Source organism: Flavicella sediminum (assembly GCF_006381105.1).
GTDB lineage: Bacteria > Bacteroidota > Bacteroidia > Flavobacteriales > Flavobacteriaceae > Flavicella > Flavicella sediminum.
In genome coordinates, this window is sequence record NZ_VDET01000002.1 from 230,686 (window position 1) to 346,028 (window position 115,343).

The 115,343-nt window shown below is 34.1% G+C and carries 69 protein-coding genes (2 of these 69 only partly in view); 20 read left to right on the forward strand and 49 right to left on the reverse strand.

Translation table 11 applies throughout. The annotated features are described in order from the left end of the window. The 3 genes from FGM02_RS01910 to FGM02_RS01920 form a co-directional block, all read left to right on the forward strand. On the forward strand, positions 1 to 26 hold the end of the coding sequence (locus tag FGM02_RS01910) for a DUF4177 domain-containing protein (RefSeq protein WP_139956391.1). The gene continues 139 nt to the left of window position 1, outside the view; the window shows 26 of its 165 coding nt (coding positions 140-165); its start codon lies beyond the left edge, outside the window; its stop codon occupies positions 24 to 26. A gap of 1 nt (position 27) precedes the next feature. Then, positions 28 to 837: an HAD family hydrolase gene (locus FGM02_RS01915; RefSeq protein WP_139956393.1), complete on the forward strand. Its 810-nt coding sequence runs from the start codon at positions 28 to 30 to the stop codon at positions 835 to 837. 71 nt (positions 838 to 908) lie between these two features. Then, positions 909 to 1,613 (forward strand): DUF4369 domain-containing protein, encoded by a 705-nt coding sequence (locus FGM02_RS01920; RefSeq protein WP_139956395.1) that lies wholly within the window; start codon positions 909 to 911, stop codon positions 1,611 to 1,613. 76 nt (positions 1,614 to 1,689) lie between these two features. Here the strand turns inward: FGM02_RS01920 and FGM02_RS01925 are convergent, their stop codons facing one another. The 4 genes from FGM02_RS01925 to FGM02_RS01940 form a co-directional block, all read right to left on the reverse strand. Further along, positions 1,690 to 2,820, reverse strand: a complete 1,131-nt coding sequence (locus FGM02_RS01925; RefSeq protein ID WP_139956397.1) for a leucine-rich repeat domain-containing protein — start codon at positions 2,818 to 2,820, stop codon at positions 1,690 to 1,692. Positions 2,821 to 3,046: 226 nt separating this feature from the next. Further along, entirely contained in the window at positions 3,047 to 4,309 is a 1,263-nt protein-coding gene (locus FGM02_RS01930) for a leucine-rich repeat protein (protein ID WP_139956399.1), read from the reverse strand. Positions 4,310 to 4,503: 194 nt separating this feature from the next. Next, on the reverse strand, positions 4,504 to 5,955 hold the full coding sequence (locus tag FGM02_RS01935) for a sulfatase (RefSeq protein ID WP_139956401.1): 1,452 nt from the start codon (positions 5,953 to 5,955) through the stop codon (positions 4,504 to 4,506). A 40-nt stretch (positions 5,956 to 5,995) separates the two neighbouring features. Continuing rightward, positions 5,996 to 10,060 carry a hybrid sensor histidine kinase/response regulator transcription factor gene (locus FGM02_RS01940; RefSeq protein ID WP_139956403.1) on the reverse strand — a complete coding sequence of 1,355 codons (4,065 nt, stop codon included), beginning with the start codon at positions 10,058 to 10,060 and terminating at the stop codon, positions 5,996 to 5,998. A 363-nt stretch (positions 10,061 to 10,423) separates the two neighbouring features. Here FGM02_RS01940 and FGM02_RS01945 point away from each other — a divergent pair, with 363 nt between their 5' ends. Continuing rightward, on the forward strand, positions 10,424 to 11,917 hold the full coding sequence (locus FGM02_RS01945) for an arylsulfatase (RefSeq protein ID WP_243739332.1): 1,494 nt from the start codon (positions 10,424 to 10,426) through the stop codon (positions 11,915 to 11,917). 109 nt (positions 11,918 to 12,026) lie between these two features. Here FGM02_RS01945 and FGM02_RS01950 read toward each other — a convergent pair whose 3' ends face one another. From FGM02_RS01950 to FGM02_RS01960, 3 genes are all read right to left on the reverse strand, one after another. Continuing rightward, complete coding sequence (locus FGM02_RS01950) at positions 12,027 to 13,544, reverse strand: alpha-L-fucosidase (protein WP_139956405.1); 1,518 nt, start codon at positions 13,542 to 13,544, stop codon at positions 12,027 to 12,029. A gap of 88 nt (positions 13,545 to 13,632) precedes the next feature. Next, positions 13,633 to 14,160, reverse strand: a complete 528-nt coding sequence (locus FGM02_RS01955) for a DUF1697 domain-containing protein (protein ID WP_139956407.1) — start codon at positions 14,158 to 14,160, stop codon at positions 13,633 to 13,635. Positions 14,161 to 14,228: 68 nt separating this feature from the next. After that, positions 14,229 to 15,026, reverse strand: a complete 798-nt coding sequence (locus tag FGM02_RS01960; protein ID WP_139956409.1) for a TIGR00266 family protein — start codon at positions 15,024 to 15,026, stop codon at positions 14,229 to 14,231. Between the two features lie 149 nt (positions 15,027 to 15,175). Between FGM02_RS01960 and FGM02_RS01965 the strand changes: the two genes are divergently transcribed. From FGM02_RS01965 to arsB, 4 genes are read left to right on the forward strand one after another with little or no spacing between them, the layout of a single operon-like run. Then, complete coding sequence (locus tag FGM02_RS01965; RefSeq protein ID WP_139956411.1) at positions 15,176 to 15,508, forward strand: ArsR/SmtB family transcription factor; 333 nt, start codon at positions 15,176 to 15,178, stop codon at positions 15,506 to 15,508. Positions 15,509 to 15,556: 48 nt separating this feature from the next. Beyond that, positions 15,557 to 16,018, forward strand: a complete 462-nt coding sequence (locus FGM02_RS01970; RefSeq protein WP_139956413.1) for a DUF6428 family protein — start codon at positions 15,557 to 15,559, stop codon at positions 16,016 to 16,018. Positions 16,019 to 16,046: 28 nt separating this feature from the next. Beyond that, positions 16,047 to 16,664, forward strand: a complete 618-nt coding sequence (locus FGM02_RS01975; protein WP_139956415.1) for an arsenate-mycothiol transferase ArsC — start codon at positions 16,047 to 16,049, stop codon at positions 16,662 to 16,664. Between the two features lie 2 nt (positions 16,665 to 16,666). Further along, entirely contained in the window at positions 16,667 to 17,701 is a 1,035-nt protein-coding gene (gene arsB / locus FGM02_RS01980; protein ID WP_139956417.1) for an ACR3 family arsenite efflux transporter, read from the forward strand. Between the two features lie 96 nt (positions 17,702 to 17,797). Here the strand turns inward: arsB and FGM02_RS01985 are convergent, their stop codons facing one another. Continuing rightward, entirely contained in the window at positions 17,798 to 18,259 is a 462-nt protein-coding gene (locus FGM02_RS01985; protein ID WP_139956419.1) for a DUF4442 domain-containing protein, read from the reverse strand. 270 nt (positions 18,260 to 18,529) lie between these two features. Here FGM02_RS01985 and FGM02_RS01990 point away from each other — a divergent pair, with 270 nt between their 5' ends. From FGM02_RS01990 to FGM02_RS02005, 4 genes are read left to right on the forward strand one after another with little or no spacing between them, the layout of a single operon-like run. Further along, positions 18,530 to 18,973: a DUF4870 domain-containing protein gene (locus tag FGM02_RS01990; protein WP_139956421.1), complete on the forward strand. Its 444-nt coding sequence runs from the start codon at positions 18,530 to 18,532 to the stop codon at positions 18,971 to 18,973. Between the two features lie 16 nt (positions 18,974 to 18,989). Then, entirely contained in the window at positions 18,990 to 19,328 is a 339-nt protein-coding gene (locus tag FGM02_RS01995) for a PadR family transcriptional regulator (protein ID WP_139956423.1), read from the forward strand. Next, the gene (locus FGM02_RS02000; RefSeq protein ID WP_139956425.1) at positions 19,321 to 20,898 is read left to right on the forward strand and encodes a PspC domain-containing protein; all 1,578 of its coding nucleotides are present in this window, start codon (positions 19,321 to 19,323) and stop codon (positions 20,896 to 20,898) included. The genes FGM02_RS01995 and FGM02_RS02000 overlap by 8 nt, the downstream gene beginning before the upstream one ends. Positions 20,899 to 20,910: 12 nt before the next feature. Continuing rightward, positions 20,911 to 21,636 carry a head GIN domain-containing protein gene (locus FGM02_RS02005; protein ID WP_139956427.1) on the forward strand — a complete coding sequence of 242 codons (726 nt, stop codon included), beginning with the start codon at positions 20,911 to 20,913 and terminating at the stop codon, positions 21,634 to 21,636. A 73-nt stretch (positions 21,637 to 21,709) separates the two neighbouring features. On the opposite strand, the gene FGM02_RS02010 is transcribed toward FGM02_RS02005, so the two are convergent. The 32 genes from FGM02_RS02010 to FGM02_RS02165 all read right to left on the reverse strand — a co-directional run bounded on the left by FGM02_RS02010 (position 21,710) and on the right by FGM02_RS02165 (position 78,544). Then, positions 21,710 to 22,819: a glycoside hydrolase family protein gene (locus FGM02_RS02010; protein ID WP_139956429.1), complete on the reverse strand. Its 1,110-nt coding sequence runs from the start codon at positions 22,817 to 22,819 to the stop codon at positions 21,710 to 21,712. A gap of 56 nt (positions 22,820 to 22,875) precedes the next feature. Next, positions 22,876 to 24,534 carry a hypothetical protein gene (locus FGM02_RS02015; protein ID WP_139956431.1) on the reverse strand — a complete coding sequence of 553 codons (1,659 nt, stop codon included), beginning with the start codon at positions 24,532 to 24,534 and terminating at the stop codon, positions 22,876 to 22,878. 279 nt (positions 24,535 to 24,813) lie between these two features. Beyond that, complete coding sequence (locus FGM02_RS02020; RefSeq protein WP_139956432.1) at positions 24,814 to 27,150, reverse strand: glycoside hydrolase family 95 protein; 2,337 nt, start codon at positions 27,148 to 27,150, stop codon at positions 24,814 to 24,816. 51 nt (positions 27,151 to 27,201) lie between these two features. Further along, positions 27,202 to 28,785, reverse strand: coding sequence for a ThuA domain-containing protein (locus FGM02_RS02025; RefSeq protein ID WP_139956434.1), 1,584 nt, complete (start codon positions 28,783 to 28,785; stop codon positions 27,202 to 27,204). A gap of 215 nt (positions 28,786 to 29,000) precedes the next feature. Then, positions 29,001 to 30,065, reverse strand: a complete 1,065-nt coding sequence (locus FGM02_RS02030; RefSeq protein WP_139956436.1) for a glycoside hydrolase family protein — start codon at positions 30,063 to 30,065, stop codon at positions 29,001 to 29,003. A 35-nt stretch (positions 30,066 to 30,100) separates the two neighbouring features. Beyond that, positions 30,101 to 30,922: a carboxylesterase family protein gene (locus tag FGM02_RS02035; protein WP_139956438.1), complete on the reverse strand. Its 822-nt coding sequence runs from the start codon at positions 30,920 to 30,922 to the stop codon at positions 30,101 to 30,103. 81 nt (positions 30,923 to 31,003) lie between these two features. Continuing rightward, positions 31,004 to 32,434: a sulfatase family protein gene (locus tag FGM02_RS02040; protein WP_139956440.1), complete on the reverse strand. Its 1,431-nt coding sequence runs from the start codon at positions 32,432 to 32,434 to the stop codon at positions 31,004 to 31,006. A 64-nt stretch (positions 32,435 to 32,498) separates the two neighbouring features. Continuing rightward, on the reverse strand, positions 32,499 to 33,515 hold the full coding sequence (locus tag FGM02_RS02045; protein ID WP_139956442.1) for a family 43 glycosylhydrolase: 1,017 nt from the start codon (positions 33,513 to 33,515) through the stop codon (positions 32,499 to 32,501). Between the two features lie 35 nt (positions 33,516 to 33,550). Further along, entirely contained in the window at positions 33,551 to 34,819 is a 1,269-nt protein-coding gene (locus tag FGM02_RS02050) for a DUF6786 family protein (protein WP_139956444.1), read from the reverse strand. 5 nt (positions 34,820 to 34,824) lie between these two features. Beyond that, complete coding sequence (locus tag FGM02_RS02055) at positions 34,825 to 37,407, reverse strand: GH116 family glycosyl-hydrolase (protein ID WP_139956446.1); 2,583 nt, start codon at positions 37,405 to 37,407, stop codon at positions 34,825 to 34,827. Between the two features lie 77 nt (positions 37,408 to 37,484). Next, positions 37,485 to 38,537 (reverse strand): glycoside hydrolase family protein, encoded by a 1,053-nt coding sequence (locus tag FGM02_RS02060; protein WP_139956448.1) that lies wholly within the window; start codon positions 38,535 to 38,537, stop codon positions 37,485 to 37,487. Positions 38,538 to 38,721: 184 nt separating this feature from the next. Next, positions 38,722 to 41,283, reverse strand: a complete 2,562-nt coding sequence (locus FGM02_RS02065) for a hypothetical protein (protein ID WP_139956450.1) — start codon at positions 41,281 to 41,283, stop codon at positions 38,722 to 38,724. Between the two features lie 5 nt (positions 41,284 to 41,288). Further along, positions 41,289 to 42,686, reverse strand: a complete 1,398-nt coding sequence (locus FGM02_RS02070; RefSeq protein ID WP_139956452.1) for a sulfatase-like hydrolase/transferase — start codon at positions 42,684 to 42,686, stop codon at positions 41,289 to 41,291. A gap of 7 nt (positions 42,687 to 42,693) precedes the next feature. Next, entirely contained in the window at positions 42,694 to 44,352 is a 1,659-nt protein-coding gene (locus FGM02_RS02075) for an arylsulfatase (protein ID WP_139956454.1), read from the reverse strand. Between the two features lie 251 nt (positions 44,353 to 44,603). Continuing rightward, positions 44,604 to 46,043, reverse strand: a complete 1,440-nt coding sequence (locus FGM02_RS02080; RefSeq protein ID WP_139956456.1) for a GH39 family glycosyl hydrolase — start codon at positions 46,041 to 46,043, stop codon at positions 44,604 to 44,606. A 246-nt stretch (positions 46,044 to 46,289) separates the two neighbouring features. Beyond that, the gene (locus FGM02_RS02085) at positions 46,290 to 47,321 is read right to left on the reverse strand and encodes a family 43 glycosylhydrolase (RefSeq protein ID WP_139956458.1); all 1,032 of its coding nucleotides are present in this window, start codon (positions 47,319 to 47,321) and stop codon (positions 46,290 to 46,292) included. A gap of 91 nt (positions 47,322 to 47,412) precedes the next feature. After that, complete coding sequence (locus FGM02_RS02090) at positions 47,413 to 48,453, reverse strand: family 43 glycosylhydrolase (protein WP_139956460.1); 1,041 nt, start codon at positions 48,451 to 48,453, stop codon at positions 47,413 to 47,415. A gap of 14 nt (positions 48,454 to 48,467) precedes the next feature. Beyond that, a complete protein-coding gene (locus FGM02_RS02095) occupies positions 48,468 to 51,026 on the reverse strand; it encodes a glycoside hydrolase family 2 protein (protein WP_139956462.1) in 2,559 nt (852 codons plus the stop codon). A 36-nt stretch (positions 51,027 to 51,062) separates the two neighbouring features. Continuing rightward, complete coding sequence (locus FGM02_RS02100) at positions 51,063 to 52,517, reverse strand: sulfatase family protein (protein WP_139956464.1); 1,455 nt, start codon at positions 52,515 to 52,517, stop codon at positions 51,063 to 51,065. 8 nt (positions 52,518 to 52,525) lie between these two features. Then, positions 52,526 to 54,115 carry a sulfatase gene (locus tag FGM02_RS02105; RefSeq protein ID WP_139956466.1) on the reverse strand — a complete coding sequence of 530 codons (1,590 nt, stop codon included), beginning with the start codon at positions 54,113 to 54,115 and terminating at the stop codon, positions 52,526 to 52,528. A 4-nt stretch (positions 54,116 to 54,119) separates the two neighbouring features. Further along, the gene (locus FGM02_RS02110; protein ID WP_208021464.1) at positions 54,120 to 56,051 is read right to left on the reverse strand and encodes a glycoside hydrolase family 97 protein; all 1,932 of its coding nucleotides are present in this window, start codon (positions 56,049 to 56,051) and stop codon (positions 54,120 to 54,122) included. 54 nt (positions 56,052 to 56,105) lie between these two features. Continuing rightward, a complete protein-coding gene (locus tag FGM02_RS02115; protein WP_139956469.1) occupies positions 56,106 to 57,614 on the reverse strand; it encodes a sulfatase-like hydrolase/transferase in 1,509 nt (502 codons plus the stop codon). 25 nt (positions 57,615 to 57,639) lie between these two features. Then, complete coding sequence (locus FGM02_RS02120) at positions 57,640 to 60,243, reverse strand: fibronectin type III domain-containing protein (protein ID WP_139956471.1); 2,604 nt, start codon at positions 60,241 to 60,243, stop codon at positions 57,640 to 57,642. 314 nt (positions 60,244 to 60,557) lie between these two features. After that, complete coding sequence (locus FGM02_RS02125) at positions 60,558 to 62,213, reverse strand: T9SS type A sorting domain-containing protein (protein ID WP_139956473.1); 1,656 nt, start codon at positions 62,211 to 62,213, stop codon at positions 60,558 to 60,560. Positions 62,214 to 62,279: 66 nt separating this feature from the next. Then, the gene (locus FGM02_RS02130; protein WP_139956475.1) at positions 62,280 to 63,896 is read right to left on the reverse strand and encodes a galactose-binding domain-containing protein; all 1,617 of its coding nucleotides are present in this window, start codon (positions 63,894 to 63,896) and stop codon (positions 62,280 to 62,282) included. Between the two features lie 472 nt (positions 63,897 to 64,368). Next, positions 64,369 to 66,513 (reverse strand): glycosyl hydrolase, encoded by a 2,145-nt coding sequence (locus tag FGM02_RS02135; RefSeq protein WP_139956477.1) that lies wholly within the window; start codon positions 66,511 to 66,513, stop codon positions 64,369 to 64,371. A 225-nt stretch (positions 66,514 to 66,738) separates the two neighbouring features. Then, positions 66,739 to 68,913, reverse strand: coding sequence for a glycosyl hydrolase (locus FGM02_RS02140; protein ID WP_139956479.1), 2,175 nt, complete (start codon positions 68,911 to 68,913; stop codon positions 66,739 to 66,741). 57 nt (positions 68,914 to 68,970) lie between these two features. Then, positions 68,971 to 71,112 carry an alpha/beta hydrolase fold domain-containing protein gene (locus FGM02_RS02145; RefSeq protein ID WP_139956481.1) on the reverse strand — a complete coding sequence of 714 codons (2,142 nt, stop codon included), beginning with the start codon at positions 71,110 to 71,112 and terminating at the stop codon, positions 68,971 to 68,973. Between the two features lie 50 nt (positions 71,113 to 71,162). Continuing rightward, positions 71,163 to 73,337: an alpha/beta hydrolase fold domain-containing protein gene (locus FGM02_RS02150; protein WP_139956483.1), complete on the reverse strand. Its 2,175-nt coding sequence runs from the start codon at positions 73,335 to 73,337 to the stop codon at positions 71,163 to 71,165. 1 nt (position 73,338) lies between these two features. Further along, positions 73,339 to 74,775, reverse strand: coding sequence for an arylsulfatase (locus FGM02_RS02155; protein ID WP_139956485.1), 1,437 nt, complete (start codon positions 74,773 to 74,775; stop codon positions 73,339 to 73,341). A gap of 10 nt (positions 74,776 to 74,785) precedes the next feature. Next, on the reverse strand, positions 74,786 to 76,315 hold the full coding sequence (locus FGM02_RS02160; RefSeq protein ID WP_139956487.1) for a sulfatase family protein: 1,530 nt from the start codon (positions 76,313 to 76,315) through the stop codon (positions 74,786 to 74,788). A 57-nt stretch (positions 76,316 to 76,372) separates the two neighbouring features. Beyond that, entirely contained in the window at positions 76,373 to 78,544 is a 2,172-nt protein-coding gene (locus tag FGM02_RS02165; RefSeq protein WP_139956489.1) for a hypothetical protein, read from the reverse strand. A gap of 502 nt (positions 78,545 to 79,046) precedes the next feature. Here FGM02_RS02165 and FGM02_RS02170 point away from each other — a divergent pair. The 6 genes from FGM02_RS02170 (at position 79,047) to FGM02_RS02195 (ending at position 92,885) form a co-directional block, all read left to right on the forward strand. Further along, positions 79,047 to 82,118, forward strand: a complete 3,072-nt coding sequence (locus tag FGM02_RS02170) for a glycoside hydrolase family 2 TIM barrel-domain containing protein (protein WP_139956491.1) — start codon at positions 79,047 to 79,049, stop codon at positions 82,116 to 82,118. Between the two features lie 229 nt (positions 82,119 to 82,347). Next, positions 82,348 to 85,419: a SusC/RagA family TonB-linked outer membrane protein gene (locus FGM02_RS02175; protein ID WP_139956493.1), complete on the forward strand. Its 3,072-nt coding sequence runs from the start codon at positions 82,348 to 82,350 to the stop codon at positions 85,417 to 85,419. A gap of 11 nt (positions 85,420 to 85,430) precedes the next feature. Next, complete coding sequence (locus tag FGM02_RS02180) at positions 85,431 to 87,350, forward strand: RagB/SusD family nutrient uptake outer membrane protein (RefSeq protein WP_139956495.1); 1,920 nt, start codon at positions 85,431 to 85,433, stop codon at positions 87,348 to 87,350. A 53-nt stretch (positions 87,351 to 87,403) separates the two neighbouring features. Continuing rightward, positions 87,404 to 90,199, forward strand: a complete 2,796-nt coding sequence (locus tag FGM02_RS02185) for a SusC/RagA family TonB-linked outer membrane protein (protein WP_139956497.1) — start codon at positions 87,404 to 87,406, stop codon at positions 90,197 to 90,199. Between the two features lie 26 nt (positions 90,200 to 90,225). After that, positions 90,226 to 91,959 (forward strand): RagB/SusD family nutrient uptake outer membrane protein, encoded by a 1,734-nt coding sequence (locus FGM02_RS02190; protein WP_139956499.1) that lies wholly within the window; start codon positions 90,226 to 90,228, stop codon positions 91,957 to 91,959. 20 nt (positions 91,960 to 91,979) lie between these two features. After that, positions 91,980 to 92,885 carry a BT_3987 domain-containing protein gene (locus tag FGM02_RS02195; protein WP_139956501.1) on the forward strand — a complete coding sequence of 302 codons (906 nt, stop codon included), beginning with the start codon at positions 91,980 to 91,982 and terminating at the stop codon, positions 92,883 to 92,885. Between the two features lie 598 nt (positions 92,886 to 93,483). Here FGM02_RS02195 and FGM02_RS02200 read toward each other — a convergent pair. Continuing rightward, positions 93,484 to 94,080, reverse strand: coding sequence for an SGNH/GDSL hydrolase family protein (locus FGM02_RS02200; RefSeq protein ID WP_243739334.1), 597 nt, complete (start codon positions 94,078 to 94,080; stop codon positions 93,484 to 93,486). 102 nt (positions 94,081 to 94,182) lie between these two features. Continuing rightward, positions 94,183 to 97,392 (reverse strand): glycoside hydrolase family 2 TIM barrel-domain containing protein, encoded by a 3,210-nt coding sequence (locus FGM02_RS02205; protein ID WP_139956505.1) that lies wholly within the window; start codon positions 97,390 to 97,392, stop codon positions 94,183 to 94,185. Between the two features lie 469 nt (positions 97,393 to 97,861). On the opposite strand from FGM02_RS02205, the gene fbp reads away from it, so the two are divergent. Next, the gene (gene fbp, locus FGM02_RS02210) at positions 97,862 to 98,863 is read left to right on the forward strand and encodes a class 1 fructose-bisphosphatase (protein WP_139956507.1); all 1,002 of its coding nucleotides are present in this window, start codon (positions 97,862 to 97,864) and stop codon (positions 98,861 to 98,863) included. A gap of 113 nt (positions 98,864 to 98,976) precedes the next feature. Continuing rightward, on the forward strand, positions 98,977 to 100,017 hold the full coding sequence (locus FGM02_RS02215) for a GntR family transcriptional regulator (RefSeq protein WP_139956509.1): 1,041 nt from the start codon (positions 98,977 to 98,979) through the stop codon (positions 100,015 to 100,017). 279 nt (positions 100,018 to 100,296) lie between these two features. On the opposite strand, the gene FGM02_RS02220 is transcribed toward FGM02_RS02215, so the two are convergent. The 7 genes from FGM02_RS02220 to FGM02_RS02250 all read right to left on the reverse strand — a co-directional run. After that, a complete protein-coding gene (locus FGM02_RS02220; protein ID WP_166461115.1) occupies positions 100,297 to 102,507 on the reverse strand; it encodes a T9SS type A sorting domain-containing protein in 2,211 nt (736 codons plus the stop codon). 56 nt (positions 102,508 to 102,563) lie between these two features. Continuing rightward, positions 102,564 to 104,087 carry a sulfatase gene (locus FGM02_RS02225; protein ID WP_139956513.1) on the reverse strand — a complete coding sequence of 508 codons (1,524 nt, stop codon included), beginning with the start codon at positions 104,085 to 104,087 and terminating at the stop codon, positions 102,564 to 102,566. A gap of 310 nt (positions 104,088 to 104,397) precedes the next feature. Continuing rightward, on the reverse strand, positions 104,398 to 107,883 hold the full coding sequence (locus tag FGM02_RS02230) for a glycosyl hydrolase (protein ID WP_139956515.1): 3,486 nt from the start codon (positions 107,881 to 107,883) through the stop codon (positions 104,398 to 104,400). Positions 107,884 to 107,891: 8 nt separating this feature from the next. Further along, positions 107,892 to 110,003 carry a polysaccharide lyase 8 family protein gene (locus FGM02_RS02235; RefSeq protein ID WP_139956517.1) on the reverse strand — a complete coding sequence of 704 codons (2,112 nt, stop codon included), beginning with the start codon at positions 110,001 to 110,003 and terminating at the stop codon, positions 107,892 to 107,894. Positions 110,004 to 110,005: 2 nt separating this feature from the next. Then, on the reverse strand, positions 110,006 to 112,993 hold the full coding sequence (locus FGM02_RS02240; RefSeq protein ID WP_243739335.1) for a sugar-binding domain-containing protein: 2,988 nt from the start codon (positions 112,991 to 112,993) through the stop codon (positions 110,006 to 110,008). 269 nt (positions 112,994 to 113,262) lie between these two features. Beyond that, on the reverse strand, positions 113,263 to 114,714 hold the full coding sequence (locus FGM02_RS02245) for a sulfatase (RefSeq protein ID WP_139956521.1): 1,452 nt from the start codon (positions 114,712 to 114,714) through the stop codon (positions 113,263 to 113,265). A gap of 6 nt (positions 114,715 to 114,720) precedes the next feature. Further along, a protein-coding gene (locus FGM02_RS02250) for an alpha-L-rhamnosidase (protein WP_139956523.1) crosses the window boundary here: on the reverse strand, positions 114,721 to 115,343 show its 3' portion. The gene runs 2,152 nt beyond the window's last position; the window shows 623 of its 2,775 coding nt (coding positions 2,153-2,775); its start codon lies off the right edge, out of view; it ends in the stop codon at positions 114,721 to 114,723.

Genomic DNA, 115,343 nt, shown 5'->3' on the forward strand with positions numbered 1-115,343 from the left:
TTTTAGAAAGAGAAAAAGAAGAATAATATGGCCTTAAAAATTGCCTTTACCGATATTGACGGTACTTTATTGAGCAAAGAAAGAGTTCCTTCCAAAGCACTGAAAGAAGAAGTACAAAGAATTACGAACAAGCAAATTCCTTTTGTCTTAATTTCTTCAAGAATGCCAAGTGCGATGTATCACATACAAGAAGATTTAAATATTAGCAATACGCCAATTATTTGTTACAATGGCGGTTTGGTTTTGGTAGATGGAAAAAGCATTCATACCACGGAAATTCCAGTTGACCTTGTACAAATTATTGCCGATTTAAATGGCAAAAGAAATTTTCATATCAGCTTGTATAACAACAATGATTGGTATGTGGAAGAACTAGATTTTTGGGCGAAAAGAGAAGAAAACAACACCAAAGTTACTCCTACTATAAAAGCCATTGAAGATGTGCTTGCAGATTGGTCGGCGCAACAAAAAGGCGCACATAAAGTAATGTGTATGGGCGACAAGGAGTATTTAGATGAACTATTTGATACCCTAACCGCCAATCATAGTAACGACTTGCATTTGTACCGATCTAAGGATACATATATTGAAATAGCACACAAATCGATTTCAAAACTAACAGGAATCAAGACATTATTAAAAAACAGCTATCCTAGTTTCACTTTGGAAAACTGTATTGCCTTTGGAGACAATTACAATGATATTGAAATGTTAGAAGCTGTTCAAATGGGTGTGGCTGTAAAAAATGCAAAAGAAGAAGTTTTAAAAATCGCCAATGATATTACAGACACAAACCATAATGATGGCGTAGCAAAAGCCATTTCCAAACATTTATAAGCCTTTATTACCAATTTGTAAGAATTGATTTTTCACAAAAAAATCGTTACTTACTAAAAACCATACCTACCATGACAAAACAATTCCTATTCGTACTTTTTATTAGCAGTCTTTTATTTTCTTGTGCAAAAGAAGCTAAAAATCAAATGCTTGTTCAAGGGGAAATAACTTATCTTAAAAAAGGAACCATTTATCTTGAAAAAATCAAGGAAGGTGTTTTATCTGTTGTAGATTCTTTGCCTGTTGAAGGAACCGGAAAATTTCAATTTTCAACCAGCGTTGAAAGTGCAGAAGTTTATTTTCTTTCTTTAGATAGAGAAGCAGAAAAAACCATTCCCTTTTTTGGTGAAAAAGGAAGTATTACCATCAACACTTCTTTAAATAAATTTGTACATAGCGCTAAAATTTCTGGCTCAAAAAATCAAGAAATTTTAGACAACTATAATGAAATCGCTGCCAAATTTAAAAATCAAAATTTAGATTTGATCAAAGAAAATTTCGAAGCTCAAAAAGCACAAGATCAAGAAAAATTAGCAGCTGTACTTCAAAAATCTAATAATTTAATTAGAAGGAATTATTTGTACACAACTAATTTTGCCATCAACAATGCAGATAGTGAAGTAGCTCCTTATTTGGCTTTGACAAAACTAGCCAATGCCAATATTAAATTGCTAGATACCATTAATAAATCCTTAAGTGAAGAAATTAAAAAATCGAGATACGGGAAAGAATTGAATTCTTATATAGAAAAAATAAAAGCTTCAGAAAAAGAATAAATTCCGGAAAATTAAAAACGAAAAAAAGGCTATCTAAAATTAATTTTAGATAGCCTTTTTTTTGATCGTAACTACTTTATTTTTTTACTACTCGTATTGTTGAAATAGCATAACCATTTTTATTATTACACTTCACAAAGTAAACTCCTGTTGCTAAGTCGCTCATATCTACAGAACCAAAAGCTTCTTTATGCCCCACAAGAACTCCAGATATATTATAAATATCTACAGAAGAAATAGCATCCGTTGAAAAGTTCAAATTATCTACAACTGGATTTGGATAGGCATCAAAAGATTCATTCGTAATAGAATTAATTGCTGCGGTTGGCGCTGCTTCTACAAAAGCACCGAAATCTTTCCAAACATCTGCAGTTTGATAAGCAGAAAGTGTACCATGAGGAACTGTTAAAGTAGCACCTGCTGCTACCGTATTAAAAATTGATGACGTTGCATCTCCTGGACTACTATAAGTAAGAACTAAAGGCGTTTCACTTTCAACAATCACTTCCGTTAAAGTTGAAATATTTCTAAACATATTGTGATTTGTTTCATTCAGCTTTGTGATAGAAGCAGGAAGTGTAATAGACGTCAGTCCGGTAGTATTAAACGCACCTACAGAAATTGAATCCATAGCAGGCATACTTATTGTTTGAAGATTGGTACACTGCCAAAAAGACAATCCTTCAGTAGCTCTAGGCCCAATAGCTGTTGCGCTAGGTAGATCTATACTTGTAAGAGATGTACAGTTTCTAAAAGATTGCACACCAATTAAACGAATATTAGGCATATTAACAGCTGTTAATGCAGAACAATTTCTAAATGCATGCGCACCAACAGAACCTGATGAATTAGGAAAACTAATACTAGCAAGACTCCCACAATCCATAAATGATTGATGCCCTGGTTCCGTATCTCCATTAACAACTACTGATGTAATACTAGTTCCTTTAAATGCTTGACTAGAAATTAATTTGATAGCATATTCTACACCACCTTCAGTTACCGTAGCAGGAATTACCAAAGAAGTAGGTACAGCACCAGCGTCAAAAGGCCCAGTCAGCGAAACTATATTTGGAGATCCAGGATCAGCGGCTGTCGTAACGACAAAGTTAAAAGAAGCATCACTAAAAGTTTCGCCAGCTACAAGCTGCGCATTTATCAGTGTGGTTGTTAATAATGTGATGAATAAAAGTAATGTTTGTTTCATTTTAAAATAGGATTAAGTTAATAATAAAGCTTATTGCTAATTTATTTTAAACAGTACAAATGGCTTGCATTCTTTTGTTTCACAACTCGGGCTTAAATGTTGCAAATACTTACAACTAGCTAATTATCAACAAAAACTCACTATCCTTTGTCTATAAATGGCTGAAAATTTTGACATAAAAAAAAGGAGCGCTTAAGCACTCCTTTTTTTCATTACTTATTCTTTGTTATTTTTTAACAACTTTAATTGTTGAAATAGTCGCCCCATTAACATCGTTACATTTTACAAAATAAATACCTGTTGTTAAGTTGCTCATATCTACTGAACCTACAATTTCTTGGTGCCCAATATTCGCTCCTGAAATAGTATAAACATCTACGGAAACAACCTCTTCAGAAACTATATTTAAAGTATTCACCACCGGGTTAGGGTATGCACTAATTCCTGATTCTTCGACAGCGTCTATACTCAATGCAGCCTCTACAACAAGAGTTCCAAAGTCTTTCCAAACATCTCCTGTGCTATAATCAGAAGACGTAGCAGCAGCAGGTATTGTTAAGGTAACACCTGATAGTGTAATATCATCAAAAATAGAGGAATTAGCGGCTGCATCTCCACCTACAAAAGCTGGATTGTATGATAATGGTATCGTTGTATTATATTCTATCGTAACATTAGTCAAACTAGTACAGCCTTTAAACATATTATAGTTAGTTTGATCAAGTACAGCTACTGTTGAAGGTAAAGTAATTGAAGTAAGCGATGTACAACTATTAAAAGCACCTACAGCAATACTTTCAACAACAGGCATGCTAATCGTTTCAAGATTTGAGCACTGCCAAAATACCAAACCGACATGCGCATCTGCATCGCCAAGATCTGTCAGCGCAGGTAAACTTATTGATGTCATCGAAGCATTTCTAAAAGACTGAGATCCAAGTGTAGTTAAACTACTAAAGTCTGTTGTTGTAAATGGACCACTATTTTGAAAAGTATTATTACCTGTTGAGGTTGCGCTACTTGCATTAATATCCGCCAACACAGGACATCCTTTAAACGTACTATTACCAAGAGAGCCTGTAACACTTGCAATGTTTGCAGTTTCTAATTTAGAACAATTTAAAAAAGCACTATTACCAATTGAAATGGCATTTGGAAGGTTTACCGTTACAAGATTTGTACAACCATTAAAAGCTTGTAACGCAATAGCAGCCTCTGCCGTACTTGTTATAGAGGTAATTGTTAAGTCTGCTTTAAAAACTCCAGAAGGAAGTAAAGTTATATCGTAGTCGTAAGTACCATCATTTATTGAAGCAGGAATATCTAAATCAGTAGCTGTATATCCTATAACTTTAACTTCATTAGGACTGGCAGAGGTAACTTCATATTCATAGCCATTTACATCTGTAAATGTAGCTCCAATAGTTTGAGCATTTGTAAATGTTATTGCTAACAAGGCAATAATTAAAAGTAGTGGTTTTTTCATCATTCTTAAAATTTAAATAGTTAGTGATTGGTTTTAATGCTGCTAAACTATTTAAAATTCAAGGTTCTTATTGGGGGTAATTGTAGCAAATAAGGTGTTAAAATGTTGCGATTCACAAACTTTTATCTAATTAAACTACTTACCGTGTTTTATTCTTGGAAAAGAATAATAAAAACACAAATCAACCAATACAAAAACTACTGAAATTTAAAAAGTTCCTGGTTTTCAAATTCAGATGAATAAAACTCATTTTTCTCAGTAGGTTCAGGTGCCTTATTTTCAACGCGCCAAGTCTGTAATTTGGCAAAAAGTTCTTTAGCCTTTTCAGGATTAGTTGCTGACAAATTGTGCTGCTCTCCTTCGTCGTTCAATAAATCATACAGTTCCAACTCATTATATTCATAATAGTGATGCAATTTCCAAGCTCCCGAAATAACTACAGAACCAGGTCGAGTTCTAAACAAGGCATCTTTGCTTTCATCTTTTCCTTTTTTGTACGCTTGTAAATAAATAGGAAAATGAAAAAATAAATCTCTTTCTATAGGTTTCCCTTTAAAAACAGGCATAAGATTCACCCCGTCTAAAACAGCGGCTTTCTTTTGTGGAGCAGCAATCGTCTGAAGCGTTGGAAACAAATCTAAATTAGAAACATTTTGATTTGAAATTGTATTTGCTTGAATTTGGCTGGGCCATTTTATAATTAACGGAACGCGAATTCCTCCTTCATAATAAGACCCTTTCCCTGCTCTTAATGGAGCTTGATTAGATATAACATGAATACCACCGTTATCAGATGTAAATAACACCAAGGTATTTTTCTCCAAACCTTTTTCTCTTAAAGCCGTTAGCAACTTACCAATATTCTCATCCATAGAAGCTACCATAGCCGCATATTTAGCATTATTTTGCCCCTTAATTCCTTTTTTATTTTGAAATTTTTCTACCAAATATTCTTTCCCCATTAAGGGTGTATGCACCGCATAATAAGGCAAATACACAAAAAAAGTCGTGTCCTTATTTTTTTCTACAAATGAAATAGCTTCATCGGTTAATCGATCCGTTAAATATTCTCCTTTCGGACCGTCCTTGATAAAATCTATTTTATAGGGTGAAAAATAACCTCCTTTTCCTGGATTTCCTTTGCTACTTCCTCCTACATTAACATCAATTCCTTGCTTCAAAGGATTATCTCCTACATGCCATTTTCCAAAATTAGCCGTTATATAACCTGCCGATTTTAACATTTTAGGTAAAGTGTACACCTTGTTACTAAGATGTTGTGTGTTTTTTATAGGAATCAATTTTCTGGTTTTCGGATTTCCTCTATCAGAAGGGCTTACTGTAAACACTCCGTGTTTAGGGGTGTTTAAACCCGAAATTAAACAAGCTCTACTCGGTGCACAATTGGCAGCGCCCGCATATGCATTTGTAAACACCATTCCTTGTTTTGCCAACGCATCAATATTCGGAGTTTCATAATAGCTACTCCCCATAAATCCAAGATCTTTCCATCCTAAATCATCAATATTTATCAATACAATATTGGGCTTATTTTGAATTGTCGTTTTTTTAATTTTAGCTTCTTTGCAAGAAAGTAGCAAGCTAATACTCCATAATAGAAGAATAACTTTGGGCGCTGTCAATTTCAATAGAATTAGTTTTAGTATTATATCTTTCTAAACAAATACATTAAGAAGCTTCTTCCTCTTCTTTTTGCTTGTGTTTTTTAATATATTCAGTCGGACTCATACCGTATTCTTTTTGAAAACATTTTCCAAAATACTTTTGGTTATTAAAGCCTGTCATATAGGCTATTTCAGAAAGATAGAGTTCATTTTTCTGTAACAACTGCTCGGCTCTTTTCAATCGAATTTTTTTAATAAAATTCACTGGGGTATCGTTTAAAATTGTTTGAATTTTTCGATACAAATTGGCCCTACTCATCCCTACTTCTGAAGCAAGATACTCTACGCTCAATAAATTATCATTCATTGATTCTTCAATGATACTTACCAATTTTCGAATAAATTTTTCATTGTTCGAATCTACTTCAATTTCAGAAGGTGTTGGCGTAATAATTTTCCCATATTGTTTTTTTAATTGCCCTCTTGAAATAAATGTATTCTTTACTTTCCATTTTACAAATTCTAAACTAAAAGGCTTTTCAATATAATCATCTGCTCCAAGACTTAAACATTCAATTTTAGATTCTTCAGAATTCTTGGCCGTCAACATAAAAACAGGAATGCTATTGACTTTCGGATTCGCTTTAATTTTTTTCAACATTGAAATTCCATTTTCCAAAGGCATCAAAATATCACTGATAATCAATTGTGGCATTTCTTTTAAAACGGCTGCATAACCTTCTACTCCATTGGTCGCCTCAACAATGTTAAATTCGTCTTTTAACTCCTCTTTTAGCATCGATCTCAAATCATTATTATCCTCAACAAGCAATACTTTTGGTTTATCGGATTTTTGTTTTGCTTTGGCCTCATGTTCTTGCGCGACTTCCTCAATAATTTGAAATTCAGAATTTTTGATAAAATTCTTTTTTAACGGCTCAGCAATCTCAATACGCTCTTCTCTTGTGTATCGTTTTTTATCAATAGGAAGTACAAAAGTAAAATTGGTAAAGGTATTTTCTTTGCTTTCTACAGTAATAGAGCCATGGTGGCGTTCTATCAACTTCTCTACCAGCTCCATACCAATTCCAGTTCCTGGAATAGGATTACTAGATGGCCTAGTTGCTTGGTAATACCTATTAAATATAAATGGCAAATCGGCCTCTGGAATACCTATACCATTATCGCGTACACTACATTTAATATAGGTTCCTTTTTCTAAATTCAACTCTTTAGAATTCTCTTCGGTCATAGCCAAAGTTTCTAAATGAACGGTTATCTCACCATTTTCTGGTGTATATTTAAACGCATTGGACAAAAGATTGAATAATATTTTTTCTAAAATATCAACATCGTACCAACCTTTAATTTTTTTCTCTTTGGAAACAAAAGCATAATTAATGTTCAGTGTTTTTGCAAAATCATTAAAAGCATTTTTAATGATATTAATATCTTTTACCAAATCATTTTTTGAGATTCTTAATTTAAATTTACCCTCATCAAATTTTCGAATATCCATAATTTGATTGATCAATCTTCGCATTCGTAAAGTATTGTTGTAAATACGTTGTGAAGTTATTGGACTCAAAGTAAAATTCTTTTCTTTAACTACTTTTTCAATGGTTCCAAAAATTAAGGAAAGTGGTGTTCTTAATTCATGAGAAATATCTGTAAAAAACACCATTTTCATTCTATTGTGCTCATTGTCTTTCTCTCTACTAATGGTTTCTTTTACCAAATTCTTTTTCAAACGATACCACCTTCTTATTAAAAACACAGCAACAAATAATAGAATGCCACCAACAATAAAATAAACTATATAAGCCCAAGTGCTTTTCCAAATGGGTGGTTCAATTTTAAATTTCAACACGGTAGGCTCTTCATTCCAAACTCCTTCACTATTAGAACTCTTCACTTTAAAAGTATACTTCCCCGGCGACAAATCATTGTAATTTGCATTTCTGTTAGAAGCATTTGTATAAATCCAATAATTGTTCAATCCTTCTAATTTATAGGCGTATTTATTTTTACTTGGCGAAGTAAGGTCTAAAGAAGAAAACTTCACTACAATGTTGTTTTTATTATAAGGTAGTACAATAGAATTTTCCGAATCAATAAGTATATCGCTTGATTCATTTAATTCCGAATTTTTCTGATCTGCCTTTGTTGCACCGAGGGTTGTAAAATTGGTAATGACCGTTGTAGGAATTTTACTATTTTGAGAAAATTTATTTGTAAAAACCGAATAAAATCCTTCAGAACAACCAAAATACAGTTGATTATTTAATTTATTAGCAGCACTAGAATTATACACAAATTGACTTTCTTTAACGCCATCTTCAATTCCAAAATGCCTGAATTTTTCTCTTTTTAAATGAAATCGAATCAGCCCCTCTTGTGTACTTAACCATAAATTATTTTTTGAATCTTGTTGAATAGCCGCAATGGTATTCGTCATTAAACCATTGGCTTTGCCAAAGTGTTTAAAATTATCTGAATCTTTGAGATACAAGAGCAAACCTCCTCCTCTAGTTCCTATCCAAATATTTTCTTCATGATCTTCATGTAAACTTAATATTGCATTAGACGTTAAACCATTATCTACAGAAGGCAAATACTCGTCAATAGATTCGTTATTAAAATCGATTTTAAAAAGCCCTTCACCTCTTGTACCTACCCACAATTCATTCTTTTTTGTATACAATAAAGTAGACGTATGGTTGTTTGCTAATTTTGCTCTAACTTCTAATTTAAATTTAGATAATTGATTTTCTGAATTAACAATATCGACCCCTCCATTCCAAAGTCCAACCCAAAATTCATTTTTATTAATTACCGCCAAATCTGTAATAGAATTCCGAAACTTCTTTAGTTCCGTCATTTGCAATTTTTTTTGATTTACCGAAAACCTATTAGACTCATATACGGTAGAACCATTTACCAACAGTAATTTGTCCATTTCAAAATTCTGAGCAACGATATTTACACTACTAAGAGAAGTCTTTATTTTGTAATAATCATTCGTTTTTGGATTGTAACGATACAGACCATCATTCATACCTACCAACACCGTATTTCCAGAATAACACAAAATACTCCTAGCTACTACGTTGTCAATAGAGGTATCCGCTTCAATTTTATTGAAATTAAAAATAGATGCTCGTCCTAAATGTTTATTTATTCCTTTTAAAGATCCGATCCATAAGTTTCCAAAAGAATCGAATGTTGTGGTATTGATATGATTATTTTTAAGTCTCCCTTCTGTTACTGTTTGAGAAAAATAAACAAACTGATAAGCATTCTCATTCTTTACTGCTTTAAACAATCCACCAGTTGTTCCAATCCAAAGCTCTCCATTTTTTGGATTAATGGTTAAAGAAGTTGCTTTCGCTTTTGCAGAGTAAGAACTGACAAAATCATGATAAGCTTCAAGTACTTCCACTTTAAAATCTGACTTATTATAACCTAAAATATAAAGTCCTTTTGTTGTTAGCGCAATTATCTTATTATTTTCTATGAGTTTTATAGACCTGATATCCTTGTTAAAATTACTTTCTATATATTCATTTTTATCATTTAAAATAAAAATTCCTTTAGGGGTCCCTAACCACTTTCTACCAAAATTATCTTCTACAAAAGAATTAATTTGTCGATTGAAACTAATTAAATTATCACTATTGGTATAGTTGAACTTTGTATCAAAATTGGCTGTATGAAATTCCTTACTTGGTTTAATTTTAATCAAGCCTGTATTTCTTAAATTTGCCCAAATAGTGCCGTCAATCGATTTATAAAGAACCGTAGAGGTATTATTTTTATAAAAACCGCTAAACTTATTTTCTTTCCTATTAAAACGAATCAAGTAACTTTCACTACCCACCCATAAATCCTTATTATCGTCTTCAATAATAGAATTAATACCATTATTTGGAATGGAATTAGGATCAAAAACATCATATTGATATGAAACCAAATTATTTCCATCATATTTATACAAACCTGTGTCACTTGCAATCCATAAATAGCCAAAACTATCTACAAACAAAGCATTCACCCTTTTATTAAAGGAGATTCCTTGCGTTTCCAATTCATGAAAATAAGTTTTATTAGCCTGTGAATAACTAAACATAAAACTAAATACAAAAAGTAACAGCCAACTGTATTTTAAGAAGTTATATTTTTTAATTTGAACCACGAATTTCGGTATTTGATTAAACTGATTTTAAGGAGAATCACAAAAAATGTAGCTACTAAAATAGCACTAAAATGTTCCCATCACAAGTTCGGTCTTTTTTTAATTATGGCACAATCTCAAATAGGCAATCATGTTGATTCTTATGGGTACTAATGTTGCAAACCGTCAAAATTAGCTTATTCTATCACCTGTGCAACATATAAGGGTGCTAAATGAGAAATCTAAAACTACTAATGTTTATATATTTGATTTTGTGGTAAAATGGTTTACTACTCTCAATAATTAAACCTAGATAAAATGATTAAGTTTTCTCTACATATGTTCGTTTTAGCGATGGCTATACTTTTTACGTCGTGTAATTTTTCAAGTAAAAATTCAAAAAACACCGCGACTGATAAAAAGGATAAAATAGCACTTGAAAAACTTCCGAACATTATATATATTCTTGCTGATGACCTTGGCTATGGCGATTTAAGCTGTTATGGGCAAGAAAAATTCAATACACCTAATATTGACAAATTAGCATCAGAAGGAATTTTATTTACCCAACATTATTCAGGAAGTACTGTTTGTGCTCCTTCTCGTTCGGCATTACTTACAGGAATGCACACTGGACATACCGTTGTTAGAGGAAATAAAGAAATGGAACCTGAAGGGCAATACCCAATTCCGGACAACACCTACACTTTAGCAGAAGCTATGAAAACGGCAGGTTATAAAACAGGAGCTTTTGGTAAATGGGGACTTGGATTCCCTGGTTCTGAAGGAGATCCTATCAGCCAAGGTTTTGATGTGTTTTACGGATACAATTGTCAGCGTTTAGGACATCATTATTTTCCTGATCACCTTTGGTCTAATAAAGATTCTATTGTACTCTCAGGAAATGCAGGTTTGTTAAGAACAGAATATGCTCCCACTTTAATTCATGATAAAACATTAGAATTTATTGAAAACAATAAGGAAAAACCATTTTTCGCCTATGTTGCCTCCATTATTCCACATGCAGAATTAGCGGCGCCAGAAGAATTAATGAAAAAATATAGACATAAATTTTTACCTGAAAAAGTATTCAATGGAGTAGATGATGGACCAAAATATCGAAAAGGGTCTTATGCGTCTCAAAAAGAATCTCATGCTGCATTTGTTGCAATGATCGATTTATTAGACCAACAGGTAGGAGAAATAATGGCAAAAATAGAAGAATTAGGAATTGCCGATAACACCATCGTTATCTTTACCTCGGACAATGGGCCGCATAAAGAAGGGGGTGCAGATCCTAAATACTTTAATAGCAATGGCGTTTTTAAAGGAACCAAAAGAGATTTATACGAAGGTGGAATTCGTGTTCCTATGATTGCCAAATGGCCTGGAAAAATTAAGCCTGGAAGTACTACAGAACACATATCGGCTTTCTGGGATGTTTTTCCAACTTTTGCAACAATAGCAGGCGTAGAAATTCCAAAAAATCTTGACGGAGTCTCCTTTTTACCGGTACTTTTAGGTAACAACGAGGCACAAAAACAACACGAGTACTTGTATTGGGAATTCCATGAAAAAGGCGGTCGACAAGCTATTAGAATGGGTGATTGGAAAGCTGTAAAATACAACGTACTAAAAAAACCAAATGCACAAATGCAACTTTACAATCTTTCAAAGGATGCTGGGGAGACCAACAATGTAGCGAAGCAAAATCCTGAAATTGTAAAACAAATAGAAGAACTTTTCCTTAGTGCTAGAACACAATCAGAAGTGTTTACGTTCAAACAGGAAACCTTCCTAAACGTAGATTAGATTAACGTCCCCTATAATAATTCCCTAAAAAAACTCCTACTAGCATTCACTATTTGAAAGCCAGTAGGAGTTCTCATTTTTAAGACACCTAACTCATAAAAATCAGAAGCTAAAACAATTCTACTTTATATACAGAAGCAATTTTATTGGTAGATTCTGGTACAATCAGGTTTAAGAAATTTCGGGTAGCTACATAACTCAATTCTTCACCGGTTCCCAAATTGATAATGGATTTAATCTTTTTACCTTTTAAAGCCTCTAATCTAATCGGTTCATCTTTTAAAGGATTGTAACCATATTGAAAAATATAAATAAATTTCCCTTTTTGGGTAAAACGAAAATCATCTGAAATATAAACGGCTTCTGCTTTGGACTCTTTTTTAGTCATGGTCTTTTCAAACTCATAACGTGGTCCTTGCCCATATTCTTTATAAGGACGTGTTCCGTAAATAGCTTCTCCGTACACCTTCAACCAATCACCCGCTTCTTTTACAGCTTGTAATGTTTTAGGATGCCAAGCTCCACTAATATCTGGTCCAATTCCCAACATAAAATTACCGCCCTTAGCCACTACATCAATCAAGGATTCTATAATCCATTTCCCATCTCTTAAATATGTTTCATCTGGTTCATAGGCGAAATTTTTTCTTTTGCTTAATGAATAAATTACTTGCCAGGGCATGGTTCCTAAATCTTTGTTGATGAGATATGGAATTTTATTTTCTGGAGTTTGATAGTCTCCATAATTTCCAATCCCTCGCCATCTTAACAGTACATTTGGTTGAATTTCACGAGCCGTCCTTGCTACTTTTTGCATGTGATTCCAAGCAAATTTTGGTGCTTTTACATCTAAAGACAACATATCTATAGCTCCATAATTAGTCAGCAACTCTTTAATTTGTCCCAAATGTCTGTTCTGAAAACGTTCAAACTCCTTTGGTCGGTTAAAGGGTGTATAATTTCTATCATGAAAATTAAAATCTGCATCATACCAATCAGAATTTGAATAATACAAGCCCACCTTCAAATCTACTTTTCTTGCAGCATCAACCAATTCTTTGGTAACATCTCGTTGAAAAGGAGTTTCCATAATACTGTAGGCCAAGTCACAATCTTCAACTTCTCCCGCATGTGCTCCCGTAAAGGCTTTTCTTTTTTGAACTTTTATTTTGGTGTCGTACATCGAAAAACCATCATGATGTTTGGCTGTAAAAACAAAAAACTGAAAGCCATTGTCTTTTGCCATATGCATGATAGAATCTGCATTGAATTTATTTGGATACCATCCTTTGTACAATTCATGATACCAAGCTAAATCTTCAGCTTTGTTGTTAAATCTATCTTTCAACACCCAAGATTCTTTTCCATGGACTTGGCTATAAATTCCCCAGTGAATTCGCAACCCGAATTTTAAATCTTTAAAACTTTCAAGTATAGAATCGGGAGCGTGCTTGTAGGTTGATAAATCTGTATTTACCATATTTTGTGTCCACCAAGTAGAATCAGATCTTCCTTTTATAATTCTGCCATCAGCATCGGGTTGATCACTTGGGGTATTTAAAATTTGTGCTTCACCTGTTTGAAAGAAAAAAACAAGTGCAATAAGGGGTAAAATTGAATATTTCATAAGAAAAATTTAGAAGTCAAAAATAACGGAAATGCCGCTAACTAAGAAATCTTATGCCTCTTAACTTAAAATATTGCTAAAGCTAGACCTATTGACTAAGCAGCAGCAGTTTGTTCAAAGTGTTGTAATTTCTTGTCGTAGCTTTACATTTTAGTTTTTTTTCGAAAAAATTATTAGAAAGTTTTGTTTTTCCGTAACCACCTGGACAATGGATGTAAATCGTCGTTTCATTACAAACAAAAGAATCATTAGCTGTATCAATGGAAGCCGCAGCTAACAGACATTCCTTGTTTGGAGTCCTAGTTAAAAAAGTATAATAACGTTCTTTTGTCGGCTCGTTTTGATAGTTTATAGAAGTACATATTTGAAGTAGTTCCACTTTACTAAATACCAAAGCCTCTGTTTCAATAGAAAACTCTTGTAGCAATTGTTCTTCTATCAAATTTTTCAAATCGCCTTTAGATAGTTTCGTCTTTACAATAAGGTTTCCACTTTGAATATAACTTTGGCAGTTTTTAAGCTGATGCTTTGCCAACATTGCTAGTAAATCTTGCATTTTCAAGCGGTTTTTACCACTTACATTAATTCCCCTAAGCAAAACAATAAAAGTCGTCATAGGCCAAATATAAAAAAAGCACCTGATAAAAGTAGCTATTTTAATCAGGTGCTTTTTAAACAATTCTTTTAATTATTATCTCCGTCTAGAAAACCGCCTAATCCACCTAAAACACTTCCTTCTCCTCTAGTGCTTCCTCCCGTTCTTGGCGCCAATGCCAATACTCTACCTGCTAATCTACTAAACGGTAAGGATTGAACAAATACCGTTCCTGGTCCTTGTAGACTGGCAAAAAACAAACCTTCACCCCCAAAAATCGTGTTTTTAATACCTCCTACAAATTCAATATCGTAATCCACATCTTTGGTAAAACCTACCAAGCAACCTGTATCTACTTTTAAAACCTCACCTGCCTGTAAAACTTTTTTAGTAATTGTTCCTCCAGCATGCACAAAGGTCATTCCATCTCCTTCTAATTTTTGCATGATAAAGCCTTCTCCCCCAAAAAGCCCTCTTCCTAATTTTTTTGAAAATTCAATTCCCACTGAAACTCCTTTGGCGGCACATAAAAAAGCATCTTTCTGACAAATAAATTTTCCTTGGTATTCCGACAAATCAATAGCGACAATTCTACCTGGATAAGGAGCCGCAAAAGAAACATGTTTTTTCCCGAATTCTACATTGGTAAAAACCGTCATAAACAAACTTTCCCCGGTTAACAAACGTTTTCCTGCTGAAAATAATTTTCCTAACACCCCTTCTGTTTGCCCTGAACCATCTCCAAAAATAGTGTTCATCTCAACTCCAGAATCCATCATCATAAAACTTCCTGATTCTGCAACAACACTTTCATCTGGATCCAATTCAATTTCTACAAATTGCATTTCTTCTCCGTGTATTTCGTAATCTATTTCATGTGCATTCATGTTCTTTTAATTTTAATTATTTTTTTTCACGACCAAATTTACCCAAATGCATTCATTCTTAAACCTTCCCAAAAAATTATAACGATTGTTTAACAAATCTTTTGACCATTCAAAAACTTAATCGTAATATTGCAATCAAACAATTAAGCATGGGACTAACAAAGACAGAAAAATTTACGGACAAACAAAATCAAATTGCACAATTTGCCAAAGTTTTTGGACATCCTGCACGGGTTGCCATCTTGCAACATTTATTCCGAATTGACTCATGTGTTTGTGGCGACTTGGTTTTAGAGGTAGGATTGGCACAACCTACAATTTCTCAACATTTAAAAGAGCTTAAACAACTAGGTTTAATTAAAGGAAATGTAGAAGGTACTAGTGTTTGCTATTGTATACACAAGGAAAACTGGACAGCTATGAAAGAAATTATGTCTGAATTTTTAGATCAAGACCTGAGCTTACAACAAGATTGCTGTTAAAAAAATTTGAAAACATTCATCGTATTATTACAATAAATAAAGACTCTTATGAAACTATCAGAAGTAAAAGAAATTTTAAATAAACTAGAAACTATTGGGTTTCAATTACCCAACGGAACTTTAGTCCCTAGCAATTTCCACGTAACGGAAGTTGGTAAAATTAGCAAACATTTTATTGATTGCGGAGGAACAGTACGTACAGAAGAAGTAGCAAACTTTCAACTTTGGAATGCCAACGATTACGACCACAGATTGCATCCAGAAAAATTGATTCATATTATTGAACTTTCTGAAAAAACATTGGCTATTGGAGATTTAGAAATTGAAGTAGAGTACCAAGCAGAAACTATTGGAAAATTTGGATTGGATTTTGACGGAAAAAACTTCTTGTTAACTTCTAAACAAACAGATTGTTTGGCTAAAGACCAATGTGGTATTCCTGAAGAAAAATTAGAAATCATATCAACACCTGCAGCAAACACCTGCACTCCAGGAGGTGGCTGTTGCTAATATTTATTAAATAGATAATTCCTTACAAATGTCCGTATTTAGCAAAATCGAAGAAACAATTGCCTCTTTTACTGTTGAAAATATTTCAGCAGAGCGCAAAGAAACACTACAACCTTTGGTTGAGTTTATTCAAAAGAAAACCACTGAACAACAAGAAATTCGTTTGAATTTTATTTGTACCCACAATTCTCGTAGAAGTCACTTGTCTCAAATTTGGGCGCAAACCATGGCGCATTACTTCCATATTTCTAATGTGTATTGTTATTCTAGCGGCACCGAGGCTACGGCCTTGTTTCCTGTTATTGCATCCACATTAGAAGCTACAGGTTTTCAAATAAACACACTGTCAGAAGGCAAAAACCCAATTTATGCCATCAAATTTGCGAGTAATCAATTTCCTGTGATCGGATTTTCAAAAACCATTGACGACGATTTTAATCCTAGTTCTGAATTTGCAGCTATTATGACGTGTTCACAAGCCGATGGAGGTTGCCCATTTATTGCAGGAGCAGAAAAGCGTATTCCGGTAACCTTTGAAGATCCAAAAGCATTTGACAACACTCCACAACAAGCTGAAAAATACCAAGAAAGAAGTCTGCAAATTGCAACGGATTTATTTTACGTCTTTTCACAAATAAACAAGTAACCATGGCTACTAAAAAATTAAGTTTCTTAGACAGAAATCTGACTCTATGGATATTTGTCGCCATGCTGATTGGTGTAGGTATTGGCTATTTTTTTCCTTCATTTCCCAATACTATTAATTCCCTTAGCAGTGGAACGACCAATATTCCTATTGCGGTTGGATTGCTATTAATGATGTATCCGCCTTTGGCAAAAGTGAATTACGCACTTTTACCCAAAGTGTTTAAAAATGTAAAAATACTCTCCATTTCCTTACTTCTCAATTGGATCATTGGTCCTATTTTGATGTTTGTATTGGCCATCACTTTTTTAAGAGACTATCCGGAATACATGGTGGGCTTAATACTAATTGGTTTGGCCCGTTGCATTGCCATGGTTTTGGTATGGAACGACCTTGCCGAAGGAAGCAGTGAATACGGTGCAGGTTTGGTTGCTTTAAACAGTGTTTTTCAAGTATTTGCCTATAGTTTTTATGCTTGGTTATTCATTACCATACTTCCGCCATATTTTGGTTTCGAAGGCGCTATTGTAGACATTTCAATTGCAACCATTGCCGAAAGTGTAGCCATTTATTTAGGAATTCCTTTTGTCTTAGGTATTTTAAGTAGAAGTATTTTGGTGAAACTAAAAGGTGAAGACTGGTATACCCAAAAATTTATTCCAAGCATCTCTCCACTGACGTTAATTGCTTTATTATTTACCATTGTGGTAATGTTTTCTTTAAAAGGAGAATTGATTGTGGAAATTCCTATGGATGTGCTTATTATAGCAGTTCCTATGCTTATTTATTTTAGCTTAATGTTTGTTATCGGATTTTTCTTTACCAAAGCCACGGGAGCTAGTTACGACAAAACAGCCGCGGTAGCCTTTACGGCAGCTGGTAATAATTTTGAACTGGCCATCGCTGTAGCAATTGCTGTTTTTGGTTTGAATTCTGGTCAGGCCTTTACCGGTGTTATTGGTCCCTTAGTGGAAGTGCCGGCTTTAATTTTATTAGTCCGTGTTTCTTTTTGGTTCCGAAAAAAATATTACAGTTAAACTAATTGAATATAATTCTCATAAAAAACCAGTAGTTTCTATTTTAAGGAACTACTGGTTTTTTGTTTTTGTAAAAAGAATAACTATGCTAGTATTTTAAGCTTTCGCCTTCAATTTGATACTCCAATTGTAATGAAACTTTGAAACTATAGCCCCCGATTCGTCTGTACCTTCAGACACCAAGGTAATTTGTTCAGAATCTCCAGTTGCAATTGTCTTGGCAATTGCCTTTTTTAATTCTTCACCACAAACACATGAAAAACTAATTTTCCCAACAGCTTTTTTGGTGAACTCGCCTTGCTGCCCAACCACTAACATGGATATTTTCTTTTTTGATTTTGCAATTTCTTGCATCATCAAAACTCCTGTTGCCAATTCTGAAGCCATGCCTTGTGTTGCCCAATACATCGATTTAAACGGATTTTGATTGATCCATTGAAAACGAACTCCCACCTCAACGCTCGTTTCTGTAATATCTTTTACTCGTACACCCGACAAATAAGCGGATGGAATTTTAAATAAAAGAAACCAATTTAATTTTCTGGGTGTGAATGTCATCGTTTAAAATTTTAAGACAAGTTATAAAAAAAAACGAAGCAATTTGAAGCTATTTTTTATAGAAAAAAAACGCTATTTACTAGTAAAAGCACAAAATTTAAAAAACAAACTATTTTTATATTCAATTCATAAAATCTCTACAGCCCTTATTAACAGTAACAACGTACCTGAATTAAAAAAACACCTTAAAAAATAAACAGTACTATGCTTTGCATAATACTATATAGTTTATATATTTGTACCATAATCAAAACACTAATTGTAAAAATCATGTACAACAATAAAGAAAATACAAATGCATTTTTAATTCATATTTCTGCATTTACCGGACACTTTTTTCCTTTTGCAGCAATTTTGGTTCCCTTGGTTTTATGGCAAACTCAAAAAGGCAAAAGTGCCTTTTTAGATCACCATGGAAAAGAAGCGGTGAACTTCAATATTAGTTTTGCCTTGTATGCTATTTTATTGGGGCTTACTTTTATAGGAAGCTTTTTTAGGTCCTTATTCCCTTTAATAAAAAACTGGGGAGACGAAAATTTCACCTATAACTTTTCCTATCATTTTGAATCTGGAAATTATTTAATCCCAGCAGGATTCTTTTCAATCATTGGATTGTTTACTGTGATCAAATCAGTTTTGATAATTATAGCCGCTATGAAATCCCAAAAAGGAGAATTGTATTCCTACCCCCTAACAATAAAATTTATTAAATAATATTTAAATCCTTTATATGAAGATAGAAAACACAAAAGCTCAGATGAGAAAAGGGGTTTTAGAATATTGCATCTTGTCCATATTGCAAAAAGGCGACGCCTATACTTCTGAAATACTTGCGACCCTGAAGAGCGCAGAAATGATTGTAGTGGAAGGGACCATTTACCCTTTGCTAACCCGCTTAAAAAATGCGGGCTTGTTAAGTTACAGATGGGAAGAATCTACCTCTGGACCTCCACGTAAATATTATGTACTTACAGAAAACGGAGGTTTGTTCTTAAAAGAATTAAACAGCACATGGAATAATTTAGTAAACGCAGTAGACCTAGTAACAAAAAAAGACAACGATGAATAAAACAATAAACATAAATTTAGGCGGATTCTTCTTTCATATTGATGAAGTAGCCTACCAGGTTCTTAAAAGGTATTTAGAAGCCATTGCTAAATCTTTAAGTGATGACCCCCAAGGTAAAAACGAAATTATTCAAGATATTGAAGCGAGAATAAGTGAGTTATTAAGTGAAAATATCAAAGACGAACGCCAAGTAGTCAATGAAGAAGATATCAATGCTGTAATAAAAATAATGGGACAACCAGAAGATTATGGTGATGGTGATGAAAGTTATACCGAAACGACTTACCAAAGAACTTCGGCTACTTCAAGAAAATTATTTAGAGATGGAGAAGACAAATTTTTAGGAGGTGTGGCTTCCGGATTTGCACATTATTTTTCAATTGACACCATTTGGATGCGATTGGCATTTATACTTTTAACCATTACTATTGGTTTCGGAATTCCTATTTATATTTTACTGTGGATTTTACTACCAGAGGCACGCACCACTGCTGAAAAATTGCAAATGGAAGGAGAACCCGTAACCATAGATAATATTGAAAGAAAAATAAAAAAAGAAATAGACAACGTTAGCGAAAAAATAAAAAATGCCGATTATAGCAAAGCAAAGTCGGGTTTTCAAGATTTTTTAGACACTTTAGGAAAAATAATAATTAGTGTGTTTAAAATTGTTGGAAAATTTATAGGAGCTATCCTAATGTTTGTTGCAGCCATCGTATTGCTATCTTTACTTCTTAGCGGTTTTTCTTTAGGAAGTATTGAACTTATTGGTATCAGTGATGATTTTATTGACATCCCTGCATTCTTTTACGATTCTATAATTCCAACTTGGTTAATTACCATTTTAGGCTTTATCGCTGTCGGATTCCCTTTCTTAATTTTATTTGTATTAGGACTTAGAATTGTGTCTAGTAAAGTGAAACAATTTAGCAGACCTACTTCATTGACCTTATTAGGTATTTGGATCATCGCTATTTTGGGCTTAATTTTTACAGGTATTGAATACAGTTCTACCAACGCCTTTAATGGCTCTAAAGTCGCCAAACAAACTTTTCAATTTGTAGAAAATGACACCTTAAGAATAAAAGTTGTCAATGATGAGGAACTGAACTACAAATCGTATTTCCGAAGAGATTCTGAGCACGAAGTTGTGTATGTTAATGATGAGAAAAGATTGTATTCTACGAATGTTCAAATTGACATATTAGAAAGTGAAAATGATAGCGCCTTTATAAAAATTAGAAGAGAGTCGGAAGGAAAAAACAGAAATTCAGCAACCGAAAAAGCAGAACAAATTGAATACGATTACCAAGTAATTGACAACAATATTATTTTAAACGGCTACTTTTTAAGCGATATAAACAGTCGCCACAAAGACGAAAAAGTTTCCGTTACCCTATACTTACCTATTGGAATGACGGTTTACTTCACCAATTCAGTTCAAAGTTTTATTTACGACATAAAAAACACACAACGAATTTTAGACAGAGATATGATCAACCATTATTTTACAATGACAGAAAATGGCTTTGAATGCACCGATTGTGACGAAAGACTTTACAGAAACTAAAACCAAACTCTCATGAAAAAAATAATTTCTAAAGCAACGCTACTTCTTTTTGTTGCCACACTTATGACCGCATGCCATGTAAATGGATTCAATGGAATTTCAGGAAACAAACATGTGGTAACCAAAGACCGCTCTTTAAAAAAGGAGTTTACAAAAATTGATGTAAGTCAGGGAATAACTGTCTACCTAACCATGGGAAACAAGAGCACCGTTGTTTTAGAAGCTGATGAAAACTTACACGACATTATTATAACAGAAATAGTTGATGGTGTTTTAAAAATTTATGCGAAGGAAAACATCCGAAAAGCCAAAGCTAGAAACGTACACGTAACTGCACCTAAAATAAATACCATTGAAGCCAGTAGTGGTAGTCGAGTGGTATCAGAAAACACCATGATTGTCGATAATTTTGATGCCAAAGCCAGCAGTGGAGCTTCTATAGAATTTTTAATTATTACAGAAAACATCAACTCAACTAGCAGTAGTGGATCAACCATTAAATTAAAAGGAAAAGCCTATGTACACCAAGCCAAAGCCAGTAGTGGTAGTTCAATTCATGCTAATGATTTGGACACAGAAGAAGCTTTAGCCAAGGTAAGCAGTGGTGCTTCCATTAACCTAAATGCAACACACAAATTAAATGCAAAAGCCAGCAGCGGTGGTTCCATTCACTTTACAGGAAAGCCTAAAGAAATAGTCAAAAACTCCTCTTCAGGAGGAAACATCAGCGGCTATTAGCAAACTGTTTTCCCTTTATAAAACCTAAAAAAAGGAGCCTGTCACTAAAGACAGTCTCCTTTTTTATGCTTGTTTATTTCTTATATTTTAATACATAATTGTTTGAACCATCACTTCCATCTAATGCCACTCCACTAGGGCAATATAAGTATTCCGGGTCATTATTTGCGTCCATTAGCAGTTGTGGTCTTTCAAACTTTACTTTTTTACCATACCTGGCATTTGCTCCTTCAGGAACCTTTCCTTTTAAGTAAAAATTTTGCGCGTTATGAAAGCCCGATAAAGGAGCTGCATTGAATTGCAATCCATCATCAGATACCCAAAGTAAACCACCTCCTTTTTCTAATATTCCATGATTATCTGTCGTTAGCAAGCAAATTTTATTTTTCCAAATAAAAGCATAGCCATCTTCTATTCTCACCTTATTAGTTGTTATTGGATTTGGCTGAATAACATACGGTCCCTCTAATTTTTCTGAAATAGCAACTCCCATACTTACTTTTGCACCATTTCTTTTAGGACCTGCCATCGCTTTAAAATACAAATAATATTTTCCGTTTGGATGTTTTATAAGTCCCGGATTGTTAACACCAAGACCACTATTATAACACCAAATAGCAGCATCGTTTGGCGGACTTAATAAAGGCGTATTTTTATTTGGTTTTTCTACCCAAGGACCGCTAAGACTATTGCTGACCAACATGCCTATTCTTTGACTAGGCCCATGATTTTTTGCTCCATCATTGGCTATAAATATTAAAACATATTGATCATCTATCTTTTTAATACTTGGATTGTGAAAACCAGCAGCATTCCAATTCCCATCTCCATTTCCTTGTGCTACAACTTCTACAAATTTAAAAGGGCCTTCAGGACTTTTGGCTACATAATGTGCAATTTCACTATTGTAACGCCAAGCTGTTTTAAATGGCGTTTCTGATGACCATCTTGCAGAAAATAAATGTACATTTCCTTGTTCGTCTCTAATAGGAGAGCTTCCCCAAACATCATAACCGGGTTCATTTACAGCCTCTCCAATAAATTTCCAATAATCAGACAAAGCTGTTGGAGTTTGTATTTCAGAAGCCACATTTTTGTTTGTTTCTGGGTTTTTATTTTTTTTATTTTGACAAGAAGCAACAAATATTGAAAGCATTACGATGCTTACTATTATTTTTTTCATTAGTGATTTTATTAAAAAAGTTTAGATTATTTAATTCAGAGGAAAATGCTTCTTTTTTATTCTTTTATCTTAAATGAAACATGGGTAAATGAACCTGTTGTTATGTCTATAAGAAATTGATTTTCTGTTACAGGCTCTATAACAAAAGATTCTCCTAGAGGTTGATCATCATCATCCCATTGTGTTACACGTATAGTACCATCAATTTTAAAACCATCTAGAATCCCTACAGGATATTCTTCGTAAAAAGGTGGTATAAAAGTTTTACATGGACTCACAGTGTTAATAAAAAACACATTTACTTCATTACCTCTTATATAGGCTCTACTATGAAGTTTCTCCCTACTAAGTACTTCTTCACCATCATGATCTAACATTCTTATAGGTTGTGAACCAATCAAAGCTTCCGTATATGCTCTGGTAATATAATGTCTTGGTGCATTACCACCAGATAAAGGGTAATCCCACCAGCTTACTAAGTCTAATCCAAGATCCGTCCAATCAAACATACATCCAATAGCAAGTTCAGAAGTCCAAATTTCTCTGTCATTTTCGTAAACATTACTACACCTAAGGGCATCCCAATGTGCTTCTGTAGCCCAAGCTTCACGATATTTATCACTTTGAGCTAGTTCATATTCGTATTTTAAATCTGGATGAATAGTTGCATTATGATGATTCATATAATAGTGATTCCCAAATACGTCAAATCTATCTTCTCCATTAATTTTGTATAAATCGTTAAAAGATCCAGATTCACCTAATGGTTTGTAGAATTCTGGAGCCACAATTTTTGGCACCACATAACCAAGTCTTGCCGTTCTTGCTCTTAAAGTATCTACAGCTATCGTAAAATCTGTAACATCCATCCTAGCAGCTTCTTTATCAAAAGCAACATAGTTTACTTCGTGTCCATGTTCATGCATAAACGCAACATAGTCAACAATCAATTGTGCATATTTTACAGGATTAGGCACAGTTGGTGCTTCTGTTGTTACCCAATCAGGAAAATACTCAGCTTTATTTGATGTTAAAACTTTTAAACCTAAAAAAATCATAAAAGGTTCAGTACCATGATAAGATGTTTTCGCATTCTCTATAGATTTTAAAAGAGTTGTGTAAACACTTTCTACAACCTCTCCTTCTGCAGGATGTCCACCAAAGGCATCACCACAATATAATGGAACTCTAAGACCATTCATTTTGGCTTGACCGCTACCTTGACCAAAAGCTTTTTCTGCATTACTGATATTACTTAAAGCTCCAGCATTATGATTCAAGTCATACATATGATATTTTGTAAGCCTTCCAAATTTTTCAAGTGGGGCTATGGTTGCTTTATTTACATATGTTGGTTCTTCATAATCAACAATTTCTACAGTATACTCCACATAATCTCCACTAGAGTGAAGTCTAAACTTTTCAGTAAGTCCCCATTGACCAATTCTTGTTTCTGGCTTTGGTGTTATTATTGATACTGCTTCTGAATATTTATAAGTCACAGAGGTAATCTCTAAAGGATCTTTTACACCTTTTAAAGAAATCTGTTTGTTGGCGACATCAATAACCCCAACAGATTTTTGCCCAGAAGTCAAGGTAACATCAAATTGAGTGAATTTTATTTCATCGTTATTAATTTCAGCAACCTCATCGGTCGCTTTGCTACAGTTATACAAAAAGAAAATAGAGGCAATTAATAGATAAATTTTGTTCATGGTCGTTTAATTTTTTTAAGGCTAAATCATTCTAAAAGTTCTTTCTATTTGAAGAATTTCTTAGAAATCTAATAAAGTTTTAATGGTTAATTATCATTTTATGCTTTGCAAGCTATTTAAAAATCAAAAAACAGCTTGCATAGTATTGTAGCAACAAGGGAGTACAAATGATACAATTCCTATTACCAAACCTGATGTTTAAATACCTTTAACAAAAAAAAAGAGCTTTAAAAAAGTAAATACTATCCTTTTTTAAAGCTCGTTCCTTATTTGGAAGAATTAATAATTGAATTCTAAAACTTCTCCTTTTTTCGTTGCTATTTGCTTTAGCTCATCTTGGTAACGAAGGTTCAGTGTGTTCCCTAATTTTGAAGTAATTACTAAGGTTTTCAATTTCCCTAATTCCCAAGTCATAGCAATTTCAAATCCTTTTTTAGCCACAATTCCTTGTATACTTCCCGATGCCCAAGCTGAAGGCAATGCAGGTAATAGATGCACTTCTCCATTATGACTTTGCATTAGCATTTCTGTAATTCCAGAAACAACTCCAAAATTCCCATCAATTTGAAAAGGAGGATGTACGTCTAACAAATTCGGTAAAGTAGATTTTCTTTGCAAGGCCAAAATATTGTTATAAGCTTTTTCTCCTTCCAACAAACGTGCATAAAAATTAATAATCCATGCTCTACTCCAACCTGTATGACCACCACCTTTTGATAAGCGTCCTGCTAATGTTTTTTTTGCTGCTTCAAATAATTCAGGTGTTTTAGATTTTGAAATTTGATTTGATGGATGCAAGGCATACAAATGAGAAATATGTCTGTGACCTGGTTGCGCTTCTTTTAATTCGTCTACCCATTCTAACAATCTACCATCCTTACCAATTTTAAGAGGTGGCATTTGTTTGATTTTGCTTTTAAGAATATCGCTAAACTCTTGATCAATATTTAAAATTTCTGCGGCACTAATACAATTTCGAAACAATTCAAAAATAATTTCACGATCCATAGAAGGTCCCATATTCAAAGTGGCTTTTTCACCGTTTTTTGTTAAAAAATTATTTTCTGGAGATATGGATGGCCCGGTCACTAAAAGTCCCGTTTTAGGATTTGGCACCATAAAATCAACAAAAAACAAAGCAGCTTCCTTCATAATAGGATAGGCTTTATTTTTTAAATATTCTTTATCCTCTGTATATTCATAATGTGTAAATAAATGTTGAGAACACCAACCTGCACCCATTGGCCACATACCATATCTAGCCTTTCCATTTGCAGCGGTAGCATGCCAAACACTACTTGTATGATGCGCAACAAAACCTCTAGCATTGTATGTTTTTTTTGCGGTAATTCGCCCCATTTCTCGTAAGTCATCAATAAATTCTAAAAATGGCTCATGACACTCAGCTAAATTTGTCATTTCTGCCATCCAATAATTCATTTGAATATTGATATTGATATGATAATCTGAATTCCAAGGTGGTGTAAATCCTGTAGCCCAAATCCCTTGTAGATTGGCAGGCAAAGTCCCCGGCCTTGAACTACTAATTAATAAATAACGTCCAAACTGATATTGTAATTGGGTGAGGTACTTATCGGTGGCTCCTTTTTTTAATTTTTGCAAGCGTTCATCAGTAGGAAACTCATCACCTTTGCTATTAGAAATTTTAAATGAAAGTCGGTTAAACAAGGATTGATAATCAGAAACATGATTTTTTAAAAGTTTGTCATAAGAAGTTTGGGCTATTTTTTCAAGGCTATTTTTAGTTTCTTCTTTAGGATTTAAACCACGATAATTACTAGCAGCTACAACTTTAATTTGCACCTCATCGGCATTGCTTATCACTAATCTCCCTTCTTTAACTTCTGAAATCCCACCTTTGGTTTCAAAATGTACACGAGCATAAAATTGAACCCCGTGACCATTTCCTACATGTTCTGAAAATTCAATACTATTGTCTTTAATAGAAATTTTAGTTTGCTCATTTCGTTTTATCCAAGAAGCAATATTAATTTTCCCGTCTTTATTCGCCTTGAACTTATACACCATTGCTTTGTCTGGAAAACTAGAAAAATAGGTTCTTGTATAAGCTACCCCGTCCGAACTAAATGTGGTTGTAACCAATGATTTATTTATATCCAATTCACGTTTATAATTATTTACGGCACCCAAGTTTGGGGTTTCTATAAATAAATTGGCTAACATTTGGTAAGTATCTGTACCTGTAGGTAAACGATCTGCTAGAATTTTATCTTGAACCATTGCCTCCGCCTCCATGTATTTCTCATCAAATAACAGTTTTTGAATGGCTACAATATGCTTGCCCGCATCTTTCTTATCTCTATTGTAATCCTTGCCTCCTGTCCAAATTGTTTCTTCATTTAAACAAATAATTTCTTTTTTAGGCGTCCCATAAATCATGGCTCCCAAGCTTCCATTTCCAATAGGTAATCCTTGATTCCATTTTGTCGTAGGTTGGTTAAACCAAATTTTTAAAGGAGTTACCTCCTTAGCGACTTCAGTAGGATTGCAACTGATAAAAGTAAATGCTACCAACAGGAAGTAGCTAAACTTCTTCAGCATTTTAACTAGGCTAATGTTCCTTTGCTTGTTCATCTCTATTTTTTTTATTTTAGTTAACGTTTGTTTTTTGTCTTAAGTGATTACTTAGTGGATATTGTATTTCTCTTTTAAATGCTCTGAAAGAATTTGTAATTCCTCATCAAAAAGAGGTCTCTCAAAAATTAAAAAACGAGCAATTTCTCCATCAAAAGATTCTGCTCCTGGATGATTTGTGGCATCTCGTTCTTGACCAATAACCATTTTAGACGGATTGGCTTTGGCGTTTACAGGAAATGATTTTTCTACCACTGCTTTTGTTGTATTCACAAACAATTCCATTTTTACATCGCCTACTCCTGCTCCCATTCGTCCCATAACCAGATAATATTTTTCTTTTAGCAAGGGTTCTTCTGCCAATAACAACGGACTGCCATCACTCCATGTTCCTTTTTGCAATCCATTTCTAGAAGACATCCAAACATGATTTTTTAGGTTTACACCACCCCAAAAACCTTCATACTGACCTTTTTTATCAACATTAGTATTCCGAAGATTTCCGAAAAATGAATTTACCCCTGGTTTTCCTTTTACTTGTTTAGAAACCGACATCACAGAAAACCAAGTATAACCACTTCCTTGGGTTAAATGATCAAAAGCATCTTCTTGATGGTTCACTAATTCTTGTCGATGAAAAACAACCGAATTATGCCCATTTAATTTTGGCACCTTCAGCTTTAATTTAGGTCTACCAGAACCTTTTATTTTTCTACCTGTATCTTGTTTTACAAATTTCTGAATCTTATTAGTAACCGAATTGCTCCAAGAACTTACTTTATCTCTAGCTTCTATCAGCAAGTTTTCGTCTGCGTTTAAATCTAACAATAGCCCTTCAGATAAAGGCAAAGTAGCAGTGTTATTTGAAGAATCTGCTGCCCATTTAATTCCTTCTTCTACTAATTTCTGAAAATTAAAATCAGTATATATTTCTTTGGTATGTCCTAAAGAAGTAAAAAAGGAACGCCCACCATCATAATTATGACACCAAGTAAAAGGATGATCTCCTCTCATTTTTTGAGTTCCTATATAAGAATCTTCATCTACCGACAACAGTACTTTTACGTGGTTTCGAGGATTGGAAGAAAAACGATGCCATTCATCCTTTACTTCCCATTCCTTATCAAGATGTTTTGTGATTTGATTTGTCGAATCTTCAACAAGCAATCTAGCCGACTGCACTTTTGGATGATCTACCAATTTAGTCCCAATCAATCCTTCGTACCAATTTTGAAACTCGCCTCCTTCTTTCCAAATAGCACCAGCGCAATGTATACCTACAAAACCACCACCATTTCGAATATATTTTTGTAATAAAGACTGCTGGGCTTTGGATAAAATTTGCCCTTTGTTTCCACAATTGTTATTAAAAATGATAGCATCAAATGATACTATCACGCTAGTGTCAAAAATAGCAGCATCTGCCGTCGTAACAACTTCCCATTTATTCTGTATTCCTAAATTTTCAATAAGTTTTAAACCCGCCTCTTGTGATGAGTGCACAAAACCATTATCGCCATAAAAATTAAGAATCTTTAATTTTTTAACATCTGTATTTGTTGTTTTGCTCTGCGAAATTAAAGTAAGACTTGTCGTAAAAAATACGATGCTTAAGAATAGGAATTTGTTTTTCATACTTTTAAAAACTTACTAATTGTTCTCACTTTTTGTGTTCCCCCCAAAAGTAGTTAAAAGTAGGGCTGCCTGTGAAGTACAGCCGTATCATACTTAGTGTAAAAATGTTGCATATAGCAAAAAACCCAAGGAAGACACCTCTTATTCCTAAATCTAGCAAGCAATATACGAACAAAGAAATACTTCAACATATAAATTACTAGTACTTCCTTCTTTTAATTATTCTTACCTAGAGGTATAAAAATAGTATACGAATCATTCCCTTTTTTTATGGCCAAACACAAAACACTTGGCTGCTTATTTTCCAAATAAACAAACGGACGCTCCATACGATTGGGAATTAAAAAACCTCCATTTTGCAATTTTATTTTTTTACGAGTAATTTCATAGTTCTTAGCTTTTTCCCAATGCAAACCATCTTTAGAAGTCATTAACCCAATATAAGAATGGGCATGAAAAACAGCATAAAAAGCTGCTTGTTGTTCATCATACCACATAGATACATCTTCGGTATCTAAATTGCCAATTACAGGGTTGGGTTGAATTTTAAAAGGTCCTGTTGGTGATGTAGAAACAGCAATTGCTTGGTTTCTGATAAACTTTTTCTCATTAGGTTTATCTCCTTTTACAATTAAGTAATACTTACCGTCTTTCCCTTGATCAATTGCAGGATTCACAGTAATGTTAGCGATGGGGCCAGATGGTTCTATTATTGGTGTTTCCATTCTTTTCCAAGGACCATTAATAGAATTTGAAACTGCCACACCAGTTCTTTGATTTTTACGAAGCGTTCCTCTATCCGCGTCTTTTAACGATTTTGTACTTAACGCAACTAAATCATCATTTGTAAAATTCTTACCGCCTAAATTAGTAGCGATATAATAGAGATAATATCTGCCTTCAAAATATTTAATTTTAGGATTGTGAGCCGTAATTTCATCCCAATTCCCTTGGCCACTTCCTTTTAAAACGGTTTCCCTGTATTGCCATGGTCCTGTTGCTGCATTTGATTCTGCATGGGCTATTTCCGAAAAAGTTAGCCATCCATTAAAAGTATAGGCTCTTTTCCATCGGGAATAAAACAAATGATAGGTACCTCCTTCATCTTTTAAAATAGAACCTCCCCAATTGTAATACAAAGAATCACGAAAAATTCCATCTTTTTGCAAAGGCTTCATCATTTTATGAATATCCAAACTGTTTTTAGTTTTTTGCGAAACAGCACTTAGCGAACAACATAACAATAGGGTCAATAACAATTTTGATAGAAATATATTCATGGTTTTTGGAACTTATTTTTTTAAAACTATTTCGTTTATTTATGCTGACTAAAAAGCCAATCTATGAGTTTTGGGTCTTTCCACGCCAACTCATACGAATTGTGACCAACATCTTTGTAAATAGTAAAACGAGCTTTGTGTTTCTTAGAACTTCTCAAAGATTCAATCATATCTGAAGAACCAGACAGTGGGACAACATTATCTTTATCACCATGAAAAGCCCAAATAGGAATACGTTTTATTTTTTTTCCCATTGATGGATCGCCTGCACCACAAATTGCAATAGCAGCCGCAATTATTTTCGGATATCGCATGACAAAATTCCAAGCACCATAACCTCCCATAGACATCCCCATGACATACACACGGTTTTTATCTACAGCATATTCTTGTACTACTTTATCAAAAATTTCTTTTGCCAATTTCATAGGTTTACTAGCTGGGACTTCTTTAAATTGATAAGATCCGTCTTTCCAAGGCACATTTACCCACTGTTGTTTTTTAGGGCACTGTGGCATTAAAATAATACTGGGATGTTCTTTTTGCACATCGGTATCCATCCAACCAGCCACCCAAGGACGCAATTGTTTTAAATTGTCATTTCCTCTTGAACCGGCTCCGTGAAAAGCGAGTACTAATGGATATTTATTTTTAGGATTGTAATTGTCTGGTAAAAACAATCGATATGGCATTTTCGCCCCCTCTTTATCTATAAAAACAAAATCCTTCGTATGCTTTTTATAAAAAGACAGCTCGTGTTCTTGAATTTTATTAGCCGAATCCCTATCCAAAACAGCTGTTTGAGCATAGGTCAAATGACCAAGCACAAAAAGAAAGACTGCTGTTATGTTTTTCATTATCAAGTATTTATTTTTATTTAGAAACAAGATCACACATCATTTTACTAAATTTTTTATCATTAAGAGAAAAAAGTAGTTCTATTTACTAAGAGGCACCGGATTTTCAACAAAGCCAGCTTGCCTGCATGCACTACTCAATTCTTTTCCAACGCCCAGTTCTTTTTCAAAATCGTTAAAATATTGGTCTAGTTTTTTAACAATTTCAGGGTATTTACTTGCTAGATTTACCACTTCTCCCATATCTGTTTTAAGATTATAAAGTAGTTTTTTAGATCCTTGCTTTCGAAACTTCCAATCCCCCGACCTAACAGCCTCCAACTGATTTGCTTTGAAATAATAAAATTGTTCGTGTATCGGAAAATTCTCTTCTTGTTTTCCTGAAAGAACTGGCCAAATATCCTTACCATCAATAATTCTATCATTCGATATTTCTGCCTTGGCCAACTTCGCAAATGTAGGCAACAAATCCATCGTTGTTAAAATTTGATCAGAAACAGTATTAGCAGGGATAGTTCCTGGCCACCAAACAACAGCAGGTTCTCTCATTCCCCCTTCAAATGTATCTCCTTTTCTACCTCTTAAAAGTCCTGTACTTCCTAAACCACTTTTCGAAGGACCGTTATCTGAAGTAAAAATCACGAAGGTATTTTTATCCAAACCATTGGCTTTTAAAGCTGCTAGAATCTCTCCTACAGAAGCATCAATTTCATGAATTGCTTGTGGATAAATCTTATCTCTCTCTTTATAATTGACATTGCAATTTTCTTTAGCCAATTTTGTTTTAATAGCAATTGAAACCCTTTTCATAAAATCAGGAGAGGCATATAAAGGTTTGTGCGGAAGAGGATGTGGAATGTACAAGAAAAAAGGTTCATCTTTATGTCTCTCTATAAAATTGACCGCTTTGTCTGTAATTCTTTGTGTTAAATAAGTTGCATCCGGATTCAACTCAACTACAGTTTCGTTTTCTAATAATGGCAAAGCAGGAAAATTAAACTTCTCATTATTGGGATGAAAAGGATGTATATCATGACTATAAGGCAATCCATAAAACTCATCAAAACCTTGTTTGGTAGGTAAAAAATTGGGCTGATCTCCCAAATGCCACTTCCCTATTATTCCTGTAGCATACCCTTTTGTTTTTAATACTTCCGCTATGGTAATTTCATTAGGATGTAAACCTTTAGAATCTGCTGCGAGTAAAACTCCTGATTTGGATCCTGTAGCCATGTTTATTCTTTTAGGATAGCATCCCGTCATAAGTGCAGCTCTTGACGGACTACAAACGGGCGCAGCAACATAAAAATTGGTGAGCTTCATTCCTTCTGCCGCCATTTTATCAATATTCGGAGTATGAACATGTTTACCACCAAAACAACCAAGATCACCATAGCCTTGATCATCGGTAAAAATGACTATAAAATTTGGCGGATTTTTTTTATTTACTAATTGAGTTTGTGCAGCACAACTCACACTTAGCAAACACAAAACTAGCTTAAACAAATTCATTTATTTAAATATTAACAATGAGAGTACCATAAATAGTAGGTTTTAAGTTTAAAACAGCAACAAACTACTTCATTTCAAAACGTAGCAAATAAGCCGATCCTTTCTTTTGAATCATAGAAATTCCCCAGCCAGGAATTTCTGCATTTGAATTTCCATTTTCTAAATGAGGACGGTACAGTCCTGGTGCTTTTGGAATTTTCTTAAGACTGTCGTGCATAATGGTATAATGCTCGCCATCTTTGGCGTAATTTATGGTTGCATTGATGGAAGCTATCGAAGCTACACCTCCTTCTTTTTGCCAAATTAAAACTTCATGACTTTTAGCTAATAAGGCGCCTTTGTGTTTTACATAAGGCCCTTTTCCTTCCTTTGCATACGCCACACTCATTTTTGTTCTTTTCGGCCCTTGTTTTCCATCAACAATAGATCTTCCTTTATAGAACAACCAAATTTTATCATCTCTAACCAACAAACTGGCATCGTCAATTCTAAAACTATCAAAATCTGAAGCCACGGGGCTAATTTCTAAAACAGGATTATTTTCTACACGCACAAAAGGTCCGTCAGGACTGTCAGCAACAGCAAGGCCAATAGCTGTTATATCCGTTGTCGAATTTCCTTCAAACTCCTTGTTTTTATTTCCTGGTGTCGGTTTTACACCAGTATAATACAAATAGTATTTTCCTTTGTAAGCTAAAATATTGGGTGTAAAAACAGAATGACTATCAAATGCTCCTTCTTTCCCTAAATCAAGTGCCATACCCTGCTCTGTCCAAGTAAAACCTTCGTCTTTTGATGTTGCATACCAAATAGTACCCCAATACCCTGATGTGATTGGGCTATCCATTCGTGTATACCACATATAATAAGTGTCATTTACTTTAATTATATCGCTGTTGTCTCTTCTATTATAAATAGAATCTTTACCAACTCCTTTAATTTCTTGATATACAAATCGAATCTGTTCGGTTTGAACACTCGCTAACTTCTTTGATTTATTCTCCTTTTTTGCACTTTGGCAAGACACTAATAAACACATAAATGCACTTATAAGGCCAATACTGATTCTTATTGTTTTCATTTTTTTTAAATTATTTTATAGCAACTATAATTTTATTATTCTTTTGATCCAAATACCTGTACCACCTCTTCGATAGACACTCCCAATAGCTTTTCTGATATTTGTGTTAATTGCTCAGGACTTCCCTCAAAATGATAAGTTGTTTGAATATGTGTTTCTTTTTCTCCCACTTTTAAATCCAATGCAGGAGAAGAAGTTTCCAATTCATAAAAAGGTCCGAGAGGTTTTTTACCCGGCTCAGGAGCTCCATCATTATAAGAATTGATCACATCACCTGCGTAAGGTTTTTCTTGAATTTCCCATTTAGAATTCACATAGCCCGTAATTTCTTTCGGCTTATTATACGTCACTAACGTAAGTGTTGTGCTTACACCGTCGTAGGAACCTAAAATATTTTTTGCTCGTTTTGGCGACAAACCAATTTTACTTCTAAAATTTCCATCCCCTTGAAAATAAATTGTATTTTCTTTAACAATTAATCGTTCAGCAGGAACTTTTCCAAAATAATCATCATTTACAGGAACTCCTAGCGTGTCATCATTTCCCGGTATATAAGGAATAACAATCGTCATTTCAGGAGAAGGATTAAACATTCCTAAAAGCCAAATAGACAACAAGCCTGTTTTTTTATTCCAATCTACTTTTCCTGAATTTGTAAGTGAATTTGTGGTTTTATAAGCCACGCAATTTATATTCTCCGAAAAATCTAGACCTAACTCACTAGAAATTTCATTTCTTGACAAAACCTTTACAGCTCTTTCAATAGAAAAATTAAATTCAAATCCTGAATAATTCACCAAAGATGCTTCTTTTGCAAACACAACGGAATTGTTCGTTTTTGCTTTGATGTTGAACGCATCTAAATCTATTAATTTAGGTGTATACCAATTTTCCAAAGTAAATTCATCCCCTTTTTTAAAAAACAAAGAATATTGTCCGCCTTCTGGGCCTAACCAAAAACGTTCTTCACCACCAAATACATTGATATGCTCTAAAGTATCTCTCGATGCAAACAGCTCTCTATTGATCCATCCATAACTTCTTCCTTTTGAACTAGAAGAACTACTGGTCATAACTCTACCTTGTAATGCGGCTGACACAGCGACTTTTGCTTTCCCTGAAGCATCAGAAAGCTGAATAACATCGATATAATTTTCTAGAAAGGTTACATCATCTGCATAACTTACATAGGCTGAATGTTCTGCAATTTCCTTTTTTTTAGTTTCTTTGGAAGCACATCCTATTAATGAAACTGAAAAAACAAATAGAAGATAGATCTGGGAATTAAATTTAAAATTTCTCAATGGATTTATTTTTTGTCGTTATTTTTAACTGTAAATGTTGCCACTTTATTTTCATCAACTGTTTTTCCGATTCTAAAAGAAATCGTTCCAAATCCATCTAAAGAAAAAGAGCTAAGTTCAACTGAACCATTTAATACCGTAAGGGTAACTTTTTTAGATTTACCATCATCTAATATTTCAACTTTTCCGTACTGATAACCGTTAGACCAGAAATAAATACCTGGTTTTGCTGTAAACTTCATAGAGTTATCAACCGCTGAATAATGAAACCCGGTTTTTGCTAAAACACTTCCCCAAGCCATCATACTCCTTGCGTAATGATTTCCAAATTCTGCTTCGTTAAACGGACTCCTTTTTTTACCATCGTAACGATCTCTAACATCCTGCATGGTTTTTAATCCAATTACATCTTGATTTTCATACAACATACTTACTGCTGCAGTGTATTCAAAACCCGTCATTACTTCTGTAAAATAAGGAAAAGGTTTGTCCGGACGTTCTCCTGGATACGCCGCCATTAATAAAGCAGACTCATCGCCTAAAGCATACGAACGCATAAAATTAGCGTGCTTAGACATATTTTCTCTATAGTTGTATTTTATAATTGCCTTATTGGTTTTCTTAATATTAGTTTCTTTAGCCAAATAGCCTAAATCTAAAATATGTGCCATTACCTGACCAACTAATTGATCTACCAAAACACCTTTACCTAATTGATAATCTGGTGTTGTTAAATCTTTAGTCCCCATACCCATCATTAAACCATCGGCAACATTTTCTTGCAGCATTGGTGGTTGTATATCTTGCTCATAATATTCGCCATTAAATAAATTAGCATCTAGCCATTTAGAACCATTTTTGTATAATTTTTCACAAGTTTTAGCAAAAGATTTTTCTCCTAAATGTTGCGCCATTTTTTCTGATGCTTTCAATGCACCTAAATACCAAAACCCCATTTGCGGATTTGGTCCAAAATATTCCACATCCATCGTATTGTGCTGAGAACCTTCCATAACACCATCTTTATTGGCATCCCATCCACCTTTAATCCAACTAAATTCTAATGCTTTTTTTACCATTGGCCAATGCTTTTTTAAGAAAGCATCATCACCAGAAAGTTGCCATTCTCTATAAAACTTCATAATACTTCCCATTTGTCCATCGGCAGCAGCTACACCATGTTTTTGTGCTGATGTATTTAACGGAAGTTCAATTCTAAAACTCATCAATCCTTCTTTAGTTGTAGCATACCCGAACTCTGTATCTCTCATGGTTTGTGCAATTTCTCCAAAAAGAAAAGGGGTGGTTTGATCGTAATTCCAAACATGCGTACAAGAACCAATACCTCGACCTACATTATCTGCAGTTCCTTCCCAACCTAAAAAATGACCTTCTTTCGTTCTAAATCCTAACTGTGTTCTTAAATGTGCCAAGTTAAAAAGTGATGCTTCTTTTGTGATTTCAGGAATATCACTTTCTAAAAATGTATTTACAAAAGCTTCTGTTGCCGCTTCTAACTCTGAAACTCTAGCAACTGTTTTCTCTGCAACATCCCAAGAATCTTTATATTTAGTAGTATAATAATTACCTACATTTACTTTCTGATTTCTCCAAGCTGGACGATTTGGAAAATGCCAAGTGATAAAAAAACGAATGTCTTTTTCTTCACCAGGTGCAAGCGTTGTTTTCACAGCAAGAGACCCTACAGGAGCGTCTGCATTAAAACTTGGTCGCTCTTCTAGCAAACCATCCTCTGTAAAATCATCCCAAAAATCTAAAGTTGTATCTCCCCATTTTTGAGGAATCCAATTGGTACGATACGAAATTTGCTCTTTGCTATTGGTTGCCAAACTAAAGGTTCCCCATTGAAAACTCTTTTTATCAACACCATTTGAAGTATAATGAATCCCTTTTAAACCGTCTTGATCTTTAAAAGTATTTATATTCTTTTTGGTTTTGCCTTTACTACCATCAAAACCTATAAAGTTCTGAACAGTTCCTGCTAATGAAATAGTAAGTGGTTTTGTAGAAATATTTTTTACTTTATAACTAAGAATCGCTGTTGGAATGCTACTGTCATCTACATTACCTGGAATTAATGGGTTAAAAGCACCTAAAGTTACCGCAACAGGTAAATCTTTATCCTTTAAAAAGACTTGCCCAAAAGGATATGCAGTTTTAAACGTAGCTTCTGCAAAACGAGGCAAACCATGATTAGTACCTATAGCACCTCTTTCTCCATCATAATAACGATCTGACATGGGGCCTTCTAAGAGAATTGCTTGTCCCTTTTTTCCTTCTTCTTGAATATTAATAACAAAAAAAGCAGCTCGGTTAGATGGTGGTCCTTGAGGTATAATTGCATTAAATCCTTTAGCTGGAGAACTCATTATTTCCCAATCTTGTATTGCACCGTTACCTTTTAAAGAAACAGTTCCGGTACCGATACCTCCAACAGGCATTGCAACACGTTTTAAATATTCTCCTGTATAGGTTTTTAAAACGGGCCATTCTTTTTGCTGTGCAAAACTAGTCGTTCCTAAAAATAAACTCAAGACTATTACCAACCATTTACTTCGAATCTTCATGCTTTAATTATATTGAATTCAACTTATTTTTTTGACTTTCTCCCCTTCTAAAAACAAAGAGTGTTTTCTTGTTATTTTTATTCAAAACTTATCTTAAACACATGAGAGCTACTACCATAACCTGGTTTTACTTGTACACCTGTAGCTAAATATAAATAGGCAGGTTTATCATCAATAAAAAGAATTTGAGCACGCTCTAGATGTCCGTCTTTTTTTCCTCTGTAAGAAACAGCGTCTTTTAAGTATTCTTCGCCCACATAATGTTGTAAATCTTCATAAGCACGCACTGTTTTTTCTGCCGGAAAAGAATAACCATCTCCAGATTTCCATAACAGACCTCCACCTCTATTTCCTAGAGCCCCTCTAAAATCTCTACTCATCATATATACCGAATCTTTCATGGTAAAAGCATAAGCGTCTTCTAATGGCATTTTTTCTTCGGTTACTCTTGTTGGGTTATGCACATAAGGTCCTTCTACATTATCTGCAACAATAACTCCATAAGAATACACATATCCTTTAGGTTCTTTTCTTACCACCGATTTGTGATATAAAAGATATTTGCCTTTGTATTTTATCAATGACGGATTAGAAACTCCTAGTCTTGCGGTATAATTCCACACCTCAGGATTTTTTGTTTGACGTAAAATAGTACCATCGGCTTCTCCTCCTTTTGCAGGCTTCCAAGGACCGTTTAAATCATCGGCAACATACATTACAATACGTTGTGTTTTTAAATCGTTGTTTTCATTCACAATAAAACAAAGCTGATACTGTCCGTCAATATTGCTAATAGTTGGGTTGTGTGGCGAATTAAACAAACCATCTTTGTCTGGCACAACCACACCTACATATGTAAAAGGTCCTTCTGGACTATCACTTACATATTGACCAATTTCACAATCTTTAAACCATCCACTAAAGTTTTTAGGTTGTGTTTTTGTAGACCATTGTGCAGCAAATAAATGTGTTTTTCCATCTTTGTCTTGCACAGGAGAAGATCCCCAAACATGCATCCCTTCATTTGATGCCGCATTGCCCACATATGTAACCTTCATTTTTTGAGCTTGTTTGCTACAGCTTATAAATAGCATTAAGACTAAGATCAATGTAATTTGTTGTAATTTCATCTTATTTATTTTTGATTGTTCTTATTTGTATATTTACGTTGGCATCACCTAGCCGATTTCAATAGGAAACCTTGCAGGAGTTGAAATTTGTTTTAAACCCTAAAACTACTTATTCTTTAAATGTGATGCGGGGTAATTTTGACTAGAAATAGGGTCTGTTTTGTATATTCTACAAGGTTTCTTTTTATTTATATACAAACCAAGCGGTTGCTTTACAATTATTACTCGATTTTACTTGTACCCAGTGTGCACTAAATTCTTGTGGAAATTTATAGCTTAGTTTTTGTCCTGCTTTTATATCGAATATTTTAAACAAAACAGGTTGGTCTGAATAATGATTTATATGGATAAATAGCTCAAATTGTGTATCCACATCCGATTCTAAAACAACTGATTTTTGGTCATAACCTGTCATCAAATACATATCTGATAATTGGTTTGCTTTTACTTGGGTATTTTTCCAAGGCCCACCTTCTCCAACAGGTTTTCCAAAACTCCATAAATCATCAATACCACCAAACCAAAGTGCAACGTTACCATCATCAGATTTATACACATGTTCTGATGCTTCTGCATCTAATTTAACGCCACTTAAAACCAATAAACCATTCCAAGTATTAAATTCTGTAATTTGTTTGTTATGTGTTGCAACAGGACGCATCATTTTATACAAAGGTTCTTTACCTACTTTATAAAGCGGTAATTCATAAAATGTACCCGAAATATTAGCCAACTCTCTTTCTGATTCAACTTCTCTAGTTACACGAGATGTTTTTGCCGAAAATTGATTTGAATACTTAGCATGCCCTTTTGGTAATCTTACTTGATAATTTTCAGCATGTAAAATAACAGATGCCTCATCTTCTGACCAAATCTCTTTATCATTTTCTTTTGCTGCTGATGTAGCTGCTGATTTTTTATTAAAAAAATCAACCTCTTCTCCAACTTTTTTATTTTTTAAGGCACTTGTAGCTGTACTATCTTTTATCCCTTTTACAAATTTAAAATCATACTTTAAAAACTCATAAGAGTTGGTGTTTTTAAAATTGTTATTTTCTATGCCTCCTGCATACACACTTAAATTATAATTGATTTTATTACTATACAATTTTGTGTGAGATACTTTGCTGTTTTCATCTATGTCTGCAAGACTTTTAAACAACTCTTTTCCATCCGTACTATTTTTAAGTTTATGACCTGTAAAATGAAAAGCAGCCGTTAATCTACTAGTTTTATTAGCAACCAATCGTACCCATTCTGCTTTTACATCTTCTTTAAAAATATAATATTGATACCCTTCTTTTCCTAATGCTATTGTTTGCAATTCTTTCCAGCTTCCGGTTCCTGTTTCATCAACCTGAATAGTAATGTTAACGGGTGTTTTTTTAAGATTGTTTAGATGTAGAATTCTATTGTCAAACCCTGCTGTTAAAAAAGGAAGTGATGGTTTTAGAGCTACTACTTCATCATTGATCCAAATAGCACCATAAGCAGATTTAGGTCCCCAATTACCAAGTTCTTCACGTTCGCCAATCCAAAGATTAGATTGTGGCTGACCTGCATAAGGATTTCCTTGTATACTTGTTTCATCAGTAGCTAAAACAACTTTATTATTCCAACTTAAAAAATCAGGAATATATCTTAAATGTGAACCTATTGGTTTAATTCCTGCTGAATTTGAATGAGAGAATGTTGAAGGAAAATCGTAAAACATACCATGCATGTCCATCATCATTTTACCATCACCAATTTCTCTAATTCTTGGCCATTCTGTAAACCAGCCGTGAGAAGGATCATTGTTATAGGTTGCTTTTGGTAATAAAAAGGTTTTCCATTCACCATTTTCTAACACCTTTAATCTTACCGATTTTTTATCCCAACCCATTGCCCATAAGGGAGATTGGTCGTTTGGCACTGCGTTAATTCCGTTTTTAGTGGTAACATCTGTAAACTGTCTTCTTTCTATCACTTTAAAATTTTCACCATTAAACTCCGCTAGAATTCCATTGTCCTCTTTGTTGTTTTGGTTTTCTAGAACTACTTTCCAGTCTTTATTACTTTCGTGTTTGTGCTCTCCGTTATTGGCTAGTATTAGTTTGTTTTGACTGGTATAAGCACCTTTACCGTGCCAACCAGGTAAAGGATTGTGATACAATTTTTTTACTTTTAAGGTATGTACATTTACCTCATATAGCATTCCTTCCATATCGTAATAGTATACTTTGTTTTCAGGGTCTTTTAAATGTCTTGCAATAGCTGTTAAACGACCTTTCATGTCTTTAATAGGAATTACTCTTACTTGCCCAGAACTATTAATAACATAAGGACCAATCAATAATTGATTGGATTCTTGATGAATCATTCTAGCAGCAGGTGTACCGCCAATACTTCCTTGAAACACTTTTAGGTTCTTGTTTTTATCAATAATATACAGTTTGTGTTCGCTTCCTTTAGGTTCATGTGCTGCATAATTAATCATATACAACTTTTCATTCCAAACAGCTAAGGCTCCAATTCCACATTCATTCCCAAAATTATAGGTTCCGTTTTCTTTTGCGTGTGCATACGTTGTTAAATGTGGATAAATACCGCTTATGTTTCTTGTTCCAGAAACGGAAGTTATTTCCCCTTTAGTAGTTTTTACTATAGTTGTTTGTATATTAATATTTTTTTCTTGAGAAGGTTTACAGCTTAAACACGATAGGATTAGTGATAGTAAGCTGGTTTTTAGTAAACTGGTTTTCATTTGTGTTAGTTTGTTTTAAGAGGTTGAGTGAGTTGATAGTTACTATCATACAAATCCACTTGTTCTCTTCTGTAACGAGCCCCTTCTAGGTATAAAATTTGTGGAGTAGAAACATCCCAATCGCCTAATTCTTTAAGCATTGATGCAACCAAATCCCAATGTTTGTTAGCAACATTGTTTTGTTCAGATGGATCTTTATCTAAATTAAATAACATGGGTAAACGATCTGGCAATCTGATTAATTTCCAATCTCCCTTTCTAATTCCTCCACTTATGGTAAATCTCCACATCATGGTTTTATGTGGTTTTCCTTCTTTCTGATTTAATAAATAAGGCATAATGTCTACACCATCTAATTTGTCTTTTGCATTTGTTGTACCGCCTGCTAAGGTTACAAAGGTGGGGGTTAAATCTAAAGAGGTAATGGGGTGATTATAAATTCCTTTTTTTAGTAATTTAGGATATGAAACAATAAAAGGAACTCGAATTCCACCTTCTAACAAAATTCCTTTTTGACCATTAAGCGGTGCGTTTATAGAACTATTATGGTCACATGGTCCACCATTATCGCTTAAAAATACAATAATAGTGTTTTTATATACTTTTTGTTTTTTTAATTCTTTTATAATTCTTCCAACATTTACATCTAAGCGATGTACCATGGCAGCATATGTACGTCTTTTTTTGTTTTTAATATTTGAATACAATTCTAAATCAGCTTTTGTTGCTTGCATAGGAGCATGAGGAGCATTAAAAGAGGCATATAAAAAGAACGGATCTTTTTTATGTCGTTTTATAAAATTAACGCATTCATCTCCTTTGTCATCTGTTAAATAGGTAATCTCTTGTGGTGTTTTGTAATTACTTTCAATCTTGTTTTTATAGGTACTTCCATCAGATTTGTAGGCAAAATAGTTGTGTCCACCACCTCGGTAGCCCCAAAATTCATGAAATCCTCTTTTGGTAGGATGAAAATGATCTGCTTCTCCCAAATGCCATTTACCAATCAACCCATTGGTATATCCTAAAGAAGCCAATCGATCTGCCATTGTTTTTTCACTTAAAGGAACACCAACATAGTTTTCATCAAACTGAGGTAAATTTACAATAGGATTGTTATCAAAACCAAAATTCACTTGGTTTCTCCCGGTCATTAAACCCGCTCTTGAAGGTCCACAAACGGGCGCAGAAACATAGCCTTGATTGAATTGAACTCCAGTTTTTGCCAAAGCATCAATATTAGGCGTTTTTATTTGTGTACTTCCAGTAAACCCTACGTCCCCATAACCTAAATCATCCGCTAGTATGATGACAAAATTTGGCTTTTGAGCAGTGTTCTGAGAATAAACCATTGCTTGTGCTACAAATAGCGTTATGCTGATATATAATAATTTAATTTTCATTCGTTTTTTATTTTTTTGAAGTATGGATATCACTTTTTATTTTTACGCCCCAACCTCTAGCATCTAGTGGTAAAACATTGTTCTCTTTTGCCCAAACATTCCATTTTTGTTCGAGTTCTAAAGCAATTTTAGGATGTTTATCTATTAAGTTATTTTCTTCTGCTCTATCTACAGATAAATTATACAATTCCCATTTCCCTTCATAAGGAGCTTTTAACGATTTTGTAGAAACCAATTTCCACTCGCCGTCAATAACTGCTCTGTCTGCTTCGTGCTCAAAAAATAAAGGACCACTTTTAGAAACGGAACCTTTAAAAGCAGGAACTAAACTTTTACCTTGATATGGTTTTATATTATTTCCATTAAGAGATTTTGGATAACTCGCTCCTGCAAGCTCCATTAAAGTTGGCATAAAATCGATGACATGTCCTTGCTGATTTGTAATAGAACCTTGTTTAATTTTCTTAGGCCAGTGCACTATTAATGGCGTACTGATTCCGCCTTCATGGTTAGAACTTTTATACAAGCGGAAAGGAGTATTGCTCATATTAGCCCAATTTTTTCTATAACTTTGGTTAAAATTTTTGTCACCAAGAGTTGCCATACTTTCCACATCAAAATTCTTTCCTTGCGATTCTTTATTTCCACCATTATCAGATAAGAAAACGATAATGGTATTGTCTAATTCATTTTTCTCTTTTAGTAATTTTATAATGCGCCCAATTCCTTGATCCATTCGGTCTATTTGTGCAGCGTAAACTTCCATTCGCATTTCCCACATGGCTTTTTCCTTTTCTGATAAGCTGTTCCATGCCGGAATATCTTCTGGTCGTTGACTCAATGCCCAATTATTAGACAAACCACTTTCGGTCATTTTTTTAAAACGCTGCTCTCTAAAATAATCCCATCCTTTACTAAATTTTCCTTTGTATTTTTTAATATCATCTTCTAAGGCATACAAAGGTCTGTGTGGTGCATAATGTGCTACATAAAAAAAGAAAGGAGTATCCTTTTTTGTTTCAAAATGATCTTCTAACATTTCTATTGTAGAATTATTAATTGCCTCCGTTAAGTAAAAATCTTTTGAAGGCGTCAGTCTTTCATTATTTTTAGTTAAAGTTGTTGGTAAATAATACCCTCCACCGCCAGAAAGAACTCCGTAATATTCATCAAACCCTCTTTGAATAGGCCAATTAGAATTATCTAGACCTGGCTCCATATTTTTATTATAAGTTACATGCCATTTTCCTGTCATGTAATTTTTATAGCCTGCTGTTTTTAACGTCTGAGCAAGTGTTACACTATTTTTACTGATGGTCCCTCGATATCCTGGCAGACCAAAATCTGACGCAGTCATCCAACCTAAACCTGCATTATGCGCATATAAACCGGTTAATAAAGAAGCCCTAGTTGGGCAACATCTTCCTGCATTATAAAATTGATTAAAAACCATTCCGCCAGAGGCTAATTGATCAATATTTGGGGTTTCTATCCCTGAGCCCATAAAACCAAGATCTGAAAAGCCCATATCATCGGCCATGATTAAAATGATATTTGGTTTTTCTTCTTTAACTTTACGTTCTTGCTTCACTGTATTGCAAGAAATCATACATAAAAGAAATGAAAAACTTAGATAATTGATACTTCTAATGAGTCGTTTTTTCAAAATATAATTTTATTGATTTTTAAATTGATTATGAGCAGATTTTTTTTAATATCAATGACCATAAATTGTTTTTACATCCTGCCACTAAATTAAAAAACAAATTTATTTTGCATTGAATCCTTTTGTTTCAAATAAGGATTCATTTTGGTTATTTCATACAGTCTAAATCACTTAAAAATTGTTATTTTCTCAAGCAAAAAATTTTGACGAAACCTATGTTGTTTTTAGTAATATCTATACAAACTCTTTCCCTAATTTTCTAAAACCGTTATGGACAATGGAGCAAGTGTTAATTCTATATAATTATCATTGATAGAAACCGACTCTGATGTAATAATTTTTATGGTTTTACTTTCTGCCGATTCCCCTTTATATTCCAATCGATTTAACGCCTTTATATCACCTGGTAAAGCACTCAACTTTAAGACTACTTTTTGAGCTTCATCATTTTTATTCATTAAAAAAACAGCAAGCTTATCTCCATTATTACTGCTACTCGCAAAGGTTCTAATGTAGCCAGAAAATTGTGTGGTTGCTACCATATTGTCTAGAACATGTTCATTTACAAGCTTAATTACCTCTGCAATGGGTTTACGAGAATTATCATCAACTCTAAAAAGCACACCTAAATCATTTTTATCATTGTCTTTATTGCCTCCCCATGGAGAATGTGTTCCCCAAAAATAAGAATACGCCACATTTGGTAGACTAACTTGATTCATCAAAACATCAAAATACCATAAAGCCTTATGCATATTATTTACAGAACCCATTCCTTTATCTGGGGTTACACCCGTTTCGGTAATTACAATTTCCATATTAGGTTTTACCGAATTAGCCACCGCTTTCTGCATTTTTAAAATATTAGGAATATAATGATCTGCATGCTCTTTCCAAATAGTATAACTAGTAAGCGAATCTTTATAACTCCACATATATTGATGCGCAGAAGCAAAATCGATCAATTTAGGATATTTTGCAACCACCTGATTAAAATAACCTACACTACTAAGAGTTCCAGGACCAATTTTAATACTAGCATCTACCGCTTTCATTGCGGATGCAATTTCCTGATAACAGGCTACATATTCATCTCTAGTTAAAACATCTGGATGATGATCTACTTCGTTACCAATTTGCCAATATTCTACATGGTAATTTTTCTTCTTTGCATATTTTACCCAGGCTACAGCACTTTCTACAAGTTGTTTAAAAGTAGGACCACCTTTGTATTTAAAAGAAAAAACATTTACAACAACCAATGGTTTAATATTTAACTTTTTACACAGTTGCATATACTCATCAAAATCCATGGCAGCTTTAAAACTACCATCCTTATTTACAGCCCAATCCCATATTCCTGGAGCTTGTAACATCGTTGCTACTTTTGGTCTTAAACCTTGTGCAGTATCATTAAAAGGTGGCGTATGCCATAAATAATTATCGGCCAAATGTCCGTAAGGAAAACGCAAAGACCCAGATCCCATTTCTTTGATGGCATCTACCATAGACTGCGTATTATTGGGTTGTTTTAAATCAGAATCTGTTAACCAACATAAGTTTGCTGATGCAATACCTTTGTTTATATTTTTCTTAATTGTCTTCTTAAAATTAACAGATACGGTATCTTGTACTTGTGCATTTAATCCTAGAAATGCGAATAAAATAAAAATTTGCAGTGCCTTTTTCATTCTTTTTATGTGTTTCTATTTTTATCCTTTCCTAAATTATTTTATCTAAAAAAACATTCATTTTTAGGGGTGCTAATTCAAAAAGTTTTTAAAAACATAAAACTACTTCTTCCTTACACATCAAATGGGGTCATTTTGACAATAAAAATGGGTGATTTTGTCTATCTTTTATAAAAAACAGACAAAATAACCCAAACCTACTACATCTAAAAAGTACTTTAAAATGCTATGATATAGTAAAATTCATTATTTAAAATAATCTAAATCCCACGAATCAATCCAATTAATAGTCATTTTGTTATTTGTAAAATCAATTGGTAACCATATATATAAATTATCATAAGGATGCTTTGGTTTATTAATGTCGAAAAAAGCAATAAAGGCATCCTTTTTTCCTTGAAACGGTATGATAAAAGTAGACTGGCCTCCAAACGTTTTTTCTGGACCTAAATTATTATTGGGATTTGTGCCTAAACATGGATTTCCTTTATACTCCCAAGGCCCATAAAGAGATGTACTTGTAAAGCACCTTGCAGGGTTTGCTGACCAACCAGTACTTCCTGATGCTAACATATAATAGATACCCTCTTTTTTAAATACGGCAGGAGCTTCAGTATGCTTGGTAATACCTTTAGCTAATTGGTACACTCCTTCTGGTAATAAGTAATCGTCTCTCATTTTACCTATTACTAACTTTTTATCTGGTTTTCTAACAGTTATATGGTATAATTCATCATTTGTATCGTGAAACATTGCAAAATCACCTGTTCCATTAGGCGAGTTCCCTCCTAGAAATTTATGACTATAATTAAAAGGACCTGATGGACTTTGAGAAACTGCAACTCCTACAAAAGCGGTTTTAGAACCATGTTTTCGGATATAGAGTTTAAAAAACAAAACAAATTTTTTCGTTTTTTTATTATACACTACCTTAGGACGGTCTTGGTTGGCATCAAAAGCTAAATCGCTTAAACTATCTTTTTTAGTTAAGCTCAATACCATACCTTGATCGTGCCAATCTACTAAGTTTTTAGAAGCGTAACAATGAACACCTGCATCGGCATGCTCTTTTTCAGAGCGTCCTTTTTCTTTATGTTCTCCATACCAGTAATAAATTCCATCATGAAATATAACACAACCTCCATGGGCATTTATCCTTTCTCCTTTGCTATCAAACCATAACTTACCTGATACTATTTTTTGATTATTTTTGTTTTGAGCAGCAATTTGCATCATGGATACACTGACCAAAAACATGACCAATACTTTAAATTTCATAGGATTCTTTTTTTTCAATTCTAATTAATAGATTATCTGTGTGCATTGTTAACTTATAGTATCATTATTTGGATATTTAAAATCCATTTAATCATTTATCAAAAACAGCTACTTTCCAACGATTTAACCATGATACAGCCATATTTCCTTCAGGAAAATCAATAGGCAACCAAATATACCTTCCTGTGATTGGTTTCTTGGGTTTCCAAATATCAAACATCGCGATGTAAGCATCTTTCTTTCCGTGAACAGGAATTATATACGATGCTTGTCCTCCAAACGTTTTTTCTATACCTAGACCATCTAAAGGATTAAATCCATAACAAGGATTTCCATGAAAAGTCCATGTTCCTAAAATATTTTTGGTAGTATGATAACGAGCAGGATTAGGATTCCAACCTTTTGAGCCCGACCCTAACATGTGATATATTCCGTTTCTTTTGATAATTGCAGGTGCCTCTGTATGTAGTTTTACACCTTTACAAACTTGATAATCTCCTTCTGGGAAATAGTAATCAGCATCCATTTTCCCGATTACAAATGCCTTGTCTGGTTTACGCACTGCTAAATGATACAACATATTGTCATCATCTTTAAACATAGAAAAATCTCCAGAACCTTTAGGCGATCCACCTCCTCGAAACTTATGATGATAAACAAATGGACCTGATGGTTTATTAGCAACCGCTACACCAACATAATTACTATCATAGCCAACACCTTTTAAATACAATTTAAAGTACGCCACAAACTCTTTGTTTTTAGCGCTGTAAACCACTTTAGGTCTTTCTAAAATACATCCATAAGCAAGATCGTGTTTTTCATCTTTATAATCTACACTTAAAACAAGCCCTTCATCTTTCCAGTTTGTTAAGTCTGTAGAAGAATAACAATGGATGCCTCCATCGGCAAATTGAGCTTCTGATTTTCCTTCTAATTTATGCTCTCCGTACCAATAGTAAACACCTTCGTGAAAAATAACGCCACCTCCATGAGCATTGATATTTTTTCCGTTGGTATCTAACCATTGTTGTGCAGGTTTTATTTCTGTTTGATTTTGCTGTGCGATTAAAGATTGACCACCAAACATCATCAACAAGAAACTACCTAAAATTGATTTAATTAAATTCATACTACTTCAAGTTTTTATTCACTTTTAATCTCTTGCGTCCACTCACTAGCAAATCCCCATTGTTTGATAACTCTCATTTTAAAATAAATTGGAGTGCCTTTTTTAATATTAGGAATATTCAAAACACCTTGTACTTTGGTTGTTAATTTTCTATCATAAGTATTAGAACTCGTGCCATAAACTACTTCATACAAATAATCGTCTGGAGAGACCGTAAAAGCTATAAAAACACCATTCTCAGTATGTTTTGTATTCCAAATAATTGGCGGTAATTCATCTTCATCTTTGGTAAGTTCTTTTGTTTTAGAAGGAATACTCTCTCCTTTATTGTTGACTGCTATCAGTTGATAATTCCAAACATGACCTTGTTTTATTTTTTTATCCTCAATATCAATAAAATTATTAGTTGTTTTTTTTGTATTGAAAAACAAACCGTCTTTTTCATATCGAATATAAAACGCCTCTGCATCTTTATTTTTATCATAAAAAACACGAATACCACTGTTTGCTGTATTGGCAAATGTAATAACAGGCTGTTTCGGAACCTGAAACTTAATAAGGTCTGTATGAACTTTATAACCTTGTGGATCTAAGAAACTAACTTCTAGCATACTTAAATTCTCTTTAGCATTCCATTTTAAGAAAATATCAAATGCGTTATCTCCAGGGAATATGGTTTTAACCACTTGTGCATTTGTTTCAACAGCCTTAAAATCAGAATTAAATAGCGTGTACTGTACTTTATAATCTCTCAATACATTTGCAGGAATGTCTAGTTTTGTTCTTGGCTGAATAGTCACTTTTGCCTTTCCTTCTACTGTATTTAAATTAGATACAGTCAAATTTCTTATAGGGCTAAATTCTTTTTGAATACTATAAAAACCCTTTTTCTTATCTCTAAAAGAAGTAACAATTCCCCAGGCTCTATTTTGTGAAGGAGGTGTTTTCCATCCATCTTTGCCATGATATGTACTTCTGTAATCGTTAAAAGCCCATAAAGAAGCACCTAAAACATATTCTTTATTTCGTAGCTCATTCATCATTTTTTCGGCAGGAATATCACCAAAACTCGGATCTTCAGAATTTAGTTCTTTACCAAACTCAGACATAAAAATGGGTTTCTTATGATTTTTCCAAGTACCATCCACTTTTTTACCCCAATTCTGATATCCATTTAGCATGGCTAAATCGGCATACATGGTCGCTTCCTTTGCTGAATTATTTGCCGAATTAGACACACAAACTGCAATTCTATTTGGGTCTAATTTCTCTGCCATTTCTATAGCCCCTTTTACGTACGCATTTACTTTTGGGTTTTTAGAGGCCATACCCAATTCATTACCTACACTCCACCCTACAATTGCTGGGTGATTATAATTATTTTCGATGATTCGTTGCAACCATTCTTTTGGTTTTGGGTGTGCTGGATCTACTAAAACATCTTTCCCCCAAAGCCCTACTTCTTCAAAAATTAAAATTCCTTTTTCATCTAAATAATCGATGTATTCTTTTGGTAAATTCACATGACTTAATCGTGCCATATTTGCACCCAAACTTTTCATTAAATCTACATCTTCTTTTATACGTTCTAAAGGCAATGTATTTCCTGTAAATCGATCTTCAGGCACTACATTAAATCCAACTGGACGAATACTTTCTCCATTTAATAATAATTTTAAACCGTCTATTTCTAATTTTCGAATACCAAACCGATCAGAATTTGTATGTAAAATTTCTTTATTTTCTGATAAGGTAACCGTAGATTCGTATAAATTAGGAAAGTCAAAATGCCATAAATTTACTTTAGATTTTGGTAAGGTATATGACCAGTTTACAATATGTCTATCTGTGTTCGCAGAAATTGTCGTTTTTACTTTCCCTTTTGCGACAACCTTTCCTTTATGTTTTATTTCGATATTAAATAGCACCTTTTTTGCTACCTTAGTATTATTACTACTTACTATTTTAACGTTTAACGCGGCATTGCCTTTTTTCAAGTTAGGAACAGCATCTATATGTTGAAATTCAATACGCGTTTTTGGCGTTATTTCTAACCAAACAGGTCTTCTAATTCCTCCCCAATTCCACATAGCTCCAGTTTTAAAAACGTTATTAACCAATAAGGTTAATCTGTTTTCGGTGCCAGGTTTTAGATACTGCGTAATATCAAAATGAAAAGGTAAAAAGCCTAAATCATTTTCACCAACTAAATGCCCATTTACCCAAACTTTAGCATCGTTATAAACAGATTGAAAAACTAAACGAACTGCTTCTTTATCTAAATATTCATCAACAGTAAAAGTTCTTGTATACCAAGCATCTCCCACATATTCGGCATACTCATTTACCAAATCCCAATTTCCAGGAACCGTCATGGTATCCCAAGAAGCCGTGTTCAAATCTTTTGCAAACCATTTGAAAGATTCTCCTTGTGCATAAGGATCTGTTTTAAAATCCCATTTTCCGTTTAATGATAGTTTTTGATTGCTTTGTGCATAACTAAAGTTGATAACAATAAAACATAAGAACCATTTAAGGATATGGATTCTAAAAATCATTAAATTATTTTTCATTTTTATTTTTTTGTTGAGACACAGCACGTCTAAGGTTTATTTTTTTGCTTTTATCAAATTGTTTGGTGTAAAATAAGGTTCATTACCCAATGGACGTGTATTTACCCCTCGGTTGCTAGCATCTCCAATATCCATTTTTGCCCATGCTAATTGCATACTCAATTTTTCTACAATTTCTGGATATTGATCAGAAATATCATGAGTTTCTCCAATATCATCGTCTAAATTATAAAGCATCATTTTAGAAAAAAGGACTCTGTCTTTTGGCGCAATATGAATAGGCCATTTTTTAAAAGCTATCGACTTTGAATCTAGATTATGCGGTAAATGCAACTTCCATTTCCCCATTCTTACGGCTCGCAACTCTTTGTGTTGGTAATAAAAATACGGACGTTCTAACTCTTTTGATGTACCATGGAAAATTTCTGATAGATCAAGACCATCAAGCACTCTGTCTGTTGGTTTTTCTGCACCGGCTATTTTTGCGATTGTGGGTAACAAATCAATAGTCGCCGTTACCAAGTCGGAAGTTGTACCCGCAGGAACTTTTCCAGGCGCCCTAATAATAAAAGGCACTCGCAAGCCACCTTCCCAAGCAGAAGTTTTAGCACCTCTCAAAGGAACAGAATGTCCTGCATGCTCTCCTCTAATCCACCACGGACCGTTATCACTTGTAAAAATTACATAGGTATTTTCATCCAATCCTGTTTCTTTTAGTTTTTTTAAAACACGTCCTACATTATCATCAATTTCTTCAATAACATCTCCGTAAAAACCACCTTGAGATTTCCCTTTAAACCTCTCTGAAACAGCAAGCAAGGTATGTGGCATGGTATGCGCCAGATACAAAAAAAAGGGTTTTTCAGTATTGCGTTCTATAAAACCAAGAGCTTCATCGGTATAACGTTCTGTTAAGGTCGACATATCTGCATTCAACTGAACAACTTCCTTATTTCTAAGCAAATGAACCTTAGCATCGTTGCTTGTTGGTGTAAAGAATGAAAAATCAAATCCTTGATAAAACGGAAGTAAATCTGGATTAAATTTTGCGTGATGATGCCCTGCCAAATCCCATTTACCAATCATTCCTGTACGATACCCTATAGGTTTTAATACTTCTGCAATCGTTATTTCGCTTAAGGATAATTTTGGATGTGGCGATTCTCCATTGTCATTGCGTGCATTTCTTAAAGGATAAGACCCAGTCATTAATGCTGCACGTGAAGGCCCACAAACTGTTTGTGCATAGAAGCTTGTAAACCTCATACCTTCAACAGCCATTTTATCAATATTTGGTGTTTTAATATCAGGAGAACCAAAACATCCTAGATCACTATACCCTTGGTCATCTGTAAAAATGATTATAAAATTGGGAGTCTTTGAGCGCTCTTGAGCATAAGAACTATAGAAAAAAACAATCCCTATAAAATAAGTTAATAAACTTAAAACCCTTTGATAACATTTATGCTCTTTTCCCTTTGAATGCACCATTTTATATTTTAATTTACTTCACTACCCCACCAGTCTTTATTTGGTTTCCAATTAGGATCTAACATTCTTTTACGTTGTCTTTCTTGTCCTGGCAATGTTTTAGTTCTTTGTCTTTCTAACCATTTTGCACGAGCCTTTTCATCCCATTCTGAATCCACTTCAGCATAATGTGTATTCATAGATTTTAACCAATCTAAAAGCTGTGTTTTCATTTGACTTGCAACTTCTGGATTGCTGGCTGAAAGATCATTACGTTCTCCTATATCGCTATCTAAATCATACAATTCAGCATGTAAATCTTCCCAATAATAAATCAATTTCCATTTTCCTTTTCTAATTATAGAACTTGGTTCTCCTCCTTGATTTCCATAATGAGGATAATGCCAATACAAAGGTCTTTCTTCAATATTCCCTCCTAATAAAAGAGGCTTTAAACTAACACCATCTTTATGCGCCTCTGGTTTTAATGGCAAACCTGACAAATCTAATAATGTTGGATATAAATCTACCCCAGATACAGGAACATCCACGCTTGCACTTGCTTGTTTTGCCCAAGGAACGTGAATAAAATAAGGAATTCTAATTCCTCCTTCCCATTGGTATCCTTTTCCTCCTCTTAAACTTAATTGATTGGTAGAAAAATTATCACCAGAAGTTACCCCCCCATTATCCGAAGTAAAAACAACAATGGTATTTTTATCTAAGTTTAAATCTTTTAATGTTTTCATGACGGTTCCTATGGCATCATCTACCTGCTCTACCAAACCTGCGTAAACAGGATTGTCTTGGTATTTTCTTGCTGGTAAAACACGTTCCATTTCAAAGCCGTTTTCATGGATTCCCATTTTTTCAGCTTTGTTTCTATACTTTGTCCATTTTTCCTTTGTTGTTTGTATTCCGCTATGAACGGCATAAAAAGAAAGGTAGGCAAGAAATTGGTTATCCTTATTTTTTGTAATAAACTTACTGGTTTCACTTGCCAATTTCATCGACAAATTCATCCCTTTTTCTTCGGGTATGTTTGGTAAATTTGGATTATTAAATGGTGAAAAATAACCTCCACTTGGACCTCCTGCATGGTTTCCACCAATATTAACATCAAAGCCATGATCTGTTGGCAATGATTTTTGTTCTTTACCACCTAAGTGCCATTTACCTGCAAAAAAAGTAGTGTATCCATTTTCTTTAAAAGCTTCTGCTAAGGTAACCGAACTAGAATCTAAATGATGTCTGAATTCTGGTGGCAACAACTTGGTATAACGTTTACGCTCTTTCCATGCTTGCCCACTATTTCTTTTCCCTTCAAATTGTGTAATTCCGTGTCTGGCAGGATTTTGACCTGTCATTAAACTTGCTCTAGAAGGGCTACATACGGTACAGGCTGCATAACCATTTGTAAAAACAGTTCCTGAATTTGCTATTTTGTCAATGTTTGGAGTTTCATAATATGCACTCCCCATAACACTTAAATCGGCATAGCCCAAATCGTCTACTAGTATAAATAATACATTGGGTTTGCTCACAACAGTTTCCTCTTTCTTGTTTTTACAAGACATACAAAGAAGTACAACAACTACTGAATAAAATATTTTTTTCATAATGCTAATTTAATTCTGGTCTAACCCACATACAATGTCCACCTCCAGGTGCCATGGTAATATTTATGATAGCTCCTTTTTTTACTTTTCCTGTTCTTATGCTGTACTCCTCAGGATTTGTCATTCCATGGGTTTCTTTGGTATCTTCATAATAGCTAACCGTATACGTTTTTCCTTCAGTTAAGAAATCAAAATTGACAGCTAGAGACGTTCCTTTTTTACTGGCAACAGAGCCAATAAACCATTCTTCACCAAATCTTCTTGCTGTAGAAATATGATCGTCAATTTTACTACTTAAAACTTGACTTTCATCCCATTTCCCAACAGGTAATTTTTGAATAAACTCGAAAAGATCTGCTTTTTTGTTATAGGACTCTGGTGCATCTGGAAGACAAACTAAACCACTATGAATAACCAATGTTCTTGCAGCTTCTGAAACTACTGTTGAGAAATAGGTGTTTTTCTTTTTAGGTCCTTTTAATCGATCTCCTTTATTAATACCTATTAAATCGAAGTTTCCATTGTTCATATCTAAAGGCCCTTGAATTGCATTGATCAGCGCCATTTTGATAAAAGTTTCTGGCGTAAACGCTTTTCTTGAATCTTGCTGGGCATGGCAATATTCTCTAGTTATTGCATTTGGAAATGTTCTTTCCATTCCTGTAAAAGGAACTGGCGAATCATGAAAATCTACCAATAAATGATTTTTTGCACTTTGCTGAATTGCATCACTTGTAAAAGAAACGTTATTCCCCATAAAGCCATATTTAATTCCACTCATTCCTAACGACTCGAAATAAGAAAACAAGCCTTCGTCGCCAAAACTACCTTTATGCCTATCGTAATAAAGGATCAGTTTTACCTCCTTTGTTTTCGCATATTTAGAAACCTTTTCAAGATCTAATTTTTCTGTAATTTCAAAATGACCTTTCGTCACTTTTGTAAACCAATGTGCATCAATTAAAAAATATTCTATTCCTTTTTTCGCGGCAAAATCAATAAATCTTAGGTAACTTTCTGTGTCTACGCCGTAAACAAAACCATCTTCAGTTTTGTAATCGTGTACTCTCCAATCCCAAAGTGCTTTTCCTGGCTCAATCCAAGAAGGATCTTCAATTTGATTAGGAGTTGCTAAATTCAAAGGCACTGTATTGGTTACTAAATCTCCTATTTTTTCTTCTACCAAAATAACACGCCATGGCGTTGTAACTTTACTGCCTTTCAGTTTTGTTTTGTTTTCAGAAACCAATAAATTTTTAGCTTTAGCATACTTGAATTTTATGGTTCCAAATTCTGGCGCCACAAATAAATCAGATTCCAATAATGACAAATACGACTTCTCTGAGTTATGAATAACCAAAGGCGTCAGTAATCGTGGTTGTTTTTTAAACGTCGTTAAATTTTCAATAGAAATGGGTCCTAAAGGCGGATTCTCTCCGTTTGGAGAATACAATTCATCCCTATTATTCAAATTGTATTCGCAATAAAAAACAGCTTCTGCTCCTTCCTTAAATCCTTCCAACTCATATCGAATTCCAATTCCATCATTAAATACGCGTAGGTATAATTTTGCAGTTGTATGTTCTAGTGACAAATCAAAAACCAGTTCGTTATATTCATTTTTAATTTCACTAAACTGCCCCCAAACAGGCTGCCATGAATTATTTTCAGAATTTAAAACATGGCTATTGATTTTTGTTTGCACTCCTGGTAAAATAGAAAACTTGGAGGCTGCTATTAATTCTTTTCCATTTTTAATTAAAGTATAAGTTAATTGCCCTTTTTCATTTTTCAATACAAGATTCACTTCCCCATTTGGCGACTTTACCGAAAAGTCTGTAGCATTTTTAGAACAAGCACTGATCGCTAAAAAGACAAGAAGCATTATTAAGTTGGCAATTAATTTTATAGGCCGAAACCCTTTTTTTTCTTTCATTTTAATTTATTTAAACTTTATTAAAAATCTTTATTCGTTTTATAAAAAAGCAGCCTACTTATTGCTATAACCTTGTGCTTGGTTCTGTTCTAAAAGATGTGTCAATTCTGCTACAATTTCAGGATGCATTTTGTAAACATTATTTTTTTCTTCTGGATCCTTTTCCATGTCATATAAAGTACCTGGTGCTTCATTTTCTTTTGGATAGGTTAACTTTGGCTTTGTAAATCCACCTGAACCTAGGTTAGGCGTAAATTTCCACTTCCCTTTTCTTATAGCAAACATACCACTTAATGAATGGTGTACTATGGCTGGTCTAATTGGCGATTCAACAGAAGAAACATAAGCTGGCCAAAGGTTGTAACTATCTTCAGCACCATTATCTTGCAATGGTTTATTTAACATTCCTGAAATACTTGCCAACAAATCTGTAGTACACATGGTTTGATTGGACTGCAATCCTGCAGGAATTACCCCTGACCATTTTGCAATATAAGGCACTCTATGTCCACCATCATAAATATCGGCTTTTTGTCCTTTGAAAATATAATTTGCACGATGCGCATACTTTTTTCTGTCTTCAGGTTTCCAATGAGAACCATTGTCAGAAGTTACAATAATTAAAGTATTGTCTATTTTACCGGCTCTTTCTAAAGCCTCAACAACGGCACCCACTGCATCATCAACCATACCAACAAAATCGCCATAACGACCTGCTTTGGAAGAACCAACGGCTTTACCAACCGGCAACCAAGGTGTGTGAGGTGCTGTTAACGGAAAATAGATAAAGAAAGGGGTCGTATCCTCCTTTTTACCATCAATATATGCTGTTGTTTTTTTTGTAATATTATCCAATACTTCTTCAAACACAAAACTTGGCGCCTTTTCTCCTGCTCTCCAAAAAATACCACGTCCTTCTTTGTTTTGGTTTTTCCCTTTTGTTTGTTCTGTAGGCAATTCAACCGCTCTTCCATTTTCTATATATACATATGGCGGCATATCTAAAGAAGCTGGAATTATATAAGAATAATCAAATCCTAAGGCATTAGGCCCTTTTATTTTCTTGTTAAAATCTACATTGCTATCACTTCCATTTTTGGAACCTATTGGTTTATTTGAATCCTTTGCCGACATCCCCAAACCTAAATGCCATTTTCCAATACAGGCGGTTGTGTAACCATTACTTCTAAGATACGAAGCAACTGTTGGCCTAGTTTCTTCTATTAATGGCACATCATATCCGTACAAAACTCCTTTTTTCAATCGACTTCTCCAAGCGTACCTACCTGTTAATATTCCATACCTTGTAGGTGTACAAACCGATGAATTTGTGTGTGCATTTGTAAAATGAACACCCTCTTTTATTATTTGATCCATATGAGGTGTTTGAATTCCTGAATTTGGATTTAAAGCTGAAATATCGCCATAGCCCATATCATCTGCCAAAATGTAAACAATATTTGGTGAATTATTTACTACGGAATTCTTTACTTTCTTTGCCTCTTTTTGCGTTTGACATGAGGTTGCTATTAGTAAGATGAAAAATAATCTTAATGCATTCATTATTTGAAACTATTTTATATTGAAATTAATCTGTTTGAATATTTTTATTTGGCAATTTGCTAAAAAACCTTTTCCCTTTTGTTTGAATAAATGCTTTTACCGCATATTTTGATTTTTTAGCCAATTCGGTATACGGAACAAATACCTCAAATGCTTTGCTATTTAACGACATGTTTTTTCCTTTTATCAGTTGCTCCTCTACCGTTAAATAGGAAATATTTTCTATTTTCAAGCCATAAGAATAATCGCCGTGTACTACAATATTTTTAAATTCCACCTGAAACAAAAATCCATCGGCTTTCTTTTCAATGGATACAATGTCAATATTATACTTTTCATCCTGACTGTAAAGCGTAGCTATATTTGGATAAAAATTACTTTCACCTGCTGAAGTTTCTGCTTTTACGGTATAAAAATAAACTTTATCCTTAACCGCTTCTGTATCTTTAAAAAATGGTTTCTTAATACCACTCTCTATTTTTTGGAAGACATGCGGTGCATCTCCTCTGTATACATTATAGCTAGTTCCAGGGTGAACGGAATCCTGTTCCTTCCATTTTACATCTACACTTCCTTCTGAATTTCTAATGGCCGAAATATTTCTTGGACTAAATGGAACTTTTTCAGAAAGTACCAACGTGTGTTCTTTAGAAAACTTGCTATTTCCTTTACCGTTATAAGCAGCTACTGAAAATTGATAAGGAATGTTGTACTGCAAACCTTCCACTCTATAACCAAATACATTGTTCGCTTTTACTAAAGTGGTTTTTCCTGTATTTTTATTGATATATTTTAACAGATATCCAGAACTATTTGGCACACTTTTCCAAAACAGAGTAGCCGTCGTATTTCTTCTTGAAGTTTTAAATATTTCTGGCTGACTAGGAGCTGTATTTTTTAATTGAATTTGATTCGAAAACTCACTTTTTCCTTGTTTATTTTCTGCAATCATTTTAAAATAATACTTCTCTCCTTTTTTTAATTCATCAATTTTCAAACTAGTTCCCAAGCCAGCATCTACTGTTACTTGATTCTTTAATTTCTTTGACTCTTCACCATAATAAATAGTGTAAGAACTTACATTTTCAATTCCCCCCCAGGTTAACTGAATACTTTCCGCTAACACTTCTCCTTTGTAAATAATTGGAGTTGCAGGTTTTGTATGGTTTTGGGTTGGCCATTTAGCTACAGACACACTAAAAGGAAGAATGTTTAGTTTTCCCTTATTAAAAATCTCCTTTTGAATTTCTGTATTTTTTACACCTAAGGAATCGGCAGTTATATAATTTACCCTTAGGTCTTTTTGCAAGGAAATTCCATCAATAGAAATTTGAAATTCTCTGGTCATTGCTGTTCTATTGGTTACTACCAAATAATCAAAACCATTAATTCCTCTATAGGCTTGTGCAAAACAACCGTCCTCAACCCTTTTTTTCAATCCAGGTGCTTTAAAACCGTTTGAAATAGAGCTGTTAAAAATAAAATCAGCTTGGTTGGTGACTTCATGATAAATTTCAAAGGCTTTTCCTTCTAATGTTTTAGAAATCCCTGTCGGAATGCTATCCGTATTTAAAGAAACTCCCTGTTCAAAGGCTGCTTCAATTTGCTTGTTTATATTTTTTTTAGGTCCGTATTTACTACTCACCTCATGCGCCCCTACATACCAGGTATTTGTATGATTTAGCTGACGCATTATATATTCAATATTATAAATGCTTGAATAAATTCCGTTCAACGGTTTATTCCATACCCCAAACTCCGTAATTACCATCGGCACATTTTTCCAAGTATAGTTTTCAATTTCTTTCATTGCCTTTGGCGAAGTTGCTTCTAAAAGTTTGGTATTCGCCCTTTTGTAAGCATTGCTTTGACTTTCCTTTTTACCCGTATGTGGCGCATAGGAATGTTTAGAAAATACGTTCCAATAGGCACCATTTTCTTTTTGGTAGGAATTGATTTCTTTCATAAATCCCCAAATACCATCCCAAGTATTATTTAAAGTCAAAAAGGCTTCCGGAAAAATTTCTTTTATGGCATCCGCATGCGGTTTCATTTTTGCTGCATAATCGTAACCACTATTCCACCAATAACGTTCTCTATGTGGCACATAAAAATAAGGTTCGTTACAAAATTGCCAAGTAGCCACTTCTATATGATTGTTTTTGCAAAATCTAGCCAACTCTCGAGTCATTTCTGGAGTTTCGGAAAAACCATTGATCGTAACAATTAGCTTTCCATTAATTTCACTCAACAAATCGTACAAATCAATAATGCGATGTGGTCCTTTTATTTCTGTAAATCGATAACCTTTTAGATATTGTTTAGGATGTTCAAACATCATGGCATAATCTATATCATACTGCCCCGTAGCACTACTAAAAGCATCTCCCATGGTACCCGAAAAATAACGCAACCAACCTGGTTTTAATTGATGAACCGCCTCTCTAAAATCTGGATGTAAATAACTCCAACTTTTATCTGCAATTCGAACATTAAATCCACTAGCACCTATTTTTATTTCATGACCGTTTTTTGTATCAATGTTTATTAGGCCTTTGTTTTCTTGTGCATAAGAAAGCTGTAAAAACAAAACGACAAAAAGCAATAAAAAAGGTTTTCTATTATTCATTTTTCTTTGATTTATATTTTTTAACTTCTGCTAAAAACAACTAAGGGGTCGTACAATTATATTTAAAACACTTTTCATAAAAAACCTAAATCATCCCTTATGATATTTCAAAATTAACGACTTTAATCAAAATATAATTCTCATTTGACACCTCTAAATGTTGCACAAAACCTAAACAGGCATAAAAGGAAGACTTCTTTTTTCTTCGCGTAAAACCTGACTTCTAAGAAGTTACAAACACTTCAATTTTGACACAAAAAAAACAGCACCTACCAAGGATGCTGTTCTCTTAAATTAACTTAAAACTACTAAAACTATTCTTTACATATTTTATAAGTACTTGAGCTTTTTGCGTTGCTTAATCTTAACAAATAAACTCCTTTTGAAAACTCACTGAAATCAAGCTCTATTTTATTGGCATTCTCTTTACAATTAGTTGTAGAAATTAACTGTCCGTTGCTACTATAGATGCTACAATTATCAAAATTCGTATCTGGAGTCATAATTGTTAAAATATCTTTAACGGGATTAGGGTAAATAGCCACCTTACTAAATTCATTCTCTATTACTGACAATTCTGACTTTTCATAAACTTCGACTTCAGCAATATTCAATGCAACTCCAGAAGTATTTGCTTCAACTCGAACAATTTTACCCGTTTTATTTACCTCCATAATCACGTACGGATCAGGATAACTTGTATAGGTTTTAGAATATGTCGTAATTCCACTATCATCCCTCACATACACTGTAAAATTCTCTAACCTATTTTTACAACAATTGTCTGTTCTATTAAATACTCTGATATAACCTATTTCATTATCGCCCCCTAAATCTACTTCCCAATAGGGCGGTGTGTCGTTACCACTTATAATTGATAAAGAATTATCTGCAAGAAAACCATCAGTAATACCATCAATGGCTTTATCTGCAGTAGCCCCAGAGTATCCAACAGATGATTGTGTTGCTGTTCCGTCAAGCGCAAGATTAACACCTAAATCCGGAGTAACTTCTTCTTTTAAATACTTAGACATATAAATTTCGTTGAGCGCTGTCAGTTCTCCACTCCCTTTAAATATATTATTCCCTGAATTATAAATAACCAAACCATCTACCTTATTTGCGATAGCTGCATCTATTCGTGTTGTTGTACTTCCATCTCTACCAATACTGTTATTTACTTCAGAATCCCAAACAGGCAACGGATTTGCCACTCCGCCGGTAGTATTATTTTTAGCAGCCGTAATAAACGTAGCCCAAGAAGAATCATTAGAACCTAAATTATGACTTGATGCAACTGTAATATACTCGCCAATATTGGTATTGTTCATGACATTTATTGAAGCAGGAATACCCCAAGCACAAGGACCTATCAATTCTGGTACATTAGGAATGTCTCCGTTCGCAAAAAAAGATTCCATATTTGACTTGACACCACTATAAATGGCGTTAATTTGGGCGGCAGTCCAACCTGCATCCACGCGTCCATCTTCATTAAATGGATTGATCCATTTAAGACCTGGATAATCTAAAACAAACTGTGAAACTGTATTTATTACAGTAGCCGTTGCGGTTGCATTATTTTTAGTAGCAATAAGATCTGCACTACGCAGACTTCCACTAGCAATTCTTCGTGCACCTGAATCTTGTGCAGGGTTTGCGTAAATAAGAAAGCCTTGAGATTTAGCTTGCTCAAAAAAATACTTCATTATATTTTCATCATAATCCCAACCTGCAGGAAAAATAGGGATACGAATACCATTTACTTTCATGGTCGTAAAACCTTTTAGTAAATTATCGGCCTCTGTTTCTGTTGTGATATCTTTCGTTATAAAACGCTGCTTCACATCTCCAACAACATAATCCATGTCATTGGTATAAATAGATTGACCAAATCCATTACTATGGATTACAATAAGAATCAAAACAATAAATATCCCTCTAATTCCGTTGTATTTTTTATCTAACATATGTACCACTATCTAAATTACCCGATGAATACAAGCTCTTAAGAAAAACACTGTGTATTTTCTCAACTACTCTTTAACAACCTTAAAGGTTTTTGCATACTTAGCACCTTCCAACTTCAATACATAAATTCCTTTTGAAAAAGTGCTCATGTCAATTTCATTAGATGTACTGTGCAAATCTCCTTTTAAAATTATTTGACCGTTTATAGTAAAAAGTGTAAAACGATCGAATTCTACATCTGGTGTTTCTACAGTTAATTTATCAACTACAGGATTTGGATAGGCACTTACATTTACATCCTCAATAGTTCCTACAGACAATTCATCTGGAGCAAAAACTTGAACTTCTGCTAAAGTCAAGCCAGCGGTTGCATTTAATTGAATTTTAATAATTCGCCCTTGCACACCACCTGCATCGGCAACTACCGAAGGATCTGGATAGGTATCATAGGTTTTTGAATAGGTTGTAACACCACTACTGTTGATAACCGACACGGTAAAATTGCTCATATTTGCTTTACAACATCCATCCGTTCTGTTATACACTTTAATTTCTCCAATTGTTTTATTCGATCCAAGATCAACTTGCCACCATGGATTTGCTTCACTATTTGTCACTGTAACAGAACCTGAACCAAAATTACCATTGGTATCTCCATCAATAGCCAAAGAAGCCTCTTTATTAAAACTTGGATTTGTAGATGATTGCGAAGCAAAACCACTAAGTGCCAAGTTTACTTTTTCAACTTCATCTAAATACAAAGCCATCATTGCTTCTCCGCCAGCATTTATAGACCCCGTAGTTAAACTAATTGTATTCCATGAATTGTATAAAACCAATCCATCAACTTTATTTTCTATTGCTTTTTCCAAACGCGTCCCGGTCCCTTTGGCATCATTATGATTTACCTCAGAATCCCATACAGGTAGGCTTTCAGCATCAGCTAAAGCAATAAAATCATCCCACAAATTATGATTAAAACCTAAATTATGTGCCGTTGCAACAGTAATATAATCAGTGATCCTCGTCTCTTTTAACATATCAATACCTGCAACCAAGCCCCAAGTACAAGGACCAATTAACTCTGCTCCATTTAAACCATGATTGTAAAGTCTTTGATATATTTCATTGATTTGACTGATACTCCAAGTACTATTAGTAGCCCTTCCATCTTCATTAAAAGGATTGATCCATTTACAATTTGGATAGGTATTTGAAAATTCTATTACTCTATTTACCAATTCATCAGTTGCTGCTTGAACACCTTTTACACCAGCATCTTCACCTTCGGTTGCACCATTACCATTTAGCCTATTATTAGCAACTCTATGACCTCCACCTCCTTGTGCTGGATTTGCAAAAATAACAAAGCCTTGCGCCAAAGCTTGTATATAAAAATAATCAAACATTTGTTTGTTCGGGTTCAAATCTACGCCATTAACATCTCTACCGAAAAGAGGTATACGAACACCATTCACTCCCATATTTTTAAACCCTAACAACAAATTATCAACCTGTGTTTGAGTAGTCACTTTATTGGTAATAAATGCTTGCTTTGTATCACCTAAAACATAATCCATGTCGTTCACATACTTTTGTGCAAAGCCCGTAAAATGAACACAACAAACAAGTAAAACAATCCATGTGCTTTTGAAATTACTAGTGTATTTTTCTATCCTCATATTTCCTATTTATTTTTGGCTTATAGCCTCTAAAATTCTTTAAAATATTTTTACTTTTTGAAGAGAATGGTATTGATCATTTACAGCTTTCAAACAACATTCTCATCACTTCTATTTATAAAGTAAACGCAACGAAAACTTTATACTTACAAAGTAAAGATAATTCGCACTTATAAAATTCTCAATTAAGGTGTCAATTTGTTGCTTACAATTACATAACCGTTGATAAAGCTTAAGCTATCCAAGATCAAACAGATATTACTCATATCTTAGACTCTGTTAATTTTTATCAGAAAACAATTCAAAAAACGACAATTAAAATCAAAATAGAGCCCAAAAAAAACACCTACTTCAATTAGAAAAAACATTGAATTTCATCAAAAAAAAGAGGTTTATTTTCACAAAATAATTGTAAAAACAAACCTCAAAAAGAATACGCTAATTTCTGTTTTAAATTACAAAAACCAACTATTTATTGAATAATAATTTTTCCTGTATAAGCTCCTAAACTCGTTGCTATTTTAACTACATACATTCCGCTTGGTAACGTACTCACATTTATTTCAGAACGCAACTCATGTACTTTCTTTACTTGTTTACCCGCACTTGTATAAATGCTTAATTCTACGGCATTCTTTTTTAAATCTTCAGAATAATTCAAATTCAAAACACCATTGGTAATTACAGTAGGAAAAATTTTAATTTTAGAAGTAATTGAATTGATATCTACAGACAGTTCCCCTTGTTTATATACTTCTTGCGTATACGCTACAGGAGAGGCATGATCGCGATACATAATTCCTGAACTACTTAAGGTTACAGGGTTACGAACTGACATCAATGAATAAACCGGTTTATCTGGTTGCCATGTAAAGACTGCGTAGCGCTCAATAAAACTTGTATTGTCCAACATATTCATATAAGATTCTAAGCCAACACCTGCCGCTTCATTTGAAGCAGGTTGATCTGTCCAAGTTGCTCCGTAATTAAATTCTTTAATCCATATAGGACGTTTCCATTTATCGTGAATTGCCTTTAACCAATTATAAAAATTTTGTGCAGAAGTTTTCTTGTAATAATGCACCACTATATAATCTACACGATAGCCTTTTGCTTCGGCTTTGGTCATAAACTCATCGCGCCATACTCCACCTTTTGCATTGTCTTTATTGGCAGGTGAGCCCAATCGCAAACCAGAAGCCAACATGTCTTCATATTTTTCAATCGCTTTGTCAACTGTCATATTTGCTTGCTCAGAACCATCCGGTTCATTAAAAGCCATATAATGAGCAATATCCATTCTTTTCCCTAAATTTATTGCATTGGCTACGGAACCACCTCCCCATTGGTTGGGAACAAATTTAGCGTTTTGAACATCTAGTCCAGAAATACTCCAGTTATAATGCCATGAATTGTCAAACTCTTGAATTACATCTGTACCTTTTCCTGCCATTCCTTTTTTATGCACATCAAACCAAGGAGAAACACGTATAAAAGAGGCTTTCTTTTGTAAATCTTGCGTTAAATTGATTCTTAAATTTTCTTCTGAAGCTATATAAACTTTGCTTGCTCCGGTTCCGGTTACATTTTCTGCAAAAGTGACCATATACCCTTTATCCAAGGTAAAGGAAACAGCCCAATCATCGTATTCTCCCAAAGTACCATTGTAATAACCACAATATATTTCATGTTCTTCACCTGTAAACTCATAGCCTGAATAAATTTTTAAAACTGGATCATTGACCAAAGATGCTTCAAAAATTGCTTGTGCTTCTTGTAATTCTGTCAAAGAAGCATCAATTGCAGTCGATTCTGAATCACAATCGGCTAGTATTGCATTTGCATCATCTACGATCGTTTGAAAAGCATTAACAGCATCTTGTGGATACTGGTTGTATTTATCTCCTATGGCAGCTGAACCAAGTACCGTTTCCGCCGCAGTTGTATTACTTGCTAAAAGCAAACGATTGGCTGCGCCACTTAGTAATGAAATATTGTCGAAATAAAACTGTCCACTATTTCCATACATATAAATTAAACGAATATTAATTTTTGCAATATCTTCAGCGGCTTCTAAAAAAGGCGTATCCGAAACTCCATTCACCTCCATTAACGACCCGTTGTTATAAAACTGAACCGTGTTCGTGTCAAAATTCACTTTGGTTTCAAGCGTATACACCGTGTTTTTCAAAAAATTCTCAAAAGGAGTTCCTTGAATAAAACCACCAGGATTTCCATTTTCCATGGTTGTGGAGTATTTAATAGAAGGCGTTGCTTTTCCTACCACAGTACTTGCTAAATACTTCCCTGTTGAAGAAATTAAATCTATTTGACAGTTTACCGTATTTCGTGTAGCAGTAACATCAAAAGAAAAAGAAGAATTATCGGAAGTCGGACTAAACGTACGGAACGCCGATGGCATGGTTGTATTGTGATTAAACTTTAGTCTACCCCCTTCCACAGTAACCCTTCCAGAAGTATTATATTCTGTCCAGCCGATAGATTGAATTGTTCCTTCTTCAAAAGTATCATCCACCGCCTTACCGCAAGAGCTGGATTGCGCAAAGCTATTAATCGCAAAAAACAGTGCGAGTATGTACGTGTAATTTAGTTTCATTCGTTTTGGTTTTAATTTAATCTTTAGAGAGCTATAAAAGAACTCTATTTGGTTCTTAGACAAAGTAAAGATTTTTGAAGGTTTTAAAATTCTCAATTAAGGTGTCAATTTGTTGCTTAAAAACTATAGCAAGTCTTATAGCCACAAACAAATACAGCGTTTATAAGTATCTTATAAACGCTGCAAATAGGTAATTAAGTTCTTTATCTTAAAACGCTATAATTATTATTGAATAATAATTTTTTGTGTAAAATAGCCTAAATCAGATGTTATTCTAACAATATAAACGCCACGTGACAACGAACTTACATTTACAACACCACTGATATCGCTCACTTTTTTTACTAGCTGCCCTGTGGTGCTAAAAATCGCTAATTCTAAACGACCGTTTTCAACTCTATCCAAATTCTTTATTGTAAAAACCCCTTCTGTAACGACTGTAGGAGAAATTACGAATCCTGATGCTACTGAATTAATAGCTACCGACAATTCGCCTTGTTCATATGTTTCTTGTATATATGAAGGAGCTGGAGATTCAAAATCTCGATAAAACTGCCCAGTAATATTCAGTTCTCCATTGGTCATACCACCTATACCAGAAGCGGCTCCAAAGAAATAATACCAATTGTAACGCTCAATAAAATCAGCTCCTTCAAGAACTTCTGTCAAGCCTTTTATATTTGAATATCCTTGTTCCACAGTAAGATTTGCAGATCCCATATTTGGATTTCCATAATTGTATTCCGTCACCCAAATCGGAAGGTTATATCGATCATGAAGACCTTTAAAACGCTCTAAGAAAGTAGACTTTGAACGACGAACATAATCATGTGCAGGAATAAAATCTACACGATAGCCACGTGCAACACATGAATCCATAAATTCTTTAATCCAAGAATCTTCATTAAAAGAATCATTTGTTGAACTGTATTGTACATTCTCAACCCCTGGAGCTCCTAATCTAAGTCCGGAAGCCAATAATTTAGGATAAGCCTCCAAAGCTTGTTCAACCGTCAAATTCGATTGTCCTGAATTGTCGGGTTCATTAAATGCCATCAAATGATTGAATGACATATTCTGTCCAACGGCTTCCATCTTTGCTAATGAGGTCCAGTTATCAGACTTACTCCATGCCATTGGAACAAATTTCGATTCTGAACTCTCATTAGTCGCTGCCAAGCCCCAGTTATAATACCATGAAGTATTATAATTATCCGAGGTCGTCCATTTTACATCACCTAAACTTCCTTTTTTACCTACAGTAAACCAAGGACTCACACGTATAAATGAAATAGTCTCTTGCAAAGCAGCAGGCAAGTTAATTTCTAAATCTGCATCCTGAGCAATATATATTTTACTTACCCCTAAGCCATTTATATCTTGAGCAAAAGTAGCCATATATCCTTTTTCTAATTTAAAGGAAACAGCCCAATCTTCAAACGTTCCTAAACCTCCATTATAATAACCACAGTATACTTCATGCTCACTTCCTGAAAAATCATAACCAGAATACAATTTCAAAACAGGATCATTTACCTTGGTTGTTCCAAAGGTAGTTTCCGCTGTTTGCAAATCTGAAACTGCAGTATCTATCGCTGCAGAAGCAGATTCACAATTTGCAAGTACCGCATTGGCATTATCTATTTCCGATTGAAAAGCATCTACAGCAGTTTGTGGATACTGGTTGTATTTATCTCCTACTATAGCAGCGTTAATTGCCTTTTGGGAAAATTCAATAGCATTAGACAATGATATTCTACTCTCATTAGCTTCGACAACCGTTAAATTATCAAGAAAAGCCGTTCCTGAGTTGCTATACATATACAGTAGTTTTGCATCAACTTTTGCAAAATTAGTCGTTGTTTCCAAAAACGGAATATTCTCTAATGTTAACAAGCCATCATTATAAAAATCTACCGTCTGATTATCAAAATCAACATACATAGACAGAGAATAATTCTTATTCTTAGCAAACTTTGACGTTCCTATAACACCCGCAACATAAGTTCCAGGTATTGTATTTACCATAGCAGTTGCATATTTTATATCTGTAGTCCCCTTTCCTAAAGCAATACTAGCAATATATTTTCCTTCAGAAGATACTAAGTCCATCTGAAAATTCATCGTAGTTCGACTTCCTTGAACATCGAAAGAAAAAGAACAATTATTAGAAACGGCCGCAAAAGTTCGATAGGCCGAAGGAGTATTTTGAACAAGATTAAACTTCAAATAATCATTTACAACGGTGACACTCCCCGAAGTACTATATTCTGTCCAGCCTTCTGGCAAAGCACCTGCTGCGGAAAAAGTATCATCAACTACATTACCACAAGAGCTGGATTGGGCAAAGCTATTAATCGCAAAAAATAATGCGATTATATACGTGTAATTTAATTTCATTCGTTTTGGTTTTAGGTTAATTATTGATCTTTTATTATTTTAATTTTTATGTTTTTTTTATTGAATTACAAAATTGACAGTTTCAGAAATTGAATTGTCTACTAACTTCAATAGATAACTCCCACTTTTCAAATCATTGGTTTCTATATGCAATGCATTTTTAGTGTGCTTAGGAGAGAAAGCCGTATTCAAAACTACCTGCCCTAATTGATTAATTACCTGCACTTTTAAATTTCCATTATAAACATGAGCCTCTAATTGAAAATTAAGAGCGTCTCCTTTTTTTACAGGATTTGGAAAGGCAATCAATTGATTTGCTTCTTTGTCAATATTCCCTACACTCAAATTCTCTTCTGCTTTCAGTCTTGCTGATATAAAATTGACCATTTCAATCAATACATCTTCATAGGCAGGTTTTCCCGAGTTGAAAAAGGCGTGTACTTCACCAGGATAAATAACAGCTTCTGCGACTCCTCCATTAGCATTAATCTTATCAGCAAACAAAGTACTTTGAGTATATGATATCGTAGTATCTGCATCACCATGCATCATAATGGTTGCGGGAGGCGTATCGCTTAATTGAAAAAAAGCGGAATTTGCAGTTTCACTAGGCACATTTTGTTTGTACCAATTTCCTACACCAAAATCGCCGGCATCATTTACAAAATCATAAATTCCATTAAAGCCTATAAATCCGATAACACCTTCGTATTTCTGTGCTGTTAATGCCGCTAAGGGCGTTCCAGCAGACCCTCCACTAAAAAACACTTTCGTCATATCAAAATTGTATGTTTCAGCATTGTCTAGCGCCCATTGGTAAGCCGTCGCTAAATCTTCCATCGCTAAAGAAAAAGTTCCGCTAGAACCTGAGCATCTATAAGCAACCCCTAAAGTTGCTATCCCTAAGTTTTCTGCCAAATATTCACCATGAGGAGAAAAAGCCCCAGCAGAAGCAGCGGCAGAACCACCAGACCAACCCCCACCATGTATCCAAAAATGAACTGGCATTTTATGAGCTCTATTACTAGGTAAATTCATTTTTAAACCTAATGTATGTCCTGCCTGCGGAAAATCTACCGTGGCAATAGCTGTCAGCACTATATTTTCTGATGCACCAAAATCTTCATCTGTTTCTACTATAAAATTATATGTAGCTCCATTGGCCAAACCAACTGCAACACCTTCTGTAGATTTTAATCCTGCTTGTATTTGAACAGACACCAATCCATTAGCTGGCCAATTTTCAGTAGGCGTAAATGTAAGCGTGTTGGAAGGAGATAAAACCCAATTTCCAGCAGCTTCCTCTTCGCTTTTATCAATGTGAATTTTCGGAAAAACAGAACTTGCATCTATAGGCTGATCACATGTAATGGTAATATTTGAATTTACAGGTAAACCTGTACGTTTTGCTGGTAAAACATTCGTCACAGAAAATTCTGCAGTCACAAGCTCTGCATATTCTGTAGCTAATCTGTCAAACTCATTTTGAAACGCTGTTGCATCAAGTGTTCCGTCATACATGATTACTTCAACAACTTCAGTATGTCCATAGGTAGCAGCAATATCTTTTTCTTCTAAAAGATTTAAGTTCAACTCCTCTGAATTTGGAACCATTGTATTGTTAAACTTCCCTGTTGTTATTAGGGGAGAGCTACTATCAAAATAGCTATAGTTCCCTGCGGAATCCATCGTAAATCCTAAAAAGAAAAATCCGTCACCTTCTATTTTACTCATGGCAGTACGGACAAAATTGGGTCTTGCATAGTCAAAAGAAATAGTTCCGTCTGAACTTTTTACGAATCTAATTCCCTTACAGGTTGCAAAGGATCCGGTAATATCATAATTCCCAATTAATGATGCTGGTTTCCCGTCAGGGTTTGCTTTTCCTACATAAAAAATACTATAATTATTATCTGAAATATGAGCACTTGACCCTTCCAACTCAAGGAAAGACCCATCCTTATTGAAAAGAACCGTCGTTTTCCCAGGATATGTTTCTTGTGATTCTTCCGCACCAAGATTCGTATTACTTTGAGTAGCGTTGCCATAACCATCAATTTGGTTTTCCCATAGCGTCACAGAACCTAAATTGTCGGCCACTATACCTTTCGCATTTTCTAAGGATACTACTTTGGTTTGACTTTTCACAGTGGTAATAGAGACAATAAATAAGCAGATCAGCAATGTAAGGGTTCTCATAATTTTTACTTTTTTTTGAATGTATTCTTAAATAAAATATTCTTTTCAGATTAGTCAATTATAAACTGAATGGTATCAGTCATGTTGCTTGATGTTACTCTAAGCATATAATACCCGTCGTTTAAAGAACTGGTATCTAAACTAAATAGCTTCGGTTTTTCAAGCGATTTTATAGACGCTTCCAATACTACTTGCCCCAATTGATTGATTATTTGACATTGGATTACTTCAGAATTAAAATTAGACTGTAGGCTAATATTTAGTGCAGTTCCCTTTTTCAAAGGATTCGGATAAACTCGAATTTCTGTTTCTTTTTTATGAGTTTCATTTATACTTAAATTAGCCTCTTCAAGTCTTTCCGTTATAAATTTTGCCATTTCATAAAAAACATCTTCATGTGCTGGCTTTCCTCTACTAAAAAAAGAATGTACTTCACCTGGATAAATAATCGTTTTGGCGTTTCCTCCTTTAGCAATTATAGCATCAGAAAAACGGGTACTTTGTGTATGCGATATGGTAGTATCTCCATCACCATGCATTAAAATAGTTGCTGGTGGCTGCTCACTTAACTGAAATACTGCTGAATTCTCTGTTTCACTTGGGATATCTTGTTTGTACCAATTTCCTGCCCCATAATCTCCGGTATCATTTACAAAATCATAAATTCCATTAAAACCTATAAAACCAAGAATATTGGGTAATCTTTGAGAAGCCAAGGCTGCTAATGGAGTACCTGCAGACCCTCCGCTAAAAAACACTTTCGTCATGTCCAAATTATACGTCTCCGCATTGTCTATTGCCCATTGATAGGCTCTATTTAAATCTTCCAATGCATAGGAAAAAGTTCCACCTGAGCTTACACATCTGTAAGAAATAGACAAAGTGACCATACCTAAACTCTTTGCTAAATAATCTTTATGCAAAGAATAATCTGCGCTAGAGGTTTCAAATGTTCCACCAATCCAACCACCACCATGAACAAAAATATGTACAGGAAATTTTGCAGTTGTATTTTCATTGATAACTGGTGTGGTAATCTTTATAGGTAATTTATGACCTATGATCGACTCACCTGTTCTAGCAACATAATCTAGGCTCGCTATTGGCTCTTCTAACTGATAGCTTTCAAAAGCGTAGGTTTCCGCTGCATCAACTATAAAATTATAGGTGTCACGTTGCGCTAATCCAATAATTGCATTTTCAGTAGAACGAAGGCCTTCTTGAATTTTTAAAGTAACCAATGCCATGGCTGGCCAATTTTCGGTTGGTGTAAACGTCAATACATTTGCCGGTGAAAGCACCCAATTTCCAGAAGCTTCCGTTTCACTTTTATTTATAAAAACTTTAGGGTAATCTGAAGTTTCATCTATAGATTGATCAAAAGTTACTACGATTGAGGCGTCCGCAGCTATGCCTTCACGAAAATCATCATCTATAGGCAAAACTTTTGTTACGGAAAATTCAGAAGTAACAAGTTCCGGATATGCATTCGTTAATCTGGAATATTCATTTTCAAATTCAGTAATAGACAAAGTATCATCAAACATCGACATTTCCACAACTTCCGTATGGTTGTAGGTATGTGAACCATCTCTTTCTTCAAAAAGGTTGAATTTTAAATCTTCATTTTGACTAGGAACCATGGTGTTGCTAATTTTTCCTGTTTTTATATCAGGAGAAGTATTGTCAAAATATTTATAGTTTCCTGAGGCATCCATGGTGAATCCGAAAAAGAAATAGCCATCTCCAGGAATAGTATTTAAAATAACACGAACATAATTTGGCTTTGCATAATCAAAAGCAATGCGATTATCTGCTAGTTTTAAAAACCGAATTCCTGAACAATTATTAAAGTTCCCAGGAACATCATAGTTTCCTATAAGAGATGCGGGTTTCCCGACAGGATTGGCAATTCCGACATAAAAAAGACTATAGCTATTGTCGGAAATAGTCGTATTTGAACCTTCTAATTCTAGAAATGAACCTTCTCTGCTAAAACCAATATTTACTTTTCCGGGATAGGTCTCTAATAATTTCTCTCCTCCCAAAGTTGGGTTTGTTTGCGTAGCATTGCCAAAACCATCAATTTGATTTTCCCAAAGCGTTACAACTCCATTTTCTTCCACAATACCTATATTATTTTCAAATGAAAATATTTTTGTTTGTCCAAACACAGCTGAACTAACAAGAAGAACGGAAAAGATAAAAAGTGCTAATTTATTCATATTATTTGTTGCCTCTTTTTTTAAGTACAATAGCTCTTGTTGTTAAAGGAAATTCCGCATGCTCAGTTCTTGCTGTTTTTAACAGTTCTAACATTTCTTCTAATTTTTCTGATTCTTGCAAAGCCAAATTTTTGGTTTCGCTTAAATCTGATGAAAGATTGTATAGCTCAGGTTTCCCTTCCAATTTCCAAACCAATTTCCAATCGTTTTTACGAATAGCCTGGATAGGCCCTTGTTTTTCGTTAAACTCCCAATATAAATAATCGTGTGTTTTTTGTTGTTTCTGATTTCCAAATAGCTCTGGCACCAAAGAAATTCCATTTAAATTTTTATTAGTTGGTGTAATCCCCACAAGTTCACAAGCCGTAGGTAAAAAGTCCCAAAAAGCAGAAATGTGATCACTTTTAGATCCAGGAGCAATTTTACCAGGATACTTCACAATAAATGGAATACGAATTCCTCCTTCATACAAATCTCTTTTCCCACCTCTTAACGCTCCGTTACTATTAAAAAAACGATCCTTTTTTTCATATTCAGGCCCATTATCACTTGTAAAAACAATAAGGGTATTATCCTCAATTCCTAATTCTTTTAATTTGCTGAATAACTTCCCTAAATCTTTATCCATGCGAGAAATCATTCCTGCATAGGTCGTATTTCCTTCTGCATCATTTTTATAATGCCCTTTCGTATTCATTTTACGCTTGGGCCATCCTAAGTTTAAGTAAGGTTCTTTAGATTCTTTCGGAACGGTTAATTCTAAATGGGGAATAGTTAAGGCGACATATAGAAAAAACGGATTGTCTTTTTCTCTTTCTACATAACTCAAAGCTTCATTTACAAAAACATCATGCGTATATTTCCCTTGCTTTAGCGCAAAATTGTTGTCTTTTAAAATAAACGGATCGTTATTGTGGTATAAGGTATCCCAGTAATAATGATGTGCATGGCGGTGTTCTTTGTATCCTAAAAAATAATCAAAACCGTGTTCTGATGGCATATTCTCATTATCTACACCTTCTGAAAGTCCCCATTTACCGATAACAGCTGTTTTGTATCCAACTTTTTTAAGTTCTGTAGCCACTGTTATTTCATTGCGTTTTAGATTTACAGGTTTACCACTTTCTGTCCAAACTGGATTTCCTCTAACACTGGCATGCCCTTGATCGTAACCTGTTAACAAACTTGCACGCGACGGCATACAAACCGTTGATCCTGCATAGTGGTTGGTAAACACCATTCCTTCAGCAGCCAATTTGTCTAAGTTTGGTGTTTTGGTTTTCGTTTGCCCATAGGCTCCCAAATCGGCATAGCCTAAATCATCGGCCATGATAAAAATAATACTGGGCTTTTTTTCTTTCTTTTGAATTCTCGTCGTTTTACAACTGTATAGAATTACTGAAAAAATGAGCAGTAAACTTAAATTTTTAGTGGTCATAGAATTATTTTTATTGTTTTAATTGTTTAAAAAGCTGAATCATTTCTTCCAACTTTTCAGGGGTTTCTTTTGCTAAGTTGTGTTGCTGCCCTTTATCTTTTTTAAGATTATACAACTTATAATCAGGAGTGTTACCTGTTTCCGTACCCACTTTTTTATTCATAGCGTTTCCTTTGTAAGGAGGAATCATCATCCAATCTCCACTACGTAAAGCGGTGTTCGATTTTGCTTCAATAATTAAATGATCTCTGCCTTTTTTATCTTGTCCTAACAAAGTGCTTAACAAATCTTTACTATCCGTTGTAGCTTCTTCTATACCTACTAAATTTCCTAAAGAGGCCAATAAATCCATTTGACAAACAATAGCATCAGATACACTAGGTTTGATATGATTCTTCCAATAAGTAATAAAAGGAACACGTGTACCGGCTTCAAACAAACTGTATTTACCTCCGCGTAAACCTCCTTTAGGATCGTGTTTTCCTAATTTTTCTACAGCATCATCATAATAACCATCATTTAAAACAGGACCGTTATCGCTAGAAAAAACAATCAATGTGTTTTCTAAAATTCCTTCTTCTTTTAAAGTTTTCATGAATTCACCAATACACCAGTCGGCTTCTAAAATAACATCACCTCTTGGCCCCATTCCAGATGTTCCTACAAAGCGTGGATGAGGAGTTCTAGGTACGTGTGGTTGTTGCATTGCGTAGTACAAAAAGAAAGGATTTTTTTTGTGATTCTTAACATAGGTTTGTGCTTTAGTTAAGAAGTGATCTGCCATGTCGGTATCTGTCCATTTAGCAGCTTCACCACCTTTCATGTATCCAATACGCGGAATTCCGTTAACAATACTATTGTTGTGTCCGTGATGCCATTTCATGAGTAACATCTCCGGATTTGATTTTGCAGTAGGTTGCCCTTTAAAATTCTTTTTATAGTTTACTTCTATAGGATCTTTTTTATCTAGATTTACCACGTTTCCGTTTTCAATGTAAACGGTAGGCACCCTATCTTGAGTTGCAGCTAAAATATATGCTTCATCAAAACCAACTTCGTTAGGACCTGGTTTTATGGTTTCGTTCCAATTGACAAATCCAGCTCCCAAACCTAAGTGCCATTTTCCAATAATAGCGGTTTGGTAGCCTGCTTTAGAAAGTAATTTTGGTAAGGTTTGTTGTTTGATGTCTATTAATAAAGGTGCATCTCCTGGCAATATTTTAGCGTTTTTATTTTTCCAAGGATACATTCCTGTTAGCATTGCATAGCGACTAGGTGTACAGGTAGCAGAAGATGCATATCCGTTGGTAAATTTGACACCTCCATTTGCCAAAGCATCTATGTTGGGAGTTTGCAATTCTGTAGCTCCATAACAGCTTACATCCCCATATCCTAAATCATCCAAGTAGATGACAATGATATTGGGTGCCGTATCTGCAACTTTATTCGTTTTTTTTATTGTTTTTGAATTCGTTGTACAGCTAGAAACGACCAGTATCAACAAGATCAAGAATCTCCAAGTATTTAATTTTATCTTCATTTTTAAATTTTTTAACCTCTAAACATATTGCTTTAGCATTAATAGCGTTCTTAGTATTTATTTTATATTGCAATAAAACATTCCGTTTTGACGCATTGTACGTCCACCAAATATTTGATAGTTCACGCTGTAGCTATATATTCCTTTTTTATCAATACTCGGACTCCATCCATTTTCAATAGCATTTGAAGTAAATACTTTTTGCCCGTGAATATTGTAGATGTTTAACTCATATTCTGTAATTCCGTTTATCATATTTAATGGTTGGAACACTTTTCCTTGATTGTTAGCTATTCCTGGAAACAATAATTCCAAAGCGTTTTTTGAAAAATCGTCAACTGCTAAATGAGCATCATCTCCAACAAATCCTTTTTTAGTATCTGTAAACGTAAATCGAACACTGCCATCTTCTGTAAAGCTATTAATCATGGCAGGCTCTTGGCTAGCATTAATTTGCAATCGAGGATAAGCTGTTTTATCTAAGGCCGTGTCTAAATAAAAAGTACTGTTGACACTTTCTGTCAAGCGCCATTTTGTTTGACCACCTGTTGAGGCCGAACCAATCATTTGCGGCGTTGTATTTCTTTGGGTTCTAATTCTAGGTTTAGCGACACTACCAATACAATTAATGTAATAATAACCTGCTGTCGTAGATTCTTTTACTGTCCATTCTACTTGATAGCCTGTAGTTGTTCTTGAAGTTGCAATTGCCTTGCTCCCATCTGCCCCCAATCGCACATTTCTTTCAGGAGAATCGATATAATAGCGTGCATTTGGATCTGGAAAAGGCACTTCGGAACGTTCAACAACAATGTTATAGCTAATTATCGCTCCATTTCCATTAGTATTAATATGTGCTAGTTGATAGACTCCACTAGCACTTTCTGGAATATCGCCAGAAACTGTAATTTGTCTATTTGTTGCAGAAAAATCATTAGGTCCTTTCCATGTCCACCCTCCGGTAGAAGAACTATTAGGTCCAAGTACCAATTTGCTTCCTTCACTAACCTGTACCGTTGTATTTGTTTTCCAACTACCTCCATCTATTTGATAATATGGCGTAATAACAATTGGAGTTTCGTTTTGCAAGGCCACGGTAACTGTAAGATGATTTACATTTCCTTCAGGACTTGTATAAGAAGCGACATATCGACCTGAATTGTTTGAATTAAAATTAGTGATCGAAATTTCTCTTGTAGTTGCGGTAAATCCATTGGGACCATTCCATCTCCATGTACCTTTACTTGGTAAAGGAGCTAGTTGAATTGTATTTCCTTGCGCAACAAGTGCCGCCGAGTTTTCAATCCAATCTCCATTATTTATTTTATAATTCGGAGTCAAAGATGGCATTTCCTTTAAATAGATATCCATCATAACTCTTCCTGTATTGTTTATAGATCCGTTGCTTAAGTTGATCGTATTCCAAATATTGTACATCACCAAACCGTCTACCTTAGCTGCAATAGCAACTTCTATACGAGTACCTCTATTGTTAGATTCTCCAATATTATGATTTACCTCAGAATCCCAAACAGGTAAATTTGCCGCTTTGGCTACCGCTATAAAATCATCCCAATCTTCATGATTGTATCCAAGATTATGCGTAGCGGCAACTGTAATATTATCTTTCATAGTTGTTTCATTCATTACCTGAATACTTGCAGGAATTCCCCAAGCACAAGACCCTATCAATTCAGCACCATTTACATTTGTTTTTAAATAACCATAAATAGTATTGATTTGTTCTTTACTCCATGCTTGTCCAGGCCTTCCATCTTCATTAAAAGGATTGATCCATTTGCAAGGATATTCTGAAGCAAAGCTTTCAATTCTATTTATTAAGGTGGCCGTTTTGTTGTTGTCATCTTTTACAGGACAAAGCTCACCGTTTAACATTCCGCAAGCTACTCTGTGTCCTCCACTCGATTGAGCCGGGTTGGCAAAAATAGGAAACCCCTCTGCTACAGCTAGTTTATAAAAATAATCAAACATCGGTTTGTTTGGGGTGTGTCCATCAGCAAAAATAGGAATACGAATACCGTTTACTCCCAAGTTTTTCATCCCCTCTAATAAATATTTTGCTTGTGTCTCTGTCGTAATTTTATTTTGAATAAATGCTTGTTTTGCATCCCCAATAACATAATCCATGTCGTTGGTATAAATAGTCGTTTGCGCAGATATAAAAGCTGAAATTAATAAGGTAAAAAGGACTGCTATATTTTTTTTCATTGTAAACTTTGATTTTATTATTTGTATTGGGTACTTCGAAATATTTATTAAAAACAAAAGACAGCTGCTACTTTCAAATCACATAGCTTTTTATACGGACCGCCATTTTTGCTTAAACCCTATCCTTCCCAAAGGCCGATAGAAATGTTAAACACAAAAATAAGCGCTAGCCCTGTTACAAACTTCTCAATTAAGGGGTTGTAATGTTACTTATCTACTTTAAAACCCTTTAAAAACGGTAAAAACCATCTCATTTAGATTTCTAAAAAAGCACGCAGCCCTACTTTCAAGAAAGTCGTTTTTAAATGAAGATGTAAACTTCAAAAACATCTTTAAAATCATTCACCTAAAAAAACAACACACATTAAATAAGAATAGAAACTTACATAATCATTAAGCTTTTGTTATTTTTGCAACATATGTAGGTCATTTTTGATATACACTAAAAATGCTAAGGAGATATATTTGAACATCATTAGAATCAAAATAAATCAACTAAAAAATGAGGATCAAAAATTTAGCATTACTTTTTATTCTTTGCTGCCTGTTTTCAGGATATGCAAACAAGAACAATCCTAAAACAAACAACGTTGAAAGACTTAGCTTTGATGCAAATTGGAAATTTATACAACAAGACATTCCAGGAGCAGAACAGGTTAATTTTGATGACGCTACTTGGAGAACTTTAAACTTACCTCACGACTGGAGTATTGAAGGTGAGTATCATGAAAGCAACCCAATGGGTGCACAATGTGGTTATTTACCTGCTGGTTTCGGTTGGTATAGAAAAACCATTACAGTTCCTGAAAATTGGAAAGGAAAACAGATAGAAATTGCTTTTGACGGTGTATTTATGAATAGCACTGTTTGGGCAAATGGAAAAGAATTAGGCACCAGACCTTACGGGTGGATTTCTTTTGCTTACGATATTAGCGAAGCTGTTTCAACCTCAAAAACGATAACCTTTGCAGTTCGTGTAGATAATGACAAACAACCTTCAGCACGTTGGTATACGGGTAGTGGAATTTACGCACATACCTGGATCGACATCAAAAACAATACGCAAATCAACAGAAATGGTATTTTTATTAAAACGGAAGGCAATCAAGTTTTTGTAGAAACCGAAGTATCGAATACAAATGATGATTGTAAAAAAATAAATCTTGTCACTTCTATAATTGATAAAAATGGAGTGGTAGTAGCCACTGCCGTAGACAAAATTAAACTAGAAAAGGAAGCCCTTGTAAAATCAGGTTTAGAAATTCAAAATCCAAAACTTTGGTCAGTAGAAACACCGTATTTGTATACGTTAAAAACTGAATTGTTATCTGGTAAAAAGGTGGTAGATATTGTAGAAACCAAATTTGGTGTTCGTGATATTGTTTGGAAAGCAGAAACAGGTATGTGGATTAACGGTAAAAACGTAAAACTACAAGGAGTTTGTAACCATCAAGATGCAGGAGCTTTAGGAGCTGCAGTACCTTACAAAATTTTAAAGTTTAGAATTCAACAATTAAAAGACATGGGTGTGAATGCTATAAGAACAGCTCACAACCCACAAACACCTGAGTTTTATGATATCTGTGATAAACTAGGAATGCTAGTGATGGATGAAATTTTTGATGGATGGATGAAAAAAGCCAAAAACGATTATGGAGCTCATCATTTTGATAAATGGTGGAAACAAGACTTAACCGATTGGATCAAAAGAGACAGAAATCACCCATCTATCGTGATTTACAGTGTTGGTAACGAAACTCGTGGTCCTATTGCTAAAGACTTAGTAGCGGAATGCAATCTTTTGGACCCTACTCGTCCTGTAACTTCCGGGCATTCAGGTTCAGACCAAATGAATGTTTTAGGTGTAAATGGTGGTAGTGAAAAGAAAGGGTTTTTAGAAAATTTAGAAAAGCATCAAAAAGGAAAAGTTTTTATTGGAACAGAAAACACACATACTTGGCAAGTAAGAGGTTATTACAGAACCAAAACTTGGTTTAGAGACGGCTTTCCTAACAAAAACCAAAGACCTTATTTTATTGCAGATTTAACAGAAAAGGAAGTTTTCACACACGATTGGACCGAACAGAGCAAAAAAAAGAACAGAAAACAAATATTTAATTCAAGTTACGACAATGCAACTGTCCGTGTTTCTTCACGTTTAAACATCGAGCAACTAAGAGATGTTCCAGCCTATGCAGGTTCTTTCCGTTGGACGGGTCACGATTATATTGGCGAAGCAGGATATGTACATGGAGGTTGGCCTTTTAGAGCTTTTATGGGAGGGGCTATTGATTTAGCAAATTTTGAAAAAGACTTGTACTATTTATACCAAAGTCAGTGGACTAGCAAACCAATGGTGCATGTTTTACCGCATTGGACCCATCCAAAAGTAGCTTTAGGAACAGATATTCCAGTTTGGGTATATTCTAATTGCGATGAAGTAGAATTATTTTTTGATGAAACCTCTTTAGGGAAACAAAAACCAGGAACCGCTTGGGAAGAAATGCAATGTCAGTGGTTGGTAAAATGGAAACCCGGAACCTTAAAAGCTGTTGGCTATAAAAACGGAAAAGTGGCTTCAGAAGAAATTGTAAAAACAGCAAACCAACCTTCTAAAATTGCATTGTCTGTAGATGGAGCTTCTTTAGCTACTGTAGAAGACGATCTAGTTCAAGTACGAGTAACCACTACAGATGCTAACGGAACCTTTTATCCTTATGGAGAAAACAGAACCTTTTTTAATGTATTTGGAGCCGGTAGGATTAAAGCTTTAGATAACGGAAGCCCTGTAGATGTAGAACAACATGTAGGCCCCAATCATAGAAAAGCCTTTTATGGATTAACCCGTGCTTATATTACAAGCACCAATGCAACAGACAACATCAACTTATTAGCTAGCAGTATTTTAGGTGAAAAGAAATTAATCACTTCCAACCTAGTAAGTATAGATAGCAAAATCATCAATTTAAGAGGCACTAAAATCAATCCTAATATTGAAATCTATTATACAATAAATGGAGCAACCCCAACAAAAAAAGCTACTCTTTACAAAGGAAGTTTTGCTATTGAACCAGAAACTACAGTAAAAGCTCTGCTCGTAGTTGATGGAAAGTCAACACAAATTCTAGAGGAAAAATTTGGAAAAAATGAAGGATTTACCTGGAATAAAACCATAGCTAACGATGTAGAAATAGGAGAACAAGCTGAAGAAGCTACACTAAAAAAAGCTCATATTTCTTCAAAAGGAAAAAACTATAAAGGAAAAGGCTTTGTGAGTATGGCTAAAAAAGGAGCAACTATTTCTTGGTACCAAGAAAATGATGGCGGTGCAGGTTCTGCAGATTTATACATTCGTTACAGCTCAAAAACAGACAACACTTCAGGAACAGCGATCAAAGTTATTGTCAATGGAAAGCCCGTACAAAACAAGCTCTTTTTACCAAACACAAAACACAAAGGAAATGATTGGAACAAAGTAAAAACTTCCATTCAAATTGATAGGGGAGCAAATACTATACAACTCGAATCAGTCAATAATCATGAAATTTTAGTAGATGAAATCAGCATCCAATAAGACTTTCAATTTAATCTAAAACTTTTCTCAAAAGACTTACTACTTGCATACTGTATATTCGGGAGCCCAGTGTTTTTAAGGTTTTCTGAAAAATTATGAAAACTTTAGCAACATTTTAACCCCTTAATTGAGAAAACCAAAACCCCAAAAGCTACTAGATTTGTAGGTATGAATCTTAAAAATATTTTTTAGGATTGAATAAACAATAAAACCATAAACTAACTAAATTATGAAATTAAAGATAATTACACTTTTTCTGTGCTGTTTTAGTCTTGTTTCGGCATGGTCACAAGAAACCATTGTTTCGGGTACAGTGACAGATGAATCAGCAATACCTCTTATGGGTGTTAACATTATGATTAAGGGCACCGCCAAAGGTGTTATTACAGATTTTGATGGAAATTTCACAATTAAAGCTGAACAGGGTCAAATTTTAAATTTTTCCTATATCGGTTTTGTAACACAAGAAATTGCTATTAAAACTCAAAAAACAATCAAGCTTGTTTTAAAAGAAGACGCTTCGGAACTTGATGAAATTGTAATCGTGGGTTACGGTAGCCAAAAGAAAGAAAGTGTTCTTGGTGCTATTAGCCAAGTAAAGGGTGAAAAATTACTAGAATCGGGATCTGCTAATATTACGAATGCCTTAAGTGGTCTTTCTGCAGGACTTAACATTGTACAAAGTACAGGGCAACCTGGAGCAGATGACGGAGATATTTATATTCGTGGTAATGCCAATCCATTAATTTTAGTAGATGGAGTGGAAGTTGTTGGAGGATTTGCTAATATTGACCCTAGAGATGTAGAAACTGTTAGTACCTTGAAAGATGGTGCTGCAACAGCTGTATACGGAATTAGAGGTGCCAATGGTGTGATCATTATCACAACCAAACGTGGTAAAATAGGAAAACCTGTAGTAAGTGTTACGAGTGAGGTTTCTATGAAATTATATCCTGACACTTACGATTCCTTAGATGCTTACACAGCAGAAAGCACTCGTAATGTTGGTGTTTATAATGATGCAGCCTTTAATACGGGATATTCTTCGCCAACAGATTTAGCGCATTGGAAAAATGGAGATTTACCTTATATCTATCCGAATACGGATTGGGTAGACTATACGACAAAAGATTTTGTGACAAGTTTTAACCAATCTATTTCTGTTAGAGGTGGAAATGAATTTGTAAAATATTATGCTTCTGCTGGATATTTACAAGAAGGAGATATTACAAATTCAGAACAGTTTTTCAACTTTGACCCAGAATATAAATTTCAAAGATATTCGTTTCGTGGAAATTTAGATTTTAAGCTTACGAAAACAACAAAATTAAAAACAAGTATTAGCAACCGTGTTGAAGATCGTAACCAAGCTGGTGGAAGTGGAAACTTTTTAGGTTTGTATACCATTGCTCCAGGTGGAGGTGTACCTTATTACCCTGCTGAAGTTATGGAACAATATCCTGACCCTCTTTATCCAGGATTGGCAGAAAACAGATTTCCAATTAGTGTAAGTGTAGGTAACAACTTAAGTGGATCTAAAAATGTTTTAAAAACTATTTTCTCTATAGATTTTCAATTAGAACAAGAATTAGATTTCATTACACAAGGTTTAACTTTTATTGGTAAATACAATTACGTTAGTAATTACCAAACTGAAAGTGAAATAAAATTTGATTCTTCTTTAGAGACAAGATTGGATAGATACGATTTAAAACGTGATGGTACTTGGGACTCTTTTGAAGGAGCGGATTACGAACGTCCTTTCGATTTTAATTTAGGAAGTGAAAGTCTTAAAAACACCCAAGAAATCACCTATTTAAAAGCACAACTTAACTACAAGCGTTCTTTTGGAAAACACAACGTTACAGGATTAGCAGCTGTTAGTCGTAACAATAGAATTCTCAATACAGCTTTCCCTTATTATGAAGAAGTTTGGGTAGGTAGAGCAACTTACAATTACGATGCACATTACTTTGCAGAAATAAATGGTTCCTACAATGGTGATGAAACTTTTGCCAGAGGACAACGTTTTAAATTTTTCCCATCTTACTCTGTAGGTATCAACTTAGCAAAAGAAAAATTTGTAAAAGAGCACATTCCTGCCATCAACAATTTTAAAATTAGATATTCTAATGGTAAAACTGGAACAAAAAGTGGATTAGGAACGAATCGATGGCAATATTTAAGTTTCTATGACAATATTAGCGGAACTGCTAATATAAGGCCAACATGGAGATATAATTTTGGAGAAGGTGACACCAGTCGTTTGTCAGTAATTAGAGAAACACAACTTGGAAATGAAGAATTAACTTGGTCAACAGTTACTAAAGAAAACCTTGGTGTTGAATTTGGACTTTTCAATAGTAAAATTACAGGAGAAGTTGAGTTTTTCAAAGATTACAGAGAAGGAATAATTGCTAGACCTTCTGCTACCATCCCTGGATATGCTGGTTTTGTTACAGGACTTCCTTTCGGTAATTTAAATACCACGGAAAGCCATGGTTACGAAATTACATTAGGTTATAAAAACAGAACTGATGGTGGCTTTAAATATTCTGCCACTGCTATTTATGGATTTTATGAAAATAGAATTCTTAAAAGTGCAGCAGATGGAGCCGGAACCCCAGAATACACGAAGGTTGCTGGAAAACCAGCGGGAGCTTCTGCCTTATTACAAACAGATGGATATTTCCAAAACATTGACGAGCTTGTAAACTACCCTAATTATGCTGGTGCTCCTGGATTGGGAGATTACAGATATATTGATTACAATGCCAATGGAACTGTTGTAGGTACCAATTTAGAAGATCAAATTCGATTTGATTTACCAAATGCACCACAACATACTTATAGCTTACAACTAAGTGGATCTTACAAAAGTTGGTCGGTAAGCGCTTTAATTAATGGTATTGAAGGTCATAAAGGACTTGTAAATAGCAGTTTAGCCTATGCGCTTCCAGGCGGTGTTTCTGCAGGACGTTATGAGCAATTAGATTACTGGACACCTACAAATACAGATGCTAAATATCCAGCTTTACACGTTGGCGAAGACAATCCAAATTTAGCCGCTGCAACCACCGCTAGAATTATTAGTCTGGATTATATCAAGTTACGAAGTTTAAATGTGGGTTATAACTTTAATATGGAAGACAATAAAAGCATCAAAAAGTTAAAAATTTATTTAAGCGGAACCAATCTACTTACTTTTTCTGATATGAAATATGCTGATCCAGAAGGAAACTCTCCTGGTTCTTACCCAATATTGAAAAGAATTAATCTAGGTTTAAATATGAGCTTTTAAAATTAAAAATTATGAAAACAACTTTATATACATACATTTTAATCTTAGCTAGCATTTTTAGTAGCTGTGAAGATTATTTAGACAAAGTACAAGATTTTGACGGATTAGACCAAAATGATGTTTTTAGTGACATTCGTTTGGCTAGAAAATATTTAGATGGGGCCTATACCTATCTAATTTCAGAAGTAAGTGCAAAAGGAAGTTCACCAGACATATTACCAGGTATGACTATGTCTGGAGAAGGCTATCCAGGAAGAATGGGAAATAGTGTGCCAGAAAGATATATGGCTTACGCAAATTCAGATTATTTAAGTTTGATAAACCTAGCTCCAAATCCTGCAACTGCAGTAACTCCTAATTTTACGTCAAGATATTTTGAATCTTGGAAGGGTATTAGTACAGTAAATAGCTTTTTAGCAAACAGCAATAAAATAAACAATTCAACTCCTGAAGAAGTAGCTAACTTAGAAGGAGAAGCTTATTTCTTAAGAGCTTATTTCCATCATTTAATTACCAAGCGTCATGGAGGTCTTATTTACTTAAAACAAAACTTAAGTTTGAATGAGCCTTTGGAAAAGGAAAGAGAATCGTATGCTAGTAATTTAGTAGACATGTTAAACGATTTGGATACAGCTATTGACTTGCTTCCTATCAATTGGTCTTCAGAAAACGCCGGAAGACCTACAAGAGGAGCTGCCATGGCATTAAAGTCTAGAATTACTTTATTTGCTGCAAGTCCTTTAGTAAACACAACAGACGACCAACAAGCTTGGTTAGATGCGGCAGCAGCTGCTTCAAACCTTATCAACTATGCCAACGCAAATGGTTTGTATTCACTTGTAAATGCTCCGAATGCTAACAGCATGGATGTTGACCATGACGGTGCAGATCTTTTTGTTCCCGAACCTGCTCAATTAGAGCCTTACAGAAGTATGTTTGTAGGTCCTGGAAAATCAAAGGTAGTTCCACAAGAAGTTATCTTTATGGAGGTAAATGATTTTACAGCCGGTGGTGGTGGTACTTTAGCGCCTCTTCCAAGAACCTATTTAACGGTTGGATTTGATATTGCAAAAGGAAATAACAATCCGATGAATATTGGAGCCTTAGCTAATTTTGTAGAAAAATTTGAGACAAAAAATGGATTGCCAATTGAAGACGACCCTACCTACAACCCACAAGAACCATTTATCAATAGAGATCCTAGATTTTACAACGCTATTTTATATCATGGTACACCTTGGACAGTAACTACGGCAAATGCAACGAATAAATCAGGAGCTGCAGATTTAGCCATCGTAAATGAAAATAATAAATTCGGATTGGATTTACACAGTCCGACCACACCAAACAACCGTTTATGGCAAGTAAAAAACCGTACAGGTTTGCGTATTAAAAAGTGGATCCCTAATGGATTTTTCTTAACACAGGGATGGAAAGGTCAGTTAGACTATTATGCGAATAATATTATGTTTAGAATGGCAGAAGCTTACTTAAACTATGCAGAAGCAGCAAACGAAGCCTATGGACCAAACGGTGCTGTTCCTGGACAAAGCTTAACGGCGCTTGATGCAGTAAATATGATTAGAAATAGAGTGGGAATGCCAAATGTAAATGCAGCTTACTCAGGGTCTAAAGATTTACTTAGAGAACGAATTAGAAATGAACGTGCTATTGAATTTTGTTTTGAAGGATTTAGATATGACGACATTAGAAGATGGAAAACAGCTCATTTAGAAGAGAACCTAAAAGTTGAGTTTTTAGAAATGCGTTGGCAAGGTAGCGTGTCTGCACTTTATCCTACAGGATTTAGTTATGAAAATGTAGAACAAAGTGACTTGAAAAAAACGTTTAGCGAAAAAAATTATTGGTGGCCAATTCCTTCAGGTGAAATTGAAGCAGTTCCATCATTTAGACAAACAGATGGTTGGTAAAATGTATTGCCATACTCGAAATACCATTAACTAAAAACTTTAAACAAACACAAATGAAAATAACCATAAAAAAATTAAAATTTTTTATTTTCTGCGTACTTAATGTTTTCGCTATAAATATAGGTGTAGCACAAATTACTACATCTAATAATTTAGCACTACAAGATACCATACAAATAAAAAACAGTGATGAATTTCTTAAAACACCTTTTGGCGTTTTTAATTTAAGTCAAACAACCGGAGCTATCTTTAGAATTTCTGGAGATGAATTAAGACAGGCTCCAGGAGATAATTTAATGAATGCCCTAAAAGGGAGAGTACCTGGATTAAGAATTGTTAGAACAAGTAACACGCCTGGTGGAGGTGGTTATTCCTATAACTTAAATGGAGGAACACCTTCTTTTTTAATTGATGGTCAGCCAAGAGGATTGCAAGTAGATTTAAGAGAAGTTGAAGAAGTGATTGTTCTTAGTGATGCTTCCTTTAATTCTTTATTAGGAAACTTAGGAGACAACGGACTTATTTATGTAATTACCAAAGGAGGTCGCGTAGCAAAACCAACAGTTGAGGTTACCTATCAACAAGCGGTAAATACAGCACCTCGCCTACCTAATTTATTATCCGCTTCAGAATATGCAAATGTTGTAAACCAAGCAGCTAGTAATGACGGACTTCCAGCTATTTATAGCCCAGAAGCTATTGCAGCTTATAAAAATGGATCAGACCCAATTAACTTCCCGAATGTTAATACTCAGGAAACTTATTTAAACGATTTTTCAATTTCTAATTTTGCCTCACTTAATATTTATGGAGGAACAGAAAAAGTTTCATATAGTGCGTTCCTTGGTTATTCAGATTGGCAAGGTTTAGAAAAAGTTGGGACAAATATAGATGGTAGAGATATTACTTTTAGAACGAAAATTGACACAAAACTTAATGATATTATAAGTGCACACGCAAGTGTTTATGGTCGTTTTGGCGAAAGTGAAAGACCAGTTATTGGTCCTGATGATACTTTTAGATGGATTACCAATACGCCTGCCAATGCATTTCCATTAAAAGTTGGTGATTCTGCTTATATTGTTAACAATCAATTTAACACGAATTTATTATCAGAATTAGAAGGTGGAGGTTCAAGAACAGATTATTCAGCCAATATGATTTTTGATATCGGTTTAGATTTTGATTTAGGGAAATATGTACCTGGACTTACTTATGATACTTATTTTATGATGAGAACTTTTAATTCACATTCTCTTCAAACAAATAACCAACCAGGTTTGTATACCTTAGAAAACTTACAAGATATTTCAGGATTGGATTCTTTAGCCTTAAAGGTTAACAAAAACGAATCTTTAGATCTTTCTGTAGGAAGAACAACATCAAACATTCAAAGAAACTTTGCTTACGGTGGTAATCTTAGTTATGTAAAAAACATGAAGGAAGGCGTTTTAAATTTAAATTTCAACCATCTTTTGTACTACGAACCAAACACAAATGCAGGTCAACCTGACAAACGTAACTTAACTTTTAACTTAAACTCATCTTTTGCATTGCATAACAAATATATTTTATTTGCCAATGTAAACGCTAGTAGTAGTTCTAAGTTTATTGACGATAACAGAACACGATTTTTCCCTACTGTTGGTGCCGCTTGGATTGCTTCAAAAGAAGACTTTTTAAACGATAACGAAACAATCGATTACCTTAAGTTTAGAGCTTCTTATGGTCAAATTGGAACAGAGTACACAGCGTCTACTTTTTATTATTTAGACACTTGGTCTGGAGGTAGAACCAACGGAACCATGTATTATGGTGGTACAGGAAACACAACTCAAAATAATTTAGGTTATCGAGTATCCACAACGGGTAATACGGCAATTGATTGGGTTGTTTACAATCAATTATTTGCAGGAGTAGAAGTAGGATTTTTAGAGAAATTTAAATTAGACTTCAACTACTTTAATATTGAAATCACAGATCAATTGACAAAAGCGAGTCAGTTGTATGCAACTGCCTTAGGAAGTGACGTTTATTTACCTCAATTGAATTTTATCAATAGAAGAAATAAAGGTTTCAATGCAAATTTCACATTTAATGATCGTCATGATGATTTTGAATATTATGTAAGCGCAAATGCTGGTTACAATAAAATAGTTGGCGAAAAAATTGCTGAAGTACCTTATCCTGATCAATATAGATTGCAACAAGGTGAAGATGAAAACAATATTATTGGGTATGTAAGTGATGGTTTATTTACTGCTGAAAATATTGGAAGTGCTTTGCCACAATTTGGGACTGTTCAGATTGGAGATATAAAATACCTTGATCAAAATGGAGATAATGTAATTGATGTTAGAGATCAGCGTGCTATTGGAAACAACACTCCAAGATTGAATTACGGGATTACAGTTGGATTCAAATACAAAGGAATCAATTTTGACATGGTAGGAATGGGTGTAACAGATTACGACATCAACCTTAATTCTAATGCCTACTACAAACATAGTGGTTTAGGAAACTATTATGGAAGCGTAAACAGCAACTTACCTAACGGAAATGCAAACCCAAGATTGAGTACTTTAACAAGTATTAATAATTATAAAAATTCAGATTATTGGTTAGTAGACGGTAGTTATTTTAAAATAGCAAACGTTGAATTAGGATTTACCTTACCACAATCAGTAGTTGCTAACGGACCATTTAACGATGTGAAATTATTTTTAAGAGGTAGTAATTTGGCTGTCTTTAGTAAAATAAAAGATTTAGATCCTGAAGATTTAACAGCAGGTTTTTCTGAATATCCTATGATGAGAACTTTCGCTTTAGGTGCTTCTATAAATTTTTAATAAGTTAAAAGCTAAAACATAAAAAAATGAAATTTACTAAAAACATATTAACATTCATTACCTTAATGCTTTGCATTACAGGATGTAGTGACTTTTTAGAGGATACAATTCAATATACTCAACAAGAAGAAGTAACAACATCTGGACAACGTTCTAGAGGTATTATTAACGATATATACACGGATTATTCATTTAGATATTTTACAGACTTTTCTGTAGAATACCTTACGGATAACGCGGTATTAAATTCTGCTGAAACAGATTTGGCAAGAGGTAACTGGGCACCAACTAGCAACCCTTACAATTATGTATGGCAGCAGTCTTATGACAATATCAGACAGATCTATTTATACATCGACCTGATTCATGATACAGGTTTGCCTTACTTACCTTCTGAAGCAAGCAAACCTTTAAGCGATATTATTGTGAACAGGTATTATGGTGAAGCACATTTCTTAAAAGCTTGGGCTGAATGGGAATTATTAAAAGTTTTTGGAGGTCCTGCTGAGGATGGAACCATGTTAGGTTTCCCTATTGTAAATGGTATTTTAGAAAACGAAGACTATGCTTCATTAAGCAGAGATACCTATGACGATTGTGTTGCTCAAATTATGGCTGACTTAGATGTTGCTATTGCAAACCTGCCTTTAAGATATGAAGGACTAGAAACAGTTAACCCTGGAACTAGTGCGCTTGAAATAGGAAGAGCTAGTGGTTTGGCCGCTTATGCTTTAAAAGCAAAGGTCGCTTTATTTGCTGCAAGCCCTGCTTTTAACCCAACTAATGATGTTGCTAAATGGGAATTGGCTGCTAGCTTAACGCATGACGTAATTGTTCAAAATGGTGGTTTAAAATCTTTACAATCTTATAATTTCGAAAACGAAGACAATCCAGATCATATTTGGAGAATGCGTAACTCAAGAAATAATAATTCTCTAGAAAATCGTTTGTACCCTCCGACTTTATACGGACAAGGAGAAGTGAACCCATCTCAAAATTTAGTAGATGCATTTCCTGATGCAAATGGACAACCTATTACATCTGCAACGAGCACTTATGATGCAACTGCACCATATGCTAACAGAGATAGTAGATTTTACAAATTTATCTTCTACAATGGCGACAAATGTTTTGACAGTGAATTATGTTCAGAATTTAATGCTTTAGAAATTTTCCAAGGAGGTTTAGACAACTTTGGTGGTTTTATTCCAAATGAAGGAACTAGAACAGGATACTATTTGAAAAAATATTTGAACAACTTAAATTTTGATCCTTCTGCAACGCAAGCAACCACAACCCTTCCTAAAGTGTATGTTCAATTAGGACTTACAGAAGTTTATTTAAACTATGCGGAAGCCGTAACAAACGCTTACGGAGTTGTAAACATTGCTCCTGCTGGCTTGTCCTTTTCTGCTAAAGATGTTTTGGCAAAAGTTAGACAAAGAGCTGGATACTTTTTTGACACTTATTTAACAACGGCTTCTGCTGATGTAACTGAATTCATGAATTTAGTTAAAAATGAAAGACGCATTGAATTGTGTTTTACAGGTGAAAGATTCCATGATTTAAGAAGATGGAAAGAAATTGAAAACACCGAAGCTATTAAAGGAATGAAGATCACAAAAAATACAGACGCTACTTTTTCTTATGAAACTATGGAAGTAGAGAATAGAGCATTTGATGCTAAAAACTTCTATTTACCATTACCTTATAGCGAAGTGTTGATCAATAAAAACTTGAAACAAAACAAAGGCTGGTAAGCAAACTAAACTCTAAGATTATGACTAAAATTAAATTAAACTTTCTTTCCAAAATATTGGTTCTTGCTGTCGCTATAATTTCGACATCATGTTCTTATGAAGATTTTGTGGACAATGAATTTGAATTCACCTCTGTATATTTACCTAAACCTGAAATTGACCGCTCTTTTATTATGGGAGAAGGAATGCAAATTGGTGTGGGTGTTGTGCTAGGCGGAAGACTAAGTAATACTGAAGATGTAGAAGTAACTTTTTCATTAGATGATGCCTTGGTAACAGGCGCTGGTAAAACAGTTTTACCTGCTAACTATTACCAATTATTAGATAAAGACGGAAATGACGCTGACAATAAAATAATTATTCCTGCAGGAAAAACACAAGGGTTTGTTTATGTAAAAGCAGATTCTTTAAACTTCCTAGGTGATGCTTTGTCATTAGGGCATAACTACTCTTTAGGTTTTCAATTAGACAATGTTGTAAAAGCAGATTCTATATTGGTAGATTACCAAACAGCGGTCATTAGCTTTACCTATATCAACCAATTATTTGGTAATTATATACAAACAGGACAATTTGTTAAAACAACCGGAACGAATGTAGAAACGATTAGCTACCCAGGAGGAGTTACAGATGTTTTAGAATTAACTATGGTAGCTCCAACAACATTAGTTACCAATGGTATTGCTGATTTGGTAGGTGCAGACAAAAAATTAAATTTAACGGTTGCTGAAGACAATACCATTACTATTACTACAGCAGCAGGCGGTGTGACGATTGTTGATGACAATGGCTCTTTCTACAATCCAAGCACAAGAGAAATTACACTTAATTACTCTTTCGACTTTAATGGATCTAGCTATCAAGCAAATGATGTATTGACCTTTAGAAATAGAATTGTTGATGGTGTCAACCAGTTTGATCTGTAATCGCATACCTTAGTATCGTATTGAAAACCCTGTTTTAAGTGTAAAACTTAACCCAGGGTTTTTCTTTTCTGTACAAATACCTATTAATTACTTGCACATAATCTATCACCATTCCTGCTTGTTGCCATATGCCAATATTCACTTAATAGCATCAGTAACTACATTATTATTTTAATACCCATTATCAAGTTACTTGACTTTCATTAAGTACATGCTAAGCATAGCATTTCTATTGATATCCTACAATTTATTTTGACTCCTACTCTAGTTTGCTCTAATCCTCATAAACGTGAGCACAACTATTTCACATAGCTATACAAACACGCCTAAAGCACTAATAGCACATTATCGATAGAACCCAATAACAAGAAACAAAATTGCCGAACAATCGTCTATAAACACATTAGAAAGCACCTATAGACCAACGAACAACTACCTGTAAATTACTTAAATCTAACACGAATATACACACAGACAAGCCGTTAAAACAATAGCAACAGAAGATGTATCAATAAGTTGTAGCTATTCATTAAAAAGCAAAAAAAAGGCCTTAAATTTTACTTTAAGGCCTACTTTCAAACTAAACTCAGTACTACTACTAAAAAAAACTATTTTTATCTTCTATTACTTCCTCAAGAAATTCCATAATAATAATTCCCAACTCCTTGTAACCTTCTTTTGAATAGTGAACATCAGTTTCTCCATTTCCAAATTGCATATGGATTGGAATAGATTTTTCATAGATATCATTCACTATAACAGCATTTTTATCCATTACCTCTTTTGCTACTGCATTGTACTTAGCCACATCTTTATAAAAACGCCCTGGCTCCTTATTTGGGACGTAAGTTGTGGTTACAAAAATAATTTTGGCATTCGATTTTTCCTTGATTCTTGTCACAAGTTTTTCTAAATTAGCAGCATATACATCAATTTCATTGGTTAATACACCGTTGACTTTATCTCTACTTTTGGGTCCTGTTTTGGTTGGATTTCTATAACACAAATCCCACAATCCCCAATTAATTTGAATAATATTCCATTCTTTATCTCCTAACCAACTGTCAATTTTCTCCAAACCATTTCTAGTATGTTGTGCATTGCCAACATTGTGAAACACCTCTGCTTTTGCTGCTAAAGCTTCTTTTACAAAAGGTGTATATCCTATTGAAATAGAATCTCCAATTATCAACACCTTTTGTTTGGTTTTCGTACAACTTGTTAAAAAAACAAGAAGGCCCACTAAAACTATATTTTGAATATTATTTCTAAATACCATCTCTTAAAATTTCATCGATTATTTTTTTAAAGGAAGTATATGGTAGGTATATTCAATTTCGGTTGGCTGAATTCTAAATTCTTTGTGCGCCAAACCTTTAGCACTCCAACTATTATCGCCACCAACTCCTGTTTGTTTGTAATCGATATTTACATTTACAAAATCTCTCTTTTTGACATCAATTGTGTGGCGTTGTTGTTTCGCTTTTCCACTATCAAAATCGCTATTGTATTGATGATGTGCACTGAATCCTAGCAACTGATTTCCTTTAATTTCAACTCCATTTCCTTGTGCATCTGTAAAGCTTACCCAACGAACATCGGTTTTATATCCGTTTTCTTGCGGACGGATATAAGGGAAATACAAATCTGCCACCGGAGCCTTATAAACCCCTACCAATGCAGCTGTATTTCTATCATTGTAATTTTCAAAAGGACCTCTACCAAACCATGCTACATTTTGGTAGTCATTTTTCAGAATAAAATTATTTCCAAACCTTGGCAAGTGTGGTAATTTTCCATCGATACCATTCAAGGTATTTGTTACGGCAATTTCTCCAGAAGGATAAATCGTGTAGACAACGGTAACTACTCCTTTTACGGAAGGCAAATCGTATACTGTTTGTACCTGAACACTTCCTTTTACTTTTTTAGCTTTCTTTCTTTTTGAAAGTGAAATTTCTTTCGATTTATTAAGAATACTAAAAGCTTTTAAACTTTGCGTGTCTGTTGCTTTTTTCCAAACTTCTAATTTTACAGGCGACTTCGCTCCAAAATCGTTATCGGTAACAGCACGCCAAAAATTCGTTGAAATTCCTTCTACCAAAACATTTCCAAAACCATAATCCAAAGCGGTTAACTTCCCTGTTTTTTCGTCAATTTTCAATTCAAAATTTGCATTAGAAATTGTAGCTGTATTGTTTTCAGAAGCAATTAAAATACGTTCTTTTGTTGCTTCTACATTTTGTGCCAAATTTTCATTAACAAGTGCAAACTGTTCAAAAGCCACTACATGATCTACAGGCATTAAATCGGTTTTAATTCGATTTAGGGCATAGATATTTAAATGATAGGCCGCCGAACTATTTTTCAAAGTAGGTAAATCAATTTTTACCGTTTTCGTTGCATAAGAAGGAATGTTTAGCTGCGGTAATTCTCCATTGGCAATTTCTTTTCCATCTTCTAACAGCACCCAATTAAACTTATAAGCACTTAAGTTTGTAAAATCATAAATATTTTTGATAGCTATTTCACCTGCTGCTAAATTTGAAGCTTTAAACTTTATGTACTGGTATACTTTTTTAACTTCATGCAAAGCAGGGTGTGCTGATCTGTCAGGATTTACAATTCCGTTCAAACAAAAGTTTACATCGTGTCTGTAAATATCTCCTCCTAAATCTCCTCCATAAGCCCAATATTCTTCACCGTCTTCATTTTTAGTCAAAATTCCTTGGTCTACCCAATCCCATATAAAACCACCTTGCATGATGTCGTATTTTTCAATCACATCCCAATATTTTTGAAAGTTACCTGTACTATTTCCCATAGCATGTGCATATTCACACTGAATTAATGGTCGCTTGGCATTGTTTTCTGCATAGGCAATCATTTTATCAATCGTCCAATACATAGGTGCTTGAATGTCGGAATTTGCATAATTCAAAGCTCCTTCGTATTGTGTTGGTCTTGTTGAATCTTGTTCCTTTAACCATTTATAAGTTGCAAAAAAGTTTTCTCCATTTCCTGCTTCGTTTCCTAACGACCAAGTCACAATAGATGGATAATTTTTATCGCGTTCAAACATTCTTACGGTTCTATCCATGTGCATTGCCTTCCATTCTGGTAAATATGCAGGATGAATGGCTTGCGCTTTTTTATTCTTATCTAAACCTTGATTGGTTGTTCCCATACCATGCGTTTCTATATTGGCTTCATTTACCACATAAAAACCGTATTTATCACACATTCTATAAAAATGAGGATCTTTTGGATAATGACTACAACGAATCGCATTCAGGTTATTTTGTTTCATTACTTCCAAATCTTTCATGGTTAATTCTTCAGTAATGGCATGTCCTTCGGTATCACTGTGGTCGTGAAGATTGGCTCCTTTTAACAAAACAGCTTTTCCGTTTACCAAAAACTGACTGTTAGCTATTTTTATATTTCTAAATCCGACCTTAATCGAAGTCGCCTCAATTGTTTTACCTTTTTTATCTTTTAAATCAAGCAATAAGGTATATAAATTTGGATGTTCTGCATTCCATGTTTTTACATTTGCAAGCACATGGTCAAAATCAACACTGTTATTTCCTTTTTTAAGTTGTAGTGTTTTTACCGCTGAATAGACCTCTTTAGCACCATCCATCAGTTTTACTTCCATCACGTTTTCAACCGTTCTTTTGGTCTTATTCGTTAATTTCAGATTTGCTTTAAAAACCCCGTCCTTGTAATTATTTTCCAAATCAGCCGTTACTCTAAAATCTCTAAGCGTTACTTTATCAGCAGCATACACATAAACATCTCGCTCAATTCCACTCAGTCTCCAGAAATCCTGATCTTCCATATAACTGGCATCTGACCAACGCAACACTTGCACAGACACATTATTTTTACCAGGTTTTACAGCCTCCGTAATATTGAATTCTGCCGCAGTTTTACTTCCTTCGTTGTAACCGATTTTTACACCATTTACCCAAACATACATAGCGCCACTTACCCCTGCAAAATGCAAGTAGATATCTTTTCCATCCCAATCTTCTGAAATTTCAAAATCTCTTTTATAACTACCTACATTGTTTATATGATGAGGTATAAAAGGAGGATTGGCAGGAAAAATATAAATTCGGTTTACATATACAGGAACTCCAAATCCTTTCATTTCCCAGTTAGAGGGTACGTCAATTGTACTCCACCCTTTTAAGCTAAAATCGTTCTTATAAAAATCTGTTGGACGTGTAGAAACATTTTCAGCATAATAAAAATTCCAACTTCCATTTAAAGATGCATACCTACTAGAGTTCTTCCAACTCTCATTTTTCAAAGCTCCTTTTGCATTTGGATATTTATAAAAAGTAGCTGTTGGCGCCTCTCTATTCATTTGAAAAATAGCTGGATTTTCCCATTCTGGATTTTCCCATTTTTCTGCTTTGTAAATAGGTTTTTCTTGGGCATTTCCTTGAAGAAAAACGAAACTAGAAACTAGTAGTAAGAAAAGAAATTTATTCATTTTTATCTGTATTTGTTTATAAGTTGAATACTTAATTCTAGGAAAGTGTCATACGACTTGTCCTACAATTGCCACAAATTTAAGTTAAAACCTAAAGGTATACTTATCATTTAAGGGGTGTAAATGTTGCAACCACCCTTTGAATGTTTCTGATTCACATTGAAATAGGCGCAAAGTCTATAAAATATACTCTCGAAAAAATAGCTTGCCTACAAAACAACAACAAACGTTTATAAGAATTCTTTTAAAAAAAATGATGGTAAATAAATAATACCTTTTTAGTTCGTTCTATTCTCAAGTTTTACTGAACCTATTTTCAATCTATGTATTAAGGATGTTTAATACATAACAATACGCTTCAATATCAGGATAGTGCAGGATGACTTACCTGATTTCAAATTCTATTTTTACCCTTTAATTTGAATTAAAACCTAACCTCCTGTTAAAAGTACCAAAAAGCGAATCCATTATGAATAAAAAGCATATTACTCTAGGTGAGTTTATTATTGACAATCAAAAACATTTTAAGTATTCCTCTGGAGAACTTTCACGATTGATCAACTCCATTAGATTGGCCGCTAAAATTGTAAACCACAAAGTTAACAAGGCTGGGTTAGTTGATATTTTAGGAGCAGCTGGCGAAACAAATATTCAAGGAGAAGATCAGCAAAAACTAGACATCTATGCAAACGAAGTATTCAAATCTGCCTTAATAAATAGAGAAATTGTTTGTGGAATAGCAAGCGAAGAAGAGGATGATTTTATCATTATTCAAGGAAAAAACAATGCACACAACAACAAATACATTGTATTAATGGATCCTTTAGATGGCTCTTCAAATATTGATGTAAACGTTTCAGTAGGTACTATTTTTTCTATTTACAGAAGGGTAACACCGTTGGGAATGCCCGTTAAAAAAGAAGACTTTTTACAAAAAGGTAGCGAACAAGTAGCAGCGGGTTATATTGTTTATGGAACTTCAACCATGCTTGTGTATACAGCAGGACATGGAGTAAACGGATTTACCTTAAATCCTGCAATCGGAAGTTTCTATTTATCGCATCCAAACATGCAGTTTCCAAAAACAGGTAACATCTTCTCTATCAACGAAGGGAATTACGCACATTTTCCACAAGGTGTCAAAAATTATATCAAATATTGTCAAGCCGAAGAAGAAGACAGGCCTTATACATTCAGATATATTGGTTCTATGGTTTCTGATTTTCATAGAAATATGATCAGAGGCGGGATTTACATATACCCTTCAAGTTCAAAAGCTCCAAAAGGTAAATTGCGTTTATTGTATGAATGCAACCCTATTGCTTTTATTACCGAGCAAGCAGGAGGAAAAGCAACCGATGGCCACCAAAGAATTATGGATATTCAACCTACTGAATTGCACGAAAGAGTTCCAATTTTTTGTGGTAGTATTAAAATGGTTGAAAAAGCAGAATCGTTTATGAAGGAATAAAGAACAACATAAATGATTTCATTTAATTGAATCACAAGTACCTATTAACAGATAAAATTTTTCATGAATTTTATCTATTAATTAAGTTTTCCTAAAGCAGATTAACTATGAGCATGAATAAATTCATAAGGATTGATGAGAATTCTAGAATTCCAAAGTATCAACAAATTATAGATTCTATAATTGCGAATATCTCTTCAGGAAACTTAACTATGGATCAAAAAATTCCTTCTATCAATATGTTTAGTGAGGAATTTTATTTATCTAGAGATACCGTAGAAAAGGCTTATAGCATTTTAAAACAACGAAACATAATTACTTCTATTAGAGGTAAAGGATACTATATCTCAAGAACAAAGTTAATCTCAAAGGTTAATGTTTTATTTTTAATCAATAAATTGAGTTCATACAAATTAAGAACCTATAATAATTTTATAAATTCCATAGGAGCCAATTGCCACACCGACTTACATATATATCATTGTGATGAGACCTTATTTTTAAATTTATTAGACAAAAATAAGTTGGCCTATGATTATTTTATAATTATGCCACATTTTAAAACAGAAGACCTAAAGCATGTAAGTGCCACTGAAAATGTGATTAAAGCAATTCAAAAGATTCCTCTAGACAAATTGGTTATTCTTGATAATATAAGATTGGGAATAGAAGGCGATTTTATAAAAATTTATCAAGATTTTGAAAACGACATTTACACGGCACTGATCAAAGGTATATCTAAAATTAAGAAGTACAAAAAAATAATGCTAATATACCCTAATAAAGCGGTATACCCTTACCCTAGAAGGATATTGCAAGGGTTTAGAAAATTTTGTGCAGAGTATAAATTAGACTTTGAAATTTTGGATAAAGTCTATTATGATATGATTTTAAAAAAGGGTGATTTATTTATTACGATAGAAGAATCGGACCTGGTTGATTTAGTTAAACAAGTTAGAGAAGACGAATATATTCTAGGGACAGACATAGGCATTATTTCCTACAACGACACCCCACTTAAGGAACTTTTAGGAATTACTGTAATATCTACAGACTTTAGAGTTATGGGAGAAGCTGCGGCACAAATGATATTAAACAAAGAAAAAGGAAGCGTAAAATTACCTTTTAATTTTATAGACAGAAACTCCCTTTAACTAGCTTCTTTTCAAAACGAATAGTTTGTTTCTATAGCTAAAACTACAGAACTCCTTAATTTGATTAAGAATAGATTTGATCCCCTGAAAAAGTAAACGTTCATAAAATTCTATTGCTCACTCAGTAATTACGTAATTAGCAATATCCCAAATACGATTCATAAACCAATGCATCGTATTTGAGATATTGTTGAAATTCTATTTAGTTCAAAAAAAACAACTACCTATTTTAGTAGAGGATCCCATAAAGATTCATCTACTAAAACAATCAGCTAGCTACTATTCTTTCATTACTTTCAATACAATTGGTTTTTCTAAATTCAATTTCACCATATATATTCCTCTAGCCATAGACGAAATATCAAGGTAAACCCTACCATCCATTACTTTCAATTGCTTATTGAACACTTGTTTTGAATACATATTAAAAACCTGTATCTGAACATTTTCAGCCCTTATTGGCATCAAAATTTCGAAGGCTCCGTTTGTTGGATTTGGATACGCTCTCAATTCTGACATTAAGTCAATATTCTTTAAAAGTGAACCTTGACAATCGAATGCCCCCTTAACTTCAATTTTATCACCATGCCCAACTTCTATAGCAAATTGTTTTTGATTTGTTTCTTTAAGGAAAATTCCATTTTTTTCTATGACATAAGGACCTTTTCCTTCAGCTATATCCACAAACATTTTATCTTTAACTAGATTCATTTTTCCTGCAAGTGATTGAACTTCATCAATTGTTATTTCAAAACACTGCTCATAATCACCTCCTTCAATAGTAATACATAAGTCATATATACCAGGTATTAAATTATTAATTGTGAGCTCATTTGTAAAACTATACGCTACTTGATTTAATGTTGCCGTATAATTTTGACTTTGTTTTGCTTCAATAACTACCTGACCATTCTCTTTGTTTTCACAAGTTTCTCCTGTCGTTTTAATCGTATAATTATCAGATGAAATCACAAATACATCTTTAATTCCAGAAGAATTCAATACAATCGTATTGATTGAAAACTTAGGCAAAGTAATTCCGCCCGTACCTTCTTTTACCAATGTCAATGGATCAACATCTATAGGTACAGCTCTCTCTTCTCCCATAGAAGTAAATGCCATGGCTTTATGTACAAATGAATTCGAAAATTCATTTCCATCAATTTTAACTAAAAATGGCACTTCTTTATCACTTAAATTCACAACAAAAACAGTCGTCTTGCCATCTTTTCTTACAACACGTGCGTTTACCGCCTTTACCCCATTGGCAATACTAGCAACATCTACTGTACTTTTTATCAACTGACTGTTTTCTAAAACAGATCGAGTAATTTCATAGGCAGATCCAAATAAGGTTTTTTCCAAAGGATATTTTATCCTTTCTTTTTCTTTGTTATTTGAATCAAAATACTTCTCCCAAACAACCATAGAATTTAATTTCCCATTGGTACTAAACCAATTTGCCCGGTCAAAAACATCTTGATTCTCACTCATCATCAAAAAACAATCTACCGCACCTAGTGCAGAAACTGCGTTAGGCCCACCTGATTTCACACCCCACTCTGTCAACCAAATAGGTTTTGTTGGCGCTACTTTATGTGCAAAATCTTTTACAGAAGCTAATAATGTTTTACGTGCTGTAAGCGCTGTTCCATAAGCCTCATCACTATTTGCGGCATTATCAGGATCGGAGCCTACGTAAGTATGCACCGTCACAGCATCGAAATAAGTCAAATCAGCAGTTAAATCTTTATTCCAGTTAGGGTTTGCCCAACTGGTTCTTCTTAATAAAGGAATGGAAACTCGAATATTAGGATCTTGTGCCTTTAAGGCTGCAGACATAGATTTTGCTCTTGCAATATATTGTGCTGCATTTGGTATTATAGAACTCCTTTGTCCAGGGTAAAAACATTCATTACCCATTTCAACATCTTTAACTTCAAAACCTTTTGCAACTAAATCCTTATATCTAGCAACACTTTCAGGACTTCCATTTGTAAAATCTGCACCATCGGCACTCATATTAAAGGTCCACATCATATCATAACCTTTTCCATTTTGAAATTTTTTCGCCGAATTTAACTCGGATAACCCCTCAATTCCAACTTGAATATTCCCTCTATCAAATGTTTTGATATTTTCTAACAAACCAATTGTTTCTTCTCTAGGTGTTTTGTTTGTTCCCTGTTCGTAAAAAAACTTCTCTTCACCAAAAACTCGAGAAACGTCACGTCTCCAATCGTACCAATTAGACCATAACCCATGTGGAAATCGAACGGTAATAGGGTCAAACTTATTTACAAAACTCTTTTCTTGAGTAGTTTTAAAATGATGGATGTTCGTTCCTAATTGTAAATTATTATAGGTTTGCCTAGAGTGACTTGTTATTTCAATGGTAGCCTCCAAATTGTCAGGCAAACTAAAAGGATAGGATTGTGCATTAGCTTTTATTATGATAACCAATAACAGTATGTATATATATCTTTTCATTTTATTTCTTTTACAAGTGTTTAATATTACTAGTTTCACTAAAATCATTCTACTTTTTATCTATCCGCACCAATTACTTTTAGATGTTTAGCCCCTTTCCCATTAGTTCTGATTTTTTGATTTTTGAAATATGGCTGAAATGTATAATTCGATTCAGAATCCCATATTGAATTTACCTTTGGCAACAACTCTTTTAATTCGTTTATTTTACTTTTAAATTCTGGATTGAGAGCTTCATTCTTCCATTCATTTGGATCTGTTCTATGGTCATAAAATTCTTCCGTACCATCTTCATATTGTATGTACCTATAACCATCCTTTTTAATAGCATGATTGTTCATTCCGAAAGTTGTAATGGCATGTGTCGTTTCCAATCCTTTGTCATTTTGCATCATTGCAACCAAACTAGTTCCTTCATTTTTAGCATATACAGGCAATCCGGTTAATTCTAACAAAGTTGGATAAATAGAAAGCATCTCAACGGGTGCTGCTATTTTTTTACCTCTAGGTAAGTTTGGTCCTGCAAACATTAATGGTGCTTTTGTTGCTGTTTCCCATAATGCGTGCTTTGCAAATGTTCCTTTCTCTCCCAATCGATAACCATGATCAGACCATAAAACGATAATTGTATTATCTGCATAATTGCTTTTTTCCAAAGCATCTAGAACTCTACCCAATTCCGAATCTACAAAACTCATACAAGCCAAATATGCCTGTATTATTTTTTTCCACTCACCGCTTTCTTTAGCCCATTCTGTGGAAGGCATCATTGGTAAATCGTTAATTTGCTTTCCAACCGATGGAATATCTTTCAAATCATCTGATAAATAAGGAGGTGTTTTTATTCCTTCTAACGGATGCATGTCAAACCATTTTTGAGGCACATACAAAGGCACATGCACTCGTAAAAAACCAAGTCCTAAAAAGAATGGCTTCTCATATTTTCTGTTTAATCGATCTACTACCCAGTTAACAGATTGGTGATCTGGCATTAGCGTATCATTTTCCGGAAAAGCGCCCCAGTCTGTACTTGTTCTTCCATGTTTTCCTCTGACACCTTTTCCAAAACCATCCCAAATAAACCTTTTCTTTGGGTAAGGTCCAAAGCCTTTTACACGACCTCCAGATTCATCAAACACATTATCTGGCGAATGAATATGAAACAACTTACCTATACCCATAGTGTGATAACCATTATTCTTAAAATATTCAGGTAGAAAAGTTATATCTTTTGTTGACGGATTTTCCTTTCTCCTAATTTTATTATCTGGTGTCATCCCATAAATACCAGTGGTTGAAGGACGTAAACCTGTCATAATTGAAGCTCTGGATGGACCACACAAAGGAGCTTGAACATGTGCATTGGTAAAAGTAACCCCCATAGACGCTAGCCTATCAAAATTTGGTGTTTTTGCATTTGAATACCCATCAATTGGAGTGATCCAATTATTTAAATCATCGACGGCAATGAACAGCACATTTGGCATAGACAGATCTTCCTTTAGTAGCTTCTTTTTTTCAGTACTACATGAAAAAAACAAAGGCAATACAAACAATAATACAAAGTGAATGTTTTTCATAATTTTATTATTCTACTCTAAAAATTTTAATTTCACTTATAAATATCTTCTTCTTTTTTAACAGAATTACATTTAATAAACAAAACAAGCTTACTGATAACATCAAACGTATGTAGATTACCTGTTAATAGTATCCTTATCTGTCCTGTAGTATTTGGTAAAAAAAATTGGTAGAGTAATTTCACATTTAACAACTAGCAAAAACCCGAGAATCGAAATATCCAGAGTTACGAAATCAATCTACTTTCTTTTGACTTTTCAATCCTTCAAATAGCCAAAATCTAGTGTATGCCCTTACTTTTTTCATTTCTTATTCTAGTTCTATTATTCTCGAAACTATAATTTTAACCGGCCCCAATAAACCAGAAGTTAATAATTGATCTTTTTTATCATAGTGACTCCAAGAGGGAAACGTAGTCCTTTCTGAAGGACGCTGTGTATTATTAACCAACCAATCAGGTAGACTTTTTGTTTTATCTCCTTTTCTTTCAAAATCAAGTTCTAATTTTTCATCACCAATTAATCTATTAGGCCATAAGTTTGTCACCTTAACTTCAAGTATATTTTTTCCTTTTGTTACAAAGTCATCTATATTAATTCTAAAAGGTGCTTTCCACAATATTCCAGCATTTTTTCCATTGATAAAAACTTCGGCAATTACAGCCACACTTCCTAAATCCAAATCCAAAGTATATTCCGAATTTAGAAACTTTTTAGGAAGATTAAATTCCTTTTTATAACTAGCTGTTCCCGAAAAATAACGTATTGTATTGTTTGAAGATTCTGACCAAGACTTCAAACTATCAAAAGTTGAATTGGCAACAACTTCAATATTTGATTTGAAGGACACATCCCAAGAACCTGATAATTCTATTGGTTTTGGCACCGATTTTACTGTCGTGCTTGTTATTTTACCGGATGTGTCTGTAACATTCATTTTACCGGCATAAGGCGTTATCCAATTTACTTCATCATTCGTAACAACAAGCTCAGGTTTCAAAATGTCTTTTGAAAGATTTACGACTTGTTCTTCAGGAACAAATACAATACGTTCTTCACCATCAGTTTTATACTTTATTCGTAATCCAACATTCTTACCATCAGCTATTTTACGGTCTATTAATTTATTATTTACAGCAATTTTCAACACTCCATCGCTTACCAAGTCAATTATTTTGTTTGTAATATTAAATGTTTTATAATTTCCTGGAACACCTTTTGTTTCGGCTTTAAACTTTCCAAAAACAGCTTTTAAAACTTTAAGTTCTTCATTTTCTGAATCAACAACTATTTGTTCTTTTTCTTCTGCATGAATTTGATGAATTGTTTGACCTTTTTGATATTCCATTCTAAATTCTTTTTTGTACCCCATAGCAGGATCACAATCACAAAAAGCTCTAGAAATTTGAAAATCTAATTTGCCATCTTTAAGCTCACTGGCAACTTTATTAGTTATATCAATTAAGCCATCTTGTAAAAATGTACCATAATCGGCATTTATAATTTCTAAGTTTGAAAGCGGTTCTAAAACAGGATTTTCTATTGCTATTGTAGCTTTAACAAGGTGGTTTTTATTAGCTATCGGTTTTCTAAAAATTATGAATACAGATTCCTCCATTCCTAATTGCAGAGGCATACTAATAGTCCCATTTGAATTGTCTTTCCAAACAGCAATCTTTTTTATTTTTCCTGTTTCAGCATTCCATAATTCAGGTTGTTTTCCAGCTATTCTAAATGTTACTGAAATAGCTCTACTTTCTTTTTTAGCATTGGCTACAAAATAAATATCTGCACTTGTAGTTTTCCGGTGTATAAAACTAATATCTGATGCATCGTTACTTTCAACCTTAAAGTCAGCAGGAATGTTATTTTCTTTTAAAAAAGTACTAATAGAACTATCTTTCACCAAACTTGTATTCCATAATTCATTAGCGAGAGCTTCTATATTTTCGTCACACTTTGGGTAATTTTCAAGACTTGGTGATTTACTAGGGCGCTCACCAATAACAGTTGCACCAGCTTTTGTCAATGCTTCAATTTTAGAAAGTGTTTCAGGTTTCATCCAACTACTTTGTGGTAATACCAGCACACGATATGCATTTCCTGATGAAGAATAAATAGTTCCATCTTTCACCGTAAGCTCCTTTAGTTTATGAGCGCCTATTAAATCATAATCAAAACCCATTGCTTTTATTTCGGGCATTAAAAAAGCTGTGTTTGGCGAAGATTCTCCTGTAAAAACCAAAACATCGGCTACATTTTTACCTTGTTGCAGTAGAAACTGTGATTTAGCAATATAATCCATAAATCCCTTTCCTTGAGCCCACCAAGTATTTAATCTATTAAAATCGGTACCATGATAACTTAAAGCCAAACCTGGAGCTACATCCCAAGGTTGATGCACATAGGTATGAAAAATAAAACGTGTGATACCTTGCGCCCAAGCCTGATCTCCAATAGATTTCAATTGTGCTGGATGGTCATTCCAACCACCAATACCAGTAAAAGATTCTGCACCTACAATTGCACTTCCGTTTAAATGAGCTATAGAGGACACAAATTTAGGAGAATCAAAAAACGGATGACCACCGCTCCAAAACTCACACATGACAATATCTCCAGTAGCACCTACTTGCATATTATCAAAAGGTCCCCAATATGGTTCTACAGAGAATTTAAGCCCATTTTTATGACACAAATCTCGAAAATGTCCGTAATAATTATTTGCCATTAAATCGCCAATAGTTCTACGAAAATCCCACAAAAATCGTTCTGTAATTTCGCCACTTTCAACATAATACCCTGCTAAAGTTGGTAAATATAAAAACATATTATAGCCTCTTAGATTTTCGAATTCAGCATCAAAACCAGCGGTCCAATTGGTAGTTCCAACCTCATAACTATCTATTAGGCAATTATTAACTGTCGTACCTATCAAATCGCCCAACTTATTAATAATTGGCTGTATACCACCTTCCCAATAAACGTCCACTGCTTTTTGACTCATTTTATCTACTTCCAATCCACGGCCTCCATCTGGTGCTGGATGATTATTTTTGCCTTTCGCTGTATGACCAATTCGCAAAACAACCCATTCTCCCTTTGGTGCTTTCCACTCCAAAAAACCTTCTTTGCTAACTTTTGATGTCAAATCAATAATTTCATTTTTATTGATTACGGCCGAAACTGCAATTGATTTAGCATCTGGTAATAAATGATTTCGAATACGATCAGAAAGATTTTTATAATCTAAATTGTCTATTTTAATCATTTCTTTAGGTTTAGGAAATGCTAAAATGGCAATATCTTTGTAATAATTTAATTTGGCTTTAGGTTGTGCTAACTGGTCTTTATATAATTTTCCGCCGTGCACCGTAACTTCAGTAAATACAATAGTTTGCATGGCATATTCTGGTGCAATCCACGGACCACCTGAAGAAGACCAACCTGCACTGTTATGAAACGTGAGTTCTAACCCTAATCTTTTAGCTTCTTTTGCTGAATAATGAAAAAGATCTAACCATTCATCACTTAAATATTTTACAGGACCTTGAGGAAAACCTAAATGTACATTAAACAATTGTGCTTCTTGAATTCCCACTTGTTTCATAGCTTCTAAATCTTTTGTTATTCCAGATTTAGATATGTTTCCACTAATCCAATGCCACCATGTTCGGGCTTTGGCTTCATTTGGTGGAGTTTCAAAACCAGATTCTAAAATACTATACGTCTCTTGTCCATAAAAAGTAAAAACACCTAAGAACAGTATTAAAAGAGTACTTCCTATTTTTTTCATGGTTTTGTTTATTTTTTAAAATTATATTTTACTGTTTTCCCTGCTTCCTTACCTTTAGGAAAGAGTATTTTAATATGTGTTTTCCCTTTACTATACTGACTACCTTTAGCCTTATATTTTCCAGCAATTGAAACTGTTATCGTAGTTAATTTACGAGAGGGATCACAAATTGACAAGGCCAATTCATTTGTTTGATTTTCTATCATCAAAATACAGGGCTTATCTACGGAAACCCCTCCATGAATTTTTGAAGTTCCCATTGAATAAAAAACAATACCTGCCATTTTATGATCTACCGTTTCTACAGATTGTTGCTGTTCAGTATTGGTGATCTTAAATGGGCTCTTCGTATTTAAATCCATCATTTTTTCTTTTGATGCATTAGGAACGAGAATATAACTATACTTACCGTTTTTAGGTTGAGAACCATGTTCCAACCATAATTTAAAAATGTTTTCTGTTAAAATAACAGCTCGATAGCGTTTCGCAACTTTGTACCAGCTTCCTTCTAAAATTTGAGCTGAAAGATTGACTTTACCTCCATTTGGAAACAGATAACCAATAGTATCGTGTAAAACCCAATCAACCTGTAAACCATTACGCAATCTTCTTATTTTTTCTATTTTATTATTTTTACTTATTAAAACACCTCCTTTTAAAAAAGTCTGATTGATTGAAGTTGTCACAGGGTAATTTGTATTTGAAGAAATACCACTTCCCAAACAAACTATTTTATCATCAAACATAAACCATGATTTTTTAGCCTTTAAACCATCACGATCATAATCCATAACTGCAACCCCATTTTCACTACTACTTACACCTCCTACAAAAACACTATTGGTCTTAAAACCACTAAACTTAATAATTGGAAGTGGTTCTTTATCTTGTATTATTGTGGTTCCTGGTAATTTTTTCCAATCCCAAAATGGAAAAATATTTTCGTATTCTTTACCGTGAGTTGACAATAACGAAACACCGTCTCCTAGATGATACCCTTGAATATTTTCTTCGTTAACGGACTCTGTACCCACAACCCGTTTTGAACTCATTTTAACCGAAAAATAGAAATCTTTTTTTCGATGGACTTGAAAGTCAGATTCCCAAAAATGCTTATTTCCTGACAATCCTTTAAGATCTAAAGCCTTGTCATAAGATTTTACATGAGCAGTATCTAAAAATTTCATTTTTTGAATACAAGCTTTTAAACGTGCTGCTTTTTTCAATTGTTCATTCTTAAAAAGCTGTCTTCCAGATGCACTGACATCATAGGTTCCCTTCCAAATTACCCATTGCTGTCCTTTAAGTATTAGATTTCGTAAAAATTTAATTTTATCGGTTTCAAATTCAAAAGGAGTATTGTTCACAAGGGTGTAACATTTTATCATATCTTCTAAATACGACAAACCATAATTTCCAAATTGTAATTGTGCTCCATGTTCATGATAAGACCAATCCGACTTGACACCAACACCATTTGCTTTCTGAAGTTCATTTTGTATGGCTTTACTAGCAATAGCAACTGAGTCTTGTTTTCTTAACAATAACGAACGTAACATTACATTGGTTGACAACCAAACTTTATTTTGACCCGACATTTTAATTTTTGCACGATTGAGCAGAACTACAGCTTTTTTTAGCTGCTTTTGACTCAGTTCATTTTCCATTAAAAAAAGTGTAGGTAACAAAAGTTCAGGAACACCAATATGCTGATCGTGCCAATTGGTACTTAAAAAATCATGGTCCAACCAAAAATTTAAACCTCTGTGTATTTTCTCCAATAACTCCTTATCAGCGTAATATTTTGATGTTTTGTTGTTATAGTTAATTGCGAAGTTCTGAACATATTGTAAATGATCTTTTACAGGCCACCCTCCTCTAATTTTATTGGTATAATCTATTGTTGACCATGAACCTTCTTTCTGAAAATCGTGCAATAAATCTTCAATAGTAGCGTCATCTATTTTCAGATTCACAAAATAACTCCTAACATTTTTATGGAATTGCACCAAATCAGATGGATACAAAACCTTTGAAGTACTATTCTTATTTATGTCATGACAACAAAATAAAATAATAAATGACAGTAATGAAAAAAAATAAGTTCTAATAAATTTCATTTTTAGTCAATAAAAAGTTCATCAATAAAAGGGCCACTCTTACCTGTTGTTTCTATTCTGATATTATTAGCTCCAGCTTTAAGTCTTAATATAGCAGGAACGAATTTCCATTCTTTTTCCCAACCTCCAGTTGATTTAAATTCTAAAGTCCTAATATATTCGTCATTCAAATACAATTTCATTGGATGAGTTTTATCAGTATTGTTGTGCATATATCTAAAACGCATACTGTAATCTCCTTCTTCACCATCATTTTCTTGGTAAAATGTGATGGCACCTTCTTTACCGTCAAACCGTACAAATCCACTTCCTTTATAACGATGGGCGTCAGTACTAGCTTTTGCCCCACCTTTTAAAATCCCTTCTTCTGCAGAGATATTTACACCTCTCCCAATCCACATATCTTTAGAATGTTCATCTCCCCAAAACAAGCCTTCGTTTTCACCAAAAGTTTCCTCCATTCTTAAAACATTTTTTTCATCTTGTTTTATAATGGCTTTTACTGTTGTATTCTCTTGAACTTCAAAAGCTCCTGTATAAACGATCCCATTCGTTTCTGGGTTTTCTCCATTAACCGTATAAAAAATCTCCAAATTTGATACTGAATTCTCACCTAAGACAGAAACCTGTTTTGCATCGATGGTAATTTTATTAGAAGTATATAATGCCTTATCTCCTAAAACTGAAGCTGTTATTAGTGAAGCTTTTTTTGCATTTGGCAACGCTCTTAAAAACAATCTCGATTTCCCGAAAAACAAAGCTCGATGATCCGATTTTGTTCTACTTGTAGGATCAATCGGATTTCCATTTTCCATAGAAATTTTCTTGAGATCACCTTGAATACTGTAATAGACTTTGTTTTCTCCGTATGGATATAAATTATCATTAGCGTCCAATCCTTCAGAAGTAACAATATAACTTGTAGTAAAACTATCTTCAGCATCAAGCTTTTGAATACTTGTTTTTAATTTTGAAGGCTGTTTACTGGTTGAAAAAGATGTTCTTTTCACTTCTTTTCCATCAACATAAGCTACGGCTTCTAACTTTCCTTCTTGATATGGCACCATCCATTCGCATTGCATTTCATTCCAAATTGTTCCTGGTTTGTCTTTACCTAAAGATTTACCATTTAAAAACAATTCAACCTCATCAGTATTAGAATATACCCAAACTGGTATAACAGTACCTTTTTTCATTCTTGGATGCGTCCAACTTGGTAACATATGCAGCATGGTCTCCTCGGTCCATTGACTTTTATAGAAGTAAAACAAATCCTTTTTAAAACCTGCTACATCTAAAGCACCACCCATAAACAAATTAAAAGGCAACCCACCATGCACCAAACCAGCTTCTCCATAATAATCGAATCCGGTCCATCTAAAATGACCACTATGCCAAGGATTATCTCGCATGACTTCCCAATATTTTCTTGCAGATACACGAACCGTGGCATTGTCGTAAGAAGAATTAAAGCTTTGTTTTCTATTTCTCCAATTTTTCGGATTGATCCCTTCGTAAAAAAATATTTCTTTTTCAGTTAGGTTTGGTAGCTCATATGTACCAGGCAATTCATTGTCTCTCCACCAAGTTTGCGTTCTGTAATACCCCCTTGTTTGCCAAGTATGTGGCGCTTCGGTAGAAATAAAGGGTTTGTCAAAAGTTCGGCTTTCAATAAACGATTTCGTTTCTGAACCTCCATTAACTCCGGTTATATCCATATCTTCAGGATTACCTGCACCTGATGTAAATAATCTTGTTGGATCTAAACTTTTTCCGAATTTCACTAATTCTGGACCAATTGGACTATGCGTTTCATTCCCTAAACTCCATACAAAAATACTTGGGTGATTTCTATCTCTAGTAATCCATTCTGTAACATCACGTTGCCACCACTCATCAAAAGCTTGTTTTCCATAATCTTGGGGTGCTTTTTTGTGCCAACCATCAAAAATTTCATCCATTACCAACAAACCAATCTCATCACAAATATCATAAAACATTGGAGGTGTTGGATTATGAGAAGGCCGAATGGCATTGATTCCCATATCTTTTAACGATTGTAGTTTCCATCGCAACAAGGGTTTTGTCCAGGCCCCACCAACAGGACCTCCTTCCCAATGTTCACAAACACCTTTTAATTTTATATTTTCTCCATTCAACCAAAACCCCGTTTTCGCTTCCCATTTCACCGTTTTAAATCCAAAAGTGGTTTCAATTTCATCAATTACCCTTTTTCCATCTAAAATTTGGGTAATAGCTTTATATAATGTTGGACTTTCTGGACTCCATAAGCTTGGAACGTCAACTATCAAAAAAATCTTCTCCTTTGAAGATTTAATTTCTTTATGTCCCGATGTTAGCAAATCTCCAGAAGCAGAATAGAGTTGAACGGCATACTTCAAATTGTTTGAATCCCCTTCAAATTCAGTTTCAACAAACACTAGCGCTTTATCGCTCTTAATCTTTGGGGTGGTTACAAAAATTCCATTAGGTTTAAAATGCACAGGATTCACTTCGATTAATTTTACGGCTGCATAGATTCCACAAGGGTGATACCATCTTGCCGAAGGCTCCAAAGAATTGTCTACTCTAACCGCAATTGTATTTTTCCCTTCTTTTAAATACGTTGAAATATCATATCGAAAACTTATATAACCATATGGACGTTTTCCTAAATGATTTCCATTTACCCAAACTTCACTGTTCATATAAACACCATCAAAATTGATGTAAGTGATCTTCGATAAACTTTCTTTTCTCACCTCAAAAGTTTTTCTATACCAACCTATACCTCCATCGTGATAGCCACCTCCTTGCCCTTGATCACCACCTTTTCGAACTCCTTTCTCAAAAGACCAATCATGTGGAACATTTAAAGTTGTCCAAGAACTATGATCGTAGTTTTCTTTAGAAAAGACATCTTTATCCTCTAAAATAAACTGCCAATTGTTATTGAAATCACGTTCAATACGTTGTGAAAAACATTGCATTGAAAAAATTACGAATGCAAAAATTATTTTTTTTTTTATTTTAAAATTACTTCTCATAGTATTCATATATGACAGAACGCTCGTTTTACCGAGGCTATTACACTAATTTTCAATCCAATATTTGCTTTTTATTATTTTAGTTATAACAAGTTAAGTTCCTAAAACGATTGAAAAGAAATTTAAAAATAAGTAAGACTGCCTCTAGGTCTATCCTGTACTATGACGATATGATGATAATAATTTAGTTATATTCAAATTAGACAAGAAAACTACTTATCTAATTGAGGATATGCAGATCTATTCTTTAGAGGAAACTGACTGTTCAACAATTGACGCATTCTGATGACTTCCTTTTCGTAGATAGTCTCTTCTATAAGATTTTTATTTTCTAACTTATAATCCTGCTTACAGGTATAAAATTCACTATCAATTACTTTATCATCTGTATTACTCCACCATTCTGTGTACCTAAATTGTCCATCGGTACAAGTAAATCCCATAATATTTTTTCCTCTAGGATACAGACTATAAGCCCCCTTTTTCCAATTCTTGTTTGGCGCATCTACAAGTGACAATATACTGTTTCCATCTAGTGCGTGTGTTGTTAAGCCACATGCTTCCGCCAAGGTTGGAAATAGATCTACATTTTCTACTAAAGCATTTGATTTTTTATTCGTTACACGTTTTTTATAACTAGTTTCTCTACTAATAATTAAAGGCACATTTACATCAATTTCAAAATTGGAGTGCTTACACCATGCGCCATATTCACCTAATTTATAACCGTGATCACTCATTAAAACAACAAGTGTATTTTTACGTAAATCAAGCTCCTCTAAAGCCTTCATTACTTTTCCCATTTGAGCATCTATATAACTAATAGAAGCATGATAGCCGTGGATTAGCTTTTTAGAAGTGGCATCATCTAAAAGACCTTGTTTTGGTATTCCATAATAATTACGCAATTCCCCCCATTTTGATAACGATAACCTAAACATATCTTTTGGAGCTACTTTTGCCGGTACGCTAAAATCTTCTTCTTCATACAAATCCCAATATTTTTTAGGAGCATTAAAAGGAAGATGTGGTTTTGTTAGGCCGACAAACATCATAAACTTGTCGTCTTTTATTTTTTGGAGTGTTTCTATTGCTTTTTTTGTAGCACGCCCATCTTTATAAGCTTCATCCGCAACATCTACACATTCAAAAGCAGGTCCATTTGACTTGATACCCGCTTTTTTCAAACTATCAATTAAAGTCAGATTTTCCGGTTTTACCCAAGAATTAGACTCTTTTGGAATATGAATGCTCCAACTAGCTTTATCATCTGTGGTATGATGATAAACTTTACCAACACTAACGGTTGTATAACCATTAGATTTAAAAAACTGAGGTAAGCTTACCTTATTTTTATGCCTACTACGTAAGGGTGTAAAAATGGAATAAATACCAATATTTTCCGGTTTTAAACCCGTTAAAATACTCATTCTAGAAGGTGCACAAATGGCTTGCTGTGCATACGCTTTTTGAAACAAGACTCCGTCTTTTGCCAAAGCATCAATATGAGGACTTTGCACTAATTGATTACCATAACAACCAAGCTCAGGACGTAAATCATCAACTAAAAAGACAACTACATTTGGTTGTTCTTGGGCTAACATCTTGTAGCAGTATACAAAATCGAAAATCACAAAAAGCAGTAGTAAACTTATTTTTTTCATTATTCTTTATTTGATAATTGTTTGAAACTTATAGGTTCCTGGCTGTACGAAAAGCTCAAAACAGTTTTTCTTTTTACCAACAAACTCTACTCCAGCAACCATCTCAACAGCGACTCCATTTACCAACAATTGTTTATTGGTGTTTCCTTGAACAATGACTATTGCAGTTGTATTTGGTGGAATTGTAGCTTCCAGTTTAAAACTATTGTTTACAATTTCCCAAGAACTTGACACCTTTCCATAAGTTGTCTTTAAACTTGCAGATGCCGAAGTTAATGGTTGACTTGCTTCGGGTGCTATTCTAATTCTTTTATAACCCGCTTCCAAAGGAGCAATTCCTGCAATACGCTCATACATCCATTCTCCTATAGCTCCATAAGCATAATGATTTAAGCTATTCATATCCATCGGATTAAAGCCTTCCTCTTTACTATAACTATTCCAACGTTCCCAAATAGTTGTTGCCCCTTGATTTATTGAGTAAAACCACGATGGATAGGTTTCATTAAACAATAATTTATACATGAGGTCAATTTCTCCTGTTTCATCTAAAACTTCTGATAATAAAGGTGTTCCTAAAAACCCCGTACGTAAATGATTATCCGCTTCACTTATTTTCCCCAATAGCT

Bases quoted from the DNA above. Each gene is read 5' to 3' on its own strand.
- FGM02_RS01915 (WP_139956393.1), top strand. From the start codon at position 28: ATGGCCTTAAAAATTGCCTTTACCGATATTGACGGTACTTTATTGAGC.
- FGM02_RS01920 (WP_139956395.1), top strand. From the start codon at position 909: ATGACAAAACAATTCCTATTCGTACTTTTTATTAGCAGTCTTTTATTT.
- FGM02_RS01925 (WP_139956397.1), bottom strand. From the start codon at position 2,820: ATGAAACAAACATTACTTTTATTCATCACATTATTAACAACCACACTG.
- FGM02_RS01930 (WP_139956399.1), bottom strand. From the start codon at position 4,309: ATGATGAAAAAACCACTACTTTTAATTATTGCCTTGTTAGCAATAACA.
- FGM02_RS01940 (WP_139956403.1), bottom strand. From the start codon at position 10,060: ATGTTTAGTTATTCACAGGCTAATAAAACTTATTTTCATGAATTGGAA.
- FGM02_RS01945 (WP_243739332.1), top strand. From the start codon at position 10,424: ATGATTAAGTTTTCTCTACATATGTTCGTTTTAGCGATGGCTATACTT.
- FGM02_RS01950 (WP_139956405.1), bottom strand. From the start codon at position 13,544: ATGAAATATTCAATTTTACCCCTTATTGCACTTGTTTTTTTCTTTCAA.
- FGM02_RS01955 (WP_139956407.1), bottom strand. From the start codon at position 14,160: ATGACGACTTTTATTGTTTTGCTTAGGGGAATTAATGTAAGTGGTAAA.
- FGM02_RS01960 (WP_139956409.1), bottom strand. From the start codon at position 15,026: ATGAATGCACATGAAATAGATTACGAAATACACGGAGAAGAAATGCAA.
- FGM02_RS01965 (WP_139956411.1), top strand. From the start codon at position 15,176: ATGGGACTAACAAAGACAGAAAAATTTACGGACAAACAAAATCAAATT.
- FGM02_RS01970 (WP_139956413.1), top strand. From the start codon at position 15,557: ATGAAACTATCAGAAGTAAAAGAAATTTTAAATAAACTAGAAACTATT.
- FGM02_RS01975 (WP_139956415.1), top strand. From the start codon at position 16,047: ATGTCCGTATTTAGCAAAATCGAAGAAACAATTGCCTCTTTTACTGTT.
- arsB (WP_139956417.1), top strand. From the start codon at position 16,667: ATGGCTACTAAAAAATTAAGTTTCTTAGACAGAAATCTGACTCTATGG.
- FGM02_RS01985 (WP_139956419.1), bottom strand. From the start codon at position 18,259: ATGACATTCACACCCAGAAAATTAAATTGGTTTCTTTTATTTAAAATT.
- FGM02_RS01990 (WP_139956421.1), top strand. From the start codon at position 18,530: ATGTACAACAATAAAGAAAATACAAATGCATTTTTAATTCATATTTCT.
- FGM02_RS01995 (WP_139956423.1), top strand. From the start codon at position 18,990: ATGAAGATAGAAAACACAAAAGCTCAGATGAGAAAAGGGGTTTTAGAA.
- FGM02_RS02000 (WP_139956425.1), top strand. From the start codon at position 19,321: ATGAATAAAACAATAAACATAAATTTAGGCGGATTCTTCTTTCATATT.
- FGM02_RS02005 (WP_139956427.1), top strand. From the start codon at position 20,911: ATGAAAAAAATAATTTCTAAAGCAACGCTACTTCTTTTTGTTGCCACA.
- FGM02_RS02010 (WP_139956429.1), bottom strand. From the start codon at position 22,819: ATGAAAAAAATAATAGTAAGCATCGTAATGCTTTCAATATTTGTTGCT.
- FGM02_RS02015 (WP_139956431.1), bottom strand. From the start codon at position 24,534: ATGAACAAAATTTATCTATTAATTGCCTCTATTTTCTTTTTGTATAAC.
- FGM02_RS02020 (WP_139956432.1), bottom strand. From the start codon at position 27,150: ATGAACAAGCAAAGGAACATTAGCCTAGTTAAAATGCTGAAGAAGTTT.
- FGM02_RS02025 (WP_139956434.1), bottom strand. From the start codon at position 28,785: ATGAAAAACAAATTCCTATTCTTAAGCATCGTATTTTTTACGACAAGT.
- FGM02_RS02030 (WP_139956436.1), bottom strand. From the start codon at position 30,065: ATGAATATATTTCTATCAAAATTGTTATTGACCCTATTGTTATGTTGT.
- FGM02_RS02035 (WP_139956438.1), bottom strand. From the start codon at position 30,922: ATGAAAAACATAACAGCAGTCTTTCTTTTTGTGCTTGGTCATTTGACC.
- FGM02_RS02040 (WP_139956440.1), bottom strand. From the start codon at position 32,434: ATGAATTTGTTTAAGCTAGTTTTGTGTTTGCTAAGTGTGAGTTGTGCT.
- FGM02_RS02045 (WP_139956442.1), bottom strand. From the start codon at position 33,515: ATGAAAACAATAAGAATCAGTATTGGCCTTATAAGTGCATTTATGTGT.
- FGM02_RS02055 (WP_139956446.1), bottom strand. From the start codon at position 37,407: ATGAAGATTCGAAGTAAATGGTTGGTAATAGTCTTGAGTTTATTTTTA.
- FGM02_RS02060 (WP_139956448.1), bottom strand. From the start codon at position 38,537: ATGAAATTACAACAAATTACATTGATCTTAGTCTTAATGCTATTTATA.
- FGM02_RS02065 (WP_139956450.1), bottom strand. From the start codon at position 41,283: ATGAAAACCAGTTTACTAAAAACCAGCTTACTATCACTAATCCTATCG.
- FGM02_RS02070 (WP_139956452.1), bottom strand. From the start codon at position 42,686: ATGAAAATTAAATTATTATATATCAGCATAACGCTATTTGTAGCACAA.
- FGM02_RS02080 (WP_139956456.1), bottom strand. From the start codon at position 46,043: ATGAAAAAGGCACTGCAAATTTTTATTTTATTCGCATTTCTAGGATTA.
- FGM02_RS02085 (WP_139956458.1), bottom strand. From the start codon at position 47,321: ATGAAATTTAAAGTATTGGTCATGTTTTTGGTCAGTGTATCCATGATG.
- FGM02_RS02090 (WP_139956460.1), bottom strand. From the start codon at position 48,453: ATGAATTTAATTAAATCAATTTTAGGTAGTTTCTTGTTGATGATGTTT.
- FGM02_RS02095 (WP_139956462.1), bottom strand. From the start codon at position 51,026: ATGAAAAATAATTTAATGATTTTTAGAATCCATATCCTTAAATGGTTC.
- FGM02_RS02100 (WP_139956464.1), bottom strand. From the start codon at position 52,517: ATGGTGCATTCAAAGGGAAAAGAGCATAAATGTTATCAAAGGGTTTTA.
- FGM02_RS02105 (WP_139956466.1), bottom strand. From the start codon at position 54,115: ATGAAAAAAATATTTTATTCAGTAGTTGTTGTACTTCTTTGTATGTCT.
- FGM02_RS02110 (WP_208021464.1), bottom strand. From the start codon at position 56,051: ATGAAAGAAAAAAAAGGGTTTCGGCCTATAAAATTAATTGCCAACTTA.
- FGM02_RS02115 (WP_139956469.1), bottom strand. From the start codon at position 57,614: ATGAATGCATTAAGATTATTTTTCATCTTACTAATAGCAACCTCATGT.
- FGM02_RS02120 (WP_139956471.1), bottom strand. From the start codon at position 60,243: ATGAATAATAGAAAACCTTTTTTATTGCTTTTTGTCGTTTTGTTTTTA.
- FGM02_RS02125 (WP_139956473.1), bottom strand. From the start codon at position 62,213: ATGTTAGATAAAAAATACAACGGAATTAGAGGGATATTTATTGTTTTG.
- FGM02_RS02130 (WP_139956475.1), bottom strand. From the start codon at position 63,896: ATGAGGATAGAAAAATACACTAGTAATTTCAAAAGCACATGGATTGTT.
- FGM02_RS02135 (WP_139956477.1), bottom strand. From the start codon at position 66,513: ATGAAACTAAATTACACGTACATACTCGCACTGTTTTTTGCGATTAAT.
- FGM02_RS02140 (WP_139956479.1), bottom strand. From the start codon at position 68,913: ATGAAATTAAATTACACGTATATAATCGCATTATTTTTTGCGATTAAT.
- FGM02_RS02145 (WP_139956481.1), bottom strand. From the start codon at position 71,112: ATGAGAACCCTTACATTGCTGATCTGCTTATTTATTGTCTCTATTACC.
- FGM02_RS02150 (WP_139956483.1), bottom strand. From the start codon at position 73,337: ATGAATAAATTAGCACTTTTTATCTTTTCCGTTCTTCTTGTTAGTTCA.
- FGM02_RS02155 (WP_139956485.1), bottom strand. From the start codon at position 74,775: ATGACCACTAAAAATTTAAGTTTACTGCTCATTTTTTCAGTAATTCTA.
- FGM02_RS02160 (WP_139956487.1), bottom strand. From the start codon at position 76,315: ATGAAGATAAAATTAAATACTTGGAGATTCTTGATCTTGTTGATACTG.
- FGM02_RS02165 (WP_139956489.1), bottom strand. From the start codon at position 78,544: ATGAAAAAAAATATAGCAGTCCTTTTTACCTTATTAATTTCAGCTTTT.
- FGM02_RS02170 (WP_139956491.1), top strand. From the start codon at position 79,047: ATGAGGATCAAAAATTTAGCATTACTTTTTATTCTTTGCTGCCTGTTT.
- FGM02_RS02175 (WP_139956493.1), top strand. From the start codon at position 82,348: ATGAAATTAAAGATAATTACACTTTTTCTGTGCTGTTTTAGTCTTGTT.
- FGM02_RS02180 (WP_139956495.1), top strand. From the start codon at position 85,431: ATGAAAACAACTTTATATACATACATTTTAATCTTAGCTAGCATTTTT.
- FGM02_RS02185 (WP_139956497.1), top strand. From the start codon at position 87,404: ATGAAAATAACCATAAAAAAATTAAAATTTTTTATTTTCTGCGTACTT.
- FGM02_RS02190 (WP_139956499.1), top strand. From the start codon at position 90,226: ATGAAATTTACTAAAAACATATTAACATTCATTACCTTAATGCTTTGC.
- FGM02_RS02195 (WP_139956501.1), top strand. From the start codon at position 91,980: ATGACTAAAATTAAATTAAACTTTCTTTCCAAAATATTGGTTCTTGCT.
- FGM02_RS02205 (WP_139956505.1), bottom strand. From the start codon at position 97,392: ATGAATAAATTTCTTTTCTTACTACTAGTTTCTAGTTTCGTTTTTCTT.
- fbp (WP_139956507.1), top strand. From the start codon at position 97,862: ATGAATAAAAAGCATATTACTCTAGGTGAGTTTATTATTGACAATCAA.
- FGM02_RS02215 (WP_139956509.1), top strand. From the start codon at position 98,977: ATGAATAAATTCATAAGGATTGATGAGAATTCTAGAATTCCAAAGTAT.
- FGM02_RS02220 (WP_166461115.1), bottom strand. From the start codon at position 102,507: ATGAAAAGATATATATACATACTGTTATTGGTTATCATAATAAAAGCT.
- FGM02_RS02225 (WP_139956513.1), bottom strand. From the start codon at position 104,087: ATGAAAAACATTCACTTTGTATTATTGTTTGTATTGCCTTTGTTTTTT.
- FGM02_RS02230 (WP_139956515.1), bottom strand. From the start codon at position 107,883: ATGAAAAAAATAGGAAGTACTCTTTTAATACTGTTCTTAGGTGTTTTT.
- FGM02_RS02235 (WP_139956517.1), bottom strand. From the start codon at position 110,003: ATGAAATTTATTAGAACTTATTTTTTTTCATTACTGTCATTTATTATT.
- FGM02_RS02240 (WP_243739335.1), bottom strand. From the start codon at position 112,993: ATGCAATGTTTTTCACAACGTATTGAACGTGATTTCAATAACAATTGG.
- FGM02_RS02245 (WP_139956521.1), bottom strand. From the start codon at position 114,714: ATGAAAAAAATAAGTTTACTACTGCTTTTTGTGATTTTCGATTTTGTA.